The sequence below is a fragment of the Streptomyces sp. NPDC104581 genome, assembly GCF_055583685.1.
This window is the reverse complement of sequence record NZ_JBVJNN010000016.1, coordinates 47,601-148,727: the sequence shown is the minus strand read 5'-3', so window position 1 is coordinate 148,727 and position 101,127 is coordinate 47,601. Positions and strand designations below refer to the sequence as shown.

Below are 101,127 nucleotides of genomic sequence, written 5' to 3'. Positions count from 1 at the left end.
TGGAAGCACTGTGAGGTGTGGAGTTGACCGGTACTAATAGGCCGAGGGCTTGTCCTCAGTTGCTCGCGTCCACTGTGTTAGTTCTGAGACAACGAACGACCGTGTAGTCATCCGGTTGTTCGACAGTTTCATAGTGTTTCGGTGGTCATTGCGTTAGGGAAACGCCCGGTTACATTCCGAACCCGGAAGCTAAGCCTTTCAGCGCCGATGGTACTGCAGGGGGGACCCTGTGGGAGAGTAGGACGCCGCCGAACAATCTTTGGGGAATGCCCCGCACCTGTTGGTGCGGGGCATTCCTGCGTTCAGGACCCTTTTCGGGTACGGCGCGGTCTCCCTCCCCGTACCCGAGAACCCGTTCAGAGGCGGCCCGCGGCCTTCAGTGCCAGATACGCGTCCGCCAGTGCCGGTGCCAGTGAGTCGGGCACGGCGTCGACGACTGTGACGCCGTAGCGCTGGAGCTTCTCCGAGGTGCGTCGTCGTTGGGACTGGGCCTGTGAGCCGGCTGCGGCCTCGTAGACAGCGTCCACCGAGCCGCGGGCCGCGCTCATGGTCTGGGCGTGGGGATCGGCCACCGAGGCGACGAGCACCGTGTGGCGCTGGGTGAGTTGAGCGAGGACAGGCAGTAGCCCCTCTTCGACCGGTGCCGCTTCGAGGCTGGTCAGCAGGACGACGAGTGAACGGCGGGGGGCGCTTCTGAGGACCGTCGCGGCCAAGTCGCGGGCGTCCGTCTCCACCAGCTCGGGCTCCAGCGTGGACAGTGCGTTCACCAGCGCGGGCAGTACGTCGCTCGCCGAGCGGCCCCGGACCTGGGCGCGTGTTCGCCTGTCGTACGCCAGCAGGTCGACGCGGTCGCCCGCGCGAGTGGCGAGGGCCGTGAGGAGAAGCGTGGCGTCCATCGCGGCGTCGAGGCGGGGGACGTCGCCGACACGGCCGGCCGACGTGCGGCCGGTGTCGAGTACGACCAGGATGTGGCGGTCGCGTTCGGGTCGCCAGGTACGGATCGTGACCGCTGATTGCCGGGCAGTGGCCCGCCAGTCGATGGACCGGGTGTCGTCCCCCGGTATGTAGGGCCGGAGACTGTCGAACTCCGTGCCCTCGCCGCGGGTGAGCACACTGGTGCGACCGTCGAGTTCGCGCAGCCGGGCGAGCCTGGACGGCAGGTGCTTACGGCTCGTGAACGGCGGCAGGACACGCACCGTCCACGGCACGTCGTGACTGCCCTGGCGGGCCGCCAGGCCGAGGGGACCGAAGGACCGCACCGTCACTCGTTCTGTGCGCCGGTCGCCACGGCGGGTGGGGCGGAGGAACGTGGACAGTCGGCGGCGTTCCCCGGCGGGAACGGTCAATTCGTGCCGGGACGCGGCCTGTTCGGTGCCGGTCGACCAGCTGCTCGGGGGCCAGGCGTCGCGGATGTGGGCGCGCAGCTTGCGGCGCGCCGGGTTGGTGACGGTGAGCTGGACCTCGGCACGTTCTCCGAGTCGAACTGACGTATCACCACTTCGAGTGAACCGGAGCGTTCGCACTGGCGCGGCCAGGCAGTAGTCGCACAGAATTGCGAGGGACAGGGGCGCGTTGACCGCCAGCATCCCGGCCCAGCTGGGGGCGAGGAGGCCGACAGGAATCGAGCCGAGGGCGGCGAGGAGCGCCGCTCGTCCGGTGAGGGCCATCGTTCATCGCCTCATCGGGGCACGGGGACATGGGCCAGGATCGCGGTGATGACGGAGTCCGCGGTGACTCCCTCCATCTCCGCCTCGGGGCGGAGCTGGACGCGGTGTCGCAGAGTGGGCAGCGCGAGGGCTTTCACATCGTCGGGCGTGACGTAGTCGCGGCCGGTGAGCCAGGCCCAGGCACGGGCGGTGGAGAGCAGAGCGGTGGCTCCGCGAGGGGAGACACCGAGGGAGAGCGAGGGGGAGTCACGAGTGGCACGGCAGATATCGACGACGTAGCCGGCTATCTCCGGGGAAACGGATGTCTTGGCGACCGCGGCGCGTGCCGCTTCGAGGTCGGCAGGGCCCGCGACGGGGCGAACTCCGGCCGCCTGGAGGTCGCGTGGGTTGAAGCCGTCCGCGTGGCGGGTCAGGACGCTGATCTCGTCGTGACGTGACGGGAGGGGGACCGTCAGCTTCAACAGGAAGCGGTCGAGCTGTGCTTCGGGGAGGGGGTAGGTGCCCTCGTACTCGACCGGGTTCTGTGTGGCCGCGACCAGGAACGGATCGGGGAGCATCCGCGGTGTTCCGTCGATCGTGACCTGGCGTTCTTCCATCGCTTCGAGCAGCGACGACTGGGTCTTGGGTGGGGTGCGGTTGATCTCGTCGGCGAGCAGCAGGTTGGTGAAGACGGGGCCGGGCTGGAAGGAGAACTCCGCAGTTCGCGCGTCGTAGACGAGGGAGCCCGTCACGTCGCTCGGCATCAGGTCGGGCGTGAACTGGACGCGCTTGGTGTCGAGTTCGAGGGAGGCGGCGAGAGCCCGCACCAGGAGTGTCTTCGCGACGCCGGGGACTCCTTCGAGGAGGACGTGGCCCCGGCAGAGCAGGGCGACGACGAGTCCGGTCACGGCGGGGTCCTGGCCGACCACGGCCTTCGCGATCTCGGCGCGCAGGGCCTCCAGGGAGGCGCGGGCACTGTCCGAGTTCGTAGCGGTCTCGGGGGTCGGGGCACTCATGAGGTGCGTACCTCTCTTTCGAGGGCGTCGAGTTGATCCGTCAGGCGGATGAGAGCGGCATCGTCGGCCGGCGCCGGGCCGAAGAGCAGTGTGCGGGGATCCCGCGAGCTGTCGGGGAGTTGCGCGGAGACAGCGGGGAGGAGGGCCTCCGGGGCGTGGGCATCGGACGGTGGGACACCGAGGAGAGCGGCGAGGCGGGTGCGGGTCTCCGTACGGAGGACCGAGGCGGCGCGGTCGCGAGCGTTGGCCTTGCGGTAGAGGCGGGCGCGGCCCTCGGTGGCCTCGGAGGCGCGGATGGCGACCGGGAGCCGTTCGGCGACCACGGGGCCGAGGCGGCGGGAGCGCCAGACGGCGGCGAGTACGGCGGCGAGGGCGAGTTGGAGAGTGCCCCAGAGCCAGCCGGAGGGGATCAGGTCGAGGAAGCTCGACTCGTTGCCTCCCGCCTCCTGTTCCTCTCTGTCGCCGCTGCTGTCACCGCTGTTGTCGTTACCGCTGCCGCTGCCGGATGCGGTGGCGGAAGGATCACCGAGTGAGGGGAGGTACCAGACGACATGAGGTCGCGAGCCGAGGAGTTGAAGCGCCAGCGAGGCATTGCCCTGTTTGGCGAGGCGCTCGTTGTAGAGGAGATCGGGGGAGCCGAGCAGGACGGTGTCGCCGCCGCCGTCGGCGTCGATCCTGAGAAGGGTCGGCAGACCGCCGGCCGGGTAGCAGGCGTCGCTGTCCGGCGAGTCGGTGGTGTAGCGCACTCCGCCGATGTCGACGGCGCCCGCGCTGCGGGCGGCGGGCAGGGAACAGCGCGGGTCGCGCGCGGCCACCGGGGTGTCCGGGGCCGCGGTGACTTCCGGGGCCAGGAAGTCGACGGAGGGCGGTCCCGCCGCCAGCAGGACCGTACGCCCGCCGGAGGTCTCCGTCGCGCCTCGGAGCATGCGCTGCTGAGGGAAGGTCAGCAGGTTCGGAGAGGTCACCACCAGGGTGGTGTCAGGGCCGGCTCCTTCGGTCGCTTCGGCGAGTGTCGTGACGACTCGGGTGGAGACACCGCGGTCCCCCAGCAGTTCGGCGACGGCGCGGCCGCCCAGCGGGTCGGCGGAGCGCGGGTCGAGGCGGCCGTGCTGGTCGCCGGAGCGGACGGCGGCCAGGGCGATCCCGGCCACGAGAAGAATGGCGAGCGCGATCAGCAGCCCCCGGACGCGCTTCCAGACCTGTTGGGCGCTGGGCGACATCGAGGTGGAGCTGGTCACGGGCCGGGGCGGGGAGTTCGTGGCGGTGCCGGTCATTCGGCTGCTCCCCGGGTGGCGCCGCTCAGCTGGGGCTTGCTGTTCTCCAGCGCGAGGTCCAGTTCACGCAGGCGCAGGTATGTCCGCCGGTCCGCCGAGCGACCGCCGTATGTGACGTCGTCGAAGGCTCTGGCGGCTGCCCGCAGGGCGGTCGCGTGCTCGGGGAGTGACCGGCCGGCGTCGGCGGCTGCCTCGTCGGCGGTGCGGCCGGGGCGCGGGTCGAGCACGGTGCGCTCCTCCAGGGAGCGGACGATGGCGCGCATCCGTTCCTGGACGGCCTGGTTCCAGCGTTGGGCGGCGGCGTGTTCCTCGGCGGCGGCGCGGTGTTCGGCCGCGCCGCGCGGGCCGGAGTCGAACAGCGCGTCCTTGGGACGGATGGTGCGCCGGGGGGTGCCGAGCCGCCACCAGAGGGCGGCGCCGAGCGCGGCGACGATCAGCGCGATGACGGCGAGACCCACTGGGCTCGTCACTCCGGAGCCCGCGACGGAGTTGAACAGGTCCCCGATCCACTCCCAGAAGCGGTCCATCGCGCGCTGGAGCAGATTCGGGTCGTTCTCGTGGTACATCGGCCTGGACAGCTCGTCCTCGGCCGCCTCACGGGCGGGGACACGCGGGGTGTCCACCGGTATCTCGTCCCTCGTGCGCGCGGCCGGACGCGCCGCCGCCGTGCCCCCCGTACCGAACACCGCATCAGCCCCTGGGGGCGTCGTCGCCAGGTCGCTCGGAGCCGTAGCCCGGTACGCCGGCGGCGCGTGCGAGTTCGAGGTCCAGGGCCTCGCGCCGGATGCGCTGGTCCACGTAGAGGAGCACCGAGACGCCCGCGGAGATCGGCAGCGTGATGGAGGTGCTGATCACCGTGCCGATGCCGGTGATGATCAGGAAGGGCCAGCCGAAGTCCGGACCGCTGTCGGAGAACAGGCCGCTGACGCCTTCGCCGTCCACGGCCATGGCGACGAGGCTGAACGGCACAGCGATGATCATGGACACCACGAAGGTCAGCAGCATCGTCAGCAGCAGGATGCCGAAGATCCGCCACCAGGTGCCCTTGACGAGCTTGGCGGAGCGGCGCAGGGACGCGACGATCCCCTGCCGTTCGAGCATCAGGGCCGGCGAGGCGAGGCTGAAGCTGACCATCAGCCAGATCACGAAGACGAGCGCGGCCATTCCACCGAGCATCGTCAGCGCGATCCCCGCGCCGGAGCCGATCAGCAGCCCCGGGAGGATGCCCACGGTCACGACGATCGCGGCCAGGACGGGCAACAGCAGGGTCAGGCCCAGGAGTTGGAGCAGCCGGGGCCGGGCCTCGGCCCAGGCGTCCGCGAGTGTGACACCGCGGCCGAGCACGGAGCGGCTGATCACCACGGTCAGTACGGCGGTGGTGAAGAGCGTGCCGATTATGGTGATGAGCAGCGACGGCGCGAGTGCGAGGAGGCTGGACTGCATCGCGTCGACGGCCTGGTTCAGCGCTTCCGTCGGGCTCGCGTTCGGGTCGAGGTCCACCGGCTCCGGCAGGAGATAGCGCTGGACGAGTATGTCGCCGATCTGAGAGATGACCGCGACGACGATGGTGACACCGAGGACGGTGCGCCAGTGGGCCCGCAGTGTCGATACGGCGCCGTCGAGGATCTCCCCCACACCCAGGGGCCGCAGGGGGATGACGCCGGGCTTGGCCGCGGCGGGCGGCTGTCCCCAGCCGGAGTGCCGTCCGCCGGGGCCCGGGCCGCCCCAGCCCGGTGCTGGGCCGGGGGCGGGCGGTACAGGACCGGGGCCGCTGGGCGCCGACCACTGTCCGGCCGGCGGCTGGGTCTTGGACCACTTCGAGGCGGAGTCCGAGGGCGTGCCGATGTCGTCGGCGGGCTGGGCGGGCCGGGGCACGCCGCCGGTGTCCTGGCCGTCGGACGGGGCAGATCCGGGCGAGGCCCAGCCCGGAGTGTCGTTCACGGTCGTCCACCTCGTGGATTGGTCTCGGAGGCAGGCTCGGGGAGCCGGCGCTTCAACGGTGCCTGTCTGCGGAGCAGAGCGGGGGGCTGGCAGCCATCGTGCCACGCGTGGCCCACCGGTGGGCGGGCCGCTCCATCTCCTTCTCACCTTCATAGACCGAGCGGTACCGGGCAGACTGGGCGGATGACTGATCAGTACGCACCGTCCCCGCTCACGGATGAGCCGTCCATGTCCCCCGCGCTGCGCTGGGACGAGCTGCCGGAAGGGCCGGTGCTGGTGCTCCTCGACCAGACGAGACTGCCCGTCGAGGAGGCCGAGCTGGTCTGCACCGACGTGCCGGCCCTCGTCCAGTCGATACGGACGCTCGCCGTGCGCGGAGCGCCGCTCCTGGGCATCGCCGGGGCCTACGGTGTCGCCCTCGCCGCCGCGCGCGGATACGACGTCGACGACGCCGCGGCGCTGCTGGAGTCCGCCCGGCCCACCGCCGTGAACCTCGGGTACGGGGTACGGCGGGCGCTGGAGGCGCACCGCGCGGCGATCGCCGCGGGCGCCGACCTGGAGCGGGCGGCCGCGGCCACCCTGGCGGAGGCGAGGAAGCTGCACCGTGAGGACGCCGTCGCCAGCGCTCGGATGGCGGCATCGGGGCTGTCGCTCCTGGACGAGTTGCTGCCCGGCGGAGGTCATCGGATCCTGACCCACTGCAACACCGGGGCACTGGTCTCGGGCGGCGAGGGCACCGCGTTCGCCGTGGCCCTCTCGGCGCACCGGGCGGGGCGGCTGAGGAGGCTGTGGGTGGACGAGACCCGTCCGCTGTTGCAGGGGGCGCGGCTGACGGCGTACGAGGCGGCCCGTAACGGGATGGCGTTCACGCTGCTGCCGGACAACGCCGCCGGTTCGCTGTTCGCGGCCGGCGAGGTGGACGCCGTGCTCATCGGGGCGGACCGGATCGCCGCCGACGGCTCGGTGGCCAACAAGATCGGCAGCTATCCGCTCGCGGTGCAGGCGAGGTACCACCATGTGCCGTTCATCGTGGTGGCGCCGACGACGACGCTGGACCTCGACACCCCGGACGGTGCCTCCATCGAGGTGGAGCAGCGGCCGGGGCAGGAGGTGACCGAGCTCACGGCCCCGCAGGCGGCCGGGGCCGGGGTGGAGGTCGGCGGCGGGATGCCGGTGGCACCACTGGGAACGCAGGCGTACAACCCGGCCTTCGATGTGACGCCGCCGGAACTGGTGACGGCGCTGGTCACCGAGTACGGGGCGCTGTCGCCGGTGACGAGGGACGGGATCGTGGAGTTCTGTGCCCAGGCGCGGCAGGAGGCGCGGGGCTGACGGCACAAGTGCGCGAGGGGTGGGGGAGAGCCGTGGTCGGGGTCGCCGGGCGGGCGGCTCGCTAAGGTTCCTGTCGAAGGACCCGGTCAACGAGGCAGGGCGGGGCATCTGTGGTTGGCGTCAGCAGCAGCGAACCACGACGGTCCGTGCGGGACACCCGTCCACGTCGTCCCAGGTCAGTGAGCTGGATCACGCAAGTCTACGTAACGGAAATGAAAATGGGATGATGTCGATATGAAGGGACGCGTCCTTGTCGTCGATGACGACACCGCACTGGCCGAGATGCTCGGCATCGTGCTGCGAGGTGAGGGGTTCGAGCCGTCGTTCGTCGCGGACGGCGACAAGGCCCTCGCCGCTTTCCGTGAGGCCAAGCCGGATCTGGTGCTGCTGGATCTGATGCTGCCCGGCCGCGACGGTATCGAGGTGTGCCGGCTCATCAGGGCCGAGTCGGGTGTACCGATCGTCATGCTCACGGCCAAGAGCGACACGGTCGACGTGGTGGTGGGGCTCGAATCGGGCGCCGACGACTACATCGTCAAGCCGTTCAAGCCCAAGGAGCTGGTCGCCAGGATCAGGGCGCGGCTGCGCAGGTCCGAGGAGCCGGCGCCGGAGCAGCTGGCCATCGGCGACCTGGTCATCGATGTCGCGGGTCACTCGGTCAAGCGTGAGGGGCAGTCGATCGCCCTGACACCGCTGGAGTTCGACCTGCTCGTCGCGCTGGCCCGCAAGCCGTGGCAGGTCTTCACCCGTGAGGTGCTCCTGGAGCAGGTCTGGGGCTACCGGCACGCGGCCGACACGCGTCTGGTCAACGTGCATGTCCAGCGGCTCCGCTCCAAGGTCGAGAAGGACCCGGAGCGCCCGGAGATCGTCGTGACCGTCCGCGGTGTCGGCTACAAGGCCGGACCGAGCTGACATGTCCAGCGGCAGTTCTGCCCCGAAGCCCGGGGAGCCGGGAGTGCGTACGGGGCGGACCGCCGACCGGGGCCGCTGGGGCTCACGCCTCCGCCGGCTCCTCCAGGGCGGCCGGCTGCTCCAGGACGGGGCGGCCGGCGGTCCCGTGCCACGGCTCCTCGTGCGCTGGGCCAGGCGGCCGGTGCTGCCCGCCGTGCGGCTGTGGCGGCGGAACATCCAGCTCAGGGTGGTCATCACCACCCTGCTGATGTCGCTGGGCGTCGTGCTGCTGCTGGGATTCGTCGTGATCGGCCAGGTGCGCAACGGTCTGCTGGACGCCAAGGAGAAGGCGGCCCAGAGCCAGGCGGCCGGTGGTTTCACCGTCGCCAAGGAGAAGGCCGACGCACCGGTCGAACCGGGTGGGCAGGACGGCGGCTCCGGGGACGGCAGGTCGAGCCGCAACTCCGTGAACTGGCGCTCCGACCTGGTCGTCCAGCTGGCCAGTGGCGGCCAGAGCGCGTTCAACGTGGTGGCGCTGAGCGCCGACGAGAACGAGGTGGGCTCCAGCAGCCGCTTCCCGCGCGCCTCCGGCGGCGTGGACCACATCGCGAGCGTGCCGAACGATCTGCGGTCCGCCGTCAGCAAGGGCGCCGGCACGTTCCAGCGCTACACCCTCATCCAGTACACGGACGGCCGAGAGTCCGAGTCCGGCCTGGTCGTCGGCAAGCGGCTGACCGATGTGGACGGCAATTCCTACGAGCTGTACTACCTGTTCCCGCTGACCCAGGAGGAGCAGTCGCTCAACCTGGTCAAGGGCACCCTCGCCACGGCGGGGCTGTTCGTCGTCGTCCTGCTCGGGGCCATCGCCTGGCTCGTCGTACGGCAGGTCGTGACGCCCGTACGGATGGCCGCCGGGATCGCGGAACGGCTCTCCACCGGCCGGCTCCAGGAACGTATGAAGGTCACCGGCGAGGACGACATCGCCCGCCTCGGTGAGGCCTTCAACAAGATGGCCCAGAACCTCCAGCTCAAGATCCAGCAGCTGGAGGAGCTCTCCAGGATGCAGCGCCGTTTCGTCTCCGACGTCTCGCACGAGCTGCGCACCCCGCTGACCACGGTGCGGATGGCCGCCGACGTCATCCACGAGGCCCGTCTCGACTTCGATCCCGTCACGGCGCGCTCGGCGGAGCTGCTGGGCGACCAGCTCGACCGTTTCGAGTCGCTGCTGTCGGATCTGCTGGAGATCAGCCGGTTCGACGCCGGCGCCGCCGCGCTGGAGGCCGAGCCCATAGACCTGCGGGTGGTCGTACGCCGTGTGATCGGCGGAGCCGAACCGCTCGCCGAGCGCAAGGGCACCCGGATCCGGGTCATGGGGGACGAGCAGCCGGTCGTCGCCGAGGCCGACGCCCGGCGCGTGGAACGGGTCCTGCGCAATCTCGTCGTCAACGCCGTCGAGCACGGCGAGGGACGGGACGTGGTGGTGCGGATGGCCGTGGCGGGCGGAGCGGTGGCCGTGGCCGTACGCGACTACGGGGTGGGGCTCAAGCCCGGCGAGGCGACCCGGGTCTTCAACCGGTTCTGGCGGGCGGACCCGGCGCGGGCCCGTACCACCGGCGGCACGGGCCTCGGCCTGTCGATCGCCGTCGAGGACGCGCGTCTGCACGGCGGCTGGCTCCAGGCATGGGGTGAGCCGGGCGGCGGGTCGCAGTTCCGGCTGACGCTGCCGCGTACCGCCGACGAGCCGCTGAGGGGCTCGCCCATACCGCTGGAGCCGGAGGACTCGCGGCGCGGCCGGGAGCGCTCCGTCCTCGGGGACCCGAAGGAGAGTGCGCACCGGCTGACGAGCGTCCCCTCCCAGGCCGCTTCGGGCGCGTCACTCCCGGTGCCGGCCAGGGCGCCGGTGCCACCGCCCGCGGGCGTGGCCGACCCGACGGCGCTGCCCGGCAACGGCGCCCGGGTGGTACCGCGTTCCACCGGGGAGCCCGCGGAGAAGGACCCCGCCACATCCCCGGCACCGCCCCGGCCGCCGGACACGCCGACGTCATCGTCAACTGCCTCCGCGGTCACGTCCGCGCCCGGGGCACCGGAGCGGGAGGACACGTCTCGTGGGCGTTGACCGCCGTCGTCACGGCCGAGGACGCGTGCCGCGACTGCCCGTCGTGTTCGGGTGCTGCGCCCTGCTGCTGGCCGGCTGTGCGTCGATCCCCGACAGCGGGGACGTCGAACCCGTCAAGGCGTCCCCGCGCGGGGACTCCCAGGTGCGGGTGTATCCCGTCGCGCCCGCCGAGGGCGCCGACCCGAACGAGATCGTCGACGGCTTCCTCGAAGCGATGACCAGCGACGACCCCGACTTCACGGTGGCCAGGAAGTATCTGACGAAGCAGGCGTCGCAGAGCTGGCAGCCCGCGGACCGTACGACGGTGCTGGCCGCCGCGCCCGACCCGGCCGACCCCCAGGGCCCGTCCGGTCCCGACGGTCCCGGTCTCACCTACCCGCTCTACGGCGAGCAGATCGCCGCCGTCGACGCCGGGCACGTCTATCAGCCGGTCGCACCCGAGCCCTACAGCCGTTCCCTCCACCTCGTCCAGGAGAAGGTGCTGGACGGCAGGGAGTGGCGCATCGACGACCTTCCCCAGGGGCTCGTGCTCGGTGAGTCCGACTTCCAGCGCAACTACCGCGCCGTGAACAAGTACTACTTCGCCTCCGGACAGGGCTGGCTCGTCGCCGACCCCGTCTACATCAGGCAGCGCATAGACCCGGTGACACGGATGGATCCGGTCACCCAGGCCGTCAAGGTGCTGCTCGACGGGCCGACGGACTGGATCCGGCCCGTGGTCGACTCGCCCTTCCCGACCGGTACGGAGCTCAAGCGCGGCACCCGCACCCTCGAATTCGACGACCGCAACTCCCTGAAGGTGCCGCTCAACGCGAAGGTCGACAACGTCGGGCGGGAGCAGTGCCGCAAGATGGCGGCGCAACTGCTTTTCACCCTCCGCGACTTGACCTCCAGCCGGGGCGAACAGGTCGAACTGCTCAGACAGGACGGCTCCTCGCTCTGTGTGCTCAGCGGCGACCAGGCGGAGGAGTTCGCCGCCGACCGCACCTCGGGCAGCCCGGACAGCCCGTACTTCATCGACGCCAAGGGCCGGCTCGCGCAGCTCTCGGCGAGCAGCAGGGAGCCGATCGATCCGCCGCGGGTGCGCGGTCCGTTCGGCGACGGCACGATGCCTCTCGGCCAAGTCGCCGTCGCGCGCGACGAGAAGTTCGCGGCGGGCGTCTCGCAGGACGGGAAGTCCCTGTACGTCGGATCCATCATCTCGGCCGGTGAGGTGGGCGACGCGCGGGTCGTCAGCAAGGCCCAGAAGAAGGAGGACCGGCTGTCGGCGCCGAGTTGGGACGGCAACGGCGATCTGTGGATAGCGGACCGTGACCCGGATCAGCCCCGGCTGCTGCGCCTGACCGACGGCGCCGACGCGCCCCGGGAGGTGACCGTCGACGGGCTCGGGGACGCGCGCATCGAGGCGCTGAGGGTCTCCGCCGACGGCGTACGGGTGGCGCTGCTGCTCACCGAGGACGGGCGTACGACGCTCCAGATCGGCCGGGTGGAGCGTCGTGGACCGGCCGGCGAGCAGACGGTGTCCGTGACGGAGCTGAAGGCCGTGGCGCCTCGTATGGAGACGGTGACCGCCGTGTCGTGGGCGGGGCCCAGCAGGCTCGTCGTGGTCGGCAAGGAGGCCGGCGGGGTGCAGCAGGTGAGCTACATCCAGACGGACGGCTCGACCTCGGCGGCGGGCGTGCTGCCGGGGCTGAACCAGGTCACCGGGATCGCCGCCGCCGACGACGAACAGCAGCCGCTGGTGGCCGACTCGGACGACGCGGGCATCGTGCGCCTCCCGAACGGCGCGAACTGGCAGACGATGGTCCAGGAGGGCTCCTCACCGGTCTACCCCGGCTAGGGGGTCTGTCGTCTGGATCGGGCCGGATGAGTGAGCGGGGTCCGGTGCGTGCGATCGCAAGGCGGAGGAGGCATGGCGGAGCCCTGCCGACCGACGACAACGCAGGGGGCACCTCCCGTGCCCCCTCCGGGGGCTACGGGGGAGGGCGTGCGTGCCGGGGCACGCGAGCCCGGCAAGATCCACACGACCGGCCCTGGTCACCGCGAGTCACCGCTCACCTGCGGAACTCCTCGGTGGCGCGTTCGGGCCGGATCTCGATCCCGGTTGTCCACAGGGGGTGGCCGAGGGCACGAGACGTTGGCACAGTTGGTGACATGCGTGGGTGGTGGCGGGAAATCACCGGGCTGGTGCTGCCGGTCGCCTGCGGCGGCTGCGGGAGTCCCAGGACGCCGCTGTGCGACGCGTGCGGCAGGGCGCTGTACGGGACATGGCCCTGCCGGGTGCGGCCGGTTCCCGAGCCCGTGGGGCTGCCGGTGGTGCATGCCGCCGCTCCGTACGAGGACGCCGTACGGGCCGTGCTGCTGGCGCACAAGGAGCGCGGCGCCCTGGGGCTGGCGGCGCCCCTGGGCAGGGCGCTGGCCGGGGCGGTGGGGGCCGCCGTCCCGGCGGGTACGGGCGTCGGCCCGCTGATCCTCGTGCCGGTTCCGTCGGCGAAGCGCGCCGTCGGTGCGCGCGGGCACGACGCCGCCCGGCGCATCGCGCTGGCGGCGGCGGGGGAGCTGCGGCGTTCGGGACGCTCGGCCCGGGTGCTTCCGGTGCTCCGGCAGCGGCGCGCGGTGGCCGACCAGGCGGGCCTGGACGCCCGCCAGAGGCTCACCAACCTGGCCGGGGCCCTGGAGGTCGCCGCCGGCGGCGCGGGGCTTCTGGAGGGCGGCAGGGTGGTGCTGGTGGACGATCTCATGACGACCGGCGCCTCGCTCGTCGAAGCGTCCCGCGCGATGCATGCCGCGACGAGACCGGGGTACCCCGCATTCATACAGGTGAGCGCCGCCGTGGTCGCCGCACCTCCGCTGTCTTTCGAAATAAACCGGAACTGATCGCGAGTTCGCTTCGTTGCAGGTGGTGAGGGTCGTAAAACACCGGAACGGACGTACGCGCGGGTAGCGGGTGCCGACACCCGTCCAAGCGAGCTATGTTCGGTTGTGAGGAAAGCGAAAGCTTCACCTCGACGGTATGCAGTGGTGTGCGGAGCGTTTTCCAGGACCTCGAAGTCCGAGGGAATGGAGATCTTGCCCACGGGGGAGGAGGAGGTGAAAGTCACCAAGTCCGAAGCCTCGGTGCCCATCGAGGTCTGGTGCAAGAGGGAGTAGCTCCGCAACGCGGCGGAGCGAATCCGGGAACGGAGTTCTGCGTGGACATCGTCGTCAAGGGCCGCAAGACAGAGGTACCCGAGCGGTTCCGTAAGCACGTGGCCGAGAAGCTGAAGCTGGAGAAGATCCAGAAGCTCGACGGCAAGGTGATCAGCCTCGACGTCGAGGTGTCCAAGGAGCACAACCCGCGTCAGGCGGACCGTTGCGACCGGGTGGAGATCACGCTCCGCTCCCGCGGTCCCGTGATCCGGGCGGAAGCCGCCGCCGCCGACCCTTACGCAGCCCTGGACCTGGCCACCGGAAAGCTGGAGGCGCGGCTGCGCAGGCAGCACGAGAAGCGGCACAACCGCCGTGGCGCCGGGAGGCTTTCGGCCGCCGAGGTCGTCGACGTCGTCCCCGGTGTCGCCCACCTCAACGGATCGGGTCCGGCCCCCGTGGACGAGTCGCCGGGCGGCATTCCCACCACCAGGATCGGCTCGCTCGAAGTACAGGGCGAAGGACCGCTGGTGGTCCGCGAGAAGACGCACACCGCTGCTCTGATGACCCTCGACCAGGCGCTCTACGAGATGGAGTTGGTCGGGCACGACTTCTATCTGTTCGTGGATTCCGAGACCAAGGAGCCGAGCGTCGTCTACCGGCGCCACGCGTACGACTACGGCGTCATCCATCTGAGGACCGACCAGTTGGCCGAGTCCGAGGCCGCGGGCGCGGGTGGCGCGCTCGGCGGCTGACCGGAACACACCCCTCGGTGGTGCCCCCGCAGAGCCTGATCCGGCCGCGGGGGCACCACCGCGCGACTACTGGATCACCGCTCTGTCGGCCGGGCATGAAATCATGGCCAGGCACGCCAACCCCCTGTTCCTGACCAGGGGTTGGTGTAGCTCGCATGTACTTCGGCCCATGGCCTTCAGGGGGAGGAACGATGGCGGACAGCTTCGGGCCGGTGCACCACGCGCGCGGTGCCGGCGGTACGACGGGCGGTGCCGGACCGGACACCGGCGCGGACCCGGACGACCCCGGGAAGGAACCGATCAGGGTCCTCGTCGTCGACGACCACGCCCTCTTCCGCCGGGGGCTGGAGATCGTCCTCGCCCAGGAGGAGGACATCCAGGTCGTCGGGGAGGCCGGGGACGGTGCCGAGGCCGTCGACAAGGCCGCCGACCTGCTCCCCGACATCGTCCTGATGGACGTCCGGATGCCCAAGCGCGGCGGCATCGAAGCCTGTACCTCCATCAAGGAGGTGGCCCCCAGTGCCAAGATCATCATGTTGACGATCAGCGACGAGGAGGCCGACCTCTACGACGCGATCAAGGCGGGCGCGACCGGTTATCTCCTCAAGGAGATTTCGACGGACGAGGTGGCCACCGCGATTCGCGCGGTCGCCGACGGGCAGTCACAAATCAGCCCCTCCATGGCGTCCAAGCTGCTGACCGAGTTCAAGTCGATGATTCAGCGCACCGACGAGCGCAGACTCGTGCCGGCCCCGAAGCTCACCGACCGCGAGCTCGAAGTCCTCAAACTGGTCGCCACGGGAATGAACAACCGTGATATCGCCAAGGAGTTGTTCATCTCCGAGAACACCGTGAAGAACCATGTCCGCAACATCCTGGAGAAGCTGCAACTGCACTCCAGGATGGAGGCCGTGGTCTACGCGATGCGCGAGAAGATCCTCGAAATCAGATGACGCCCGCGGTCAGATGACCGCGCGCGTCAGCGCGGCGGCTAGCTCGGGGCGGTCGACACGCTCGATCCGTACGGAGTCGCACCCCACCCATTCGGCGGCCTCCCGCAGCGCACGCGCCATCGGCTCCACCGCGGCGGGGCTCTCCAGCGAGACCTGCCGGGCGACGAGCGTCGTGCCCTCGCGCGCCGGGTCGACGCGGCCGAGCAGCTTCCCGCCCGACAGCAGCGGCATCGCGAAGTACCCGTGAATCCGCTTGGGTTTGGGCACGTACGCCTCCAGGCGGTGGGTGAAGCCGAAGATCCGCTCGGTACGCGCCCGCTCCCAGATCAGCGAGTCGAACGGCGAGAGCAGAGTCGTCCGGTGCCGCCCGCGCGGGACACTCGCCAGCGCCTCCGGATCGGCCCAGGCGGGCTTCGCCCAGCCCTCGACCGTCACCGGCACCAGCCCGGAGTCCGCGATCACGGCGTCGACCTGCTCACCCTTGATGCGGTGGTAGTCCCCGATGTCCGAGCGGGTGCCCACCCCCAGCGACCGGCCGGCCAGCCGGACGAGCCGGCGCAGGCACTCCGTGTCGTCCAGATCGTCGTGCAGCACCTCGTCGGGAATGGCGCGCTCCGCCAGGTCGTAGACCCGCTTCCAGCTCCGGCGCTCCGTGCACACCACCTCGCCGTGCATCAGCGCCCGCTCGACCGCGACCTTGGCCTCGGACCAGTCCCACCACTCGCCGCCGTTCTTGGCGCCGCCCAGCTCGGTCGCCGTGAGCGGACCCTCGGCCCGCAGCTGCTTGATCACCGCGTCGTACGCCCCGTCCGACAGCTCGTGGTGCCAGTGCGGACGGGCGCGGTAGGCGCGGCGGCGGAAGGCGAAATGCGGCCATTCCTCGACCGGCAGGATGCAGGCCGCGTGCGACCAGTACTCGAAGGCGTGCGGCCGGGGCGGGGCGTCGGCCGCCGCCGGTGTCCAGTACGCCCCCTCGACCGTCTTACGGCCCACGGCGCCCAGCCGTGCGTACGGGATCAGCTCGTGCGAGCGCGCGAGCACCGAGATCGTGTCCAGCTGTACGGCCCCGAGATGGCGCAGCACACCGCGGACCCCGCCACGGCGGTCGGGGGCGCCGAGGAACCCCTGGGCACGCAGCGCCATACGGCGGGCTTCGTCTGCGGACAGCTCGGCGGCGGCGCGCGGCACAGTGGTCATGCCCCGAACGATAGACGGCGCCACTGACAGTGGACCGGGGCCCGGTCGCCGCCCCCGTCAGGGCCTCGTGTGCGGGTGCCGCGCGGGCAGATACGGATGCCTGGACGGCAGTCCGAGATCCGAGGGCAGGAGCGCGCCGACCCACGCGTCACGCGTCGTCCCCTTCAGGACAAGGGCCGCGCGCAGGGTGCCCTCCATGACGAAGCCGGCCTTGAGCGCGACGGCCCGCGAACCCGCGTTCCCGGCCTCGGCCCGCCACTCGACGCGATCGGCGCCCAGCTCCGTGAACATCCAGCGGGTCAGGGCGCGCAGCGCCTCCGTGGTGTAGCCCCGGCCGCGGTGCTCCTCGGCCGTCCAGTAACCGACCGCCCACACACCGGTGTGGGCGTGCGCGTTGACCGAGCCCAGCAGCGGGCCGCCGCCGACCGGCTCGACCGCGAAGACGAAGTTGGTCCCGGCCCGCCACATCTCCGGGACGACCCGTTCGGTGAAGTGCTCGGCGTGCCGCCTTTCGTACGGAGAGGGGACCGCGGTCCACCGCTGGACGTCCGGGTCCTGGCAGGCGGCGTAGACCGCGCCGGTGTCCTCCGGCGCCAGGGGACGCAGCCGCAGACGCTCGGTGATCAGGCAGGTGGCGGTGGCCTCCGGAGGTGCGGTCCGGTCGGTCAGTGGCTCCATGGGGGGAGTGTCGTGACGGCGGCTCCGCGGCGCGAGCGCTTTTCGTACCTCACCGGCACCTTCCACGCGTCCCGCGCGTTCTCATTGCGGGTGACAGCAGGACGGGCGTCACGTGGACCTCCCGAGGCGGCCGGGTCCTCGCTTACGATGGCCGTTGCGGCGGGGTCGGCCTGCCGCGCCCGCGCCAGTGTCCCTCACCAGACCCAGTGCCAGGCCCGACCGGCAAGGAGACCAACCTCAGTGTCCGTCTTCAACAAGCTCATGCGTGCAGGCGAAGGCAAGATCCTGCGCAAACTGCACCGCATCGCGGACCAGGTCAACTCCATCGAAGAGGACTTCAGCGCCCTCTCCGACGCCGAGTTGCAGGCCCTCACCGACGAGTACAAGCAGCGTTACGCGGACGGTGAGACGCTTGACGACCTGCTCCCCGAGGCCTTCGCGACCGTCCGCGAGGCGGCCAAGCGGGTGCTCGGCCAGCGTCCGTACGACGTCCAGCTGATGGGCGGCGCAGCCCTGCACCTCGGTCATGTCGCCGAGATGAAGACCGGTGAGGGCAAGACCCTCGTCGGCACGCTGCCCTGTTACCTGAACGCGCTGTCCGGCAAGGGCGTTCACGTCATCACGGTCAACGACTACCTGGCCGAGCGCGACTCCGAGATGATGGGCCGCGTCCACAAGTTCCTGGGCCTGACCGTCGGCTGCATCCTCGCCAACATGTCGCCCGCGCAGCGCCGTGAGCAGTACAACCGCGACATCACGTACGGCACGAACAACGAGTTCGGCTTCGACTACCTCCGCGACAACATGGCGTGGTCCCGCGAGGAGCTCGTCCAGCGCGGTCACAACTTCGCGGTCGTGGACGAGGTCGACTCGATCCTGGTCGACGAGGCCCGTACGCCGCTGATCATCTCCGGCCCCGCCGACCAGGCCACGAAGTGGTACGGCGACTTCGCCAAGCTCGTGACCAGGCTCACCAAGGGTGAGGCGGGCAACCAGCTCAAGGGCATCGAGGAGACCGGCGACTACGAGGTCGACGAGAAGAAGCGCACCGTCGCCATCCACGAGTCCGGGGTCGCGAAGGTCGAGGACTGGCTGGGCATCGACAACCTCTACGAGTCGGTGAACACGCCGCTGGTCGGTTATCTGAACAACGCGATCAAGGCCAAGGAGCTGTTCAAGAACGACAAGGACTACGTCGTCATCGACGGCGAAGTCATGATCGTCGACGAGCACACCGGCCGTATCCTCGCGGGCCGCCGCTACAACGAGGGCATGCACCAGGCGATCGAGGCGAAGGAAGGGGTGGACATCAAGGACGAGAACCAGACGCTCGCCACGATCACCCTCCAGAACTTCTTCCGCCTCTACGACAAGCTGTCCGGTATGACCGGTACGGCCATGACCGAGGCCGCCGAGTTCCAGCAGATCTACAAGCTGGGTGTCGTGCCGATCCCGACGAACCGGCCGATGGTCCGCGTCAACCAGCCCGACCTGATCTACCGCACCGAGGTCGCGAAGTTCGCGGCGGTCGTCGACGACATCGCCGAGAAGCACGAGAAGGGCCAGCCGATCCTGGTCGGCACGACCTCCGTGGAGAAGTCCGAGTACCTGTCGCAGCAGCTCTCGAAGCGGGGCGTGCAGCACGAGGTGCTGAACGCCAAGCAGCACGACCGTGAGGCGTCCATCGTCGCCCAGGCCGGGCGTAAGGGCGCGGTCACCGTCGCCACGAACATGGCCGGCCGTGGTACGGACATCAAGCTCGGCGGCAACCCGGACGACCTCGCCGAGGCGGAGCTGCGGCAGCGCGGTCTCGACCCGGTGGAGCACGTCGAGGAGTGGGCCGCGGCGCTGCCCGCCGCGATGGAGAAGGCCGAGCAGGCGGTGCAGGCGGAGTTCGACGAGGTCGTGGAGCTCGGCGGGCTGTACGTCCTCGGTACGGAGCGCCACGAGTCGCGCCGTATCGACAACCAGCTGCGCGGTCGTTCCGGCCGTCAGGGCGACCCGGGCGAGTCCCGCTTCTACCTGTCGCTGGGCGACGACCTGATGCGTCTGTTCAAGGCGCAGATGGTCGAGCGCGTCATGTCGATGGCGAACGTCCCCGACGACGTCCCGATCGAGAACAAGATGGTCACCCGTGCCATCGCCTCGGCGCAGTCGCAGGTGGAGCAGCAGAACTTCGAGACGCGTAAGAACGTCCTGAAGTACGACGAGGTGCTCAACCGGCAGCGTCAGGTCATCTACGGCGAGCGCCGCAGGGTCCTGGAGGGCGAGGACCTCCAGGAGCAGATCCGGCACTTCATGGACGACACCATCGACGACTACATCCGCCAGGAGACGGCGGAGGGCTTCGCCGAGGAGTGGGACCTGGACCGGCTGTGGGGCGCCTTCAAGCAGCTCTACCCGGTGAAGGTCACCGTCGACGACCTGGAAGAGGCGACGGGCGACCGTGCCGGCATCACGGCGGAGTTCATCGCCGAGTCCATCAAGGACGACGCGCACGAGCAGTACGACGAGCGCGAGAAGTCGCTGGGGTCGGACGTGATGCGCGAGCTGGAGCGGCGCGTGGTCCTCTCCGTGCTGGACCGCAAGTGGCGTGAGCACCTCTACGAGATGGACTATCTCCAGGAGGGCATCGGCCTGCGTGCCATGGCGCAGAAGGACCCGCTGGTCGAGTACCAGCGCGAGGGCTTCGACATGTTCACCGCCATGATGGAGGGCATCAAGGAGGAGTCCGTCGGCTACCTGTTCAACCTGGAGGTCCAGGTCGAGCAGCAGGTCGAGGAGGTCCCGGTGCAGGACGCGGCGGAGCGCACGTCGCTGGAGAAGGCGGACGCGGGTGCCCGTACGGGCGGCGGGCGTCCGGAGATCCGGGCGAAGGGCCTGGAGGCTCCTCAGCGGCGGGACCGGCTGCACTTCTCGGCGCCGACGGTGGACGGTGAGGGTGGCGTCGTCGAGGGCGACTTCGAGAGCAACGGCGGCGCGGACCGTACCGAGGCGGGTGCGGGGACGACTCGCGCGGAGCGTCGTAAGGCGCAGAAGGGTGGGGGGCGGCGCCGCAAGAAGTAGGCGGCGCGCGTACTCCATCTGTCGGGTGCGGGGGCGGGGGGGGGGGGGGGGGGGGGGGGGGGGGGGGGGGGGGGGGGGGGGGGGGGGGGGGGGGGGGGGGGGGGGGGGGGGGGGGGGGGGGGTGGTGGATCAGACGGAGGGCGGTGTTCGTGGTGTTTCTTTTGTTTGTGTGGGGGGCCGGCTGGGTCCGGATACGGGTTCCCCCCCCCCGGCCGTCGCCGTTCGCGGGCGGGGTGCCCGGCCGGGTCCGCCCGGCGGGCGGTTCGTCCTCAGTCGCCGGACGGGCCTGTTCTGCCCGCCGGTGGGTGGGTCGGCTTCGGCCGGTGGGTGTCCTCGATTTGCCGGACGGGCCGGAGCGGTGCCGGTCGGGCTGGCGCGGTCGCGCCCGTGCCGGCCCTTCCCTCACACGCCGGTCGGGCCTGTTCCGGGCGCGGCTGGGCGGGGGGCCACCTCCACCGCCGCGCAGCGCCAGCGGAGGTCGGGGCCCTGTTCCAGCCGGAACGCCATCGCGCGGACCTGGTCGCCCGCCGCGACGCTGGCCCATGCCTCGACTACTCCCGGACGGGGGTGGAAGCTCCGGCATGTGCGGATCACCGGGGTGGTGTTGCGGGCCCGCAGCGGGGTCACCGGGGCCAGGCGGACGAGCTGGTCGTACGCCTCGCCGATCGTCTGGCCGAGCATCGAGTGGACCGGGCGCAGTCCGCTGAGGACAGCGAGGAGCTGCTCGGCGAAGCGCTCGTGCGGCTGGAGCCAGGGCCGCCGGCGCTGCGGGACCACCCGCCCCGGCCTGCGCGGGTCGCGCCTGGTCGGCGGCCGTGTGGTGGCGACGGTCCGGGCCGCCGCCCTGTCGTACGTCCTGCTGGTCTCGGTGCCGCTCACGCAGATCGCCCCCGTTCCGCCGGCCCGGCCTGTAACGCATTACCGGGCGGTAACTTGTGTTGGGGATCTTCTACGGGTGATCCCGGGCCGTCGCAAGGACCGGATTTTCGTGATGGCGCCCGTGCCGGGTGTCACCTGTCCGAGTGGCGAGGCAGGCCGGGCCGGGGCAGGGGGTGTCACTCTGCGTGTCCGGAAGGGCCTTCAGCGGCTCCGCAGTGTCACCCCGACGAGGGACCGGCCGAATACGCCGGACGTATCCTTGAACGGCTCTCCCGACTACGAAAGCGGTCATCGCATGCGCGTCTACGTCCCTCTGACCCTTCCCGGTCTCGCCGAGGCACAGAAGACGGGCGAGCTGGGCCCCGGACCGCTGACCGCGTACGCGGTGACCCCCGGTCTGCGCGAGTGGTATCTCTCGGACGACATCGAGGAGTTGGAGTACGCGGCCCTCAACCGCGCCGCCGCCGCCTCGCTCCGGCGGCTCGCCGGTGATCCGTCGGCCGCGCGCCGCCGGGTGGTCGTCGCCGTCGACGTACCGGACAAGGACGCCGCGGCCGACCCCGACCGCGGGGTGGACTCCGCAGGGCTCGGCGAGGTGCGGATCGCCGCCGCCGTCCCCCTCGCCAGGGCCGCCGCCGTGCACATCGACTCCGACGACGCCGAGGACGACGTGTCCGCCGCCGCCGCCGCGCTGGGCGCGGCCGACCACGGTGACGACGACGCGCAGTTCACGGTGGACGGGGCCGAGGACCACGAACTGCTCTGGTTCGGCGTACAGGAGATCCCGGGCATCGTCGCGTAGGGTTCGGCGCCGCGTTGTCGGACCCTGCCGGTAACGTTTCCGGCATGGGGAAAAGCGACACTCATCTGGTCTGGGACTGGAACGGCACACTGCTCGACGACTTCGAAGCGGTCGTCGGGGCCACCAACGCCGCCTTCGCGGAGATCGGTCTCGAACCCATCACCGCGGAGCGCTACCGGGATGTGTACTGCATGCCGATCCCCGTCTTCTACGAGCGGCTCATGGGCCGCCTGCCCACGGACGCCGAGTGGCTCGTCATGGACGAGACCTTCCATCGGCACTACGTGGAGCGGCGCGTCGGGTGCGGGCTCGCCGAGGGCGTCGAGGAGCTGCTGACGGAGTGGGTGCTGGCCGGCCGCAGTCAGTCGCTGCTCAGCATGTACGAGCACGAGCAGCTGGTGCCCGTGGTGCGGGGCTACGGGATTCACCAGCACTTCGTCCGGGTCGACGGCCGGACGGGCCCGTCGGGCGGTACGAAGGCCGTGCACATGGAGCGCCATCTGGCCGCGCTCGCCAAGGAGGGCCGGATAGCCCCCGCGCGCACGGTGGTGATCGGTGACGCGGTCGACGACGCCCTGGCCGCCGCCCATGTGGGGGCCAAGGCGGTCCTGTACACCGGGGGTTCGCACAGCCGCAAGAGCCTGGAGGATGCGGGAGTTCCGGTCGTGGACAGCCTCGCGGACGCCGTCGACCTGGCCCGGAGCCTCGCGCGCTGACGGCCGGTCACCAGCAGCCGATCGCCGCTTGTCACTGGCCGGACCGGCAAATTTCCCGCCCTTCTTTTGTACATATGCGGTTCATGACGGGCCCGGGGTGCGGCGGGATAGCCTGGGGCCGTGATCAGTGCGATATGCCGTGGGAGCGCCGAAGCTCCCGGCCAGCGCCCGGAGTGCCACAGCGCCCCGGGCCTCGCTGATCCCCGCAATCCGGCGTGGCCGTCAAGTTTGGCCAATAACGTCCCGGAGATCTCTCATCGCGGCATAGCGTCGACATCGACCGGAGACCCCGCGTCGTGGCGTTGTGTCGCTTCTTTCATCGACGTCACGCAATGGCGCGCGACAGGAGCCAGAGGACATGCAGACCAAGCTGGACGAAGCCAAGGCCGAGCTGCTCGCACGGGCGGCCCGGGTCGCTGAGAACAGCCCAGCCGGGGGGGCTGGGGGTCTGGGGGGCACCTCCCGGAACGACTCGGCCGCGAAGGCGACCGACGACGAGACGCACGAGAAGCGGCCGGACACCGAGACGCTCCTCGCCTTTCTCCACAAGTACTACCTGCACACCGCCCCGGACGACCTCGCCGACCGCGATCCGGTCGACATCTACGGCGCGGCGCTCTCCCACTACCGGCTGGCCGAGAACCGCCCGCAGGGTACGGCCAACGTGCGCGTCCACACGCCGTCGGTCGAGGAGAACGGCTGGATGTGCACCCACACCGTCGTCGAGGTCGTCACCGACGACATGCCGTTCCTGGTCGACTCCGTCACCAACGAACTCTCCCGGCAGAACCGCGGCATCCACGCCGTCATCCACCCGCAGATCATGGTGCGCCGCGATCTCACCGGCAAGCTCATCGAGGTCCTCCCCGAGGGCCGCGGCGAGAGCGCCGGGCAGAGCCACGACACCCTGATCGAGTCCTGGATCCACGTCGAGATCGACCGCGAGACCGACCGCGCCGACCTCAAGCAGATCACCGCCGATCTGCTGCGCGTCCTGTCCGACGCCCGCGAGGCCGTCGAGGACTGGGGCAAGATGCGCGAGTCCGCGCTGCGCATCGCCGACGAGCTGCCCACCGAGCCGACCGCCGACGATCTGCGCGACCAGGAGGTCGAAGAGGCCCGCGAGCTGCTGCGCTGGCTCGCCGACAACCACTTCACCTTCCTCGGCTACCGCGAGTACGAGCTGACGGGCGACGACGCCCTGACCGCCGTGCCCGGCACCGGCCTCGGCATCCTGCGCTCCGACCCGAAGCACACCGACGACGAGGCCCACCCGGTGAGCCCGTCGTTCAACCGGCTCCCGGCCGACGCGCGCGCCAAGGCCCGCGAGCACAAGCTGCTCATCCTCACCAAGGCCAACAGCCGCTCCACCGTGCACCGCCCGAGCTATCTCGACTACGTCGGCGTGAAGAAGTTCGACGACAAGGGCGACGTCATCGGCGAGCGCCGCTTCCTGGGCCTCTTCTCCTCGGCGGCGTACACCGAGTCCGTACGCCGCGTGCCCGTCGTACGCCGCAAGGTCGCCGAGGTCCTGGAAGGCGCGGGCTTCTCGCCGAACAGCCACGACGGCCGCGACCTGATGCAGATCCTGGAGACGTACCCGCGCGACGAGCTGTTCCAGACGCCCGTCGACCAGCTCCGCTCCATCGTCACCAGCGTCCTGTACCTCCAGGAGCGGCGCCGGCTGCGGCTCTACCTCCGGCAGGACGAGTACGGGCGCTACTACTCCGCCCTCATCTACCTGCCGCGCGACCGCTACACCACCGGCGTCCGGCTGCGCCTGATCGACATCCTCAAGGAGGAGCTCGGCGGCACCAACGTCGACTTCACCGCCTGGAACACGGAATCGATCCTCTCCCGGCTGCACTTCGTCGTCCGCGTCCCCCAGGGCACCCAGCTCGCCGGACTCACCGACGCCGATGTCGACCGCATCGAGGGGCGGCTCGTCGAGGCCGCCCGCTCCTGGGCCGACGGCTTCGGAGAGGCGCTCAACGCCGAACTGGGCGAGGAGCGCGCCGCCGAACTGCTGCGCCGCTACGGCAACGCCTTCCCCGAGGGCTACAAGGCCGACCACTCGCCGCGCGCCGCCGTCGCCGACCTCGTCCGCGTCGAAGAGCTGAGCCGCGACAAGAAGGACTTCGCGCTCTCCCTCTACGAGCCCGTCGGCGCCGGTCCCGGCGAGCGCCGCTTCAAGATCTACCGCACGGGCGAGCAGGTCTCGCTCTCCGCCGTCCTGCCGGTGCTCCAGCAGCTCGGCGTCGAGGTCGTGGACGAGCGGCCGTACGAGCTGCGCTGCGCGGACCGCGCACTGGCCTGGATCTACGACTTCGGGCTGCGCATGCCGCGCGGCGAGAACCAGGCCAAGGACGACCATCTCGCGGAGGACGCGCGCGAGCGCTTCCAGGACGCCTTCGCGGCCGTCTGGACCGGCGAGGCGGAGAACGACGGCTTCAACTCCCTCGTCCTGCGCGCCGGCCTCAACTGGCGCGAGGCGATGGTGCTGCGCGCCTACGCCAAGTACCTGCGCCAGGCCGGGGCGACCTTCAGCCAGGACTACATGGAGGACACCCTCCGTAACAACGTCCACACCACCCGGCTGCTGGTCTCCCTCTTCGAGGCCCGGATGGCGCCCAACCGCCAGCGGGCCGGCACGGAACTCATCGAAGGGCTCCTCGAAGAGCTGACCGGCGCCCTCGACCAGGTCGCCAGCCTCGACGAGGACCGCATCCTGCGCTCGTTCCTCACCGTCATCAGGGCCACACTGCGGACCAACTTCTTCCAGAGCGCCAGCAAGGGGCCCGACGGGACGGACCGCAAGCCCACCGCCGACAGGCACCACAGCTATGTGTCGATGAAGTTCGACCCGCAGGCCATCCCCGATCTCCCCGCGCCCCGCCCCGCGTACGAGATCTGGGTCTACTCGCCCCAGGTCGAGGGCGTGCACCTGCGCTTCGGCAAGGTCGCCCGCGGCGGACTGCGCTGGTCCGACCGGCGTGAGGACTTCCGCACGGAGATCCTCGGCCTGGTCAAGGCGCAGATGGTCAAGAACACGGTGATCGTGCCGGTCGGCGCCAAGGGCGGCTTCGTCGCCAAGCGGCTCCCCGACCCCGCGGTGGACCGCGACGCCTGGCTCGCCGAGGGCATCGCCTCCTACCGGACGTTCATCTCGGCGCTGCTCGACATCACCGACAACATGGTCGCCGGCGAGGTCGTGCACCCCACCGACGTGGTGCGGCACGACGAGGACGACACCTATCTGGTCGTCGCCGCCGACAAGGGCACCGCCAGCTTCTCCGACATCGCCAACGAGGTCGCGATCGCCTACGACTTCTGGCTCGGCGACGCCTTCGCCTCCGGGGGCTCGGCCGGATACGACCACAAGGGCATGGGCATCACCGCCCGCGGCGCCTGGGAGTCGGTCAAGCGGCACTTCCGCGAGCTGGGCCACGACACGCAGACCGAGGACTTCACCGTCGCGGGCGTCGGCGACATGTCCGGCGACGTCTTCGGCAACGGCATGCTGCTCTCCGAGCACATCAGACTGGTCGCCGCCTTCGACCACCGGCACATCTTCATCGACCCGAACCCGGACGCGGCCACCTCCTTCGCCGAGCGCCGCCGCCTCTTCGACCTGCCGCGCAGCTCCTGGGCCGACTACGACAAGTCGCTGCTGTCCCAGGGCGGAGGGATCCACCCCCGCAGCGCCAAGTCGATTCCCGTCAACGCGCACGTACGCGAGGCGCTCGGGATCGAGGAGGGCGTGGCCAAGCTGACACCGGCCGACCTGATGCGGGCGATCCTCAAGGCGCCGGTCGACCTCATGTGGAACGGCGGCATCGGTACGTACATCAAGTCGTCCGCCGAGTCGAACGCCGACGTGGGCGACAAGGCCAACGACGCCATCCGTATCAACGGCGAGGACGTACGGGCCAAGGTCGTCGGCGAGGGCGGCAACCTGGGCGCGACACAGCTCGGCCGGATCGAGTTCGCCCGGCGCGGGGCCGACGGCCAGGGCGGCAGGATCAACACCGACGCCATCGACAACAGCGCGGGCGTGGACACCTCCGACCACGAGGTGAACATCAAGATCCTGCTCAACGCCCTCGTCACCGAGGGCGACATGACCGTCAAGCAGCGCAACAAGCTGCTGGCGGCCATGACCGACGAGATCGGCACGCTCGTCCTGCGCAACAACTACGCGCAGAACGTCGCACTGGCCAACGCGGTCCTCCAGGCCCCGTCGCTGCTCCACGCCCACCAGCGGTTCATGCGCCGACTGGAACGGGACGGCAGTCTCGACAGGGAGCTGGAGTTCCTGCCGAGCGACCGCCAGATCCGGGAGCTGCTGGGCGGGGGCAAGGGGCTCTCGCAGCCCGAACTCGCCGTCCTGCTCGCGTACACGAAGATCACGGTCGCCGACGAGCTGATCTCCACCGGGCTCCCCGACGACCCCTATCTGCGCAAGCTGCTGTACGCGTACTTCCCCGCGCAACTCCGCGAGAAGTTCTCCGAGCACATCGAGGGCCACGCGCTGCGCCGCGAGATCATCACGACGGTGCTGGTCAACGACACCGTGAACGCGGGAGGTTCGACCTTCCTGCACCGGCTGCGCGAGGAGACCGGGGCGTCGATCGAGGAGATCGTCCGGGCGCAGACCGCCGCACGGGAGATCTTCGGGCTCGGCGCGGTCTGGGACGCGGTCGAGGCGCTGGACAACAGCGTCGCCGCCGACGTCCAGACCCGGATCCGGCTGCACTCGCGGCGGCTCGTCGAGCGTGGCACGCGGTGGCTGCTCGGCAACCGGCCGCAGCCCGTGGAGATCGCCGGGACGGTCGACTTCTTCGCCGAGGGCGTGGAGCAGGTGTGGCAGCAACTGCCGCGGCTGCTGCGGGGCGCGGACCTGGAGTGGTACCAGAACATCGTGGAGGAGCTCACAGCGGTGGGCGTGCCCGATGTGCTGGCGCTGCGGGTCGCCGGGTTCTCCGCGGCGTTCCCCGCGCTCGACATCGTGCAGATCGCCGACCGGACGGGCAAGGAACCGCTGGACGTGGCCGAGGTGTACTACGACCTCGGTGACCGGCTGCGGATCAGCCAGCTGATGGACCGGATCATCGAGCTGCCGAGGGCGGACCGCTGGCAGTCCATGGCGCGCGCGTCGATCCGTGAGGACCTGTACGCGGCGCACGCCGCGCTGGCGTCGGACGTGCTGTCGGTCGGCGACGACGCGTCGAAGCCGGAGGAGCGCTTCAAGGCGTGGGAGGAGAAGAACGCGGCGATTCTCGGGCGTTCACGTGCCACGCTGGAGGAGATCCAGAGCTCGGACTCGTTCGACCTGGCGAACCTCTCGGTGGCGATGCGGACGATGCGGACGCTGCTGAGGACCCACGCGTAGGCCCGTCCCGGCGGGACCCGGTCCTCGATGGCGGGACGGGCTCACTTCGAGCCCGTCCCGCCATCGAGGACACCGTCGGTCTGTCAGCGTGTGCGTTTCCCGGCGGCGCCCGTGAAGCCCTCGTACGCCGTGACGACGTCCGCCGCCGGGCCGTCCATGCGCAGTGTTCCCGACTCCAGCCAGATCGCCCGGTCGCAGGTCTCGGTGATCGTCCTGTTGCTGTGGCTGACCAGGAAGACCGTGCCCGCCTCCTCGCGCAGCTCGGCGATGCGCTCCTTGCTCCGCTTCTGGAACCGCGCGTCCCCGGTGGACAGCGCCTCGTCGATCAGCAGGACGTCGTGTGCCTTGGCCGCCGCGATGGAGAAGCGGAGCCGGGCGCCCATGCCCGAGGAGTACGTGCGCATCGGCAGCGTGATGAAGTCGCCCTTCTCGTTGATCCCGGAGAACTCCACGATGCCCGCGTAACGTTCCCTGATCTGCCGGCGTGTCATGCCCATCGCGAGCCCGCCCAGTATCACGTTGCGCTCGCCGGTCAGATCGCTCATCAGCGCCGCGTTGACGCCGAGGAGCGACGGCTGGCCCCGGGTGTAGACCTTGCCCTCGCTCGGCGGCAGCAGGCCCGCGACCGCCTTGAGGAGGGTCGACTTCCCGGAGCCGTTCGAGCCGATGAGACCGATGGCCTCGCCCTTGTACGCGACGAAGCTCACCCCCCGTACGGCACGCACCTCACGGACGCCGGGGGCCTTCCGGCGCGAGACGATCCGGCTGAGCGCCGATGTGGCGCTGCCCTTGCCGCCCTTGGTGCCGTGCACCTGATAGGTGATGTGGACGCCGTCGACGACGACGGTCGGAACTCGCTCGGTCTCAGCCACGGCCGTACCTCTCCTCCGCCTGCCAGAAGAACAGGAATCCGCCGGCCCCGACGAGTACCGCCCAGCCGGTGGCGACCAGCCAGACGTGGGGCGGGAGCTGCCCGGCGGTGAAACTGTCGATGAGCGCGAAGCGCATCAGGTCGATGTAGACGGCCGCCGGGTTGCATTCGAGCGCCAGCCGGACCGGCTCCGGCAGGTGCTGGTTCCTGAAGACCGTGTCCAGGCTCCACATCACCCCGGACGCGTACATCCAGGTGCGGAGCAGGAACGGCATCAGCTGCGCGATGTCGGGCGTCGCGGCCGTCAGCCGCGCGAAGATCATCGCGAGCCCGGTGTTGAAGACGGTCTGGAGCGCGAGGGCGGGCACGGCCAGTAGCCAGGCGGGCCCCGGGTACTGCTCGAAGACGGCCAGGATCACGGTCAGCGCGCCCAGGGAGAACAGCAGCTGCTGGAGCTGCTGGAGGGCAAGCGCGAGCGGGAGCGAGGCGCGCGGGAAGTGCAGGGCGCGGACGAGGCCGATGTTGCCGGAGATCGCGCGGGTGCCGGCGGTGACGGTGCCGGCGGTGAACGTCCAGATGAAGACACCGGTGACCAGGAAGGGGACGTAGTCCGGGACGCCGTCCTTGGTGTTGAGCAGTACGCCGAAGATGAAGTAGTAGACGGTCGCGTTGAGCAGCGGCGTCATGATCTGCCAGAGCTGGCCGAGCTTCGCCCTGCTGTACTGCGAGGTCAGCTTGGCGGTGGCGAACGCGGTGACGAAGTGGCGGCGGGAGTGCAGTCCGCGCAGATACGCCGGGAGCGGGGGGCGGGCCGCGCTCTCGGTGAGCCCGTGCCGGGCGGCGAGCGCGCGCAGATCCGGGCCCGGGTCCCGGTGCGCGGGTCCCGGCCGGGCGGGGGGTGCGGTCGTCTGGGTCACAGGGGTCGCTTTCGACGGGGGACATCGAACGGAGGCGAGTGGAGGTGGGTGGGACGGCGGGAAGCGACGGAACGGGACCGTTTCGTCGTCACGACGAGGTTAGAACGCGAAAACGTCGCAACGCAACCGTTTCGTCGTGACGTGCGTGACGCTATGCTCGTCGGCATGCCCACGGATCCCCGCCTCTCACGCCGCGCCCCCGCGGGAGCCGCCGTGCTCCGCGAGGACGTGACCGACGCCATTCGCTCCGCCGTCTTCGAGGAACTGGCCGCCGTCGGGTTCGCCCGGATGTCCATCGAGGGCATCGCGCGGCGGGCGGGCGTCGGCAAGACCGCCGTCTACCGGCGCTGGAAGTCCAAGCTGGCGCTGGTGCTCGACCTGGTCTCCGCCGTCGCGGCGCAGGGGCTGCCCGTGCCCGCGACCGGTTCGCTGTACGGGGACGTAAGGGCGCTGCTGGAGGTGGCGTCGCACGCCCTGCGCCACCCGCTGGCGTCCCGGGTGATCCCCGATCTGCTGGTGGAGGCCGCCCGGCACCCGGAGATCTCCGAGGCGATCAAGGCGGCGCTGCTGGACGGGAACCAGGGGATCGCGGCGGTGGTCGTGCGGGAGGCGGTGGCGCGGGGAGAGCTGCCCGAGGGGACCGACCCCGACCGGGCGCTGGACCTCATCGCGGGGCCCCTGTACTGGCGGCTGGTGGTCGTGCGGGGGGAGCTGCCCGCGGGCTATCTGGACGACGTCGCGGCGGTGGCGGTGGACGCGATGAAGGGCGGGCGGGCCGGCTGAGTGCGGGCCGGCTGAGTGCGGGGCGGCGGGGCGGGGCGGGGCCGCCGTACGGGTGACATGGGTGGGGGGTCCGTAGCCCTGGTGGATGAATCTTCGTTCCACGTGTGGGGGAGACCAGGGCAGGATCCTCCGCGGAGTCGAGCCGAAGGACGGGTGCCCCATGAGTGTCGCTTCCCCATCGGATTCCGGGCGGCACCCGGGACGCGGCCGGGGCCGGGTCGTCATGCTCGTCGACAACGCCGTCAACGGGGACTCCCGCGTCCAGAAGGCCGCCCGCTCCATGGCCGACGCCGGGTGGGACGTGGTGCTGCTCGGGCAGTCCCCCGACCGCGACCGGCACCGCTGGACCATCGGGGCCGCCGAGGTCCGGCTGTTCCCCGTCGTGATGACCCTCGCCAAACGCCGCAGGGACTACCGCAGGGTCGTGCTGCCCCGCCTCTTCGCCTACCGGCGCGGCGGTATCGCGCAGCACCGCAGACAGTGGGTCAAGGCGTGGCGCGCCGATCTGCTGGCCCGCAGGTCCGCCGAGGGCCGGCGGTACCTGGTCCGGCGCGCGGCGGCGCGAATCCTGGCGCGCTGGGTCGGCTTCCGGCACCGTCAACTCGCCCTGGTCGAGGGCAGACGCAACCCCGACTCGCTGCCGGAGCGGCTGCGTACGGCCATGTGGCGCGCCCTGCTCGGCGACCGCTGCTGGCGCAGGCTCGAACCGTACCTGTGGGACTACGAGTTCGCCTTCGGCCCCGTCGTCGACGCGCTCGAACCCGATCTCATCCACGCCAACGACTTCCGGATGATCGGTGTCGGCGCCCGCGCCGTGCACCGTGCGCGGGGCCGGGGCCGGAGCATCCGGCTCGTCTGGGACGCGCACGAGTATCTGCCCGGCATCAAGCCCCGGGCCGGCTACCGGCGCTGGATGCCCGCGCATGTCGCGCACGAGCGGGAGTACGGGCGCTGCGCGGACGCGGTCGTCACCGTCTCCCAGAGCCTGGCCGAACTGCTGCACAAGGAGCACCGGCTGCCCCGGCCGCCCACCGTGGTGCTCAACGCCCCCGGCGGCGGCCCGCCCGCCGACCGGGCCGGTGAACCCGTCCCGGACCTGCGGGAGTTGTGCGGGATCGACGCCGGCACGCCGCTGCTCGTCTACAGCGGCGCCCTCGCCCCGCAGCGCGGGCTGGCCACACTCATCGAGGCGCTGCCCCAACTGCCCGGCGCCCATGCGGCGCTCGTCGTGCCCGCGCCCGAGGGATGGGTCGTACGCAAGGTGCTCGACCACGCGGCCGATCTCGGTGTCGCCGACCGCGTCCACCCGCTGCCGTACGTCCCGTACTGGCAGATCGTGCCGTTCCTGGCCGCCGCCGACATCGGCGTCATCCCGATCCACCACTGGCCCAACCATGAACTCGCCCTGATCACCAAGTTCATGGAGTACGCGCACGCCCGGCTGCCCATCGTCGTCAGCGACGTGCGCACCATGGCGGCGCAGGTCCGCGAGACCGGGCAGGGCGAGGTGTTCCGCGCCGAGGACACGGCGGACTTCGTACGGGCCGCGCGCGCCGTCCTCGACGATCCGGCCGCCTACCGCGCGGCGTACGACCGCCCCGGTCTGCTGGAGCGGTGGACCTGGGAGACCCAGGCCGACATCCTCGACGGCCTCTACGGGCGGCTGCTGGCCGCCCCCGCCGAGGCGACCGCCGTCGCGGGGGTCTCCCGGGAGGGGACGGAGGCGCGCGACGAGACCGAGCCGGGCGACCCGGCGGGCGCCACCGCGACCTGACCGGGGGCCGCGTGAGCACGTGACCATACGGCCGTACGGGCGTTGATGTCCTCGAACGCCGGGAGACGTCACCGGCGTCGGGGGAGCGCCGCGCCCAACGAGCCGGATTGGAAAGTGAGTCACCGTGCACAGGTCCGCGTACGAGCAGATGGAACTCTGCGTGAAGGAGTACATGCCCGCGTCCGGCCGTCACCGGGTGGTCGACCTGGGCTCGCGCATCTCGCCCAAGCAGTCCCTCACCCACCGCGGTCTGCTCGACGGGCGCGATGTCGACTACATCGGCGTCGACGTGCTCGACGGCCCCAACGTCGACCTGGTGATGCGCAGGCCGTACCGCATTCCGGTACGGTCCGGGTCCGCCGACTTCGTCATCTCGGGCCAGGCGTTCGAGCACATCCCGTTCTTCTGGGCGTCGATGATGGAGATCACGCGTGTCCTGCGCCCCGGCGGCATGGCCTTCGTCACCGCGCCCTCGCGCGGTCATGTGCACGACGCGCAGGACTGCTGGCGGTACTACCCCGACGGATTCAGGGCCATGGCCGCCTTCTCCGGACTCGAACTGGCCGAGGCCCACACGGACTTCCCGCCGATGAAGGGCATCCGCTTCGACTACGCCGCCATCGACGGCAAGCGCGCCTACTGGGGCGACTCGGTGGGCGTGTTCCGCAGGCCGCGACGCCCGAGGCGGCGGCTGTGGGAGTACGCGGTAAGGGAACTGACCGTCCGTTACGCCAATCGCGTCGGCGGCGTCGACGGCGTCCCGCTGCCCGAGCCGGTCGCCGGACGCGACCGCTGCGGCCGGGGAACACCCGTCGTACCCGCCCCGGCCGCCGAAGCACAGCCCGGAGCCGCACAGCCCGTAACGGCTGAGACCAACACGAAAGAGGCTTGAACGGGGTCAAGTTGACGAAAGATGACATCTGCTGAGTTCTCCGCGTACCGTCCGTCGGCATGGCATGGCGAAGCGCAGTGAACGGCGCACTCGAGAAGCTCACCGGATATCAGCTCCGGCGGATCCCGGTCCCCGCCCCGCGGTCGGCGGCACCCGCGCCCCCCGTCGCCCCCGCGCCCGCCCCGCAGGCCGCGGAACCGGCGCCGAAGGCCAAGCCGAAACCGAAGCCGGCGGCGCTGCCCGCCGACTACGACGACGAGGCGAAGGAGATCATCCGCGCGGTCAAGCCGTTCACGATGACCTCGCCGGAGCGGCTCAACGCGTTCATCCTCGCCACCCGCCACGTCGTACGGCACAACATCCCCGGCGACATCGTCGAGTGCGGAGTCTGGCGCGGCGGCTCGATGCAGGCGTGTGCCAGGACACTGCTCGCGCTCGGCGAGACCGACCGCGGACTGCACCTCTTCGACACCTTCGAGGGCATGCCGCCGCCCACCGCCGAGGACCTGCGGCGCGACGGCAAGTCCGCCGAGGACCTGCTCGCGGCGCAGGGCAAGGACCGGCCCATCTGGGCCGTCGCCTCGCTGGAGGACGTACAGGCGGGCTTCGGGAACGTGCCCTACCCCGGCGAGCGGGTGCACTACGTGCAGGGACTGGTCGAGGACACCGTGCCGCGGCAGGCCCCCGAGCAGATCTCCGTCCTGCGCCTGGACACCGACTGGTACGCCTCCACCAAGCACGAACTGGAGTATCTCTACCCCCGGCTGGTGAGCGGCGGAGTGCTGCTCATCGACGACTACGGCTACTGGCAGGGCTCCCGCCAGGCCGTGGACGAGTTCCTGGAGAAGACGGGCGAACGGCTGCTCATGCTGCGCATGGACGAGGGCCGGATCGCGGTCAAGCCCTGAATCACCGCTGCTGAGAACACCGGACGCGCCGAAGTCCGGGATTTCGGAAGGACCGTGCACCGCGCATGACCCCCCGCCTCACCGTCGTCGTGCCCATCTACAACGTGGAGGACTATCTCGACGACTGCCTACGCTCACTGGCCGGACAGACCATGGCCGACTCCGAGATCGTCATGGTGAACGACGGTTCCACGGACGGGAGCGCACGGATCGCGAGACGGTTCGCCGCGGCGGACGGACGGTTCCGGCTGGTCGAGCAGGAGAACGCCGGGCTCGGCGCCGCGCGCAACACCGGCGTCCGGCACGCGCGCGGCGAGTTCCTCACCTTCGTCGACAGCGACGACACCGTGCCGGACGGAGCGTACGAACGGATGATCGCGGCGCTCGACGCGTCCGGCTCCGACTTCGCGACCGGCAACGTGCTCAGGCTCGGTCCCGGGGGCGCGCTGACACAGGCGCCGATGTTCCGCAAGCCGATGGCGACCGGGCGCTCCGGCACCCGGCTCACCCGTGACTGGGTGCTGCTCGGGGACCGGATCGCCTGCAACAAGGTCTTCCGGAAGACCTTCTGGGACCGGCACTCCTTCGTCTTCCCCACCGGGGTGCTGTACGAGGACATCGCCGTCGTACTGCCCGCGTACTTCCTGGCGAACGGTGTGGACGTACTGGCCGAGCCCGTCTACCACTGGCGGACCAGGGACGGCTCGATCACCGCGAAGCGCGCCGTCCCCGAGGGGATCCGCGACCGGGTCACCGCCGTGTCGTCGGTCGCCGACTTCCTGACCGGCAGGGCGCGTACGGACACCGGCAGCGGCACGGCCGGCGGCACGACCACCGGCACCGACTGGGCAGACGCGCTGCGGCGCTACCACCAGCACGTGCTCTCCGGCGACCTGTGGCTGTTCATCGAGGCGCTGCCCGACGGTGACGCCGACTTCCACGCGGCCTTCCTCGACCACGCCAACGCCTTCGCCGCGACCGTCCACCAGGGTGTCTTCGACGACCTGCCGCTGCATCTGCGCGTCAAGTGGCATCTGATCCGGGAACGCCGGATGCCCGAACTCCTCGCGCTGCTCGCCCACGAGAAGGCCGACCCCGGCGCCTTCGGCGTCCGGGGACTGCGCAGGTCCCGCGCCGAGTACCCGGTGCTCACCGGCGGTCTGCCCCGGACCGTCGCCACCCTCAGGCCCAAGGAACTGCCGGTGACCTCGCATCTCACCGAGGCCGTGTGGCGCGACGGCCGACTGCACCTCAGGGGCTACGCGTACGTGCGCAACGTGCCCGCCGACGCGCGCCGCAAGTCCGTCAAGGCGGCCTGGCTGCGGGCCGGGAAGCGGCGCGTACTGCCGCTGCGGACGCGCACCCTGCGGATGCCCGCGGCGACGTACGAGTCGAAGCAGGGCCTGCACCTCTACGACTGGGCCGGGTTCGAGACCGTCGTCGACCCGCGCAGGCTCGTGCGGGCGCGGGACTCCGGCGGCTCCGCGCGCACCGTGTGGAAGCTGGAGATGGGGGTGTACGGAGCGGGCCGGCTGCGCCGGGCGCCGCTGCGGCTGACGGGTTCGGCCGCGTCGCCCGCCGTACCGGCCGTGCACTACGTGGACGACACCACGCGCGTCGTGCCCGCGCTCTCCGGCAACAAGCTCGAACTGCGCGTGGAGCCCGTACGCGCCCTGCTCACCGGCCACGCGCCGGCTGACGGCGGGGCCCTGCGGATCGAAGGTGTGCTGCACCCCGCCGGGGGCCTCCCGACCGTGCTCGCCGTCCGGAACTGGTACACCAAGGACGTCCACGAGGCCGAACTGAGCCTCGGGGACGGCACCTTCACCGCCGACGTCCCGCTCACCGTCTTCGGCGACCCCTCGGCCCGGCGGCGGGCCGCCGTGCCGTGGGGCGTGCATCTCGTACGCGCCGACGGCAGCCGTTTCGCCGTGGCGGCGCGCGGCGCGATCCGGCCCGGACACTACGCGCTGGGCGACGGCCGCGAGGTCCACGTCACCGCCAACGCGGCGGGCGACCTCGTCCTCAGCGACCAGGCCGAGCAGCCGGTGGTCGACACACTCGACTGGACGGCGGACGGTGAGCTGATCCTGACGGGCAGCCGGCCCTCCCCGGGGCGGGCCGAGTTGGTGCTCCGGCACAGCGGCCACCACGAGGAGAACGTCTTCACCGTCGAGACACTCGCCGACGGCCGCTTCCGTACGTCCCTGCTGCCCGCCGCCGTCGCAGGACTGCACGGCGTACGCCAACTGGCCGAGGGCCGCTGGCTGTTGTACGTCCGCGAGACGGGGGAGAGCGACCCGGAGCGCTACAGCGCCGTACGGGTCCAGCCCTCGCGGCACCAGACGCTGCCGCTCGTACGGACCCTGGACGGCCGGGAGTTCACCCTGGACCGGCACCACCAGGACCTGCTCCACCTGCACTCCGGCTCCCCGCTCCCCGAACAGGACCGCGGCGCCTACCGGCAACAGCGGCTGCGCGCCCGGTACGCGACCGCCCGCACCACCGCAGGGCCCCTGCGCGACGCCGTGCTCTACAGCAGCTTCGACGGCCGGCAGTACTCCGACTCACCCCGCGCCGTCCACGAGGAACTGGTGCGCAGGCAGGCCCCGGTGGAGCATCTGTGGGTCGTACGGGACCGGCAGGTGACCCTGCCGGCCGGTGTCCGCGCCGTCGAACTCCACAGCGCGGACTGGTACGAGGCGCTGGCCCGCAGCCGCTGCGTCGTCACCAACACCCATCTGCCCGAGTGGTTCGAGCGGGCGGACGGCCAGTACGTCGCCCAGACCTGGCACGGCACTCCGCTCAAGCGCATCGGCCGCGACCTCTCGGGCGGCGCCCACGCCGACGAGACCTACATCGCGACCCTGCCCCGCAGGTCCGCCCAGTGGAGCCTGCTCGTCTCGCCCAACGGCTTCTCCACACCGATCATGCGCCGCGCCTTCGGATACGAGGGTACGGTCCTGGAGTCCGGCTATCCGCGCAACGACCTGCTGCACGCGCCCGACCGGGGGAAGGTCGCCGACGCCCTGCGCGAGAGACTGGAGATCCCCGAGGACAAGCGGGTGATCCTCTACGCGCCGACCTGGCGCGAGGACCAGCCCAGGAAGGGCGGGCGGTACGGGCTCGACCTCCGGCTCGATCTGGCCCTGGCCGCCGAGGAACTGGCGCACGACCACGTCCTGCTCGTCCGGCGCCACTACCTGGTCGGTGGCACGGTCCCCGGCGCCGGGCGCGGCGCCGCCGGCTTCGTACGGGACGTGTCCCGGTACCCGGACGTCGCCGAGCTGATGCTGATCAGCGACGCGCTGGTCACCGACTACTCGTCACTGATGTTCGACTTCGCGCAGACGGGCCGCCCGATGTACTTCCACGCGTACGACCTGGAGCACTACCGGGACACCCTGCGCGGCTTCTACTTCGACTTCGAGTCGGTCGCGCCCGGCCCGGTCGTGGCCGACACCGCCTCACTCGTGGCGGCCCTGCGGGCCCCCGGGCCCCGGACGCCATCGGAGGCGTACGCACGGTTCCGGGAGACCTTCTGCGATCTGGACGACGGCACCGCCGCCGCCCGCCTCGCGGACCTGATGCCCGTGGGGGGCGGCGCATGAGCGCGGTCGAGATCAGCTGCGTCGTCACCGCCGGAGCGGACGCCCAGGCGCTGCGCCGGTCCGTGGAGTCCGTCGTCGCGCAGACCATGCGCGCCACCGAGGCGGTGGTGGTGCTCGGCCCCGCCCTCCCGTCGCCGCCCGGTGGAGCGGCGGGCGCGGGCCCGGACGGCGGGGTGCCCGACGACGCGGGTCCGGCCGACGCCGAGTCCGCCGCCGATGACGTACGGGCCGTGGCGGAGGAACTCGCCGCTTCGGACCCGGCGCGGGTGCGGATCGTCACCTCCGGCGCCGACCCGTCCACCACCGGCGTACTGCGCAACCAGGGCCTCGACCGGGCACGGGGCCGGTACGTCATGGTGCTCGGCGAGGGCGAGCGGCTCCAGCGCGACGCCTGCCGCAATCTGTGGGAGGCCGCCGAGCGCTCCGGCGCCGAACTCGCCGCCGGGCGCTGGACCCGGCGCGCGGGCCGCCGCGCCAAGGAACAGCCCCCGGCGCGGATCGTCGAGAGCGGGCTGTACGCGCGCTCCCGCGCCATCGGCGAACTGGCCGACGCCCCCGAACTCGTCGTCGCCGACGCCCTGGTGAGCGGGTTCTGTGTGAGTGCCGCCCTGCTGGAGCGGACGGGACTGCGCTACGCCGATGACCTGGACCGCGCCGAGATCCTGTTCGGCGCCGAAGCGGCCACCACCGCGGCCCGTGTCGCGCTCGTCCCCAACCTGATCACCGCCGGCCGGGCACCCGACGACCCGGCCGGCACGCTGGAGGGCCGGCTCGCCGCACACGTACGGGTCGCCGAACTCCTCACGCTCCAGGGCCGTACGGCGCTGTGCGAGGCCCGCGACCGCGCCTTCCTGGCCGATCAACTCGTAGCCCTCGCACGGCAGTTCCCCAAGCTGGACGCCGCGACACGGGCCCACGCCGCCGCCCTGGTCGCCGCCCTGCCCGCCGCCCGGACCGACCCCCGCCTGCGGCTCGACCTGCCGCCGCTGGAGCGTGTCTGCCTCCAACTCCTCGCCGACGGCGACGCCGACGGCGTACTGGCGGCGGGCTACGCGCTCGGCAGGCCGGGCGCCGTCGCCTCCGCGCTGACCGAGCGTGAGGGGAAGGTGTACTGGCGGGCGGCGCTCCCCGACGACCCGGGCGCGCGGGCGGCGCTCGACGTCACCGAGCTGGGGCACCACTACCGGCCGGCCGCCGACACCCCGCTGCTGAACCAGCTCACGCACTGCGGACAGGAGGGCGCCCGTCTCGTACTCGAAGGCCGGCTCCCCGCCCCGCTCCAACTGCTCCCCGAGGGCGCGCCGTTGACCGCCACCCTGGAGTTCGTGGCACGCGGCAGCGACGGGAACCTCGTCTTCCGCGCGCCCGTGGAGGAGCTGTGGCGCGAGGACGACACCGTCCGCTGGCGCGCCTCCGTCGACATCGGCGCCCTGCTGCGCGTCGGTGGCGCGCGGGACCGCGTGTGCGACCCCCGCCTCGCCCTGCACACCCCCACCGGCACCACCACGGGACCGCTGTTCCTGGAGCGGGACCGGGCCGAGGCGGTGGGCGGCTTCCGGGCACGCCCGCGGCTCGGGCGGCTGTTCGGCGACACCTGGAAGCCGTACGTCACGGTGAAGCACCACCTCGCGTTCCAGCTCCAGGCGCGCCGCAGCCCCGGCCGCCCCGCGGCGGCGGCGCTCCACTACCTCACCCACTTCCGCCCCGCCCGCAAGGCGAAGCGGCTCGCCAAGGGGGTGCGCCGCCGCCTCGACCGGCTCTCCTCCCGCTCCGTGAAGACGCGCGTGTACAACCGGCTGCTGATCCGGCTCCCCGTCCGCAAGGGCTCGGTGGTCTTCGAGAGCCACATGGGCAAGTGCTACGGCGACAGCCCGCGCGCCATCCACGAGGAGCTGCGCGAGCAGCGCCGCCGGGGCATGCGGCACATCTGGTCCTACGCGTCGTCCCCCGACGGGTTCCCCACCGACGCGCGGCTGGTCCGGCGGCTGTCCTGGCGCTATCTGTGGGCACTCGCCCGCGCCCAGTACTGGGTCGACAACCAGGGCTTCCCGCTCGATCTGCGCAAGCCCCCCGCCACCACCTACCTCCAGACCTGGCACGGCTCCGCGTACAAGCGCATGGGCTTCGCCGAGAGCCGGATCAAGGCGCAGAACGCCCCCGAGCGGGAGAAGCTGAGCGCCGCGCTCGCCCGCTTCGACCACTTCCTCGTACGGTCCGAGCACGACATCGCGACCCTGGCGCGGGACTACCGGCTGCCCGCCGACTCGCTGGTGCGCTGCGGCTATCCCCGCAACGACCGCCTCGTGCGGGCCCGCGCCACCGACGAGAGCCGGGGGCGCTTCCCGCGCCCCGCGATCGCCGCGGATCTCGGGATTCCCGACCACCGCCGGGTGGTGCTGTACGCGCCGACGTTCCGCGGGATGCCGAAGAAGGGCCGGACGACGCGACTGCCGCTCGACGTACGTCGGTTCACCGAGCGGTTCGGTGACGAGTACGTCCTGCTCGTGCGGGCCCACTACCTGGAGTCCGCCGCCCTGCCGGTCTGCCCGCCCGGCACGGTGATCGACGTCTCCGCCCACCACGACATCAGTGAACTGCTCTGTCTGGCCGACGCGTTGATCACGGACTACTCGTCGATCATGTTCGACTACGCGCTGCTGGACCGGCCGATGGTCTTCTTCGCGCCGGACCTGGACGCGTACGCGGCCGAGCGCGGCAGCTACTTCGACCTGCGGGCCGAGGCTCCCGGGCCCGTGGCCCAGTCCGAGGACGAACTGCACCGGGTGATGGGCGAGTTGAAGAAGTCCGACAGCGCGCACCGGGAGGACCGGGCCCGGTTCGCCGAGAAGTTCGGCGGTTTCGAGAGCGGCCAGGCCGCGCGTACCGCCGTGGACGTGCTCTTCGCAGGAAGGACCCGCCGGTGACAGCCGCGACCGAATCGACGACCGGTACGACGACGGACACGACGACCCAACCGGCGGCCGGCACCGCGGGGCCGCCCGTCGCCGGGCCCCGTGAGCTGATCCTGCTCGCCAACGCCACCGACGTCCTCGGCGGAGTCACCGCCTGGACCCATCAGATGGCCCGTCTCTTCGGCGCCCACGGCCACCGCGTCCAGGTCGTCGGCATCCACGAGGCGGAGCTGAAGCTCGCTCTGCCCGGGCCGCCCGACTACCCGGTGACCGCGCTCTACCCCGCCCACCCGCCCACCCCCTGGCGCCCGCGCACCCCGCTCGGCCACTTCGACCTGCTCGCCCGCCGCCGTGAGGCGTCCAGGGTCGCGGGCAAGCGGCGCGCCGTCGCCCGGCTCTCGGAGATCTTCCGGGCGGCCGGGCCCGGCGCGCTGGTGATCGTCACCCAGGTCTGGCCGATGGAGTGGGTCCTGGAGGCCGACACCACGGGGCTGCGGCTGATCGGGATGAGCCACGAGTCGTACGAGTACAGCAAGCGGTGCCACCGCTTCCGCTGGATCAAGAACAGCTATCCGCACGTCGACCGCTGGCTCACCCTCACCCAGGAGGACGCCGACGCCTGGATCGCCGAGGGCTTCGACAACGTCGGCGCGATGCCCAACGCGCTGCACTCGCTGCCCGAACAGCCATCCCCGCGCACCGGCAGGAACGTCGCCAGTATCGGCAGGCTGGACGACCAGAAGGGCATCGACCTGCTCCTGGAGAGCTGGGCCTCGGTGACCGGGGCCCGGCCCGGCTGGCGGCTGCGGATCCACGGCGCCGGCCAGGACGAGACGGCGCTCAAGGAGCGGTGCACGGCGCTCGGGCTGGACGGGTCGGTCGACTGGATGGGCCGTACCGACGACGTGGCGGGCGCGCTGGCCGAGTGCTCGGTCTTCGTCCAGTCCTCGCGCGGTGAGGGCTTCCCGCTGGCGCTCATGGAGGCCATGGCGAGCGGGGTGCCGTGCGCGGCGTTCGACTGCGCGCCGGGCGTCCGGGAGATCGTCAGGGACGGCGAGGACGGGCTGCTGGCCCCGCCGGGCGACACGGACGCGCTGGCCGACCGCCTGCTGCGGCTGACGGGCAACCCCCGGCTGCGGGACACCCTGGGGGAGCGGGCACGGGTGAACGTCCAGCGGTACTCCCAGGACGAGATCCTCCGCCGCTGGCACGAACTGTTCGCGCTGCTGGACCGCTAGGTCGTGTCTTCGAAGTCCCGCCTGGCCCGCGACGCCCGGCGCGGCGCCTCGCCGCGTTGTCGTAAGCCGGCCGGGTACGCCCCGTACGAGCCCGCTCCTCCGCCTTGCGGTGCACCGCGCCGGCCGCCGCGGGCCCCGCCCTGCGGGCGGACGGCGCTACTTCGGAGAAAGGCCCCTGGCCCGGTCCATCGGGTCACCGGCCGGGCCGTGTCCGTGCCCCGGCCGGTGACCGGTGCTCAGCGGCCCGCGTCCGACATGTTCCGGCCGTGCCGCTGCTGTGGCAGCAGCGGTGAGGGCGCCGGTGTGCGGTCCTCCAGGGGCACCGGCTCCGGCAGGCCCGTCGTCTCGCCGAGGAACACCCGGCGCACCACCCGCTCCGCCGCCAGCCCGTCGTCGTACGGACAGAACCTCGCCCGGAAGGCCGCCCGGAGCTGGGCCGAGCGCGAGCCGCGCCAGTGGTCGGTGACGAAGATGTCGATCAGGTCGTCCTCGTCGCGCGCCACCGCGCCCGGCGGGAAGGCCCGGACGTCGAAGTACGTGCCGCGGGCCGCCTCGTACGCCTCCCAGTCGTCGATATGGATGACGACGGGCCGGTCCAGATTGACGTAGTCGAACATCAGCGACGAGTAGTCGGTGACGAGCGCGTCGGCGGCCAGGCACAGCGACTCGACCCGGTGGTGGCCCGAGACGTCGATGATGCGCGGGTGCGGGGTGTGCGGCAGCGGCGCCTCGTACGTGTGGTGGGCGCGGGTCAGCACCACGAAGCGCGGGCCGAGCGCCTGGGCGAGCCGCTCCAGGTCCAGCGGGACGTACGGGGTGCGCCGGTAGTCGCGCTGCGTGGGCGCGTACAGGACGGCCGTGAAGCCCTCGGGGATGCCGAGCGACTCCCGCAGCCGTGCGACATCGGCCGAAGTGGCGTGCTGGAACACGTCGTTGCGGGGATAGCCGTATTCCAGTGCGGTGTGCCCGGCCGGATACGCCTTCTCCCAGACGAGGGTGGAGTGACGGTTCGCCGAGAGGGAGAAGTCCCACTGGTCGACGCCCGTCAGGAGCCGGTCGAACTCGGTGCGGCGGGCGGCGGCCGGATGGTCCTGGAGGTCGAGGCCCATGGACTTGAGGGGGGTGCCGTGGTGGGTCTGGAGCAGGATCTGCTGCGGTCGCTTGACCAGGCGCCGGTCGAAGTTGACGTTGTTGACCAGGTACTTGTCACGGGCGAGCGCCGTCCAGTAGCCGAAGCTGCCGGGGCGCAGCCGGCGGGTGCCGGTGGGCACGGTGTGGTGGTACTCGGGGCGGCCGATCCACGACGTGTCGATGTGCGGGGCGAGTTCGCGCACCTTCTCCTCGATGGCCGCCGGGTTGCAGGCGTAACCCCGGCCGTCGTACGCGGCGAAGACCGCCCTGTTCTCCCGGACCGGCAGGCACCGCTGGGTCCGGTAGTGCAGATGCAGCGCCCCGGCGCGTACGGCCCGGCCCAGGGCCGTGGCGGCCTGCCGGGCGCCCATCTGCACGCGCTGCGCCGTCCACAGGGCGCGGTACGTGCGGTGCGCGCCGAACCGCAGCAGGGTGTGGCGCAGCCGGGCCCGCAGCAGCGGCGCGGAGCCGGGGGTGCGGTGGCGGCGGTGGTGGGCGCGGGCCCGGCGGAAGAACTCGGGGCGGCTGCGGCGCGGCAGCCGCCCCCGTACGGCCACGAGTTTGGAGAAGTGGTCGAGCATCCGCCGGAACAGCACGGGGCGCCAGTCGTCCAGGGCGGGCCGTGAGTCGATGAACGCGAAGACACGGTCGTACTGCTCGAAGATGTCGAAGTGCTTGCGGCTGGTGGTGGAGAGGATGTTGCCCTGGCGCCGCTGCCGGTAGTGCACGCAGACGCGGTCGAGCGTCGCGATCGACTCGGCGGCCATCAGCGCGGGGAAGGTCCAGGGGGTGTCCTCGTAGTAGCCGGGCGGGAAGGTGAAGCCCTGCCGGTCGATGTACTCGCGGCGGTAGGCCTTGTTCCAGACGACCATCAGCACCCTCAGCAGCTCCGGGCGGTCGACGAGCCGGAAGGGCGCGGGACCGCTCTCGTCGAGCAGGCCGGAGAGGATGTTGCGGACCACCTCGCCCGACCAGTACGTACGGGCGTAGTCGTAGACGAGGACGTCGGGGCCGTCCGTCTCCTTGAGCCGGTCGGCGATCGTCTGGAGCGCGCCGGGGGTCAGCGTGTCGTCGCCGTCGAGGAAGATCAGGTAGTCGCCGGTGGCTCGGGCGATGCCGGCGTTGCGGGCGGGGCCGAGGCCCTCGTTCTCCGGGAGGTGCACGGCGACGACACGCGGGTCGGTGGCGGCGACTTCGTCGATGATCGTCCCGCAGGCGTCGGGTGATCCGTCGTCCACGGCGATGAGTTCGAAGTCCTCGTACGTCTGGCCGAGCACCGATTGCAGACACTCCTGCAAGTACGCCTGGACCTTGTACGCGGGGACGATGATGCTGAACCGGGCCATGGCTCGGGAACGGCCGATGGAGTGACCTGGTTACGCCAGACGTGGCATACGGGGGACAAATACACCGGGCGGACCGGTAGTTGAACCGGCCCGCCCCTTTTGGCGTACTTCTCCCTCGAACGGGTGCCCGATGGGGCCCTACTTGACCGCCCCCGCCATGACGCCGCTGACGAACTGCCGCTGGAACATGAAGAACACGGCCAGCGGGATGATCATCGACAGGAAGGCGCCGGGCGCCAGCACGTCGATGTTGTTGCCGAACTGCCGTACCTGCTGCTGGAGGGCGACCGTGATCGGCGGGGACTCGGAGTCCGCGAAGATCAGGGCCACCAGCATGTCGTTCCAGACCCAGAGGAACTGGAAGATGCCGAGCGAGGCGATCGCCGGACCGCCGAGCGGCATCACGACACGGGCGAACAGCCGGATCTCGCCCGCGCCGTCGAGCCGTGCGGCCTCCAGGAGTTCACGCGGGATCTGCGCGAAGAAGTTCCTCAGCAGGAAGATCGCGAAGGGCAGGCCGAAGGCGACGTGGAACATCACCACGCCGAAGGTCGTCTCGAAGATCCCGATCTCGCCGAAGAGTTCGGAGACGGGGATGAGCGCGACCTGGACAGGGACCACCAGCAGACCCACGACCAGCATGAACCACCAGTCACGGCCCGGGAAGTCCATCCACGCGAAGGCGTAACCGGCGAGCGCGCCGATCACCACGACCAGCACGGTCGAGGGGACCGTGATCATCACCGTGGACCAGAGGGAGTTGGTGATGATGTCGTTGGACAGCAGCTCCGAGTAGTTCTCGGTGGTGAGCTGCGCCGGCTTGGTGAAGACCTCCCACCAGCCGCTCGCCGCGATGTCCGACGAGCCGCGCAGCGAGGAGATCAGCAGACCGATCGTCGGCATCATCCAGAACAGGGCGACCAGGATCAGGAAGACCTGGACGACCCCGCTGCCCGCCTTCGCCGCCACCCGGGCCGGCAGGGACGCCTTCGGCTTGGCCGTCGTGTCGGCGGGCAGCGACCGCTCCGCCTTGACCGCAGTGTCAGTCGTCGTCATCGGCGGTTCTCCTTCTGCATCCGGCGAATGTTGAAGAGCATCACCGGGATCACGAGCAGCAGGAGGAATACGGCGATCGCGCTGCCCACGCCGACGTTGGCGTCCGTGCCGAACGACGAGCGGTACAGCTGGAGCGCCAGCACGTTCGCGTCGTCCTGGGAGGAGCCTGGCGCGATGATCAGTACCAGGTCGAAGATCTTCAGCACATTGATCATCAGGGTGACCATCACGACGGCCAGGACCGGAGCGAGCAGCGGCACGGTGATCCGGCGGAACACCTGCCACTCGTTCGCGCCGTCGACCCGTGCGGCCTCCAGGAGTTCACGCGGCATGCTCGCCAGACCGGCACCGATCAGCACCATCGCGAAGCCCGCCCACATCCACAGATAGCTGCCGATGATCGCGGGGGTGACGAGGTTCGGGCCGAGCCAGTCCACGCCGTTGTACGGCTCCCTGAAGTTGCTCTCGGGGAGCTGGAGCAGGGCTCCGTCGGCCGACGCCGGCAGGGTGAACGTACCGTCGGAGGCGGCGCTGGCGGAGGCCACGACCTTGCCGTCCTTGACCGCCTCGATCTTGAGGCCGGGCAGGCCGAGTTCCTCGGAGTCGACGACGTTGGGCTTGCCGCCGCCGCCCTTGGTGAAGTCCAGCCAGGCCGTACCGGTGATCTCGCCGCCGCCGCTCTCCGCGGCCTTGGCCGGCTCGGCGTCAGACGGCATCTTGCCCGGGGGCACGCCTACCAGCGGAAGGAGCACCGGAGTGCCCGCCGCGACCGGTGTCTTGGTGACGAACGAGCCCTTGGCCTCGCCCGCCTTCAGCGGATGCACCGGCAGCGGGCGGGCCTTCGGATAACCGGCCGACTCGTTGAAGGTGTCGTGCACGCCCACGGCGACGGCGTTGGCGATGCCGCGCTCCGGGGCCTGCTCGTACACCAGCCGGAAGATGATGCCCGACGCGAGCATGGAGATCGCCATCGGCATGAAGACGATCAGCTTGAACGCCGTTCCCCAGCGCACCCGTTCGGTGAGTACGGCGAAGATCAGACCGAGTGCGGTGGCGACCGTCGGGGCCACGATCACCCAGATCAAGTTGTTCTTGATCGCGGTCCGGATGGTGTCCTCGGTGAATATCTCCACATAGTTGTCGAAGCCGGCGAAGGCGTCGCCGGACTGGTCGAAGAACGACCTGTAGACGGAGAACCCGATCGGGTAGACCACGAGCGCGCCCAGCAGGACCAGCGCGGGAAGCAGGAACGCCACCGCGAAGCCTTTACGTGTGCCTGTCACGCTCTTGCGCTTCCCCTTGGCAGGGGGCGGGGGCGCCGGCACCGAAGTGCCGGTGCCCCCTGTTGTCGCCGACGTCACCGCGTCAGCTCTTGAATGCCTTGGCGGCGTCCGACTCCAGCTGCTGCTGGGCGCCCTTGACGTCCTTCGGGTTCTTCAGGAAGTCCTGGAGGGCCTTCCACTCGCCCTTGCCGGGCGTACCGCCGAACGACTGCGGCATCTGGTCCGACATGTCGAAGCGGAAGTCGTCACCGGCGTCGATGAGCGCCTTGGCGATGTCACGCTGCACGTCGTTCGGGTACGCCTTGCCGTCCAGGCCCTTGTTCGGCGAGATGAAGCCGCCGAGCTTCGCCTGGATCTCCGCGGCGTCCGTGGAGGCCAGGAAGGTCAGCAGCGCCTGCGCGCCCTTGCTGTCCGTGAGTGCCACGGCCGCGTCACCACCGGTCACCACCGGGGAGTCGCTGCCCACGGCCGGGAAGGGGAAGACCTTCGCGTCCGTACCGACCTTGGCGCCTGCCTCGGTGACGTTCACACCGGCGAAGTCCGCGGCGAAGACCATGCCGGCCTTCGGGGCGTCACCACCGGTGAACGTCTGGGTGACGGAGGCGGGGAACTCGGTCTGGAGCGCGCCGTTCGCACCGCCGGCCACCAGGGCGGGCTTGCCCCACAGCTCGGCGAGCGTCGTCAGCGCGGTGGCCACCGACGGGTCGGTCCACTTGATCTCGTGCTTGGCCAGCTGGTCGTACTTCTCCGGACCGGCCTGCGACAGGTAGACGTTCTCGAACCAGTCGGTGAGCGTCCAGCCGTCGGCGCCGCCGACGGAGACCGGGGTGACACCCGACGCCGAGATCGTCTCGGCGGTCGTCAGGAGCTCCTTCCAGGTCTTCGGCTCGGTCGCGCCCGCGTTCTCGAAGGCCGTGTTGTTGTACCAGACCAGCGACTTGTTGGCGGCCTTGTAGTACACGCCGTACTGCTCGCCGTCGACGGCGCCGAGGTCCTGCCAGCCCTTGCCGTAGTTCTTCGCCAGCTGCGCCTTCGCCTCGGCGCCCACGGGCTTCGCCCACTTCTTCTCGACGGCCTGGGTGATGGCGCCGACCTGCGGGAGCATCGCGATGTCGGGCGGGCTGCCACCGGCGATCTTCGTTCCGAGGAAGTTCACGATCGGGTCCTGCGCGGGCACGAACGTGACCGTGGCCCCGGTGCGCTTCTCGAACTCGTCGAGGACCTTGGTGAAGTTCTCCTGCTCGGCGCCGGTCCAGACAGCGGCGACCTCGATCTTCTCGCCGTCCAGCTTGGGCAGTTCGACCGTGGCGGCGGGCTTCTTGCTCTCCGCTCCGTCGTCACCCTTGTCATCGGAGTCGCCGCCGCAGCCGCTGAGTACCACGGCGCCGACGACCGCGGCCGCCACCGCCGCTCTCTGTGTACCCCGTGCCGCTGAGCGTGCTCCAAAAGCCTTGCGGCCGTTAAGAGTTGTACGCATGACTGCCCCGTCTCTCCCGTGCGCGTGCGGATCTTGACGCATGTTTACGCATGCGGACCGGCGCCCCGAGCGAGCCGACGACGCCGTCCTTGTCCCGTGCGGTAAGTCCTACGCGCCGTGACCGCAGGCCGCAATACTGTCCTGGGCTTCAATTCGAAGATCGTGATGGGCTCGTGACGTCGTTTACGGACGTAGGGGTAATTTCAGAGATGTGAAGACACGGCGAGGCGCCGAGGTCTGGACCAAAAAGCGCTCCGACCTCAGGATGTCCGCTTTCGGTCACCCGCCCGCCGACCGGCGGACACCCCGGCGAACACCCGGTCGACAGGGCCCGTCAGACCGGCCCCAGCGGTCCCACGGGCACCGCCGACACCGAACGGGCCGCCCGTTCCAGGGCACTTGCGAGCAGCGCCAGATCCGTCGGTCCGTTGCCCAGCTCCCGCACCGGCCGGCGGGCCGGCGGATCGCCCATCCGCTCCCACTCCAGGGGGACGACCGTCGGCCGCAGCGTCGCCGTACGCGGAATCCGCCCGGTCACCCGGCCGCCCTGGAACGGCGTCACCCGGCCGTCCGGATGTCCCAGCCTGCCGCGCCCCGGCAGCGGATCCTCCGGGCCCGGCGCCACCGGTGGTGTGTCCAGCACCACCCGCAGCCGGGTCCGGCCCGCCAGCTCCGTCTCCGAGGTCCGGTCGGGGCGGGCGGACGTCGCGACCAGATGGACGCCCAGACGCTCCCCGTCGCGCGCCACCGCCTCCAGCGCCCGGACGACCGACCCTGCCGCCGGCCGGCCCGGACTGCCCAGCGCCGGCGCGACCAGGGCGTCGTAGTCGTCGACCAGGACTATGAGCCTCGGCAGCACGGGGCCTGGGCCGGGCTCCCCGCGCGTACGGGAAGCGGTCTGCCGCAGCCTGAGAGTGCCACCGTCCGCCCCGCCGCCCCCCGCGCCGGGCTGCTGTTCGGGCTCGCCGGGCCGCCCGGCCGGCGCGCCCTGGCCCGGGGGCCGCGCACCGCCCTGCCGCTCCGCGCGCTCACGCGGCGCACCCCGCTGCTCGGCCGGGCTCGGCGCGCGCTGGCCCACCATCCGCTCGGCCACCTCGCGCCGGTTGTGCCACTCGGCGAAGTCCAGCCGCCCCAGCACCTCGGCACGCCGCTTCAGCTCCGCACCCAGCGCCCGTGCGAACTCCCGCATCCGGACCGGGTCCGACGCCACCAGGTGCTCGGTCACGTGCGGCAGCTCCGTACAGGCCAGGAGCCCCTCGCCGCGCTCACCGCCCGCCCCGTCCACCAGGAGCAGCCCCAGCCTGTCCGGGCGGACGCCGGCCGCCAGGGATGCCGCGACCGCCCTCAGCAGTTCCGTACGGCCGCTGCCCGCGGGCCCCTCGATCAGCAGATGCGGGCCCTCCTCCACCAGATCGACCGTCACCGGGCCGTGCGGCCCGGTGCCCAGAACCGTGGTGCTCCCCGCCGCCGACGCCCAGCGCGCCATCAGGGACGCGGGAGTCGCCCGCGCGAGCCCCAGCTCGTCCAGCAGCCGCGCCGTACGGGGCAGGACGGCCGCCTGTCTGCGCCGCCCCGCGGCGGCCGGACCGCCCGCCTCCGTACGGAGAGGGGCCAGCGCCCGGCCGAAACGGTCGGCCCACGCCGGGGACACCGCGTCCACCGTCGCCACCGTGCCGGATCCGGCGGGCTGGCCCACCGCCGTACGCAGCAGCCGCAGCGCCGTCGCCACGTCACCGCTGAGCAGGGCCACCGCCCCGCACTCCCGGAAGGCGGTCGATGCCGCGCACGCCGTCTCGTAGGTCGCCGCCAGCGGTGAGTCGGGCGAGGCCGCGGGGGTCTCGGCCAGACAGATCACATGGACTCCGGCCACCGAGCCCGCGCCGGCCAGCCGCGCCGCGGTCTCGCGCAGCGCCGCCGAGCCGGGATCGCCGTCCACCACCACGAGCGTGGACGTGCCCTCGAACCGGTCGGCCGCCTCCGCGACGGACCCGCTGCCGGCCGACGCCCACGCCGCGCCGAGCGGCCCCTCGTCCAGCCGTCGTGCCAGCTCGCCCAGCCGGGCGGCGGCCTGGTCCCGGTCGTAGGCCAGGAGCAGCCGGCAGTCCTGCCCGTGGGCCGGCCGGGCGTGCGGCAGCCAGCCGAGCCAGCCCCACTCCCGCTTGCGCTGCTCCACGCTCCTGCCGCGGTCGGCGCTGATCAGGACGATCTCCAGATCGGCGGGGGAGTGCAGGGCTGCCAGCTGCGCGACGGCCGACCTGGCCAGACCGGTCAGCCGCTCGCGCGGGCCGGCGAGACCGAGCGAACCGGCTTCGCGCAGGCTCACCGTCACCGGTACCGAGGGCAGCGGACCGGACCCGTCCGGGTCCGGCCGCTCCGTCGTGCCCAGCCGCAGGACCAGCGACTCGGGGTGGCCGGGGCCGCGCTCCCACAGACGGGGGCCGGGGCCCAGCGCCGTCATCAGTACGGAGGCGGGGTCGGGCCAGGTCTCGTCGGGCCGTGCGCGGCCGGTGGGGCGCGCGCCGGTGCCGCCGGCCGCCGGGGCGCCGTCGTCGCCGGGGAACTCCTCGTCGCGCGTGCCCGCCAGCCGCCGGGCCCAGGCCCCTATGCCGCCCCGCCGCCTGCCCGGCCCCTCGGGCGGCTCCGTGCCGCGCGTGGGCGTGCCCTGCCGCCGGGAGCCGGGCGCACGGCTGTGCCCCTGCGGGGCTTCGTCGGCCACGCCGTGGGCGTCGTCGCTGTCGGCGCGGTCGTGCGCCGGGCGCCCCGCGCCGGGCGACGGCGCGTACAGGGCGTCGCCGTATCTGGTGTCGGCCTCGGAGCGGGGAGTACGCGGGTCGGGCACGCGGGGCGTGACGGCCGGTCCACCGGGACCGCCCTGGCCACCCCGCCCGTAGGCGTGGACCGTACGCCCGCCGGGGGCGCTGCCCGCTCCGTACGCCCCCGTCTCCGGGCCAGACCGGGGCGCGCCGGTGTACGCCCCCGGCGCCGTCCCGGATCCCGTCCCCCGTCCCGCCCTGCCGGGGCCCGCGTTCGCACCCGCGCCTTCGCTCCCGGCGCCCGGTCCGCCGTCGCCGCCCGCGCCGTCCCGGACCCCGGGGGTGACCCGCAGATGCCCCTCGCCGTCCGGTGCGACCGCGAGCGCCGGCATCCGGCCGCCGGGGGTGAGCCGCAGCGCGGACTCGCCCAGCCGCAGCAGGGCGCCCGCCGGGAGCGGGACCGCGCGGGACCCGATCCGGACGCCGTCGAGGACCGTGCCGTTCGTGGAATGCAGGTCCGCCACCGAGACATGACCGTCATCGGCCACGGTCACCGAGCAGTGCAGCCGCGAGACGTCCGGATCGTCGAGCGGTACGTCGGCGTCCGCCGAGCGGCCGATCCTGACCTGACCGCCGTGGAGCAGATGGACCCCGCCCGCGTCCGGCCCCGCGACGACGTGGAGCTGCGCCGGGACGTCGGCGGTGGGCGCCTCGTCGTCACCGGGGACCTGGAGCGAGAGCACGGCGCCGTCCACCAGGGGCGGCTCGCCCAGGATGCGGCGCTGCGCGTCCAGCCGCTCCCGCCCCGCGTACAGCACGACGGCGCCCGAGACATCGGGTCCGGCGACGGCCGTGGCCAGCGCGGAGGCGACGGTGGCGAGCGCCGTCCCCGCCGGGGCGGTGACGAGCACGTCGCACGCGCGCCCCGCGGGATGGCCGCTGCGCGGCGCGAGGACGGTCAGCCGGATCTGCATCGCCGTCAGCGGTCCCTTCTGCGCGGGGTGCCCGGCAGGGGTGCTGCCCTGTGTGAATCCCCCCACCCGGCACCGACACATCGTCCGGTACAGGTCGGCACGGACGGTGAGCGAACGACCCCACACATCGAGTGCTGGGTGGCATCTTCGCACCTGCCACCGACAACTCGCCCACGGACCGGGGGTAAGTGATCTTGAATGGTCGGCTGTGCGTGCAAAAGTGCATGGTTGGGAACCGGTTGGGATCATCCGTGGGCCGCGCGGGTACACCTGATGCGCAACCATCGGCAGGAGGCTCGCGTCTTCCTCTCGAACATGACCGCGACCGGAACCCACCCGCGGCCTTTAAAGTGGGTCGGACACCCGGGTGGGCCCGGGGCCATGCAAGGACCACCAGCAGCAGGGAGCGCATGACGTGCGGCCGGTAGGCAGCAAGTACCTCCTGGAGGAGCCCATCGGGCGCGGCGCCACGGGCACCGTCTGGCGCGCCCGTCAGCGGGAGACCGCCGGCGCCGAGGCGGCCGTGGCCGGGCAGCCCGGTGAGACCGTCGCGATCAAGGTCCTCAAGGAGGAGCTGGCGAACGACGCGGACGTGGTGATGCGCTTCCTCCGGGAGCGCTCCGTCCTGCTCCGGCTGACCCACGCCAACATCGTGCGGACCCGGGACCTGGTCGTCGAGGGTGATCTCCTGGCCCTCGTCATGGACCTGGTCCAGGGCCCGGACCTCCACCACTACCTGCGGCAGAACGGCCCCTTCAGCCCGGTCGCCGCCTCGCTGCTCACGGCCCAGATCGCCGACGCGCTGGCCGCGAGCCACGCCGACGGCGTCGTGCACCGCGACCTGAAGCCCGCCAACGTCCTGCTGAAGGACGACGGCGACCAGCTGCATCCGATGCTGACCGACTTCGGCATCGCCCGGCTCGCCGACTCCCCGGGGCTGACCCGGACGCACGAGTTCGTGGGCACGCCCGCGTACGTCGCGCCGGAGTCCGCCGAGGGCCGCCCGCAGACCTCCGCGGTCGACATCTACGGCGCGGGCATCCTGCTGTACGAGCTGGTCACCGGCCGTCCGCCGTTCGCGGGCGGTTCGGCGCTCGAAGTGCTCCACCGGCACCTCAGCGAGGAGCCCCGGCGCCCCTCCACCGTCCCCGATCCGCTGTGGACGGTCATCGAGCGCTGCCTCCGTAAGGAGCCCGACGAGCGGCCGAGCGCGGTCAATCTCGCCCGCGCCCTGCGCACCGTCGCCTCCGGTATCGGTGTGCACTCGACATCCGCCCAGGTCAACGCGGCGATGGGCGTGGCGGCCCTGCTGGCGCCCGACCCGTCGCCCACGACGGTGCCCGGCGAGCCCGGCGCCGCCGACCCGACCCAGGTGCTGCCGAGCAACGCGGGATCGTACGACCCCGCCGCCGCGACCAGCGTTCTGCCGACGAACCCCCCGAACGCGCCCGGCGCCTCCGACCCCACGTCGGTCATGCCGGTCGGACCCGGCGGACCGGGCGCTCCCGGCGCCGGAACCGGCCCCGAGGACCCGCACCCCTGGCAGAACCAGCTCAGGGCGGCGCGCGACCGCAACGAACAGACCCAGGTCCAGTACCTGGACCCGAGCCAGGACCCGCTCAGGCGCCGGCCCCAGCGGCCCCAGGGCCAGGGCGGCCAGCGCCAGGGCCCGCCGCCCCAGCAGCACCAGCCGCAGCGCGCCCCGCAGCCGTACCCGCCCCAGCAGTCCCGCCCGCCCCAGCGGCAGCGCCCCGCGCCGCCTCCGCAGCAGCAACAGCGGTACTCCCCGCCCCAGCGGCTGGCGCCCCAGCCGCCCGCTCCGCGCCAGCCCCGTCAGCGCAGCGCCAACCCGATGCGCATCCCCGGTCTCGGCTGCCTCAAGGGCTGCCTGTTCACGCTGGTCCTGCTCTTCGTGGCCGGCTGGCTCGTCTGGGAACTGACGCCGCTCCAGGACTGGATCGGCGAGGGCAAGAGCTACTGGAACGCGATCACCGACACCGTCGACACGGTGTCGGGCTGGGTCAAGGACCTCGGCGGTTCGGACGCCGGGTCCGGCGGTTCGGACTCCGGCTCCAACTGACACCACCGACGCCGGCGGCCGGTACCGGTGGTGGCTCCCACCGGTACCGGAGCCGTTCCGGCGCTTCTGTCGCTTTGTCGATACCCGCGGGACCAATTCCCCCGCAGAAGTGAACGTTGACGCGGTACCGGGCACTCAACACCCCGATACCCGCGTACTTTGATGGGCAAAGCCAGCCGCTGAGGGAGCAGTCTTGGCACGGAATATCGGCAGCCGGTACACCGCCCATCAGATCCTGGGGCGGGGCAGCGCCGGCACGGTGTGGCTCGGCGAGGGCCCCGAGGGCCCCGTCGCGATCAAGCTGCTGCGCGAGGACCTCGCCTCCGACCAGGAACTGGTGGGCCGCTTCGTCCGGGAGCGCACCGCGCTGCTCGGACTCGACCACCCGCGGGTGGTCGCCGTCCGCGACCTCGTCGTGGACGGCAACGACCTGGCACTCGTGATGGAGCTGGTGCGCGGCACCGACCTGCGCACCCGCCTCGACCGCGAGCGCCGGCTCGCACCCGAGGCCGCGGTCGCCGTCGTCGCCGATGTCGCCGACGGCCTCGCCGCCGCGCACGCCGCCGGAGTCGTCCACCGCGACGTCAAGCCGGAGAACATCCTGCTCGACATGGAAGGGTCGATCGGCCCCGGCGGCGCGCACCCGGCGCTGCTCACCGACTTCGGCGTCGCCAAGCTGATCGACACACCCCGCCGTACGAAGGCGACCAGGATCATCGGCACCCCGGACTATCTGGCGCCCGAGATCGTCGAGGGCCTGCCGCCGCGCGCCGCCGTCGACATCTACGCGCTCGCCACGGTCCTGTACGAGCTCCTCGCGGGCTTCACGCCCTTCGGCGGCGGCCACCCCGGAGCCGTCCTGCGCCGCCATGTCACCGAGACCGTCGTGCCGCTGCCCGGTATCCCCGACGAACTGTGGCAGCTCCTCGTCCAGTGCCTGGCCAAGGCCCCGGCCTCCCGGCTGCGCGCCTCCGAGCTGGCCGCGCGCCTGCGCGAGCAGCTTCCGCAGCTCGCCGGCATCCCCTCACTGGAGGTGGACGAGCCCGACGCCGAACCGGCCGAGGAGGAGGGGGCGTACGACGCGGACACCGCGCGGGCCCCGGCCGAGGAGCAGCCGCGGCGCCGGGGCGCCGTCCCGCTCGTTCCGGGAGCGGCGCCGGACTCCAACCGTGACACCCACACGAGCATGCGCGTCCCGGCCCCGGACGAGCTGGCGGGCGGCGCCCGCGGCACGGCCAGGGCGCCGCGCGCGGCCGGCCAGCGCAGGCCGGGTTCGGCCCGGCACAAGGCGGAGGCCGTGCGCAAGCGGCGTATCACGCTGGGCGTGACGGCCGTCCTGCTGGTCGCCGTCCTCGGCGTCGGGGGCTGGCTGGCGACGAGCAGCGAGGGCGCGGAGCCGCCCCCCGCCGGCCCGGCACCGACGGCGTCCCCCGCCCCGTAGGCCCCGCCCGCCGCCGGTCGGGGACGCCGCGCGCCCCGGCAGGTGTTCGAGGACGAACGGTCCCCCGGGGATCGGCGGCGGGGTTCGGGCCGTCAGCCGTTAGGCTGGGTGCGTGGCAGTCGTCGATGTATCCGAAGAGCTGAAGTCCCTCTCCTCGACCATGGGGTCGATCGAGGCCGTCCTCGACCTCGACAAGATGAGGGCCGAGATCGCCGTCCTGGAGGACCAGGCGGCAGCCCCTTCCCTCTGGGACGATCCCGAGGCGGCACAGAAGATCACGAGCAAGCTCTCGCACCTCCAGGCGGAGCTGCGCAAGACGCAGGCGCTCCGGAGCCGGATCGACGACGTCGAGGTGCTCTTCGAGCTCGCCGAGAGCGAGGGCGACGCCGACGCCCGCACCGAGGCCGAGTCCGAGCTCGCCTCGGTGAAGAAGGCCCTCGACGAGATGGAGGTCCGCACCCTCCTGTCCGGTGAGTACGACGAGCGACAGGCGCTCGTCAACATCCGGGCCGAGGCCGGCGGCGTCGACGCGGCGGACTTCGCCGAGCAGCTCCAGCGCATGTACATCCGCTGGGCCGAGCGCCACGACTACCCGACCGAGGTCTACGAGACGTCGTACGCGGAGGAGGCCGGCATCAAGTCGACCACCTTCGTCGTCAAGGCGCCGTACGCCTACGGCACGCTCTCCGTCGAGCAGGGCACCCACCGGCTGGTCCGTATCTCGCCGTTCGACAACCAGGGCCGCCGCCAGACGTCGTTCGCGGGCGTCGAGGTGCTGCCCGTCGTCGAGTCCAGCGACCACGTCGAGATCGACGAGACCGAGCTGCGCGTGGACGTCTACCGCGCGTCGGGCCCCGGCGGTCAGGGCGTCAACACCACGGACTCCGCGGTCCGGATCACGCACATCCCCACCGGCATCGTCGTCTCCTGCCAGAACGAGCGCTCGCAGATCCAGAACAAGGCGAGCGCCATGAACGTCCTCCAGGCGAAGCTGCTCGAACGCCGCCGCCAGGAGGAGCAGGCCAAGATGGACGCCCTCAAGGGTGACGGCGGCAACTCCTGGGGCAACCAGATGCGTTCGTACGTCCTGCATCCGTACCAGATGGTCAAGGACCTCCGTACGGAGTTCGAGGTGGGCAACCCGCAGGGTGTGCTCGACGGCGAGATCGACGGCTTCCTGGAGGCCGGCATCCGCTGGCGCAAGCAGCAGGAACGGTAGGCGTCCCGCGGGGGTTCCGGCCGAGGTCAGAGCCCAACCGGCGACCCCCGCAAGGGACTCGCTTTGTCGACAAGGGAACTGCCGCCGCGGAGGCGGCAGTTCCCGTTTATGTCACAGTTACCCCTCGCTCGCCGGACAACTGGCTCGATAACCGGGCAACGTGCGCGCAACGACCTTGACGCTCATGCGAAAACTCGGAATCGTGACGCGCGGCATGCGTATTTCCGGGGCGCGTGTGATTCGGGGGGCCCGCACGCACGGACCCCCAACCGGCCGGCCCCGGACCGCTGCACCACTCACGATTAGCTACTGGGGGTAGCAAGCACATGACCAAGAAGACGCGGATCCGCGTAGCGCGGATAGCCGCCGGCGCGGTGATCGCAGCTGGTGCTTCGCTGACCGCCGCGGGCGCCGCTTCGGCCGTCGGCATCGATGTCAACGTCGGTGGCCTGAAGGCCTCCGTGGCCGTCGAGGGCGAGGGCGAGGGCAACACCATCGTCGGCGCCACGTCGGGTTCCGACGGCGGCAACACCATCGTCGGCACCACGGAGGGCACCTCCGAGGGGACCAGCGAGGGCACTTCGGAAGGTACGTCCGAGGGCACTTCGGAGGGCACCAGCGAGGGTACGTCGGAGGGCACCTCCGAGGGGACCAGCGAGGGCACTTCGGAAGGTACGTCCGAGGGCACTTCGGAGGGCACGAGCGAGGGTACGTCCGAGGGCACCTCCGAGGGGACCAGCGAGGGCACTTCGGAAGGTACGTCCGAGGGCACCTCGGAGGGCACCAGCGAGGGTACGTCCGAGGGCACCTCGGAAGGCACCAGCGAGGGCACCTCCGAGGGTGCCAGCGAAGGCAGCACCTCCGAAGGCGCCGCCGAGGGCCAGAGCGGTGGCACCGACGAGGGCCAGACCGGTGGCGCGGACGCCGGCGCCACCGCCGGTACCACGGGCGGTACCGACACCGACAACGCCGGTTCGCAGCCGGTCGAGCAGGGCGAGGCCAAGGAGGAGCTGGCGGAGACCGGCGCCGCCGAGACCACCTTCCTGATCATCGGTGCCGCGACCATGATCGCCGGTGGCATCGGCTTCCGGATGCTCCCGCGTCTGGTCGGCAGCCGCGCCACGGCCGCCTGAGCATCCGCCCGGGCGTCCCGTACGCACGGAAGGGCCCGGACACCCCACGGTGTCCGGGCCCTTCCATGTCCTCAGGGACGGCTCAGGCCGTCTGGTGCCCCACCGCCACCAGTGCCACCGCCGCGATCAGCACCACCAGCAGGGTCAGCAGCGCCACCGGGCTCAGGCCGCCGAGCGGGCCCTCCTGCTCCAGACGCTGCCTGTTCGCACGGCAGACATGGCACCGGCCCTCGCTGACCGGTCCCGCGCAGTTGGCGCACACCAGCCGATCAAAGGTCATGCGCTCTCCTCCTCCCGCTCCCGCGGAGCCGCGGTCACTCTCTGCGCCCAACGCTCCGGGAAACGCGACCGTTCCCCGTACCACTGTGCCAGCTCCGGCCGGATTCGGCGCGCCCCGTCGGATTGCGCCCGGTCCGTCCCCGGTGGCGGCCACCCGTCAGCCGTGATAATTCGCCCATGCCCGGACCAACCCCGGCGGCCGACTGCGCGGCCCGTGCCGGTTCGCGTAAGGTCTCGCTCACCTACTCCCGGCCGACGTGGTGCACCCGTGATCCGATTCGACAACGTCTCCAAGACCTATCCGAAGCAGAACCGCCCCGCCCTGCGCGATGTCTCCCTCGACATCGAGAAGGGGGAATTCGTCTTCCTGGTGGGCTCCTCGGGCTCCGGCAAGTCGACCTTCCTGCGGCTCGTCCTCCGTGAGGAGCGCGCCAGCCACGGCATGGTGCACGTCCTCGGCAAGGACCTCGCGCGCCTGTCGAACTGGAAGGTGCCGAGCATGCGCCGCCAACTCGGCACGGTCTTCCAGGACTTCCGCCTGCTGCCGAACAAGACCGTCGCGCAGAACGTCGCCTTCGCGCAGGAGGTCATCGGCAAGTCCCGTGGCGAGACCCGTAAATCCGTCCCCCAGGTCCTCGATCTCGTCGGACTCGGCGGCAAGGAGGACCGGATGCCCGGCGAGCTCTCCGGCGGTGAGCAGCAGCGGGTCGCGATCGCGCGGGCCTTCGTCAACCGCCCCATGCTGCTGATCGCGGACGAGCCGACGGGCAACCTGGACCCGCAGACCTCCGTCGGCATCATGAAGCTGCTGGACCGCATCAACCGCACCGGCACGACTGTCGTGATGGCGACGCACGACCAGAACATCGTCGACCAGATGCGCAAGCGTGTCATCGAGCTCGAAAAGGGCCGTCTCGTGCGAGACCAGGCGCGAGGCGTCTACGGCTACCAGCACTGAGCAACGCGAAGAGCATCGAAAGCTGAAAGGACGCCATGCGCGCCCAGTTCGTCCTGTCGGAGATCGGCGTCGGTCTCCGCCGAAATCTGACGATGACGTTCGCCGTCATCATTTCCGTAGCCCTCTCGCTCGCGCTGTTCGGCGGCGCACTGCTCATGCGCGAGCAGGTCAGCGTGATGAAGGACTTCTGGTACGACAAGGTCAACGTCTCGATCTTCCTGTGCAACAAGGGTGACGCCGAGACCACCGAGAAGTGCGAGAAGGGCCCGGTCACCGCGGATCAGCGGAAGACCATCGAGACGGACCTCGACAAGATGGACATCGTCGACGAGGTCTACCACGAGACGGCCGACGAGGCGTACAAGCACTACCGCGAGCAGTACGGCGAGACGCCCATCGCCGGGATGATCACCCCGGACCAGATGCAGGAGTCGTTCCGCGTCAAGCTCAAGGACCCGGAGAAGTACAAGGTGGTGGCGACCGCCTTCGAGGGCCGGGACGGTGTGCAGTCCGTCGCGGACCAGCGCAACATCCTGGAGAACCTCTTCAATCTGATGCAGGGCATGAACGTCGCCGCGCTCGGGGTGATGGCGCTGATGCTTGTCATCGCCCTGATGCTGATCGTGAACACCGTCCGGGTGTCCGCGTTCAGCAGACGGCGGGAGACCGGCATCATGCGGCTGGTGGGAGCGTCGAGCTTCTACATCCAGATGCCGTTCATCATGGAGGCCGCGTTCGCCGGACTGATCGGCGGCGTCGTCGCCTGTGTACTGCTGCTCGCCGGGCGTTACTTCCTGATCGACGGCGGACTCGCGCTCGCCGACAAGATGCAACTGGTCAACTTCATCGGGTGGGACGCGGTGCTGGCCGTCCTTCCGCTGGTGCTGGTGATCGGCCTGCTGATGCCGGCCGTTGCCGCTTCCGTCGCGTTGCGCAAGTACCTCAAGGTGTGACAATGGCCCCTGGCGTCGTCTCGCCAAGCCGCTCTGCGGCGCCGGGGGTTGTCCTAGACTCGGCGCCATGCCGGGCCCCGAAAATCGCCTCAGGCCCCACGGTTTCCACCGCGGGGCGGCCCTGACGCTCCTCTTCGCGAGCGTGCTGGTCACCGCCGCGGCCACCGACTCGCTGCCTCGCGCCGACGAGGAAGCCGCCCGCATAAGCACCCGCTCCGTCGCCTCGACGGCCGACAGGGACGAGGTCGCGAGAGCCGCGGCCGAGGCCATGGCCGACGGGAAGTCCGCCACCGAGGCCGCCGAGGACGTCGTCAGCCGCAGCGGCGACCGCTGGGGCGCCGTGTACGACAAGGGTGAGTACGAGGAGTTCGAGCAGGCCCTCGACGGCAAGTACACCGGGGTGGGCCTCTCGGCCAAGCGGCTGGCGGACGGCCGGATCGCCGCGAGCAAGGTCCAGCCCGGCGGCCCCGCGGCGCTGGCCGGGATCAGGGCCGGGGACGTCCTCCGTACGATCGACGGCGAACCGGTCGGCCGGCGGCCCGTGACCGAGGTGGTCGCGCTGCTGCGCGGCGACGGCGGGGACCGGGGCACGGGCGGGTCCGAGGACGCCTCCGCGGGCACCACCGTGATCCTCGGCCTGGCGCGCGACGGACGCGAGTGGAGCGAGACCCTGCGCCGGGCCAGTCTCAGTACGGACGCCGTCACGCTCGGCACCGGTGCCGACGGCGCGCTCGTGATCAAGGTGGCCGCCTTCACCAAGGGCAGCGGCAAGCAGATCAGGGACGCCGTGCTGGAGGCGCCCCCGGGCACCGGCGTCCTCCTCGACCTCCGGGGGAACGCGGGCGGGCTGATCACCGAAGCCGTCCAGGCGGCCTCCGCCTTCCTCGACGGCGGCCTGGTCGCCACCTACGACATACAGGGCGAGCAGCGGTCCCTGTACGCGGACCCGGGCGGTGACACCGAGCGGCCGGTGGTCGCGCTCGTCGACGGCGGCACGATGAGCGCCGCCGAGCTGGTCACCGGCGCCCTTCAGGACCGTGGCCGGGCGATCACGGTGGGTTCACCCACCTTCGGCAAGGGTTCGGTGCAGATGCCGAGCCGGCTGCCGGACGGTTCGGTGGCCGAGCTGACGGTCGGGCACTACCGCACACCGGCCGGTCACAAGGTCGACGACAAGGGCATCACGCCCGACCTGGTCGTGGCCGAACGCGCCCAGGAGCGGGCCCGCACGGTATTGAGTGGCCTCGGAGGCGGGTCGTAGTGCGAAAATGAACGCACTATGGCAAAGGAAAAGGACACAGGGCGCAAGCTGATCGCGCAGAACAAGAAGGCGCGGCACGACTACCTCATTCTCGACACCTACGAGTGCGGTCTCGTGCTGACGGGTACCGAGGTCAAGTCGCTGCGCCAGGGGCGCGCCTCCCTGGCGGACGGCTTCGTACAGATCGACGACCACGAGGCGTGGCTGCACAACGTGCACGTGCCCGAGTACACCCAGGGCACCTGGACCAACCACTCGGCACGGCGCAAGCGCAAGCTGCTGATGCACCGGATCGAGATCGACAAGCTGGAGCAGAAGTCGAACGAGTCCGGTCACACGATCGTGCCGCTGGCCCTCTACTTCAAGGGCGGCCGGGCCAAGATCGAGATCGCGCTGGCGAAGGGCAAGAAGGAGTACGACAAGCGCCAGACCCTCCGTGAGAAGCAGGACCGGCGGGAGACGGAGCGCGCGGTCTCGGCGGCACGACGGCGCCAGCGCGCCTGATCGCCCGGCGGGCGGAATAAGGTGGCCGCGGCCCGCGTCGGTCACGTACGATGGCTCATGTCCCGCAGAGCAGGGACGGCGTTTGAAAAATCAACATGGGGATGATCGGTTTCGACAGCGGATGTCGAGGCAGGGGAAGCGAGTCGAGGAAGCGGCAATGATCTCGTTAACCATATGTCGCAAACAATAATCGCCAATTCCAAGCGCGATTCCTCCACCTTCGCCCTCGCTGCCTAATTAGCAGCTAGCGAAGACTCCGTGGAGTGTCAGCCCGGGGGTGTTCCCGACCCGGATCCTGGCATCAACTAGGGAACTAAACCACCGCGTCCGGTCACGGGACACGGTGGGAAATCAAACAGTGACTGGGCCTGTCGGAGGCTTGTTCGCGTGACCTCCGGGGCCGAGTAAAAACGTAGCGAACTGCACTCGGAGAAGCCCTGGTTCCGCACCGTTGGACGCGGGTTCGATTCCCGCCATCTCCACAGTTCCCATGTGAGGCGAAGGCCCCGCTGCCCCGGCAGCGGGGCCTTCGCCGTGCGTCCGGCGCCGTGATGTCGGACACAGCGCCCCGGTGCGGTACCGCACGGGGTCGGCCACTGCCCCGCCGGCTGCCGCTCGCGCGGATCACCACGCCCTGGAACAAGGGCAGTTCAGGGCCGCGGGGCCGCTCGATGAGAACAGACCGCATGGCCGGAATCTTTGCGTCAAGATCGGTCCTTCGGCAGCGAAGTCGTACAGATGCATATCAACTGGTGAAGCAGGAGCACGCGTGTGGTCGCCGTGCGCTACATTCTGGGTCCGGGTGCAAGTGGGTGGGGGGCGCTCGGTCCGGGTGGGGGCCCGGCCGACGGCCGTATTCTGGCCATTTTTCATGCACGCACCCAGTGATCTTGTGGGGGATGTGCGCAGAGCAGTGGACAATTGGCAAGAAGATGCCCGAAAAGGGCACACGCATGAGCCGATGGACGTCACCGTCGAGCTCGACGGTCTGGGGCGGCAGCTCTCCGAGCTGCCCGGCCCCACCACCGAGACCACCGGCATATCCCCGGCGCGTGCCGCGGACAGCGCCGATGGCCCCGTCTTCGTCGACGCCAGCGGCCGCCGGAGCAAGAAGCTCAGGCGGCTCGGCTGGGTGCTGGCGATAGCCAGCGCCTGCTACGCCGTCGCCCTGGTCGCGGCCCTGGTCGGCGGCAGCTCCAGCGCCCCCTGGCTCCAGATACCCGGCGTCAGCGACAAGCGCGACTCCGGCAAGGTCGAGATACAGCCGCCCCCGACGGATCTGCCCACCGTGGTGGCCACACCGGGCGCAGACGACCTCGACCCCAGCCCGGCGGACTCCGTCTCCGGCACACCGTCCGCGCCCGGCGAGAGCGCCGGCGCCAGGGACGACGCCGACCCGTCCGCCTCGGCCTCCGGCAAGCCGGACGCCGACCCGAAGCCCGGGAAGTCCGATGCGAAGCCGGACCCCGGTGACGCCGCTCCCGGAGCCGGCGAGCCCGACCCCGGACCCGATCCCGGTGAGTCCGACCCGGGAGGACCGGTCGATCCGGGCCCGGAACCCGGTACGGACCCCACCTCGTCGAACTCCCCGCCCGTCGATCCGCCCGTCGTGCAGGACGGACAGCAGGCAGTCGCGGAAGGCGCACAGTAGACATGACCTCCTCCGGCAGACGGGCCCCGTCCCGGCGGCACGGCCAGCACAGGCAGAAGCGGGGGCGCGTCGCCGGACGGCGGCTGCCCATGCGCTATCTGCTCCCTTCGCTGCTGCTCGTCGCCCTGCTCGCCATGCTGATGCTGCGCGGCTACGTGCACAGCGAGATCCTGGCGGACCACCGCGTACGCCCCCCGGCCGCCACCGACCAGGTGCCGGACCGGATCCTCAAGGGCGGCCCGGTCATAGACGCACGCGGGACGACCACGCCCAGGGCGCTGAAGGTCCCCGACCAGAAGCTCGTGCTCACCTTCGACGACGGACCGGACCCCGAGTGGACGCCCAAGGTCCTCGACAAGCTCAGGGAGTACGACGCTCACGCGGTCTTCTTCGTCACCGGCACGATGGCCTCGCGCCATCCGGACCTGGTGCGACGGATGGTCGACGAGGGCCATGAGATCGGCCTGCACACCTTCAACCACCCGGACCTCGCGTACCAGACCAAGTCCCGCATCGACTGGGAGCTGACTCAGAACCAGCTCGTGCTGGCGGGCGCGGCCGGTATCCGCACCTCGCTGTTCCGGCCGCCGTACTCCTCCTTCGCCGACGCGATGGACGACAAGTCCTGGCCGGTCACCGAGTACATCGGCAGCCTCGGCTACATCACCGTGCTCAACAACACCGACAGCGAGGACTGGAAGCGCCCCGGTGTCGAGGAGATCATCGAGCGGGCCACACCGAAGGGCACCAGCGGCTCCATCGTGCTGATGCACGACTCCGGCGGCGACCGCTCGCAGACCGTCACCGCGCTGGGCCGCTTCCTGCCGAGCATGCAGGAGCGCGGTTACGACTTCGCCAATCTCACCGAGGCGCTGGGCGCCCCGAGCGCCCATACGCCCGTCTCCGGGGTCGAACTGCTCAAGGGCAAGGCGTTCGTCGGGGCCGTCGCCGTCTCGGAGGGCACCACCGCCGTACTGGTGGCGGGGCTCGCCGCGATCGGTGTGCTGGTCATCGGGCGGTTCGGGCTGATGCTGGTGCTCTCCTTCGCGCACGCGCGCAAGGTGCGGCGGCGCGGCTTCCGCTGGGGCGAGCCGGTCACCGAACCGGTGACGGTGCTGGTGCCCGCGTACAACGAACGCGAGTGCATAGCCAACACGGTCCGCTCCCTGATGGAGAGCGACCATCCCATCGAGGTCATCGTCATCGACGACGGCTCGACGGACGGCACGGCGGACATCGTCGAGGCGATGTGGCTGCCCGGCGTCCATGTCGTACGGCAGGTCAACGGCGGCAAGCCCGCCGCGCTCAACAACGGCATCGCGCACGCCAGTCACGACATCGTCGTGATGATGGACGGCGACACCGTCTTCGAGCCGTCCACCGTGCGGGAACTGGTCCAGCCGTTCGGCGACCCGAGGGTCGGGGCCGTCGCGGGCAACGCCAAGGTCGGCAACCGCGACACCCTCATCGGCGCCTGGCAGCACATCGAGTACGTGATGGGCTTCAACCTGGACCGCCGCATGTACGACGTGCTGCGCTGCATGCCCACCATCCCCGGCGCGGTCGGCGCCTTCCGCCGCCAGGCCCTGGAGCGGGTCGGCGGGATGAGCGAGGACACCCTCGCCGAGGACACCGACATCACCATGGCGATGCACCGCGACGGCTGGCGGGTCGTGTACGCGGAGCGCGCCCGCGCCTGGACCGAGGCGCCGGAGTCCGTGCAGCAGTTGTGGTCCCAGCGCTACCGCTGGAGCTACGGCACGATGCAGGCGATCTGGAAGCACCGCCGCGCGGTGATCGAGCGCGGTCCCTCGGGCCGCTTCGGCCGGGTCGGACTGCCGCTGGTCTCGCTGTTCATGGTGCTGTTCCCGCTGCTCGCGCCGCTCATCGACGTGTTCCTCCTGTACGGGCTGGTCTTCGGCCCCACCAGGAACACCGTGATCGCGTGGCTGGGCGTGCTGGCCGTTCAGGCGGTCTGCGCCGCCTACGCCTTCCGGCTCGACGGTGAACGCATGATCCATCTCATCTCGCTGCCGCTTCAGCAGATCCTCTACCGGCAGCTCATGTACGTCGTACTGCTCCAGTCCTGGATCACCGCCCTCACCGGCGGCCGGCTCCGCTGGCAGAAGCTGCGGCGCACGGGCGCCGTGGAGGCGCCGGGGGCCACGACGGGCCGGCGGCGCGAGGACGTTCGGAGGCCGGTGGCATGAGCGGCGGTCCTGTTGACACCGGGGCAGTGGCCGCCGGGGGCACCGGAGGCCTTCCGCGCGCCAGACACCGGGCGCGGGGTGATGTGCGGCCGGCGGCGGCGCCCGCGGAGGGCGGGGCGCGCCCGTCCGGCCGGGACCGCTATCTCGACCTGCTGCGCGCGATCGCGCTGGGGCGGGTGGTGGTCTACCACGTCTTCGGCTGGGCCTGGCTGACGATCCTCTTCCCCTCCATGGGCGTGATGTTCGCGCTGGCGGGCTCGCTGATGGCGCGTTCGCTGAACCGGCCCTCGCTGGGTGTCATCCGCGGCCGGATGCGGCGGCTGCTGCCGCCGATGTGGGCGTTCGCGCTGGTCGTCGTGCCGGTGATGTTCGCGATGGGCTGGCGGCCGGTCAGGGAGGAGGGGCTGTGGTGGTTCCTCAAGCTGGCCAACTACCTGTTCCCGGTGGGGGCGCCGCCGTATCCCTGGGAGAGCGGGTCGGCGGGCGGCTGGCTCGACCAGTCGTGGGCGGACCAGGCGGCCGGGCCGCTCTGGTACATCCGCGCGTACCTCTGGTTCGTGCTGGCGTCGCCCCTGCTGCTGTGGGCCTTCCGCCGGGTGCCGTGGGTGACGCTGCTGGCACCGCTCGCGCTGACCGCCGTCATCGGCACCGGTCTGGTGGAGATCCCCGGCGAGGCGGGGCGCGCGCTGACGGACTTCGCGGTCTACGGCGCGTGCTGGATCCTCGGCTTCGCGCACAACGACGGCATGTTCAAACAGGTGCCGCGCTACATCACCGTCTCGCTCGCGGCGTTCGTCATGGCCTTCGGGATCTGGTGGGCGTCGGGACATCTGACCGACGAGGGCTGGAACCTGGACGAGATCCCGCTGGCCCAGGCGACCTGGTCGCTCGGGTTCTGCGCGATCCTGCTCCAGTACTCGCCGTCGTGGCGGCAACTGCCGGGGAGGCTGGCGCAGTTCGACTCCACGATCACCCTCGCCAACAACCGCGCCGTGACGATCTATCTCTGGCACAACCTGCTGATCATGGCGACCGTGCCGATCATCGACCAGCTCTGGGAGATCCCCGGCCTGTGGCGGTACGGGGACCAACTGGACGCCGCCTACCCGGCGTTGACGCTGGTGCTGGTCTGGCCGCTGCTGGCGGTCGCGATCCTGGCCTTCGGGTGGGTCGAGGACGTCGCGGCCAAGCGGCGGCCGCGACTCTGGCCGAACGGCTCGGGCGGGCCCGAGGGGACAGGGCCTACGTCCAGGGGCTCAGCGCCGCCCGAGCGCGCAGGCTCGCCAGACCGTCGCTGATCGTCGACCGGCTACCGCTGCCGGCCCGTACGCAGGTCAGGACCCGCCGGAAGGGCGGCGGGTCACCGGCGACGCAGAGCCTCACCAGCTCCGGACTGCTGGTGAGGGGGACCAGCCGCGGCACCAGGCAGATACCGAGGCCGTGGCCGATCAGCGAGAGCACCGCCGGCCACTCGTCGGCGTGGTGGACCATCCGCGGGGCGAACCCGGAGGCGGCGCAGAGCGCTTCGATCAGGCGTCTCTGGTCGTGGTGCGGCGATATCCAGTCGTCGTCGGCCGTCTCGCACAGCTCGACGCGCTCACGGCCGGCCAGCGGGTGCCGGGCCGGGACGACGAGGTCCAGATAGTCGTCCATCAGCGGATGCTGGTCGAAGCGGGGATCGTCCATGGTGGGGCTGCCGGGCAGCGGGGTGAGGACGGCGATGTCCAGCTTTCCGGCCAGCAGTTGCTCGTAGCAGTGGCGGGTGTCCGTGTCCGAGACGGTCGTACGCGTCGACGGCGACGCGTCGCGCAACTGCTGGGCGGTGGGCGCGAGGAGCGGACCGATGCTGGTCGCGAAACCGCCGATGCGCAGCGTCCGGTACGAGTCGCCCCCGTGCTCGGCGAGGTCCGCCCTGGCCCGTTCCCACTGGGCGCTGAGCAGGTCCGCGTGGTGCAGCAGGACACAGCCCGCCGTGGTGAGGCGGATCCGCCGTCCGTCCGGCTCCCACAGCTCGGCGCCGACCTCGCGGGAGAGCTGGCGCAGCTGCTGGGAGACGGCGGACGGCGAGAGGTTCAGGGCGCGGGCGGTGGCCGCGACGGTGCCCTGCGCGTTCATGACGCGCAGCGTCCGGAGGAGGCGCAGATTGATCACGCTCCCCATCGTGCGCCATCCGTACGCTGTTTCGGCATGGTTCCGTCCCGAAAGATGCGATGGACGCGCACGGTCCGAGGACGGACCCTGGCCGTATGGAAGCCGATCCGACAGGAATCCGTCCCGACGACATCGCCGTCTGCGCCGACTGCGGCTGGCCCGTCGAGACCCCGCTCCAGGAGGCGTCACGCCACCCGGTCACCGAGGGGACGGTCGTCTACACGCGCTGCGCCTGCGGACGGGTACGGGTCTGGCTGGAGCCGTGCGGGGGCGGCGTGCCGAGGCTGGTGGTGGGCGCCGGCAGTGTCACGTACGCGCCGCGGGCGGAGTGCCACGCGGGCCCGTGAGAGGGCGCGCGGCGGTGCGGGAGGCGGCCGGTACGCCCGCCCCTACCCGGCGGGACGTGCCCGGCGCGTCCGTACGACGGAGGGGACGGCGTCTCACAGCCCCGCCCGCCCGCCGGTGAGGCCGAGGTTGCGCCCCGGTCATCTCGGGGTACGCGGGTGAAACGCGCCTTCCCTACTGTCGGGGGTCACGCAACAGCACCGTCAGTGGAGGCGCGATGACTGGCCCGACGACCGACGATCCGGCACCCGGCGCCGTGCGGGGGCGATGGATCGAGCACTGGGATCCCGAGGACGCCGGCTTCTGGGAGCGGACGGGACGCCGGACCGCCCGGCGCAATCTGTTCTTCTCCGTACTCTCCGAGCACATCGGGTTCTCCGTCTGGACCCTCTGGTCCGTGATGGTCCTGTTCATGGGGCCCGAGTACGGGATCGACCCGGCCGGGAAGTTCTTCCTCATCGGCACCGCCACCTTCGTCGGCGCCCTCGTGCGGGTCCCGTACACCTTCGCCGTCGCCCGCTTCGGCGGCCGCAACTGGACCGTCGTCAGCGCCCTGCTGCTGCTCCTGCCGACCGGCGCCGCCTACGCGGTGATGGAGCCGGGGACGTCGTACACCACCTTCATGGCCGTCGCCGCGCTCACCGGGCTCGGCGGCGGCAACTTCGCCTCGTCCATGACCAACATCAACTCCTTCTTCCCGCTGCGCGAGAAGGGCTGGGCGCTCGGCCTCAACGCGGGCGGCGGGAACATCGGCGTACCGGTCGTGCAGCTCGTGGGACTGCTGGTGATCGGGACGGCGGGCGCCACGCACCCCCGGATCGTGCTCGGGGTCTACCTGCCGCTCATCGTCGTCGCCGCCGTCTGCGCCGCGCTGTTCATGGACAACCTCGCGCCGGTGAGGAACGACACCGGGGCGGCGAAGGAGGCCGTGCGCGACCGGCACACCTGGATCATGTCGGTGCTGTACATCGGGACGTTCGGCTCCTTCATCGGCTACAGCTTCGCCTTCGGCCTGGTGCTCCAGACCCAGTTCGGGCGCACCCCCCTGGAGGCCGCGTCGCTGACGTTCGCCGGCCCGCTGCTGGGCTCGCTGATACGGCCCCTGGGCGGCAGGCTCGCCGACCGGCACGGCGGCGCCCGCATCACGCTGTGGAACTTCGGGGGGATGGCGGCGGCCACCGTCGTGGTGATCCTCGCCTCGGTGACCGGCTCGCTGCCCGTCTTCCTCGTCGGCTTCACCGCGCTGTTCCTGCTCAGCGGCCTGGGCAACGGCTCGACGTACAAGATGATCCCCGGCATCTTCCAGACGAGGGCCCTGGCCCGGGGGATGACGGGGGAGGACGCCGCCCGGTACGGGCGCCGGCTCTCCGGCGCCTCCATGGGACTGATCGGGGCCGTCGGCGCGCTCGGCGGGCTCGGGGTCAATCTCGCCTTCCGGCAGTCCTTCCAGCAGGAGGCGGGCACGGGCACCGCCGCGTTCGTCGCCTTCCTCGGCTTCTACGCCGTGTGCTCGGCGCTCACCTGGGCGGTATACCTTCGGAAGCGGGCGCCCCGGCCGGCGACGGAGGCGGAGACGGGGGCCGGGGCCGACGCGAGCCACCGGCTCGGTTACGCGGAGGTATGAGCCCGGCTCCGTACGGGGCCCGCCCCGGGCGCGGGCGGGCTCGGCGGGGCCTGCTCCACGAAGCGCCCGGCTCCGCCACCGGAGCCGTACGGACGAGAGAGCGGGACGAGGACCATGTCCGATCAGCAGCAGCACGGCCCACTCGCCGGATTCACGGTCGGGGTCACCGCCGCCCGGCGCGCCGACGAACTGGGGGCGCTGCTCACGCGGCGCGGCGCCGCCGTCGTGCACGCTCCCGCCCTGCGTATCGTGCCGGTCTCCGACGACGCCGAACTCCTCGCGGCGACCAAGGAGTTGATCGACAACCCGCCTCATGTGGTGATCGCGACCACGGCGATCGGCTTCCGCGGCTGGATCGAGGCGGCCGAGGGCTGGGGCCACGGCCGGAATCTGCTCGACTGTCTGCGCGGTACCGAACTGCTGGCGCGCGGGCCGAAGGTGAAGGGCGCGATCCGCGCCGCCGGACTGACCGAGGAGTGGTCGCCGGACTCCGAGTCCATGGCCGAGGTGCTGGACCGGCTGCTGACCGAGGGTGTCGAGGGGCGCCGCGTCGCGCTCCAGCTGCACGGGGAGCCGCTGCCCGGCTTCGTGGAGGCGCTGCGGGCCGGGGGCGCCGAGGTCGTCGTCGTCCCCGTCTACCGCTGGATGCCGCCCGAGGACATCGCACCCGTGGACCGGCTCATCGACGCGACCGTCGCGCGCACCCTGGACGCCGTCACCTTCACCAGCGCGCCCGCCGCCGCCTCACTGCTCTCCCGGGCCAACGAGCGGGGTCTGCTGGCCGAGCTGGTCGGGGCCCTCCACCACGACGTGCTCGCCGTCTGCGTGGGCCCCGTCACCGCCCTGCCCCTCCAGGAGCACGGCATCGACACCGTCCAGCCCGAACGCTTCCGTCTCGGCCCGCTCGTCCAGGTGCTCTGTCTCGAACTCCCCGGCCGCACCCGCACGTTGACGGTCGCCGGCCGCCGCTTCGAGATCCGGGGCCACGCGGTGCTGCTGGACGGCGAGTTGAGAGCCGTACCGCCCGCCGGGATGGCGCTGGTGACCGCGCTCGCCAGACGGCCCGGCTGGGTGGTCTCGCGCGCCGACCTGCTGCGGGCCCTGCCCGGGGCGGGCAGCGACGAGCACGCCGTCGAGACGGCCATGGCCCGGCTCCGTACGGCCCTCGGCGCCTCGGAGCTGATCCAGACGGTCGTCAAGCGCGGCTACCGGCTGGCGCTGGACCCGGCGGCGGGCACGAAGTACGGGAGCCCCTGAACAGCGCGAAGTGACCGTCCGTCGATCACGGTGGGCATTTGGGTACCCGAACCGGAACCGAGACGTCTATTTTAATCGGATGGTCTACGACTCCCTTCCGTTCCGGCCCGCGCGAGCGGAAGACGCCGGCCCTCTCGCCGAGGCGCTTCTCCGCAACAGGGACCACATGGGTCCCTGGTCCCCGAACCGCACCGCCGACTACTTCACCCCGGAGGCGCAGGCCCATCTGCTGGCCGACCCGTCCGCGCTGCGCTGGCACTTCGTCGACGGGCGGCGCGTCGTGGGCCAGGCCACCCTCTCCACCCTCGTCCTCGGGCCGTTCCGCAGCGCCGGCCTCGGCTACTGGATCGACGCCGAGTACACCGGACGGGGACTGGCCACCCGCGCGGTCGAGGAGGTCGGCCGGGCCGCGCTGGAGGATCTGGGGCTGCACCGCCTGGAGGCGAGCACCATGCCGTCCAACACCGCCTCGCTGCGCGTCCTGCGCAAATGCGGGTTCGCGCACATAGGGACGGCGCCGCGCTATCTGCACATCGACGGCGCCTGGCGCGACCACGAGCTGTTCCAGCGGATCCTGCACGACGGTCCGCCCAACACCGCGCCGTAAAGGGTGAAGACGGTGTTCCCGGTGTCCGGGTTCCGCGCCGGTCCGGTGAATTCGTGGCACGCGGTTCAAGTGAGTGGTCCCCCGAGGGGTTCCCGGCGCGTTCCGGGGCATGCACTCTGGGAAGTACGCGGCATGACGGTGACCGAGGCGGTGACAGGCGCATGACTACGGGCGTGGGCTCGTACGAGTGGCGATTCGACTCCGGGCGCCTCTGCCTGGACCTGGTCGCCACCGGGGAACCGCCCCCGAAGGGCTACGGCGAACAGCCACGGACCGACGGCGCCGGGCTGCTCGGCCGCTGGCTCACCGGCTCCGGTCTCGTACCCGCGGGTACCCCGCTCACCGGCGTCGACACCGCATGGGTCCGGCGCTTCGCCGAACTGCGCGACTGCGTAGGCCAGTTGGTACGCGCGGAGATCGACGGACGGTACGCGGCGGCGGCGCTGGAGCGCGTCAACACGATCGCCGCCGGGGCCCCGCCCGGCATCAGGGCCGTCCGTGAACCCGGCGGCGGCCTCGTCCGCGCGCTGAGCGACGAACCCGAGTGCGGCGCGCTGCTCGCGGCCGTGGCCAGGGACACCGTGGACCTGCTGACCGACCCCGTCGCCCGGGCACGCCTGCGGCAGTGCGAGGGCGACAGCTGCCGCCGGGTGTACCTGGACACCTCGCGCGGACGCCGCCGCCGCTGGTGCTCCAGCGAGGTGTGCGGCAACAGGGAAAGGGTCGCCAGGCACCGCCGCCGCGCGGCGCTCCCCTCCACCTGACCCACCGGCCGGCGGCCCGCGCCGGCCGGCTCTCCCGGGACGCCACTGCCCGCGCCCGCGGAAGATCTTGAAACATTTCCGCCGCCGCGTTGAGCAGATCTCCCCACCGTTCCGTAAGTCACCTGTGATGGGAACAAGCAGCCATCTCAAGGTCTCGACCCGGGAGGTTCAGGTGCGCAAGGATGCGGCCGTGGCCGACGACCGACCTCACCGGGCCCGGCACCGGAGCGAGGCACAGCGCACCAACACCGCCGTTCCCGACGAGGAGTTGATGCGCGCCCTCTACCGGGAACACGCCGGTCCCCTGCTCGCCTACGTCCTGCGCCTCGTCGCGGGCGACCGCCAGCGGGCCGAGGACGTCGTGCAGGAGACGCTCATCCGTGCCTGGAAGAACGCCGGTCAGCTCAACCGGGCCACCGGCTCTGTCCGACCCTGGCTGGTGACGGTCGCCCGGCGCATCGTCATCGACGGTCACCGCAGCCGGCAGGCCCGGCCGCAGGAGGTCGACCCGTCGCCGCTGGAGGTCATGCCCGCGGAGGACGAGATCGACAAGGCGTTGTGGTTGATGACGCTCAGCGATGCCCTCGATGATTTGACCCCCGCCCACCGGGAAGTCCTGGTGGAGACGTACTTCAAGGGACGCACGGTCAACGAGGCCGCCGAGACGCTCGGCATACCCAGTGGGACCGTGCGGTCGCGTGTGTTCTACGCACTGCGTTCCATGAAGCTCGCGCTGGAGGAGAGGGGGGTCTCGGCATGACCACGTACGAGCAGTCAGGGCAGGGCGACGGCACGACCGCGCACGACGCGGCGGCGGCGTACGCGCTCGGCATCCTGGACGAGGCCGACGCCACCGCCTTCGAGGCGCACCTGGCAGGCTGCCACATCTGCGCGCTCCATCTGGAGGAGTTCGCCGGAATGGAGCCGATGCTGGCCATGCTGGCGGACAACCCGGACCCGTTCGGGCAGTCCTCGCCCTTCGGCCGGTCCGACCCCTTCGCCGGGTCGGCCGCGTCCGGCGACGCCGCCTCCCCGTTCGGGCGCGGCGCGGCGCCCGCGCCGCCACCGGCGCCCGCGGTCACCGTGCAGCCCAGCCCCCGGCTCCTCGATCGGCTCGTCGACGAGGTCGCCGTCAAGCGCGCCAGGCGCAGGCGCCGCTCCATGTATCTCGTCGCCGCCGCGGCGGCACTGGTCATCGGCGGACCCGCCGTCGCGGTCGTCACCACATCCGACGGCAGTGGCACGAGCAACCAGGCCGCCGACCCGCACCCCACCAGTCCCGCCGAGGACGCCTTCATGGAGCACATGCCGGAGAAGGTCCGGGCGACGGACCCGGTCACCAGGGTCAGCGCGACCGTCGGCATGGAGCGCAAGGGCTGGGGGACCCACGCGGCCCTGGAGCTGAAGAACGTCAAGGGCCCGCTCAAGTGCAGCCTGATCGCCGTGTCCAAGACCGGCGAGGAGGAGATCGTCACCTCGTGGGCCGTGCCGAAGTGGGGATACGGCATCCCGGAGAGCACCCACGACGTGGCGAAGAACCCGCTCTACGTGCACGGCGGCTCCGCCATGGACCTGGAGGACATCGACCACTTCGAGGTCCGGACATTCGACGGCAAACGTCTGGTGGAGGTCGAGGCCTGACATACCCGCCCCCTTCGCGTACGGTTGACGGCTGCCCAGTGCACGTCAGAAGGGGGCCTCGGTGGCCGCGCAGGATGCCGCTGTTGAATCCGCTGGATCGGTTGTCGATCCCGTACGCGACAAGGGAAACGACGCCATAAGCCACCCCGCCGGCCCGACGGGGAACCCCCCGGGCACCGACTCCGTCCGCGCCCGCGAGATCGCCGTCGAGCAGGAACATCTCGACCAGGTCTACCGCCGCCTCGAAGAGAAGATCGACGAGGCGGAGTTCCTGATGAACGACGCCGCCAAACGCGGCCAGGTCGGCACCCCCGGCGCGCTCGCCGAACGCGACGCCCAGGTCTTCCGGGCCGGGATCCACCTCAACCGGCTCAACAACGAGTTCGAGGACTTCCTCTTCGGACGGGTCGACCTGCTCCCCGGCAAGGACGGCAAGAAGGGCCCGGACGGCGCGTACACCTCCGTCGAGCCCGCCGACGACGCCGTACGCGACGACGACACCGCCGACATCGCCGAGACCCTCCACATCGGCCGCATCGGGGTCCTCGACTCCGACTACTCGCCGCTGGTCATCGACTGGCGCGCGCCGGCCGCCGCCCCCTTCTACCGCTCGACACCCGTCGACCCCGGCCGTGTCGTACGGCGCCGGGTCATCCGCTCCAAGGGCCGCAAGGTCCTCGGCGTCGAGGACGACCTGATGCGCCCGGAGCTGACCGCCACCCTGAACGGCGCCACGCTCCCCGTCATCGGCGACGGCGCGCTGATGGCCGCCCTCGGCCAGGCCCGCAGCCACACCATGCGCGACATCGTCTCCTCCATCCAGGCCGAACAGGACCTGGTGATCCGGGCACCCGCCGCCTCCGTCACCGAGGTCTCGGGCGGCCCCGGCACCGGCAAGACCGCCGTCGCGCTGCACCGCGCCGCGTACCTGCTCTACCAGGACAGACGGCGGTACGCGGGCGGCATCCTCGTCGTCTCACCGACCCCGCTGCTCGTCGCCTACACCGAAGGCGTGCTGCCGTCCCTGGGCGAGGAGGGCCAGGTCGCGATCCGCGCGGTCGGCTCCCTCGTGGACGGCGCGGAGGCCACGGCGTACGACGAGCCCGCCGTCTCCCGTGTCAAGGGCTCGGCGCGCATGCTGAAGGTGCTGCGCAAGGCGGCCCGCGGAGCGCTGGAGGGGGACAGGACACCCGGCGGCGGCCGTGGCGCACGCGGGGGCCGTCCGGCCGGACAGCCCGCGGGGCGCTCCGCCGCCCAGCTCGCCTTCGGCGAGGACGACCCGGGCGCGGCCCGGCACGACAACGGCGGCAGCGGCCCCGCCGGGACCGCCGGACGCCCCGCCGCACCCACCCGGCTGCGGGTCGTCGCCCTCGGCCGCCGGCTGGAGCTGGAATCCGACGAGCTGCACCGCATCAGACAGTCCGCACTCGGCGGCACCGCCCCCGTCAACCTGCTGCGCCCGCGCGCCCGCAAGCTGCTCCTCGACGCGCTGTGGGCGAAGTCCGGCGCCGAGTCGCGGGCCGGGGAGCACATCGCGAGGGGCGACGCGGACCTGGCCGCCGAACTGCGCGGCGGCTTCGACGACGACGTGACGTCCGAGGACGCCTTCACCGAGTTCCTGGACGCCTGGTGGCCCGAGCTCACCCCGCGCGGGGTGCTGGCCGCGATGGCCGACGAGCGCCGCCTCGGGCGCTGGGCCCGCCGGATCCTCAACCCGAACGAGACGAGGAGGGTCGCCCGCTCGCTGCGGCGCGCCGGCCCCGACGGCACCGGACCGCTGTCCGTGCACGACGTGGCGATCCTCGACGAGCTGGAGCAGCTCCTCGGCACCCCGTCGCGCCCGCGCAGGCGCCGCGAGCTGGACCCGCTGGACCAGCTCACCGGTCTTGAGGAGCTGATGCCGCAGCGTGAGGAGTCGCAGCGGGAGCGCGCGGAGCGGCTGGCCGCGGAGCGCACCGAGTACGCGCACGTCATCGTCGACGAGGCGCAGGACCTCACCCCGATGCAGTGGCGGATGGTCGGCCGCCGCGGCCGGCACGCCACCTGGACGGTCGTCGGCGACGCCGCCCAGTCGTCCTGGTCCGACCCGGACGAGGCCGCCGAGGCACGCGACGAGGCCCTGGGCAACCGCCCCCGCCGCCACTTCACCCTCACGGTCAACTACCGCAACCCGGCCGAGATCGCGGCGCTCGCCGCCAGGGTGCTCGCGCTGGCGATGCCGGGCATGGAGTCCCCGGCCGCCGTCCGCTCCACGGGCGTCGAGCCGCGCTTCAGCGCCGTACGGGACGGCGATCTGGCCGCGGTCGTACGGCAGGAGGCCGGGCGTCTCCTGGACCGTGTGGACGGCACGATCGGCGTGGTCGTCGCGATGAACCGCAGGGAGCAGGCCGCGCGCTGGCTCGCGGGGCTCGGTGACCGGGTCGTGGCGCTCGGCAGCCTGGAGGCGAAGGGGCTGGAGTACGACGCCACGGTGGTCGTCTCACCGGCGGAGATCGCCGACGAGTCACCGGCCGGACTGCGGGTGCTGTACGTGGCCCTCACCCGTGCGACGCAGCAGCTCACGGTCGTCTCGGCGGGCCGCGACGACCCCGACGAGCAGGGGATTCCCGACCTGCTCCGGGAGTGATCCGCACAACGCCCGGAGACCGGGCGTGAAGTCAACTCGCGTACGGGAATCACTTTCCGGGGTGGTTTGTTAGCCTGGTGTTGGCACCGGCCCGATCCAAGCCCCCGGGCCCAACCTTCGTCGCTTCGAGCGACCACTTGCCGCGAGGCGAGCATGGCGGGCCGGTGCCATCTTCTTCTCCGGTCCCGTCCTTTTCTTCTTAGTGTTCACGGGGATTCGCCGGAACAGGTCTTCACACGAGCGGGTCCGCGCCACAAACTGGCGCGGACCCGCTCGTGCGTGCGCTTTTCCCGGTCTTCACCCCCGTTACCGCCTACCAGCAGGTAGGTGCGACCATCGGACGGTCCCGCCGGACGCCAGGCGCGAGGCGGTGCGGCAAGTGAAGCCAGGGAAAGCAGAGGAACACGGTCATGGCAACGGCGCCAAGCGTCTCGTACTCGATGACGGTCCGGCTGGAAGTGCCCGCGAGCGGTACGGCGGTGTCCCAGCTGACCACGGCCGTGGAGTCCTCCGGCGGCTCGGTGACCGGCCTGGACGTCACCGCGTCCGGCCACGAGAAGCTGCGGATCGACGTCACGATCGCCGCCAGCTCCACCAGCCACGCGGACGAGATCGTCGAGGAACTGCGGGGCATCGAGGGCGTCACCCTCGGCAAGGTCTCCGACCGTACGTTCCTGATGCACCTCGGCGGCAAGATCGAGATGCAGTCCAAGCACCCCATCCGCAACCGTGACGACCTCTCCATGGTCTACACGCCGGGTGTGGCCCGGGTCTGCATGGCGATCGCGGAGAACCCCGAGGACGCCCGCCGGCTCACCATCAAGCGCAACTCCGTCGCGGTCGTCACCGACGGTTCCGCGGTGCTGGGCCTCGGCAACATCGGCCCGATGGCCGCGCTGCCCGTGATGGAGGGCAAGGCCGCCCTCTTCAAGCGGTTCGCCGGCATCGACGCCTGGCCGATCTGCCTCGACACCCAGGACACCGACGAGATCGTCGCCATCGTCAAGGCGATCGCCCCCGGCTTCGCGGGCATCAACCTGGAGGACATCTCCGCCCCCCGCTGCTTCGAGATCGAGGCGCGGCTGCGCGAGGCCCTGGACATCCCGGTCTTCCACGACGACCAGCACGGCACGGCCATCGTGGTGCTCGCCGCGCTGACCAACGCCCTGCGCGTGGTCGGCAAGGCGATCGGTGACGTACGGGTCGTCATGTCCGGCGCGGGTGCGGCCGGTACAGCGATTCTCAAACTTCTTATCGCGGCCGGTGTCAAGCACACCGTCGTCGCCGACATCCACGGAGTGGTGCACGCCGGACGCGCCGACCTGGTGTCCGCGGCGGCCGAGTCCCCCCTGCGCTGGATCGCCGACAACACCAACCCGGAGGGTGTCACGGGGACCCTCAAGGAGGCCGTCGTCGACGCCGACGTGTTCATCGGCGTGTCGGCCCCCAACGTTCTGGGCGGCGAGGACGTCGCGGCCATGGCGGACGGTGCGATCGTCTTCGCGCTGGCCAACCCCGACCCCGAGGTCGACCCGGCAATCGCCCGTGAGACAGCGGCAGTTGTGGCCACGGGCCGCTCCGACTTCCCCAACCAGATCAACAACGTCCTGGTCTTCCCGGGCGTCTTCCGCGGCCTCCTCGACGCGCAGTCGCGCGCCGTCAACACGGACATGATGCTCGCCGCCGCCGCGGCCCTCGCCGATGTCGTCACGGGTGACGAACTCAACCCGAACTACATCGTCCCCTCGGTCTTCAACGACAAGGTCGCGGGCGCCGTCGCGGGCGCCGTGAGGTCCGCCGCCAAGGCCGCGGGTGACGTTGTGACAGGCGCCACGTCCGTCTGACGCCCGGCGCGTCGCGATGAGCGGCACCGTGCACCCACCTCTAGGGTGGCGGACCATGAGCCCGCTGCTCCAAGGGGGTTTCAGGGCCCGGATTCGCTTTCCCGCCGCTGGTGGGGGCAGGATGCTTTCTCAAGGACTATGTCCAGGGGATACCCCACTGGGGCGCGAAGACCTGAACGACAGACCCGGTCACAGGGACTGTCAGAGGGTCCTGGCAGCATCGGCTTCGATCTCACGCCTCACACGCAAGAAGAACACGGGAGTAACAAAATGAACCGCAGTGAGCTGGTGGCCGCCCTGGCCGACCGCGCCGAGGTGACTCGCAAGGATGCCGACGCCGTGCTGGCCGCCCTCGCCGAGACCGTTGGCGAGATCGTCGCCAAGGGCGACGAGAAGGTCACCATCCCCGGCTTCCTGACCTTCGAGCGCACCCACCGTGCCGCTCGCACCGCTCGTAACCCGCAGACCGGCGACCCGATCCAGATCCCGGCCGGCTACAGCGTGAAGGTCTCCGCGGGCTCCAAGCTCAAGGAAGCCGCCAAGGGCAAGTAACACCCCCCGAGGCAGCGCACAAGGGCGGTCACCCCTGTCGGGGTGACCGCCCTTGTCACGTGCTCACGTGCTCACGTCGCAGGGGGACGGGAGGGGACGTCAGACCAGTGAGCGGCCCGGCAGTTCGACCTTCGCGCCCAGTTCGACCAGCTTCTCCATGAAGTTCTCGTAGCCGCGGTTGATCAGGTCGATGCCGTGCACCCGGGAGGTGCCCTGCGCCGCCAGCGCCGCGATCAGGTACGAGAAGCCGCCGCGCAGGTCGGGAATGACCAGATCGGCGCCCTGGAGCTTCGTGGGGCCCGACACGACCGCCGAGTGCAGGAAGTTGCGCTGGCCGAACCGGCAGTCCGAGCCGCCCAGGCACTCCCGGTACAACTGGATGTGCGCGCCCATCTGGTTGAGCGCCGAGGTGAAGCCGAGCCGCGACTCGTACACCGTCTCGTGGACGATGGACAGGCCCGCGGCCTGCGTCAGCGCCACGACCAGCGGCTGCTGCCAGTCGGTCTGGAAACCGGGGTGCACGTCGGTCTCCAGGGCGATCGCGTTCAGCGGGCCGCCCGGGTGCCAGAAGCGGATGCCCTTGTCGTCGATCTCGAACGCGCCGCCCACCCTGCGGAAGGTGTTCAGGAACGTCATCATCGACCGCTGCTGGGCCCCGCGCACATAGATGTTGCCTTCGGTCGCCAGCGCGGCCGACGCCCAGGAGGCGGCCTCCAGACGGTCCGGCAGGGCGCGGTGGTTGTAGCCGCCGAGCTTGTCCACGCCGGTGATGCGGATCGTCCGGTCGGTGTCCATCGAGATGATCGCGCCCATCTTCTGGAGCACGCAGATCAGGTCCTCGATCTCCGGCTCCACGGCGGCGTTCGACAGCTCGGTGACGCCCTCGGCCAGGACGGCCGTCAGCAGCACCTGCTCCGTCGAGCCTACCGAGGGGTACGGCAGCCGGATCTTCGTGCCGCGCAGCCGCTGCGGGGCCTCCAGATACTGACCGTCCGCCCGCTTCTCGATGGTCGCGCCGAACTGGCGCAGCACCTCGAAGTGGAAGTCGATGGGCCGGCCGCCGATGTCGCAGCCGCCGAGGCCCGGGATGAAGGCGTGGCCGAGACGGTGCAGCAGCGGGCCGCAGAACAGGATCGGGATGCGCGACGAGCCCGCGTGGGCGTCGATGTCGGCGACGTTGGCGCTCTCGACGTGCGACGGGTCGAGGACCAGCTCGCCCGGTTCCTCGCCGGGGCGGACGGTCACGCCGTGGAGCTGGAGCAGCCCCCTGACCACCCGTACGTCACGGATGTCGGGCACGTTGCGCAGTCTGCTGGGCCCGCTGCCGAGCAGGGCGGCGACCATGGCCTTCGGCACCAGGTTCTTCGCGCCGCGGACGCGGATCTCGCCCTCCAGCGGGGTTCCGCCGTGGACAAGCATTACATCGTCTGTGCCGGTCATGAATCTCGCGTTCCGGGAGTCGTCGGACAGGGGGCCAAAGCAAAAGGGTAAGGGGCTCGGGCCCCTCTCCCGTAAGGCATCGGACGTCCCGGAGCCGTCGGGGAGGTGACAGAACACTTTCTGTTCGCCGTTCGTGGCGATGAGTTACCTTTCGGTCCGTGTCCACTTCGGTCCGGGTGGCGGCGCGTCCCTGCGCTCCCCGTGCCGCCGTGCGCCTGAGCTGCGATCACGCCCACTCTGCCGCGCGGGCCCCAATGAAGGCCAATGTGCGGGATCATGTCTCGCATGACCGAGGTGTCCTCGCTCACAGGGCGGCTGCTCGTCGCGACTCCGGCCCTGGCGGATCCGAACTTCGACCGCGCGGTGGTGCTCCTGCTCGACCACGACGAGGAGGGCTCACTCGGCGTGGTCCTCAACCGGCCCACCCCGGTGGACGTCGGGGACATCCTGGAGTCCTGGGGCGATCTCGCCGGGGACCCCGGAGTCGTCTTCCAGGGCGGCCCGGTCTCCCTCGACTCCGCGCTCGGTCTCGCCGTCATCCCCGGTGACGAGGGGCCGCTCGGCTGGCGGCGGGTGCACGGCGCGATCGGCCTCGTCGACCTGGAGACACCGCCCGAACTGCTCGCGCGGGCGCTCGGTTCGCTGCGGATCTTCGCCGGGTACGCGGGCTGGGGGCCGGGCCAGCTGGAGAACGAACTGACCGAAGGCGCCTGGTACGTGGTCGAGTCGGAGCCCGGCGACGTGTCGTCGCCGCGCCCCGAGAGCCTGTGGCGCGCGGTGCTGCGCCGGCAGCGCAGCGAACTCGCCATGGTGGCCACCTATCCGGACGACCCCTCGCTCAACTGACCGGGCGCGCGGGCGGCTTCGGCGGACGCGCGCGGCCCGCCCCCGGGTCACGGACGCCGGCGGCCGTCCGTCCGCCGGAGCCGCCCGGCACCGCTGTGTCTGATTTCCGCCGGTGTCCCGGTGCCGCTTCGCGGCGCGCGGGCGGCACCGTGGCGGCGCCCGGCGCCCCCGTACGGCCGTGTTCGCGCGGCGTGTGAACGGCCGGTCGCGGAGTGCTCGGGGCCGTGGCCCTCGGGATGGCGCGGTCGTGGGTACCCTTGACGGTTATGAGCACTCTTGAGCCCGAGCGCGGGGCAGGTACGGGCACCCTCGTGGAGCCGACACCGAAGGTGTCGCACGGCGACGGCGACCACGAGCGCTTCGCCCATTACGTCCAGAAGGACAAGATCATGGCGAGTGCCCTCGACGGCACTCCGGTGGTGGCACTGTGCGGGAAGGTCTGGGTACCGGGGCGCGACCCCAAGAAGTACCCGGTCTGTCCGATGTGCAAGGAGATCTACGAGTCCATGGGCCCCGGTGGGGACAAGGACAAGGGCGGCAAGGACAAGAGCGGCAAGGGCAAGAGCTAACAGCCCGGTTCCCGGCCGCCCGGCTGGCCCGATCGCCCCGGGGCGCGTTCTCTCGCGCCCCGGGGCCGTTCGCGTTCGCGGGCCGCGAGTGGGTAGACGGGTGGTACGCGAGCGGCGGGTGGGTACACGTGTGCCTGGTCACCGATTGGTCGAGACCACTTGTCCGTTCGTCGGGGCCGGGCCTAGTGTCCAGCCTGGACGCCCGACGACCCAATGACTCCGGCATATGCCAGCCGACCGACGAGGACTGAGGACTGACGAATGGACCTGATCCCGGCGCCTGTCAGTGTCGAAGGCCCGCAGAGCGGCGGCTTCGTCCCCGACTCGGCCACCACGCTCTGGGCGGCCCCCGGGACCGAGGGCACCGAGCGCTGGCTGCGCGCCACCCTCGGGGCGGCCCTGGGGCTTCCGCTCGCCCCCGGCCCGCCCGGCGGCAGCAACGCCGTCTCGCTGCGGATCGACGAGTCCATGGCCCCCGAGGAGTACCGGCTGGACATCACCGCCGAGTGGGGCGCGGAGATCCACGGCGGCAGCGCGGCCGGGGTCTTCTGGGGTGCCCAGACGCTCCGTCAGCTCCTCGGTCCCAAGGCGTTCCGCCGGGCGCCCCTGTCACCCGGCGTACGGCAGGAGATCCCCCGTCAGGTCATCGAGGACCGGCCCCGCTTCGGCTGGCGCGGCGTCATGCTCGACGTGTCACGGCACTTCATGCCCAAGGACGGCGTCCTGCGCTTCCTGGACCTGATGGCCGCGCACAAGCTCAATGTCTTCCACTTCCATCTCACGGACGATCAGGGCTGGCGCGTCCAGATCAAGCGGTACCCGAAACTGACCGAGATCGGCGCGTGGCGGTCGAGGACCAAGTACGGACACCGGTTCTCGGACATCTGGGACGAGAAGCCGCACGGCGGTTACTACACCCAGGACGACATCCGCGAGATCGTCGCGTACGCCGCCGAGCGGCACATCTCCGTCGTCCCCGAGATCGACATCCCGGGTCACTCGCAGGCCGCCATCTCCGCCTATCCGGAGCTGGGCAACACCGATGTCGTCGACACCTCGGCGCTGGAGGTCTGGGACACCTGGGGCGTCAACCCGAACGTGCTCGCGCCCTCCGAGAACACCCTGCGGTTCTTCGAGGGCGTCTTCGAGGAGCTGCTCGACCTCTTCCCGGCCGCCACCTCGCCGTTCATCCACATCGGCGGCGACGAGTGCCCCAAGGACCAGTGGAAGCGCTCGCCCGCCGCCCAGGAGCGGATCCGTGAACTCGGCCTCGCCGACGAGGACGAGCTCCAGTCCTGGTTCATCCGGCATTTCGACGGCTGGCTCTCCGCACGCGGCAGACGCCTCATCGGCTGGGACGAGATCCTGGAGGGCGGGCTCGCGCCCGGCGCCGCCGTCTCCTCCTGGCGCGGGTACGCCGGCGGGATCGCCGCGGCCAAGGCCGGCCACGACGTCGTCATGTGCCCCGAGCAGCAGGTCTACCTGGACCACCGGCAGGCGGGGGGCCCGGACGAGCCGATGCCCATCGGATACGTCCGCACACTGGAGGACGTCTACCGCTTCGAGCCCGTGCCGCCGGAGCTGACCGGCGCCGACGCCGCCCATGTCCTGGGCACCCAGGCCAATGTGTGGACCGAGGTGATGCAGGACCGGTCCCGTGTCGACTACCAGCTCTTCCCGCGCCTCTGCGCGTTCGCCGAGGTCGCCTGGTCCGCCCTGCCCGTGTCCCCGGACCGTGACTTCACGGACTTCGAACGGCGAATGACCGCGCACTACAAGCGCCTTGACGCCCTCGGGGTCGATTACCGGCCGCCCGGCGGCCCGTTGCCCTGGCAGCGGCGCCCGGCGCCGAACGGGGACTCCGCGAGCCTCGGACGCCCGATCGAGGGGCCGCCCCCGAACAGGTGAGTCCCCGCCGGCGCGCGTGCCCCCGCGCGTCGGGCCGAGACCATGAATCCGGTGAATCGTGCGCCCCCCGGCGAGGGTTGTCCGTACCGTTAAGTCGTACATGGGTGCCGAAGAATGGCATTCCGTATGTGTCGGTCAAGAGCCGTGAAGGCGGATCTTCCTCTCTTTCGGGGGCGGATACGCCCTTCGTGGACCCTCGGACCGGCGGGCCCGGAAGATGTGCCAGAGTTGCCTAGTCCGCCCTGTGAGCACGTACGGTACGGCCAACACAGGCGGACAGCCGGGACACCGGGAAGGGGCAGCTGGGTTGACCACGCACGCACCGCGGACCGCGCAGTCCGTGACGTTGCCGGTCTCGCTCGACGAGGCCGTGGCGGCACTGAGCGCCATGCCTGCCGCCGTGCCCGTCGCGGGTGGCACCGATCTGATGGCCGCCGTCAACAAGGGCCTGCTCAGGCCGGCCGGCCTGGTCGGACTCGGCCGGATCAGCGAACTGCGCGGCTGGCACTACCAGGACGGACACGCCCTGCTGGGCACCGGACTCACCCACGCGCGCATGGGGCGGCCCGACTTCGCCGCCCTCATCCCCGCGCTCGCCGCGTCCTCGCGCGCCGCGGGCCCGCCCCAGATCCGTAACGCGGGCACCCTCGGCGGCAACATCGCCACCGCGGCCCCCACCGGCGACTCACTGCCCGTCCTGGCGGCCCTGGAGGCCGACCTCGTCATCGCGGGACCCGACGGCGCGCGCCGCGAGATCCCCGTCTCGCACCTGCTGGCGGGCCGCGAGATGCTGGCGCCCGCCGAACTCATCGGCTTCGTCCGCGTACCGCTGCTGCACGCCCCGCAGGTCTACCTCAAGGCCACCGGCCGCACCGGCCCCGGCCGGGCCACCGCCTCCGTCGCCGTCGTGCTCGACCCGGCGCGCCGCGGTGTGCGCTGCGCGGTCGGCGCGATCGCGCCGATGCCGCTGCGCCCGCTGGAGGCCGAGCGCTGGATCGCCTCGCTGATCGACTGGGACGCGGACCGGGGGCTGGCGCCCGAGGCGCTGGCGGCCTTCGGCGAATACGTCGCCGCGGCCTGTATCCCCGACCCGGCCCCGGAGGCGGACGGGAGCGAGCCGCCCGCCCTGCCGCCCGCCGTACTGCACCTGAGGCGTACCGTCGCCACGCTGGCTCGACGAGCACTGGGGAGGGCGCTGCCGTGACCACCGACGAGAACGAGAACTCCGGGAATCCGGAGGGGCGTCAGGCCCACGCGTACGGGTATCCGCAGGAGCGCGGTTCGTGGCAGCCGATCCCGCAGGGCGGTGAGTACGACGGCGAGTCGACCGCGTTCGTACAGCTGCCACCCGAGGACGGGCGGGACGCGCCGCTGGCGGCGCCCGGACACGGCTACGTACCACCGGCGATCGACCAGCGGCAGCCGGACGGCGCGGTGGCTCCCGGCGGACCGGCCGACATCGGGCAGTGGGCCCCGCACACCGCGCAGACGCAGCCCGATCCCTACGGCTACGGACAGGGCTACGGCCAGGGGTACGGGCAGGGCCATCCGCACGCGTACCACCCGGGCGCGGCCGTCGGCCCGGAGGCGCCGCACGACCCGCAGGCGACCGGCCAGTGGTCCTTCGCGGAGACGGCCGGCGACGGTGCCGCGGACGGGCGCACGGAGCCGGAGCCCGCGTCGCAGCTCACCGGGCAGTGGGTGATCCCGGTCGTCACGGACGATCTTCCGGACGAATCGGGCGAGTTCACCACGTCGGTGCCGATCACCTCGCAGTGGTCGGGCGGTGCCCCGCCCGCCACGCTCCCGGGCGGCGCGCGCGCCCCCTGGGCGCCCGAACCGGAAGCCGAACCCGAACCGGAACCGGAGCCGGCTCCGGAACCCGTTGCGGAGGAGCCGCTGCGGACCGCGCCCGACGAGGATGCCGAGGCACCCGCGCCGGTGACCGCGGCGGACACGGACGAGGAGCCCGGCGCCGGGGCGGCTGCCCCGACCGGGACCGGGACGGACGGCGAAGCGGCAGCCGGCGCGGACCCGGAGGCCGACGGGGGCACCGGCCCGGAGACCGGCGCGGACGCCGGTACGGCGACGGAAGCGGAAGCCGCGACCGGCGTTCCCGCGGAGTCGGCACCGGAGCCCACGCCCGAGCCCGCCCCCCTCAGCAGCAGCAACGACAGCGCCGAACACCCCGCCAACTCCTACGTGCTGCGCGTGAACGGCGCCGACCGCCCCGTCACCGACGCCTGGATCGGCGAGTCCCTGCTCTACGTCCTGCGCGAGCGCCTCGGCCTCGCCGGCGCCAAGGACGGCTGCTCGCAGGGCGAGTGCGGTGCCTGCAACGTCCAGGTCGACGGCCGGCTCGTCGCCTCCTGCCTCGTCCCGGCGGCCACCGCGGCCGGTTCCGAGGTCCGTACGGTCGAGGGCCTGGCCTCCGACGGCGAACCGTCCGACGTCCAGCGCGCCCTCGCCAACTGCGGCGCCGTCCAGTGCGGTTTCTGCGTCCCCGGCATGGCCATGACCGTCCACGACCTCCTTGAGGGCAACCACGACCCCAGCGAGCTGGAGACCCGCCAGGCGCTGTGCGGCAACCTCTGCCGCTGTTCCGGATACCGGGGCGTCCTCGACGCCGTCGCCGAGGTCGTCGCCGAACGCGCCGCCAGCGCCGAGGCCGCCGACGAGGCCCGCATCCCGCACCAGGCACCACCGGGCGCCGGCGGCGCCCACCCCGCACCTCTCGACCCGCACGACGGAGGCAAGGCGTGAGCAAGGACGCGGCCACCGAGACCCAGGCGCTCGACGGCCCCCGGCAGGAGGCGCCCGCGCTGGGTCTCGGTGCCTCCCTCCCACCGGCCGACGCCCGCGCCAAGACCGAGGGCACGTTCCCGTACGCCGCCGACCTCTGGGCCGAGGGCCTGCTGTGGGCGGCGCTCCTGCGCTCACCGCACCCGCACGCGCGGATCCTGTCGGTCGACACGAGCGCGGCGGCCGAAATGCCGGGAGTACGGGCCGTGGTGACCCATCTCGACGTCCTCGGCGACCCCTCCTACGGACGGCTCGTCGCCGACCGCCCCGTCTTCGCCTCGGAGGTCGTACGCCACCACGGCGAGGCCATCGCCGCCGTCGCGGCCGACCACCCCGACACGGCCCGGATGGCCGCCGCCGCCATCGCCGTCGAGTACGAGGTCCTCGACCCCGTCACCGACCCGGAGAAGGCGTTCGAGGCGGAGCCGCTGCACCCCGACGGCAATCTGATCCGCCACATCCCGCTGCGCTACGGCGACCCCGACCTCACCGGCGACGTGGTCGTCGAGGGCCTGTACCGCATCGGCCGTCAGGACCCCGCCCCCATCGGCGCCGAGGCGGGACTCGCCGTACCGCGCCCCGACGGCGGCGTGGAGATCTACACCGGCTCCACCGACCCGCACACCGACCGCGATCTGGCCGCCGCCTGCTTCGGTCTCGAACCCGACCAGGTCAAGGTCGTCGTCACCGGAGTCCCCGGCGCCACCGGCGACCGCGAGGACCCCGGCTTCCAGATCCCGCTCGGCCTGCTCGCGCTGCGCACCGGCTGCCCGGTGAAGCTCGCCGCGACCCGCGAGGAGTCCTTCCTCGGCCACGCCCACCGGCACCCGACGCTGCTGCGCTACCGCCACCACGCCGACGGCGAGGGCCGGCTCGTCAAGGTCGAGGCGCAGATCCTGCTCGACGCGGGCGCGTACGCGGACGCCTCGTCCGAATCCCTCGCGGCGGCCGTGGCGTTCGCCTGCGGCCCCTACATCGTCCCGCACGCCTTCATCGAGGGCTGGGCCGTGCGCACCAACAACCCGCCGTCGGGCCATGTCCGGGGCGAGGGCGCGATGCAGGTCTGCGCCGCCTACGAGGGCCAGATGGACAAACTGGCCACCAAGCTCGGCATCGACCCGGCCGAACTGCGCCTGCGCAACGCGCTGGCGACCGGCGACATCCTGCCCACCGGGCAGACCGTGACCTGCCCGGCGCCCGTCGCCGAACTGCTGCGCGCCGTAAGGGACTTCCCGCTCCCCGCGCTGCCCAAGGACATCCCCGAGTCGTCCTGGCTGCTGCCCGGCGGCCCCGAGGGCGCGGGCGAGCCCGGCGCCGTACGCCGCGGCGTGGGCTACTCGCTCGGGATGGTCCACATGCTCGGCGCCGAGGGCGCCGACGAGGTCTCCACGGCCACCGTCAAGGTCCACGACGGCGTCGCCACGGTCATCTGCGCGGCCGTCGAGACCGGGCAGGGCTTCTCCACCCTGGCCCGCCAGATCGTCCAGGAGACGCTCGGTGTCGAGGAGGTCCACGTCGCCTCGGTCGACACCGACCAGCCCCCGGCCGGCCCCGCCACGCACGGCCGCCACACCTGGGTCTCGGGCGGCGCCGTCGAGCGCGCGGCGAAGATGGTCCGTACGCAGCTCCTCCAGCCGCTGGCGCACAAGTTCGGCATGTCGACGGAGCTGCTCCAGATCACCGACGGAAAGATCACCTCCTACGACGGGGTGCTGTCGACCACCGTCACCGAGGCGATGGACGGCAAGGAGCTGTGGGCCACCGCGCAGTGCCGCCCGCACCCCACCGAACCGCTGGACGACTCGGGCCAGGGCGACGCGTTCGTCGGCCTCGCCTTCTGCGCGATCCGCGCGGTCGTGGACGTCGACATCGAACTCGGCTCCATCCGGGTCGTGGAGATGGCCGTCGCGCAGGACGTCGGCCGGGTCCTCAACCCGGCGCAACTCGCGACCCGTATCGAGGCGGGCGTCACCCAGGGCATCGGCGCCGCCCTGACCGAGAACCTCCGTACGACGCGGGGTCTGGTGCGCCGTCCCGACCTCACCGGCTACGCGCTGCCGACGTCCCTGGACGCGCCCGACATCCGGATCGTCAAACTGGTCGAGGAGCGCGACGTGGTGGCTCCGTTCGGCGCGAAGCCGGCGAGCGCGGCGCCGGTCGTGGCCTCCCCGGCGGCGGTGGCGGCGGCGGTGCGCGCGGCGACGGGGCGGCCGGTCAACAGGCTGCCGATCAGGCCGCAGTCGGCGGTCGTGACGGCGGGGGCGTGACGGGCGCCCGGCCGACGGGCGGGGGCGCGAGCGCGTCGGCCCGTCGGCGGGGGAGCGGGCGAGAGCGGGGGACTGCCGCCGGGAGAGAGCTTCCTCTGGAGGCCGTGGCGGGAATCGAACCCACGTAACTCGATTTGCAGTCGAGCCCCTGAACCACTCGGGCACACGGCCGTGCGTACCTTCGCACCGACCGTAGGCGGGTCGGCGGGCAGCCCTCAAGGGACCGGCGCACCCCGCAACACGACTGCCACACGGCGTTCATGGGCGTACGACCAAGGGACCAGTCCCGCCGCGACCAGCGACAGGGTTCACACAGGTCCATGCCCCTTACCCTGATGCCATGACCGCCCTCGAACCGGGCGACGCCGCCCCACCCGCGACACCCACCCCGAAACTCGCGCTCGACCCCGGCGGCGACGGCATCCTCGGCAGGACCCACCGGGCGCTCAGCATCGGCATCATCTGCGTCGTCCTGCTGATCGCCTTCGAGGCCACGGCGGTCGGTACGGCGATGCCGGTGGCCGCCCGCGAACTGCGCGGCGTCTCGCTGTACGCGTTCGCCTTCTCCGCGTACTTCACCACCAGCCTCTTCGCCATGGTGCTCTCCGGGCAGTGGGCCGACCGCAGCGGCCCGCTCCGGCCGCTGGTCACCGGCATCACGGCCTTCGCGGCCGGACTGCTGCTCTCCGGCACCGCCGGCGCGATGTGGCTGTTCATCGCGGGCCGGGCGGTCCAGGGGCTCGGCGGCGGACTGGTCATCGTCGCGCTGTACGTCGTCGTCAGCCGCGCCTACCCGGAGCGGCTGCGGCCCGCGATCATGGCCGCGTTCGCGGCGAGCTGGGTGATCCCCTCGGTCGTCGGGCCGCTCGCCTCCGGCACCGTCACCGAACACCTCGGCTGGCGCTGGGTGTTCATCGGCATCCCGGTACTGGTGGTGCTGCCGCTGGCGACCGCGCTGCCCGCGGTCCGGCAGATGGCGGCCGGGCCCGCCGACCACGCCGGGCCCCTGCCGGCCTTCGACCGGCGCCGGATCCGGCTCGCGCTGGCGATCTCGCTCGGCGCGGGTCTGCTCCAGTACGCGGGCCAGGACCTCAGCTGGTGGTCCCTGCTGCCCGGCGCGGCCGGCGCCGCGCTGATCGTGCCCGCCGTCCTCGGCCTGCTGCCGCCCGGCACCTACCGCGCCGCCCGCGGCATGCCGTCGGTCGTCCTGCTGCGCGGTGTCGCGGCCGGCTCCTTCATCGCGGCGGAGAGCTTCGTACCGCTGATGCTCGTCACCCAGCGGGGCCTGTCACCGACGCTGGCGGGCCTCTCGCTGGCCGTCGGCGGCGCGACATGGGCCCTCGGCTCGTACATCCAGTCCCGCCCCCGCATGGAGCCGCACCGCGAACGGCTGCTGATGGGCGGCATGGCGCTGGTCGCCGCCTCCATCGCCGCCGCGCCGAGCGTGCTGATCGCGTCGGTCCCCGTCTGGATCGTGGGCGTCGCGTGGGCGGTCGGCTGCCTCGGCATGGGCGCGGTGATCGCGTCGACGAGCGTGCTGCTGCTGAAGCTCTCACCTCCCGAGGAGGCGGGCACGAACTCCGCCGCGCTCCAGATATCCGACGGCCTCTCGAACGTCCTGCTGCTGGCGGCGGGCGGCGCGGCGTTCGCCGCCCTGGGCGGCGGCGCGGTCGGCGCCCACGACCTCGCCTCGGCCGACGCGTCCCACCCGGCCGCGTTCGCCGCGGTGTTCCTCCCGATGGCCGCGGTGGCCCTGGCGGGGGTGTGGGTGGCGACGAGGGTACGGACGCGCTGACCGGTACCGCCGGGGGGCTGCGGGATCGCACTCCGGCCGCGCCCCCCCGCACGACAGGGTGTGACCCCGGTCGCACCTGGCCGGCCGGGGCGACGCCGGACGAGTATCGGGACGGGCCGCCGGTAGGGTGGCCCGGTTGTCGTATCTGAGCCCGGCACAGCCGTGCAGTCCGTGCACCCGAGCGTCCGCGAACCGGAGACCGTGACTACTACCGCCTCCCACCACCTCTCACCCGCCTTCCCCGGCCGCGCGCCCTGGGGCACCGCCAACAAGCTGCGCGCCTGGCAGGAGAAGGCGCTGGAGCGATATCTCCAGGACCAGCCGCGCGACTTCCTCGCCGTCGCGACCCCCGGCGCCGGGAAGACCACCTTCGCGCTGACCCTCGCGTCCTGGCTGCTGCACCACCACGTCGTGCAGCAGATCACCGTCGTCGCGCCGACCGAGCACCTCAAGAAGCAGTGGGCGGACGCCGCCGCGCGGATAGGGATCAAGCTCGACCCGGACTACAGCGCGGGGCCGTTGAGCAAGGAGTACCACGGGGTCGCCGTGACGTACGCGGGCGTCGGCGTACGCCCCATGCTCCACCGCAACCGCTGCGAGCAGCGCAAGACCCTGGTGATCCTCGACGAGATCCACCACGCCGGCGACTCCAAGTCCTGGGGCGAGGCGTGTCTGGAGGCGTTCGAACCGGCCGCCAGGCGGCTCGCGCTGACCGGCACGCCCTTCAGGTCCGACACCAACCCGATCCCGTTCGTCGCGTACGAGGAGGGTGACGACGGCATCCGCCGCTCGTCCGCCGACTACACCTACGGCTACGGCAACGCGCTCGGCGACGGCGTCGTGCGCCCCGTCATCTTCCTCAGCTACAGCGGCAACATGCGCTGGCGCACCAAGGCCGGTGACGAGATCGCCGCCAAGCTCGGCGAACCCATGACCAAGGACGCGATCTCACAGGCGTGGCGCACCGCGCTCGACCCGCGCGGTGAGTGGATGCCCAACGTGCTGCGCGCCGCCGACCGCCGGCTCAGCGAGGTGCGCAAGTCCATCCCGGACGCGGGCGGGCTGGTCATCGCCACCGACCAGGACTCGGCGCGCGCCTACGCCAAGATCGTCCGTGAGATCACCGGGACGAAGGCGACCGTCGTGCTCTCCGACGAGGCCACCGCCTCCAAGCGCATCGACGAGTTCAGCGCGGGCCAGGACCGCTGGATGGTCGCCGTGCGCATGGTGTCCGAGGGCGTCGACGTCCCCCGGCTCGCGGTCGGCGTCTACGCCACGACCATCGCGACACCCCTGTTCTTCGCGCAGGCCGTCGGCCGCTTCGTCCGCTCCCGGCGGCGCGGCGAGACCGCGTCCGTCTTCCTGCCCACCATCCCCGGCCTCCTCGGCTTCGCCAACGAGATGGAGATGGAGCGCGACCACGTCCTCGACAAGCCGAAGAAGGCGGGCGAGGAGGACCCGTACGCCGAGTCCGAGAAGGAGATGGCGGAGGCCGAGCGCCAGGAGGACGAGGACACCGGCGAGCAGGACACGCTGCCCTTCGAGGCGCTGGAGTCCGACGCGGTCTTCGACCGGGTGCTGTACGACGGCGCCGAGTTCGGCATGCAGGCGCACCCCGGCAGCGAGGAGGAGCAGGACTACCTCGGTATCCCCGGCCTCCTGGAGCCCGACCAGGTGCAGATGCTGCTCCAGAAGCGGCAGGCCCGGCAGATCGCGCACAGCCGCAAGAAGCCGGACTCCGAGGCGGACCTGCTGGAGCTGCCCGCCGACCGGCGCCCCGTCGTCTCCCACAAGGAACTGCTCGAACTGCGCAAGCAGCTCAACACGATGGTCGGCGCGTACGTCCACCAGAGCGGCAAACCGCACGGGGTGATCCACACGGAGCTGCGCCGGGTGTGCGGCGGCCCGGCGAGCGCGGAGGCCACGGGCGGCCAACTCCGCGAGCGGATCAGAAAAGTTCAGGAATGGGCGACCCGAATGCGCTGAGCGCGAAGGGCCTTTTTCAGCCTCCCGGACGCCGTCGCGGCGTCCGGGAGGCTTTTCTACGCGCGTCCATTCATGGGAAATCACATGAATGGTCAGTGGGAGTACCTTTTCTGTGCATGTTCGGTTGCGAACGCGGAGCAACTGACCGCCCATGACCGGATTCTGGACGAGGTCTTCCGCTGAGCGGTACGGATCGCTAATGTCCCGGCAACACATACGCGCCGTGGCAGGGACCGCCACGGAGCGCAGCCGGTGCGCCATGGCCTGCCTGGCGGCTCACTCCGAAACTCCGAAGGAGAGGGGCGTCGTGACCGCGGAGACCTCCCAGACGCTCGACCGGGGACTGCGCGTCCTCAAACTGCTCGCCGACACCGACCACGGGCTGACCGTCACCGAGTTGTCCAACAAGCTCGGCGTCAACCGCACCGTCGTCTACCGTCTCCTGGCCACCCTGGAACAGCACGCGCTGGTGCGCCGTGATCTCGGCGGACGCGCCCGGGTGGGTTTGGGGGTGCTGCGGCTGGGGCGCCAGGTGCATCCGCTCGTACGGGAAGCGGCACTGCCCGCGCTGCGCTCACTGGCCGAGGACATAGGCGCGACCGCCCATCTCACGCTCGTCGACGGCGCCGAGGCGCTGGCCGTGGCCGTCGTGGAGCCGACCTGGACGGACTACCACGTCGCCTACCGCGCCGGTTTCCGGCACCCCTTGGACCGGGGCGCCGCGGGCAAGGCCATCCTGGCGGCCCGGCAGGGCCCGCACACCGAGGCGCGGTGCACGCTGACCCACGGCGAACTGGAGGCCGGCGCGAGCGGCGCCGCCGCCGCGCTCGTCGGGGTGACCGGTATCGAGGGCAGCGTGGGCGTCGTGATGCTCGCCGACTCGGTGCCGGAGCGGGTGGGGCCGCGCGTGGTCGACGCCGCGCGCGAGGTGGCCGACGCGCTGCGCTGAGCCGGCCCCGCACCGGTCCGGCACCGGGGGTTTCGGGTGCCCCGGGAGCGGCGGATAGATTGGCGCCGTGCTCTCTCGTCTCTCCGGTCTCTCGCGCCCCCGCACTCTCGCCCTCTCGGCCGTCCCGATCGCCGCGCTGCTCGTCGTCGTCGGGGTCGCACCGCTGCCGTACGCGGTGGCCCAGCCGGGCCTGACGGCCAACGTCCTGGACGACTACCAGGGCACACCCGTCATCTCGATCAGGGGCGCGCAGACCCGCGAGACGACGGGACAACTGCGGATGACGACGATCCTGGCGACGGGACCGTCCGCCGACGTCGACTTCGGTGACGTCCTCGAAGGCTGGATCCGGACCGACCGCGCCGTGCTGCCGCGCGACTCCGTCTACCCGGCGGGCCAGTCCGACAAGGAGATCCAGCAGCACAACACCGACGAGATGGTGAAGTCGCAGAACTCCGCCGTGGACGCGGCACTCGGCCAGCTCGGCCGTGAGCGGGACTCCGTGGACGTCACCCTCCATCTCGCCGATGTCGGCGGTCCCAGCGCGGGCCTCCTCTTCGCGCTCGGCATCGTCGACATGCTCGACGGCGACGGCTCGGGCGGCGACCTCACGGGCGGCCGCGACATCGCGGGCACCGGCACGATCAGCCCGGACGGCGCGGTCGGCGCGGTCGGCGGGGTCTCGCTCAAGACACAGGCCGCGGGTCGCGACGGCGCGACGGTCTTCCTCGTCCCGGCGGCGGAGTGCGCGGACGCGCGGTCCGAACTCCCCGACGGCATGCGGCTGATCCCGGTCAGGACCCTGAAGGGCGCGGTGTCGTCGCTGAAGGCGCTGGAGCAGGGGGGCGAGGTCCCGGACTGCTGACCCCGGCAGGACCCCACCTCCACCCGGCCACCCGGCCGCGGCGCCGTGTGGGGCCCTCGGGAAGGCGTTCGTGCGTACGTCACCGGCGTCGCGGTGCGGCGTTCACGCGGGACGGACGCGGGGGCGTGCGGGGCGGTCGACCAGTCGCAGGCCCAACTCGACGAGGAGCCAGCCCAGTCGGACCCTGGGGCCGGGGCCGGGGCCGGTGGGGCGGTGGTGGGCCGCGGCCTCGGCGCGCAGGTCGGCGGCGTGCAGGGAGTGCAGATGGAGGTGCACGTCAGAAAATGGCATGACAAATCGTCCCTTCGCGCACCGACTCCCGGGCGGGGGAGTGGTGCCGGGTGAAAGCGGCGGGTGACGGGTGGTGGCAGGTGCTCAGACGTCCGGCCGGTCGAGCTGCTTCTGCGGGAAAGCGTGCAGATGGATCCGTACCTGGGCCACGGACTCGTCGTCCTCGGACGCGGCACGGTCGGTGTAACTGGCGATCAAGTCGTGTATCCGGCCGTCCAGTTCGGCCAGCAGCTCGGGGGTGAGCCGGAGCGTGAAGTCGCTGAGGTCGGCCTTGGTCGCCCAGGTCTTCGGCCAGTCGTGCATGGTGCCGAGCCAGGTGCTCACCTCCTGGCCGTGGATGGAGGCGACCTCGTGCATGAAGGTGTTGAGCGCGCCCCGTACCTCGGGGCTGGGGTCGAAGTGCAGCGTGTCGTCGATCATGACGCCGTAGTCCGAGGCCTTCCACCAGCGCTCCCGGCCCTTGCCGCGCTCGGGGTCGTCCGCGACGAAGCCGTGCTCGGCGAGCCGGCGCAGGTGGTAGCTGGTGGCGCCGCTCGACTCGCCGAGCCGTTCGGCCAGCTGGGAGGCGGTGGCCGGGCCGTGGTGGCGCAGGGTCACCAGCAGCCGCATCCGCAGGGGGTGGGCGAGACCGCGCAGCGAGCGGGGGTCCAGGGTGCGGGCTGTCCGCTCGGCGGCGGCGGGTTCCGCGGACGGGTTCGAGGACGGGTTCTCGGACATGCCCTCATCGTAGACATGCAAAGAAGTGGTTGCAAGGATTCCTTTGCAACCACTTCTTTGCATGCGTCGTACCGTGTTCGTCCGGCTCCGGGGCTCAGCCCGCCTTGATGAAGCCCTCCTCGATCAGCCAGTCCTTCGCCACCTCGTGCGGGTCCTGGCCGTCCACGTCCACCTTCGCGTTCAGCTCCTGCGCGATCCCGGTGTTCAGCCGCTTGCTCAGCGGGTCGAGCAGATCCGCGATCTCCGGGTACTTCTCGTACGTCGAACTGTGGATGACCGGCGCCGCGTTGTAGTTCGGGAAGAAGCGCTTGTCGTCGGAGACCGTGTCCAGATCCAGCGACTTGATCCGGCCGTCGGTCGTGAACACCTCGCCCACCAGGCAGGAGTTGGACTTCGACACCTGCGTGTAGATGATGCCGGCGTCCATCTTCTTCACGCTCGACGCGGGGATCTTCATCCCGTACGCCTTCACCATGCCCGGCAGTCCGTCGTCCCGCGACGCGAACTCGTTCTCCACACAGATCGAGACCGCGCCCGGCTCCTTCTTCGACAGCGCGGCGACGTCCGACATCGTCTTGAGCTTGTACTTGGCGTTGTTCTGCTTGCTGATGCCCAGCGAGTAGGTGTTGTTGAGCGTGGACGGCGACAGCCAGCTCACGTCGTGCGAGCGGTCCGCGTCCCGTACCGCCGCCCACTGCTCGTCCGAGTCGACGATCGGCTTCGTGTTGCCCTGGTAGGTGATCCAGGCCGTGCCCGTGTACTCGTACATCGCGTCGGCGTCACCCTTGACGATCGCCTCGCGTGCGCTGATCGAGCCCGGCAGGTTCGTCCGGTCCACGACCTCCGCGCCCGCCGCCTTGAATATCAGGCCGATCATCTGGCCGAGGATGATGTTCTCGCTGAAGTTCTTCGACGTGACCGTCAGCGAGGCGCCCTTGAGGGGCTCTCCCCGGCCGACCGAGCCGGGGACGACGTCGTCCACCATCGGTGAGCCGCTCTTGAGGCCGCACCCGCCGAGGGTGGCCGCGCTCAGCAGCAGCGCCAGCCCGCCCGTCACGAGCTTCCGGTGGCCGTATCGCATGGTGCGCATCAGCGCTCCTCCAGTCCGCGCGGGGTGAGGGCCACTTCGACGAGCGAGGCCAGCCAGTCGATCAGCAGCGCCAGCGTCACCGTCAGCACCGAGCCCAGGACCAGGACCGGCATGCGCTGCGTCTGGATGCCCGAGGTGATCAGGTCACCGAGCCCACCACCGCCGCCGAAGGTCGCCAGGGTCGCCGTGCCCACGTTGAGCACCAGCGCCGTCCGTACACCCGCCAGGATCAGCGGTACGGCCAGGGGCAGTTCGACCCTGGTCAAGGTCCCGAACTGCGACATCCCGATGCCGCGCGACGCCTCCACCAGCTGTGGATCGATGGCCCTGAGCCCCGCCACCGTGTTGGCGAGCACCGGCAGCACCGCGTAGATGACCATGCCGATGATCGCCGTCGACGGCCCGATGCCCAGCCAGATCACCAGCAGCGCCAGCAGTCCGAGGGCGGGCGTCGCCTGTCCGATGTTGGCGACGGCGGTCACCGCCGGCGCCGCCCTGGACAGACCGCGCCGGGTCAGGGCGATACCGAGGGGGATCGCGATGACGAGCACCCAGAAGGTGGAGATCGCGGTCAGTTCGATGTGCTGCCACAGGCGCAGCCGCACATTGCCGCCGACGAGCGAGTTCTTCGCGATCGAGTCGAGCGGGACATTGGTGATCCAGGCGTAGGTCAGGAGCAGGGAGACCGCTATCACGGCGGGCACCGTCAGCAGCTTGGTCCGGGTGATCCGGCGCTCGGGGGCCCCGGCCGGCGCGGCCGGCTCCGACTCCTCGTCCCGGAACGCGTGGCCCTTGACGTCGTACTCGCCCGGCGGGCGCCGCTTCTGCGCGGGAGCACTCATGCGTCCGCACCGCCCCGCGGTTCCTGCCCGGTCCGCTCACGGCGCTGTTCCGCCAGTTCGTGCTGGTGCTCGAAGGCGGTGAGCCGGTCCGCCTCCAGCATCTCCTGGACGGAGGTCATCAGCGTCTCCATGTCGACGACGCCGATGTACTCGCCGCGCCTGCCGGTCACGGCGACCCGGCCGCCGCTGTCGGTCAGGACCGCCTCCAGCGCGTCGTGGAGCGTGGCGTCCCTGGTCACGGTGTCGTGCACCAGCTGGCCCGCGTTGGCGAGCGAGCCCTTGGCCCGCGACAGGTCGCCGCGGCGCAGCCATTTGTACGGGCGGCTCTTCCGGTCCAGCATCAGCAGCTCGTTGTGCGGGCCGCTGTTCAGCTTGTTGAAGATCGACTGGAGCGGGTCCTCGACCGTCACCGTCGGGAACTCGGCGATCTCCACGTCCCGTACCCGCGTGAGGTTCAGCCGCTTCAGCGCCGCCCCCGCGCCGACGAAGCCCGACACGAAGTCGTCGGCGGGGTTGGTGAGGATCGCCTCGGGGGTGTCGAACTGCGCGATGTGCGAACGCTCCCGCAGGATCGCGATCCGGTCGCCGAGCTTGATCGCCTCGTCGAAGTCGTGCGTCACGAACACGATCGTCTTGTGCAACTCGTGCTGGAGACGTATCAGTTCGTCCTGGAGATGGTCGCGCGTGATCGGGTCGACGGCACCGAACGGCTCGTCCATCAGCAGGACGGGCGGATCGGCGGCGAGTGCCCGCGCCACCCCCACCCGCTGCTGCTGGCCGCCCGAGAGCTGCCGCGGATAGCGGCCGTGGAACTCGCGCGGGTCGAGCCCGACCAGATCGAGCATCTCCTCGACCCGGTCCTTCACGCCCGACTTGGACCAGCCGACCATCTTCGGTACGAGCGCGATGTTCTCGGCCACGGTCATGTGCGGGAAGAGGCCGGAGGACTGGATCGCGTACCCGATCTGCCGGCGCAGCTTCACCGGGTCCATGTCGGTGACGTCCTCGTCGTTGATCCTGATCCGCCCCGACGAGGGCTCGATCAGCCGGTTGATCATCTTGAGGGTGGTCGACTTGCCGCAGCCGGAGGGGCCGACCAGGATGACGGTCTCGCCCGCCTTGATCTCCATCGAGACGTCGTCGACGGCCGGGTTCGGGCTGCCCGGATAGCGCTTGGTCAGGCCGTCGAGCCGGATGGTGGCACCGCTCGTGGAACCGGCGCCCCCCGCGGCGCCGTTCGGTGTGACGATCGCGGCACCTCGCGAGCTGCTGCCGGCCGCCTCGGCCGTCTTCGGGTCAGCGGTATCAGACACGGATCCCCCTCGGGATGGTGAGTCGGCCGAGCAGGACATACGCGGCGTCGAAGAGCAGGGCGAGGATGACGATGCCGATCGTCCCGGCGAGCACCTGGTTGATCGCGTTGGCGCTGCCCAGCGAGGCGATGCCGCGGAAGATCTCGTTGCCGAGGCCGGGCCCCGACGCGTACGCGGCGATGGCGGCGATCCCCATCAGCATCTGTGTGGCGACCCTGATCCCGGTGAGGATCGGCGGCCAGGCGAGCGGCAGTTCGACCTTGAGCAGCCGGGCGGTACGTGACATGCCGATGCCCTTGGCGGCGTCCACCAGATCGGGGTCGACACCGCGCAGCCCGACCACGGCGTTACGGACGATGGGCAGCAGCCCGTACAGCGTCAGGACGATCACCGTGGGCGCGACACCGAGACCGACCAGCGGGATGAGCAGGCCGATGGCCGCCAGTGAGGGAATGGTCAGGATGGACGCGGTGGAGAGGACCGCCAGATTGCCGCCCCAGGGGCTGCGGTAGGTCAGCACGCCGATGACGACACCCAGGACGGTGGCGATCACCATGCACTGGAAGACGGCGCTTGCGTGCTGGAACGAGTCGGTGAGCAGCTGTTGGTGGCGGTTGGCCAGATAGTCCCAGAAGTCCACGGCGCTCCTCTCGGTGGGGGCGGAGCCGGTCAGCCGGTCGGCCGATCAGGTCGTTCGGGTCGTACGGGTCGCGCACTCGTCCGGCCACGGCCGGCCGGTCACAGCCGGTCACCGTCGGTGTCCTGCGCGGCCTGTTCCACCAGGGGGATGATCCGCAGTGGAACGGGGTTTTCCATGACGATCGCCGTGGAAGCCCGCTGAATCCCTTCGAAACCGACAACCCGGTCGATCACCCGTTGAAGATCGGCGTTCGAACGAGCGACGAGTCGGCAGAGCATATCCCCCGTTCCGGTGGTGGTATGCAGTTCGAGGACCTCTGGAACGCTGCTCAAATGGGCTCGGACATCGGAACCCTGACCCTGTTTGATTTCCAGGGTTGCGAACGCCGTTACGGGGTAACCGAGAGCGGCCGGATCGACGTTCGGGCCGAATCCGCGGATGACGCCGTTCGTCTGGAGCCGGTCCAGCCGGGCCTGTACGGTCCCGCGCGCCACCCCCAGCCTGCGCGACGCCTCCAGAACCCCGATGCGCGGTTCCCGTGCCAGCAGGGCGATGAGCCTGCCGTCCAGTCCGTCGATCGTCACGGCGCCTCCCGGGGCGGTTGATGGTGGCTGCACCGGTCGGTGGTCATCCTGTGCAGATGGTCCGGTCATCCTCGCCTCCCGCTGTACAGAATGACCAGTGAAAGCGTGAACTGTTGCGCACCTTGTGGAACGGCGAGACGCTTCCGTCATGGCAGATACTTCGGTGCACCTCGATTCCGCCCCGGCCACCGCGCGCGGCGCCGACCCCTTCCCCGTCAAGGGGATGGACGCCGTCGTCTTCGCCGTCGGCAACGCCAAGCAGGCGGCGCACTACTACTCGACGGCGTTCGGCATGAAGCTGGTCGCCTACTCGGGCCCGGAGAACGGCAGCCGTGAGACCGCGAGCTACGTGCTCACGAACGGCTCGGCCCGATTCGTCCTCACGTCCGTCATCAAGCCGTCCACCGACTGGGGCCGCTTCCTCGCCGACCATGTCGCCGAGCACGGCGACGGTGTGATCGATCTCGCCATCGAGGTCCCGGACGCCCGCGCCGCGTACGCCTACGCCACCGCGAACGGCGCCACCGGCCTCCAGGAGCCCTACGAGGTCAAGGACGAGAACGGCACCGTCGTCCTCGCCGCCATCGCCACGTACGGCAGGACCCGCCACACCCTGGTCGAGCGGACCCGCTACGACGGCCCGTACCTGCCCGGCTACACCGAGGCCGCGCCGATGGTCGCGCCCCCGGCCAAGCGCACCTTCCAGGCCGTCGACCACTGCGTGGGCAATGTCGAGCTGGGCCGGATGAACGAGTGGGTGGCGTTCTACAACAAGGTCATGGGCTTCACCAACATGAAGGAGTTCGTGGGCGACGACATCGCCACCGAGTACTCCGCCCTCATGTCGAAGGTCGTGGCCGACGGCACCCTCAAGGTGAAGTTCCCGATCAACGAGCCGGCGATCGCGAAGAAGAAGTCGCAGATCGACGAGTACCTGGAGTTCTACGGCGGCGCCGGGGTCCAGCACATCGCGCTCGCGACCAACGACATCGTCAGCTCGGTGCGCGCGATGCGGGCGGCCGGTGTCCAGTTCCTCGACACCCCCGACTCGTACTACGACACGCTCGGCGAGTGGGCCGGCGAGACGCGGGTGCCCGTCGAGACCCTGCGCGAGCTGAAGATCCTCGTGGACCGTGACGAGGACGGCTATCTGCTCCAGATCTTCACCAAGCCGGTCCAGGACCGGCCGACCGTGTTCTTCGAGATGATCGAACGGCACGGCTCGATGGGCTTCGGCAAGGGCAACTTCAAGGCCCTGTTCGAGGCGATCGAGCGTGAGCAGGAGAAGCGCGGCAACCTCTGACGCGCGGCGCGTCGGATGACGGGGCGGGGGGGGGGGGGGGGGGGGGGGGGGGGGGGGGGGGGGGTGGTTTTGGGTTTGGGGGGGTTTTGTGTGTTTCTGCTGCTTTTTCTTTTT

75 protein-coding genes, 1 tRNA gene, 1 rRNA gene and 1 other RNA gene are annotated in these 101,127 nt (G+C 71.4%); 52 read left to right on the top strand and 26 right to left on the bottom strand.

The features are described from left to right. Positions 1 to 137: 137 nt before the first annotated feature. Positions 138 to 254: ribosomal RNA gene (gene rrf / locus ACZ61E_RS15960) — 5S ribosomal RNA — on the top strand. A gap of 102 nt (positions 255 to 356) precedes the next feature. Here rrf and ACZ61E_RS15955 read toward each other — a convergent pair. Genes ACZ61E_RS15955 through ACZ61E_RS15935 form a run of 5 tightly spaced genes read right to left on the bottom strand, consistent with a single transcriptional unit; the run spans position 357 to position 5,877 of the window. Then, a complete protein-coding gene (locus tag ACZ61E_RS15955; protein ID WP_469700217.1) occupies positions 357 to 1,667 on the bottom strand; it encodes a DUF58 domain-containing protein in 1,311 nt (436 codons plus the stop codon). 11 nt (positions 1,668 to 1,678) lie between these two features. Beyond that, on the bottom strand, positions 1,679 to 2,662 hold the full coding sequence (locus tag ACZ61E_RS15950; protein WP_469700216.1) for an AAA family ATPase: 984 nt from the start codon (positions 2,660 to 2,662) through the stop codon (positions 1,679 to 1,681). After that, a complete protein-coding gene (locus tag ACZ61E_RS15945; protein ID WP_469700215.1) occupies positions 2,659 to 3,936 on the bottom strand; it encodes a DUF4350 domain-containing protein in 1,278 nt (425 codons plus the stop codon). Before ACZ61E_RS15945 ends, ACZ61E_RS15950 begins: the two co-directional genes overlap by 4 nt. Then, positions 3,933 to 4,622: a DUF4129 domain-containing protein gene (locus tag ACZ61E_RS15940; RefSeq protein WP_469700214.1), complete on the bottom strand. Its 690-nt coding sequence runs from the start codon at positions 4,620 to 4,622 to the stop codon at positions 3,933 to 3,935. Before ACZ61E_RS15940 ends, ACZ61E_RS15945 begins: the two co-directional genes overlap by 4 nt. A gap of 4 nt (positions 4,623 to 4,626) precedes the next feature. Further along, positions 4,627 to 5,877: a DUF7847 domain-containing protein gene (locus tag ACZ61E_RS15935; protein WP_469700213.1), complete on the bottom strand. Its 1,251-nt coding sequence runs from the start codon at positions 5,875 to 5,877 to the stop codon at positions 4,627 to 4,629. A 183-nt stretch (positions 5,878 to 6,060) separates the two neighbouring features. Between ACZ61E_RS15935 and mtnA the strand changes: the two genes are divergently transcribed. From mtnA to ACZ61E_RS15900, 7 genes are all read left to right on the top strand, one after another. Beyond that, entirely contained in the window at positions 6,061 to 7,209 is a 1,149-nt protein-coding gene (mtnA, locus tag ACZ61E_RS15930) for an S-methyl-5-thioribose-1-phosphate isomerase (protein WP_469700212.1), read from the top strand. 234 nt (positions 7,210 to 7,443) lie between these two features. Beyond that, positions 7,444 to 8,121, top strand: a complete 678-nt coding sequence (gene mtrA / locus ACZ61E_RS15925) for a two-component system response regulator MtrA (protein WP_005486885.1) — start codon at positions 7,444 to 7,446, stop codon at positions 8,119 to 8,121. A gap of 1 nt (position 8,122) precedes the next feature. Next, positions 8,123 to 10,216 carry an MtrAB system histidine kinase MtrB gene (gene mtrB, locus ACZ61E_RS15920; RefSeq protein ID WP_469700211.1) on the top strand — a complete coding sequence of 698 codons (2,094 nt, stop codon included), beginning with the start codon at positions 8,123 to 8,125 and terminating at the stop codon, positions 10,214 to 10,216. Then, positions 10,206 to 12,056, top strand: a complete 1,851-nt coding sequence (locus ACZ61E_RS15915; protein WP_469700210.1) for an LpqB family beta-propeller domain-containing protein — start codon at positions 10,206 to 10,208, stop codon at positions 12,054 to 12,056. Before mtrB ends, ACZ61E_RS15915 begins: the two co-directional genes overlap by 11 nt. A 314-nt stretch (positions 12,057 to 12,370) precedes the next feature. Further along, positions 12,371 to 13,093 carry a ComF family protein gene (locus tag ACZ61E_RS15910; protein ID WP_469700209.1) on the top strand — a complete coding sequence of 241 codons (723 nt, stop codon included), beginning with the start codon at positions 12,371 to 12,373 and terminating at the stop codon, positions 13,091 to 13,093. 314 nt (positions 13,094 to 13,407) lie between these two features. Beyond that, positions 13,408 to 14,097 carry a ribosome hibernation-promoting factor, HPF/YfiA family gene (gene hpf, locus ACZ61E_RS15905; RefSeq protein ID WP_469700208.1) on the top strand — a complete coding sequence of 230 codons (690 nt, stop codon included), beginning with the start codon at positions 13,408 to 13,410 and terminating at the stop codon, positions 14,095 to 14,097. A gap of 191 nt (positions 14,098 to 14,288) precedes the next feature. After that, complete coding sequence (locus tag ACZ61E_RS15900) at positions 14,289 to 15,050, top strand: response regulator transcription factor (RefSeq protein ID WP_355179101.1); 762 nt, start codon at positions 14,289 to 14,291, stop codon at positions 15,048 to 15,050. A 9-nt stretch (positions 15,051 to 15,059) separates the two neighbouring features. Here the strand turns inward: ACZ61E_RS15900 and ACZ61E_RS15895 are convergent, their stop codons facing one another. Both ACZ61E_RS15895 and ACZ61E_RS15890 read right to left on the bottom strand, forming a co-directional pair. Then, a complete protein-coding gene (locus tag ACZ61E_RS15895; RefSeq protein WP_469700207.1) occupies positions 15,060 to 16,247 on the bottom strand; it encodes a winged helix-turn-helix domain-containing protein in 1,188 nt (395 codons plus the stop codon). A 57-nt stretch (positions 16,248 to 16,304) separates the two neighbouring features. Next, complete coding sequence (locus tag ACZ61E_RS15890) at positions 16,305 to 16,925, bottom strand: GNAT family N-acetyltransferase (RefSeq protein ID WP_469700206.1); 621 nt, start codon at positions 16,923 to 16,925, stop codon at positions 16,305 to 16,307. Positions 16,926 to 17,165: 240 nt separating this feature from the next. On the opposite strand from ACZ61E_RS15890, the gene secA reads away from it, so the two are divergent. Further along, positions 17,166 to 19,991 carry a preprotein translocase subunit SecA gene (gene secA, locus ACZ61E_RS15885; RefSeq protein ID WP_469700205.1) on the top strand — a complete coding sequence of 942 codons (2,826 nt, stop codon included), beginning with the start codon at positions 17,166 to 17,168 and terminating at the stop codon, positions 19,989 to 19,991. A gap of 402 nt (positions 19,992 to 20,393) precedes the next feature. Here the strand turns inward: secA and ACZ61E_RS15880 are convergent, their stop codons facing one another. After that, on the bottom strand, positions 20,394 to 20,870 hold the full coding sequence (locus ACZ61E_RS15880) for an Rv3235 family protein (RefSeq protein WP_469700204.1): 477 nt from the start codon (positions 20,868 to 20,870) through the stop codon (positions 20,394 to 20,396). Positions 20,871 to 21,165: 295 nt separating this feature from the next. On the opposite strand from ACZ61E_RS15880, the gene ACZ61E_RS15875 reads away from it, so the two are divergent. The 3 genes from ACZ61E_RS15875 to ACZ61E_RS15865 all read left to right on the top strand — a co-directional run bounded on the left by ACZ61E_RS15875 (position 21,166) and on the right by ACZ61E_RS15865 (position 27,780). Further along, entirely contained in the window at positions 21,166 to 21,672 is a 507-nt protein-coding gene (locus ACZ61E_RS15875; protein ID WP_469700203.1) for a DUF6912 family protein, read from the top strand. 44 nt (positions 21,673 to 21,716) lie between these two features. Next, the gene (locus ACZ61E_RS15870) at positions 21,717 to 22,388 is read left to right on the top strand and encodes an HAD family hydrolase (RefSeq protein WP_469700202.1); all 672 of its coding nucleotides are present in this window, start codon (positions 21,717 to 21,719) and stop codon (positions 22,386 to 22,388) included. Between the two features lie 358 nt (positions 22,389 to 22,746). Then, positions 22,747 to 27,780, top strand: coding sequence for an NAD-glutamate dehydrogenase (locus tag ACZ61E_RS15865; RefSeq protein WP_469700201.1), 5,034 nt, complete (start codon positions 22,747 to 22,749; stop codon positions 27,778 to 27,780). An 83-nt stretch (positions 27,781 to 27,863) separates the two neighbouring features. Here the strand turns inward: ACZ61E_RS15865 and ACZ61E_RS15860 are convergent, their stop codons facing one another. Continuing rightward, a complete protein-coding gene (locus tag ACZ61E_RS15860; protein WP_469700200.1) occupies positions 27,864 to 28,652 on the bottom strand; it encodes an ABC transporter ATP-binding protein in 789 nt (262 codons plus the stop codon). Continuing rightward, a complete protein-coding gene (locus ACZ61E_RS15855) occupies positions 28,645 to 29,568 on the bottom strand; it encodes an ABC transporter permease (RefSeq protein ID WP_469700199.1) in 924 nt (307 codons plus the stop codon). Before ACZ61E_RS15855 ends, ACZ61E_RS15860 begins: the two co-directional genes overlap by 8 nt. A gap of 165 nt (positions 29,569 to 29,733) precedes the next feature. Here ACZ61E_RS15855 and ACZ61E_RS15850 point away from each other — a divergent pair, with 165 nt between their 5' ends. The 7 genes from ACZ61E_RS15850 (at position 29,734) to ACZ61E_RS15820 (ending at position 41,686) form a co-directional block, all read left to right on the top strand. Continuing rightward, complete coding sequence (locus ACZ61E_RS15850) at positions 29,734 to 30,351, top strand: TetR/AcrR family transcriptional regulator (RefSeq protein WP_469700198.1); 618 nt, start codon at positions 29,734 to 29,736, stop codon at positions 30,349 to 30,351. A gap of 160 nt (positions 30,352 to 30,511) precedes the next feature. Further along, positions 30,512 to 32,125, top strand: a complete 1,614-nt coding sequence (locus tag ACZ61E_RS15845) for a glycosyltransferase family 4 protein (protein ID WP_469700197.1) — start codon at positions 30,512 to 30,514, stop codon at positions 32,123 to 32,125. Between the two features lie 124 nt (positions 32,126 to 32,249). Further along, positions 32,250 to 33,017 (top strand): methyltransferase domain-containing protein, encoded by a 768-nt coding sequence (locus ACZ61E_RS15840; RefSeq protein ID WP_469700196.1) that lies wholly within the window; start codon positions 32,250 to 32,252, stop codon positions 33,015 to 33,017. A 59-nt stretch (positions 33,018 to 33,076) separates the two neighbouring features. Further along, positions 33,077 to 33,925: a TylF/MycF/NovP-related O-methyltransferase gene (locus tag ACZ61E_RS15835; protein WP_469700195.1), complete on the top strand. Its 849-nt coding sequence runs from the start codon at positions 33,077 to 33,079 to the stop codon at positions 33,923 to 33,925. Between the two features lie 65 nt (positions 33,926 to 33,990). Beyond that, positions 33,991 to 37,536 (top strand): bifunctional glycosyltransferase/CDP-glycerol:glycerophosphate glycerophosphotransferase, encoded by a 3,546-nt coding sequence (locus tag ACZ61E_RS15830; protein ID WP_469700194.1) that lies wholly within the window; start codon positions 33,991 to 33,993, stop codon positions 37,534 to 37,536. Continuing rightward, positions 37,533 to 40,460: a bifunctional glycosyltransferase/CDP-glycerol:glycerophosphate glycerophosphotransferase gene (locus tag ACZ61E_RS15825; protein WP_469700193.1), complete on the top strand. Its 2,928-nt coding sequence runs from the start codon at positions 37,533 to 37,535 to the stop codon at positions 40,458 to 40,460. Before ACZ61E_RS15830 ends, ACZ61E_RS15825 begins: the two co-directional genes overlap by 4 nt. Positions 40,461 to 40,555: 95 nt before the next feature. Continuing rightward, positions 40,556 to 41,686: a glycosyltransferase gene (locus ACZ61E_RS15820; protein WP_469700227.1), complete on the top strand. Its 1,131-nt coding sequence runs from the start codon at positions 40,556 to 40,558 to the stop codon at positions 41,684 to 41,686. Positions 41,687 to 41,922: 236 nt separating this feature from the next. Here ACZ61E_RS15820 and ACZ61E_RS15815 read toward each other — a convergent pair whose 3' ends face one another. The 5 genes from ACZ61E_RS15815 to ACZ61E_RS15795 form a co-directional block, all read right to left on the bottom strand. Further along, positions 41,923 to 44,163 carry a bifunctional glycosyltransferase/CDP-glycerol:glycerophosphate glycerophosphotransferase gene (locus ACZ61E_RS15815; protein WP_469700192.1) on the bottom strand — a complete coding sequence of 747 codons (2,241 nt, stop codon included), beginning with the start codon at positions 44,161 to 44,163 and terminating at the stop codon, positions 41,923 to 41,925. A 138-nt stretch (positions 44,164 to 44,301) separates the two neighbouring features. Then, a complete protein-coding gene (locus tag ACZ61E_RS15810) occupies positions 44,302 to 45,219 on the bottom strand; it encodes a carbohydrate ABC transporter permease (RefSeq protein WP_469700191.1) in 918 nt (305 codons plus the stop codon). Next, positions 45,216 to 46,580 carry a carbohydrate ABC transporter permease gene (locus ACZ61E_RS15805; protein WP_469700190.1) on the bottom strand — a complete coding sequence of 455 codons (1,365 nt, stop codon included), beginning with the start codon at positions 46,578 to 46,580 and terminating at the stop codon, positions 45,216 to 45,218. Before ACZ61E_RS15805 ends, ACZ61E_RS15810 begins: the two co-directional genes overlap by 4 nt. A gap of 4 nt (positions 46,581 to 46,584) precedes the next feature. Continuing rightward, a complete protein-coding gene (locus ACZ61E_RS15800; protein WP_469700189.1) occupies positions 46,585 to 47,979 on the bottom strand; it encodes an ABC transporter substrate-binding protein in 1,395 nt (464 codons plus the stop codon). A gap of 334 nt (positions 47,980 to 48,313) precedes the next feature. Further along, positions 48,314 to 51,706 (bottom strand): FHA domain-containing protein, encoded by a 3,393-nt coding sequence (locus ACZ61E_RS15795; RefSeq protein WP_469700226.1) that lies wholly within the window; start codon positions 51,704 to 51,706, stop codon positions 48,314 to 48,316. Positions 51,707 to 52,121: 415 nt separating this feature from the next. Between ACZ61E_RS15795 and ACZ61E_RS15790 the strand changes: the two genes are divergently transcribed. From ACZ61E_RS15790 to ACZ61E_RS15775, 4 genes are all read left to right on the top strand, one after another. Then, positions 52,122 to 53,786, top strand: coding sequence for a serine/threonine-protein kinase (locus tag ACZ61E_RS15790; protein ID WP_469700188.1), 1,665 nt, complete (start codon positions 52,122 to 52,124; stop codon positions 53,784 to 53,786). Positions 53,787 to 53,979: 193 nt separating this feature from the next. After that, positions 53,980 to 55,227 (top strand): serine/threonine-protein kinase, encoded by a 1,248-nt coding sequence (locus ACZ61E_RS15785; protein ID WP_469700187.1) that lies wholly within the window; start codon positions 53,980 to 53,982, stop codon positions 55,225 to 55,227. 112 nt (positions 55,228 to 55,339) lie between these two features. Next, complete coding sequence (prfB, locus tag ACZ61E_RS15780; RefSeq protein ID WP_469700186.1) at positions 55,340 to 56,446, top strand: peptide chain release factor 2; 1,107 nt, start codon at positions 55,340 to 55,342, stop codon at positions 56,444 to 56,446. Positions 56,447 to 56,772: 326 nt separating this feature from the next. Further along, entirely contained in the window at positions 56,773 to 57,579 is an 807-nt protein-coding gene (locus ACZ61E_RS15775; RefSeq protein WP_469700185.1) for a hypothetical protein, read from the top strand. Between the two features lie 82 nt (positions 57,580 to 57,661). On the opposite strand, the gene ACZ61E_RS15770 is transcribed toward ACZ61E_RS15775, so the two are convergent. Then, positions 57,662 to 57,859, bottom strand: a complete 198-nt coding sequence (locus tag ACZ61E_RS15770) for a hypothetical protein (RefSeq protein WP_078077078.1) — start codon at positions 57,857 to 57,859, stop codon at positions 57,662 to 57,664. Positions 57,860 to 58,126: 267 nt separating this feature from the next. Between ACZ61E_RS15770 and ftsE the strand changes: the two genes are divergently transcribed. The 8 genes from ftsE to ACZ61E_RS15730 all read left to right on the top strand — a co-directional run bounded on the left by ftsE (position 58,127) and on the right by ACZ61E_RS15730 (position 66,693). Next, complete coding sequence (gene ftsE, locus ACZ61E_RS15765) at positions 58,127 to 58,816, top strand: cell division ATP-binding protein FtsE (RefSeq protein ID WP_078077079.1); 690 nt, start codon at positions 58,127 to 58,129, stop codon at positions 58,814 to 58,816. A gap of 35 nt (positions 58,817 to 58,851) precedes the next feature. After that, positions 58,852 to 59,769 carry a permease-like cell division protein FtsX gene (gene ftsX / locus ACZ61E_RS15760; protein WP_469700184.1) on the top strand — a complete coding sequence of 306 codons (918 nt, stop codon included), beginning with the start codon at positions 58,852 to 58,854 and terminating at the stop codon, positions 59,767 to 59,769. Positions 59,770 to 59,836: 67 nt separating this feature from the next. After that, entirely contained in the window at positions 59,837 to 61,030 is a 1,194-nt protein-coding gene (locus ACZ61E_RS15755) for a S41 family peptidase (RefSeq protein WP_469700183.1), read from the top strand. Positions 61,031 to 61,048: 18 nt separating this feature from the next. Further along, positions 61,049 to 61,534: an SsrA-binding protein SmpB gene (smpB, locus tag ACZ61E_RS15750; RefSeq protein WP_469700182.1), complete on the top strand. Its 486-nt coding sequence runs from the start codon at positions 61,049 to 61,051 to the stop codon at positions 61,532 to 61,534. Positions 61,535 to 61,631: 97 nt separating this feature from the next. Next, positions 61,632 to 62,019, top strand: a transfer-messenger RNA (tmRNA) gene (gene ssrA / locus ACZ61E_RS15745). Between the two features lie 476 nt (positions 62,020 to 62,495). Next, complete coding sequence (locus tag ACZ61E_RS15740) at positions 62,496 to 63,185, top strand: hypothetical protein (protein ID WP_469700181.1); 690 nt, start codon at positions 62,496 to 62,498, stop codon at positions 63,183 to 63,185. 89 nt (positions 63,186 to 63,274) lie between these two features. Further along, the gene (locus tag ACZ61E_RS15735) at positions 63,275 to 65,395 is read left to right on the top strand and encodes a glycosyltransferase (RefSeq protein WP_469700225.1); all 2,121 of its coding nucleotides are present in this window, start codon (positions 63,275 to 63,277) and stop codon (positions 65,393 to 65,395) included. Beyond that, complete coding sequence (locus ACZ61E_RS15730; protein ID WP_469700180.1) at positions 65,392 to 66,693, top strand: acyltransferase family protein; 1,302 nt, start codon at positions 65,392 to 65,394, stop codon at positions 66,691 to 66,693. The genes ACZ61E_RS15735 and ACZ61E_RS15730 overlap by 4 nt, the downstream gene beginning before the upstream one ends. On the opposite strand, the gene ACZ61E_RS15725 is transcribed toward ACZ61E_RS15730, so the two are convergent. Continuing rightward, positions 66,638 to 67,546 (bottom strand): LysR family transcriptional regulator, encoded by a 909-nt coding sequence (locus ACZ61E_RS15725; protein WP_469700179.1) that lies wholly within the window; start codon positions 67,544 to 67,546, stop codon positions 66,638 to 66,640. The genes ACZ61E_RS15730 and ACZ61E_RS15725 overlap by 56 nt on opposite strands. 95 nt (positions 67,547 to 67,641) lie before the next feature. On the opposite strand from ACZ61E_RS15725, the gene ACZ61E_RS15720 reads away from it, so the two are divergent. From ACZ61E_RS15720 to ACZ61E_RS15675, 10 genes are all read left to right on the top strand, one after another. Next, positions 67,642 to 67,893, top strand: a complete 252-nt coding sequence (locus tag ACZ61E_RS15720) for a hypothetical protein (protein ID WP_469700178.1) — start codon at positions 67,642 to 67,644, stop codon at positions 67,891 to 67,893. A 254-nt stretch (positions 67,894 to 68,147) separates the two neighbouring features. Further along, positions 68,148 to 69,515: a nitrate/nitrite transporter gene (locus ACZ61E_RS15715; protein ID WP_469700224.1), complete on the top strand. Its 1,368-nt coding sequence runs from the start codon at positions 68,148 to 68,150 to the stop codon at positions 69,513 to 69,515. A gap of 114 nt (positions 69,516 to 69,629) precedes the next feature. Next, positions 69,630 to 70,772 (top strand): uroporphyrinogen-III synthase, encoded by a 1,143-nt coding sequence (locus ACZ61E_RS15710; RefSeq protein WP_469700177.1) that lies wholly within the window; start codon positions 69,630 to 69,632, stop codon positions 70,770 to 70,772. 79 nt (positions 70,773 to 70,851) lie between these two features. Then, complete coding sequence (locus tag ACZ61E_RS15705; RefSeq protein WP_469700176.1) at positions 70,852 to 71,379, top strand: GNAT family N-acetyltransferase; 528 nt, start codon at positions 70,852 to 70,854, stop codon at positions 71,377 to 71,379. A 161-nt stretch (positions 71,380 to 71,540) separates the two neighbouring features. Further along, positions 71,541 to 72,143 carry a CGNR zinc finger domain-containing protein gene (locus ACZ61E_RS15700; protein WP_469700175.1) on the top strand — a complete coding sequence of 201 codons (603 nt, stop codon included), beginning with the start codon at positions 71,541 to 71,543 and terminating at the stop codon, positions 72,141 to 72,143. Positions 72,144 to 72,270: 127 nt separating this feature from the next. Next, positions 72,271 to 72,903 (top strand): sigma-70 family RNA polymerase sigma factor, encoded by a 633-nt coding sequence (locus ACZ61E_RS15695; RefSeq protein ID WP_469700174.1) that lies wholly within the window; start codon positions 72,271 to 72,273, stop codon positions 72,901 to 72,903. Continuing rightward, positions 72,900 to 73,784 carry a zf-HC2 domain-containing protein gene (locus tag ACZ61E_RS15690; protein ID WP_469700173.1) on the top strand — a complete coding sequence of 295 codons (885 nt, stop codon included), beginning with the start codon at positions 72,900 to 72,902 and terminating at the stop codon, positions 73,782 to 73,784. The genes ACZ61E_RS15695 and ACZ61E_RS15690 overlap by 4 nt, the downstream gene beginning before the upstream one ends. A 136-nt stretch (positions 73,785 to 73,920) precedes the next feature. After that, the gene (locus tag ACZ61E_RS15685) at positions 73,921 to 76,410 is read left to right on the top strand and encodes a HelD family protein (protein ID WP_469700223.1); all 2,490 of its coding nucleotides are present in this window, start codon (positions 73,921 to 73,923) and stop codon (positions 76,408 to 76,410) included. 410 nt (positions 76,411 to 76,820) lie between these two features. Continuing rightward, positions 76,821 to 78,254 carry an NAD-dependent malic enzyme gene (locus tag ACZ61E_RS15680; protein WP_147875536.1) on the top strand — a complete coding sequence of 478 codons (1,434 nt, stop codon included), beginning with the start codon at positions 76,821 to 76,823 and terminating at the stop codon, positions 78,252 to 78,254. A 270-nt stretch (positions 78,255 to 78,524) separates the two neighbouring features. Further along, positions 78,525 to 78,806, top strand: coding sequence for an HU family DNA-binding protein (locus tag ACZ61E_RS15675; RefSeq protein WP_003954777.1), 282 nt, complete (start codon positions 78,525 to 78,527; stop codon positions 78,804 to 78,806). 99 nt (positions 78,807 to 78,905) lie between these two features. Here ACZ61E_RS15675 and murA read toward each other — a convergent pair whose 3' ends face one another. Further along, positions 78,906 to 80,246 carry a UDP-N-acetylglucosamine 1-carboxyvinyltransferase gene (murA, locus tag ACZ61E_RS15670; protein WP_078077096.1) on the bottom strand — a complete coding sequence of 447 codons (1,341 nt, stop codon included), beginning with the start codon at positions 80,244 to 80,246 and terminating at the stop codon, positions 78,906 to 78,908. A 285-nt stretch (positions 80,247 to 80,531) separates the two neighbouring features. On the opposite strand from murA, the gene ACZ61E_RS15665 reads away from it, so the two are divergent. From ACZ61E_RS15665 to ACZ61E_RS15640, 6 genes are all read left to right on the top strand, one after another. Then, on the top strand, positions 80,532 to 81,092 hold the full coding sequence (locus ACZ61E_RS15665; protein WP_078077097.1) for a YqgE/AlgH family protein: 561 nt from the start codon (positions 80,532 to 80,534) through the stop codon (positions 81,090 to 81,092). Positions 81,093 to 81,358: 266 nt separating this feature from the next. Continuing rightward, positions 81,359 to 81,661, top strand: coding sequence for a DUF3039 domain-containing protein (locus tag ACZ61E_RS15660; protein ID WP_031231446.1), 303 nt, complete (start codon positions 81,359 to 81,361; stop codon positions 81,659 to 81,661). Positions 81,662 to 81,922: 261 nt separating this feature from the next. Beyond that, positions 81,923 to 83,569, top strand: a complete 1,647-nt coding sequence (locus ACZ61E_RS15655) for a beta-N-acetylhexosaminidase (protein WP_469700172.1) — start codon at positions 81,923 to 81,925, stop codon at positions 83,567 to 83,569. A 307-nt stretch (positions 83,570 to 83,876) separates the two neighbouring features. Then, positions 83,877 to 84,773 (top strand): FAD binding domain-containing protein, encoded by an 897-nt coding sequence (locus ACZ61E_RS15650; RefSeq protein ID WP_469700171.1) that lies wholly within the window; start codon positions 83,877 to 83,879, stop codon positions 84,771 to 84,773. After that, complete coding sequence (locus tag ACZ61E_RS15645; RefSeq protein WP_469700170.1) at positions 84,770 to 86,332, top strand: (2Fe-2S)-binding protein; 1,563 nt, start codon at positions 84,770 to 84,772, stop codon at positions 86,330 to 86,332. Before ACZ61E_RS15650 ends, ACZ61E_RS15645 begins: the two co-directional genes overlap by 4 nt. Then, positions 86,329 to 88,638 (top strand): xanthine dehydrogenase family protein molybdopterin-binding subunit, encoded by a 2,310-nt coding sequence (locus tag ACZ61E_RS15640; RefSeq protein ID WP_469700169.1) that lies wholly within the window; start codon positions 86,329 to 86,331, stop codon positions 88,636 to 88,638. The genes ACZ61E_RS15645 and ACZ61E_RS15640 overlap by 4 nt, the downstream gene beginning before the upstream one ends. Before the next feature lie 96 nt (positions 88,639 to 88,734). Here the strand turns inward: ACZ61E_RS15640 and ACZ61E_RS15635 are convergent. Then, a tRNA-Cys gene (locus ACZ61E_RS15635) sits at positions 88,735 to 88,809 on the bottom strand. A 169-nt stretch (positions 88,810 to 88,978) separates the two neighbouring features. Here ACZ61E_RS15635 and ACZ61E_RS15630 point away from each other — a divergent pair. From ACZ61E_RS15630 to ACZ61E_RS15615, 4 genes are all read left to right on the top strand, one after another. Beyond that, positions 88,979 to 90,433, top strand: coding sequence for an MFS transporter (locus ACZ61E_RS15630; protein ID WP_469700168.1), 1,455 nt, complete (start codon positions 88,979 to 88,981; stop codon positions 90,431 to 90,433). A gap of 201 nt (positions 90,434 to 90,634) precedes the next feature. Next, positions 90,635 to 92,419, top strand: a complete 1,785-nt coding sequence (locus ACZ61E_RS15625; protein WP_469700167.1) for a DEAD/DEAH box helicase — start codon at positions 90,635 to 90,637, stop codon at positions 92,417 to 92,419. A gap of 307 nt (positions 92,420 to 92,726) precedes the next feature. Then, positions 92,727 to 93,368 carry an IclR family transcriptional regulator gene (locus ACZ61E_RS15620; RefSeq protein WP_469700166.1) on the top strand — a complete coding sequence of 214 codons (642 nt, stop codon included), beginning with the start codon at positions 92,727 to 92,729 and terminating at the stop codon, positions 93,366 to 93,368. Between the two features lie 67 nt (positions 93,369 to 93,435). Next, entirely contained in the window at positions 93,436 to 94,233 is a 798-nt protein-coding gene (locus tag ACZ61E_RS15615) for a S16 family serine protease (protein ID WP_469700165.1), read from the top strand. A gap of 102 nt (positions 94,234 to 94,335) precedes the next feature. Here the strand turns inward: ACZ61E_RS15615 and ACZ61E_RS15610 are convergent, their stop codons facing one another. The 7 genes from ACZ61E_RS15610 to ACZ61E_RS15580 form a co-directional block, all read right to left on the bottom strand. Then, complete coding sequence (locus tag ACZ61E_RS15610) at positions 94,336 to 94,524, bottom strand: hypothetical protein (RefSeq protein WP_469700164.1); 189 nt, start codon at positions 94,522 to 94,524, stop codon at positions 94,336 to 94,338. An 84-nt stretch (positions 94,525 to 94,608) separates the two neighbouring features. Further along, the gene (locus ACZ61E_RS15605) at positions 94,609 to 95,241 is read right to left on the bottom strand and encodes an ArsR/SmtB family transcription factor (RefSeq protein WP_469700163.1); all 633 of its coding nucleotides are present in this window, start codon (positions 95,239 to 95,241) and stop codon (positions 94,609 to 94,611) included. 94 nt (positions 95,242 to 95,335) lie between these two features. After that, a complete protein-coding gene (locus tag ACZ61E_RS15600; RefSeq protein ID WP_469700222.1) occupies positions 95,336 to 96,322 on the bottom strand; it encodes a glycine betaine ABC transporter substrate-binding protein in 987 nt (328 codons plus the stop codon). Between the two features lie 8 nt (positions 96,323 to 96,330). Next, on the bottom strand, positions 96,331 to 97,173 hold the full coding sequence (locus tag ACZ61E_RS15595; RefSeq protein ID WP_469700162.1) for an ABC transporter permease: 843 nt from the start codon (positions 97,171 to 97,173) through the stop codon (positions 96,331 to 96,333). Then, positions 97,170 to 98,423, bottom strand: coding sequence for an ABC transporter ATP-binding protein (locus ACZ61E_RS15590; protein ID WP_469700221.1), 1,254 nt, complete (start codon positions 98,421 to 98,423; stop codon positions 97,170 to 97,172). Before ACZ61E_RS15590 ends, ACZ61E_RS15595 begins: the two co-directional genes overlap by 4 nt. A gap of 55 nt (positions 98,424 to 98,478) precedes the next feature. After that, entirely contained in the window at positions 98,479 to 99,126 is a 648-nt protein-coding gene (locus ACZ61E_RS15585) for an ABC transporter permease (protein ID WP_469700161.1), read from the bottom strand. Between the two features lie 98 nt (positions 99,127 to 99,224). Next, a complete protein-coding gene (locus ACZ61E_RS15580) occupies positions 99,225 to 99,710 on the bottom strand; it encodes an Lrp/AsnC family transcriptional regulator (protein WP_469700160.1) in 486 nt (161 codons plus the stop codon). A 148-nt stretch (positions 99,711 to 99,858) separates the two neighbouring features. Here ACZ61E_RS15580 and hppD point away from each other — a divergent pair, with 148 nt between their 5' ends. After that, a complete protein-coding gene (gene hppD, locus ACZ61E_RS15575; protein WP_469700159.1) occupies positions 99,859 to 101,013 on the top strand; it encodes a 4-hydroxyphenylpyruvate dioxygenase in 1,155 nt (384 codons plus the stop codon). Positions 101,014 to 101,127 lie beyond the last annotated feature (114 nt).

What these genes read in the sequence shown, in the direction of transcription:
- ACZ61E_RS15630 (WP_469700168.1), top strand. Translation starts at nt 88,979, where the DNA reads ATGACCGCCCTCGAACCGGGCGACGCCGCCCCACCCGCGACACCCACC.
- ACZ61E_RS15595 (WP_469700162.1), bottom strand. Translation starts at nt 97,173, where the DNA reads ATGAGTGCTCCCGCGCAGAAGCGGCGCCCGCCGGGCGAGTACGACGTC.
- ACZ61E_RS15605 (WP_469700163.1), bottom strand. Translation starts at nt 95,241, where the DNA reads ATGTCCGAGAACCCGTCCTCGAACCCGTCCGCGGAACCCGCCGCCGCC.
- smpB (WP_469700182.1), top strand. Translation starts at nt 61,049, where the DNA reads ATGGCAAAGGAAAAGGACACAGGGCGCAAGCTGATCGCGCAGAACAAG.
- ACZ61E_RS15600 (WP_469700222.1), bottom strand. Translation starts at nt 96,322, where the DNA reads ATGCGATACGGCCACCGGAAGCTCGTGACGGGCGGGCTGGCGCTGCTG.
- ACZ61E_RS15720 (WP_469700178.1), top strand. Translation starts at nt 67,642, where the DNA reads ATGGAAGCCGATCCGACAGGAATCCGTCCCGACGACATCGCCGTCTGC.
- ACZ61E_RS15865 (WP_469700201.1), top strand. Translation starts at nt 22,747, where the DNA reads ATGCAGACCAAGCTGGACGAAGCCAAGGCCGAGCTGCTCGCACGGGCG.
- ACZ61E_RS15700 (WP_469700175.1), top strand. Translation starts at nt 71,541, where the DNA reads ATGACTACGGGCGTGGGCTCGTACGAGTGGCGATTCGACTCCGGGCGC.
- ACZ61E_RS15955 (WP_469700217.1), bottom strand. Translation starts at nt 1,667, where the DNA reads ATGGCCCTCACCGGACGAGCGGCGCTCCTCGCCGCCCTCGGCTCGATT.
- ACZ61E_RS15735 (WP_469700225.1), top strand. Translation starts at nt 63,275, where the DNA reads ATGCGCTATCTGCTCCCTTCGCTGCTGCTCGTCGCCCTGCTCGCCATG.
- ACZ61E_RS15775 (WP_469700185.1), top strand. Translation starts at nt 56,773, where the DNA reads ATGACCAAGAAGACGCGGATCCGCGTAGCGCGGATAGCCGCCGGCGCG.
- mtnA (WP_469700212.1), top strand. Translation starts at nt 6,061, where the DNA reads ATGACTGATCAGTACGCACCGTCCCCGCTCACGGATGAGCCGTCCATG.
- ACZ61E_RS15655 (WP_469700172.1), top strand. Translation starts at nt 81,923, where the DNA reads ATGGACCTGATCCCGGCGCCTGTCAGTGTCGAAGGCCCGCAGAGCGGC.
- ACZ61E_RS15875 (WP_469700203.1), top strand. Translation starts at nt 21,166, where the DNA reads ATGCGCGTCTACGTCCCTCTGACCCTTCCCGGTCTCGCCGAGGCACAG.
- ACZ61E_RS15730 (WP_469700180.1), top strand. Translation starts at nt 65,392, where the DNA reads ATGAGCGGCGGTCCTGTTGACACCGGGGCAGTGGCCGCCGGGGGCACC.
- ACZ61E_RS15795 (WP_469700226.1), bottom strand. Translation starts at nt 51,706, where the DNA reads ATGCAGATCCGGCTGACCGTCCTCGCGCCGCGCAGCGGCCATCCCGCG.
- ACZ61E_RS15890 (WP_469700206.1), bottom strand. Translation starts at nt 16,925, where the DNA reads ATGGAGCCACTGACCGACCGGACCGCACCTCCGGAGGCCACCGCCACC.
- ACZ61E_RS15945 (WP_469700215.1), bottom strand. Translation starts at nt 3,936, where the DNA reads ATGACCGGCACCGCCACGAACTCCCCGCCCCGGCCCGTGACCAGCTCC.
- ACZ61E_RS15900 (WP_355179101.1), top strand. Translation starts at nt 14,289, where the DNA reads ATGGCGGACAGCTTCGGGCCGGTGCACCACGCGCGCGGTGCCGGCGGT.
- mtrB (WP_469700211.1), top strand. Translation starts at nt 8,123, where the DNA reads ATGTCCAGCGGCAGTTCTGCCCCGAAGCCCGGGGAGCCGGGAGTGCGT.
- ACZ61E_RS15680 (WP_147875536.1), top strand. Translation starts at nt 76,821, where the DNA reads ATGGCAACGGCGCCAAGCGTCTCGTACTCGATGACGGTCCGGCTGGAA.
- ACZ61E_RS15950 (WP_469700216.1), bottom strand. Translation starts at nt 2,662, where the DNA reads ATGAGTGCCCCGACCCCCGAGACCGCTACGAACTCGGACAGTGCCCGC.
- ACZ61E_RS15800 (WP_469700189.1), bottom strand. Translation starts at nt 47,979, where the DNA reads ATGCGTACAACTCTTAACGGCCGCAAGGCTTTTGGAGCACGCTCAGCG.
- hppD (WP_469700159.1), top strand. Translation starts at nt 99,859, where the DNA reads ATGGCAGATACTTCGGTGCACCTCGATTCCGCCCCGGCCACCGCGCGC.
- ACZ61E_RS15870 (WP_469700202.1), top strand. Translation starts at nt 21,717, where the DNA reads ATGGGGAAAAGCGACACTCATCTGGTCTGGGACTGGAACGGCACACTG.
- ftsX (WP_469700184.1), top strand. Translation starts at nt 58,852, where the DNA reads ATGCGCGCCCAGTTCGTCCTGTCGGAGATCGGCGTCGGTCTCCGCCGA.
- ACZ61E_RS15690 (WP_469700173.1), top strand. Translation starts at nt 72,900, where the DNA reads ATGACCACGTACGAGCAGTCAGGGCAGGGCGACGGCACGACCGCGCAC.
- ACZ61E_RS15610 (WP_469700164.1), bottom strand. Translation starts at nt 94,524, where the DNA reads ATGCCATTTTCTGACGTGCACCTCCATCTGCACTCCCTGCACGCCGCC.
- ACZ61E_RS15675 (WP_003954777.1), top strand. Translation starts at nt 78,525, where the DNA reads ATGAACCGCAGTGAGCTGGTGGCCGCCCTGGCCGACCGCGCCGAGGTG.
- ACZ61E_RS15770 (WP_078077078.1), bottom strand. Translation starts at nt 57,859, where the DNA reads ATGACCTTTGATCGGCTGGTGTGCGCCAACTGCGCGGGACCGGTCAGC.
- ACZ61E_RS15815 (WP_469700192.1), bottom strand. Translation starts at nt 44,163, where the DNA reads ATGGCCCGGTTCAGCATCATCGTCCCCGCGTACAAGGTCCAGGCGTAC.
- ACZ61E_RS15755 (WP_469700183.1), top strand. Translation starts at nt 59,837, where the DNA reads ATGCCGGGCCCCGAAAATCGCCTCAGGCCCCACGGTTTCCACCGCGGG.
- ACZ61E_RS15830 (WP_469700194.1), top strand. Translation starts at nt 33,991, where the DNA reads ATGACCCCCCGCCTCACCGTCGTCGTGCCCATCTACAACGTGGAGGAC.
- ACZ61E_RS15845 (WP_469700197.1), top strand. Translation starts at nt 30,512, where the DNA reads ATGAGTGTCGCTTCCCCATCGGATTCCGGGCGGCACCCGGGACGCGGC.
- mtrA (WP_005486885.1), top strand. Translation starts at nt 7,444, where the DNA reads ATGAAGGGACGCGTCCTTGTCGTCGATGACGACACCGCACTGGCCGAG.
- ACZ61E_RS15850 (WP_469700198.1), top strand. Translation starts at nt 29,734, where the DNA reads ATGCCCACGGATCCCCGCCTCTCACGCCGCGCCCCCGCGGGAGCCGCC.
- ACZ61E_RS15660 (WP_031231446.1), top strand. Translation starts at nt 81,359, where the DNA reads ATGAGCACTCTTGAGCCCGAGCGCGGGGCAGGTACGGGCACCCTCGTG.
- ACZ61E_RS15665 (WP_078077097.1), top strand. Translation starts at nt 80,532, where the DNA reads ATGACCGAGGTGTCCTCGCTCACAGGGCGGCTGCTCGTCGCGACTCCG.
- ACZ61E_RS15705 (WP_469700176.1), top strand. Translation starts at nt 70,852, where the DNA reads ATGGTCTACGACTCCCTTCCGTTCCGGCCCGCGCGAGCGGAAGACGCC.
- ACZ61E_RS15835 (WP_469700195.1), top strand. Translation starts at nt 33,077, where the DNA reads ATGGCATGGCGAAGCGCAGTGAACGGCGCACTCGAGAAGCTCACCGGA.
- ACZ61E_RS15740 (WP_469700181.1), top strand. Translation starts at nt 62,496, where the DNA reads ATGGACGTCACCGTCGAGCTCGACGGTCTGGGGCGGCAGCTCTCCGAG.
- murA (WP_078077096.1), bottom strand. Translation starts at nt 80,246, where the DNA reads ATGACCGGCACAGACGATGTAATGCTTGTCCACGGCGGAACCCCGCTG.
- ACZ61E_RS15825 (WP_469700193.1), top strand. Translation starts at nt 37,533, where the DNA reads ATGAGCGCGGTCGAGATCAGCTGCGTCGTCACCGCCGGAGCGGACGCC.
- ACZ61E_RS15910 (WP_469700209.1), top strand. Translation starts at nt 12,371, where the DNA reads ATGCGTGGGTGGTGGCGGGAAATCACCGGGCTGGTGCTGCCGGTCGCC.
- ACZ61E_RS15695 (WP_469700174.1), top strand. Translation starts at nt 72,271, where the DNA reads ATGGGAACAAGCAGCCATCTCAAGGTCTCGACCCGGGAGGTTCAGGTG.
- ACZ61E_RS15810 (WP_469700191.1), bottom strand. Translation starts at nt 45,219, where the DNA reads ATGACGACGACTGACACTGCGGTCAAGGCGGAGCGGTCGCTGCCCGCC.
- ACZ61E_RS15710 (WP_469700177.1), top strand. Translation starts at nt 69,630, where the DNA reads ATGTCCGATCAGCAGCAGCACGGCCCACTCGCCGGATTCACGGTCGGG.
- ACZ61E_RS15895 (WP_469700207.1), bottom strand. Translation starts at nt 16,247, where the DNA reads ATGACCACTGTGCCGCGCGCCGCCGCCGAGCTGTCCGCAGACGAAGCC.